The sequence below is a fragment of the Streptomyces sp. NPDC002773 genome (assembly GCF_040295605.1).
In the GTDB taxonomy this organism is placed as follows: Bacteria; Actinomycetota; Actinomycetes; order Streptomycetales; family Streptomycetaceae; genus Streptomyces.
Window position 1 is genome coordinate 1 of sequence record NZ_JBEOVO010000017.1, and the last position, 112,390, is coordinate 112,390.

At 72.1% G+C, this 112,390-nt stretch carries 107 protein-coding genes, 5 pseudogenes and 1 riboswitch (1 of these 113 cut by a window edge); of the genes and pseudogenes, 45 read left to right on the forward strand and 67 right to left on the reverse strand.

The window, feature by feature from the left end:
• Window positions 1–129: 129 nt before the first annotated feature.
• The 7 genes from truB to rimP all read right to left on the reverse strand — a co-directional run bounded on the left by truB (window position 130) and on the right by rimP (window position 7,066).
• Window positions 130–1,029, reverse strand: coding sequence for a tRNA pseudouridine(55) synthase TruB (gene truB, locus ABT034_RS20945; protein WP_351217284.1), 900 nt, complete (start codon window positions 1,027–1,029; stop codon window positions 130–132).
• Window positions 1,026–1,466 (reverse strand): 30S ribosome-binding factor RbfA, encoded by a 441-nt coding sequence (gene rbfA / locus ABT034_RS20950; RefSeq protein WP_351217286.1) that lies wholly within the window; start codon window positions 1,464–1,466, stop codon window positions 1,026–1,028. Before rbfA ends, truB begins: the two co-directional genes overlap by 4 nt.
• A 30-nt stretch (window positions 1,467–1,496) precedes the next feature.
• Entirely contained in the window at window positions 1,497–1,790 is a 294-nt protein-coding gene (locus tag ABT034_RS20955) for a DUF503 domain-containing protein (RefSeq protein WP_351217288.1), read from the reverse strand.
• Between the two features lie 148 nt (window positions 1,791–1,938).
• Window positions 1,939–5,058, reverse strand: coding sequence for a translation initiation factor IF-2 (gene infB, locus ABT034_RS20960; RefSeq protein WP_351217290.1), 3,120 nt, complete (start codon window positions 5,056–5,058; stop codon window positions 1,939–1,941).
• Window positions 5,059–5,205: 147 nt separating this feature from the next.
• Window positions 5,206–5,487, reverse strand: coding sequence for a YlxR family protein (locus ABT034_RS20965; RefSeq protein ID WP_351217292.1), 282 nt, complete (start codon window positions 5,485–5,487; stop codon window positions 5,206–5,208).
• 74 nt (window positions 5,488–5,561) lie between these two features.
• The gene (gene nusA, locus ABT034_RS20970; protein WP_351217294.1) at window positions 5,562–6,557 is read right to left on the reverse strand and encodes a transcription termination factor NusA; all 996 of its coding nucleotides are present in this window, start codon (window positions 6,555–6,557) and stop codon (window positions 5,562–5,564) included.
• A 2-nt stretch (window positions 6,558–6,559) separates the two neighbouring features.
• A complete protein-coding gene (gene rimP, locus ABT034_RS20975; protein ID WP_351217296.1) occupies window positions 6,560–7,066 on the reverse strand; it encodes a ribosome maturation factor RimP in 507 nt (168 codons plus the stop codon).
• A 167-nt stretch (window positions 7,067–7,233) separates the two neighbouring features.
• Here rimP and ABT034_RS20980 point away from each other — a divergent pair, with 167 nt between their 5' ends.
• The 4 genes from ABT034_RS20980 to ABT034_RS20995 are packed head-to-tail and all read left to right on the forward strand — an operon-like array spanning window position 7,234 to window position 10,103.
• Window positions 7,234–7,782: a hypothetical protein gene (locus ABT034_RS20980; protein WP_351217298.1), complete on the forward strand. Its 549-nt coding sequence runs from the start codon at window positions 7,234–7,236 to the stop codon at window positions 7,780–7,782.
• Complete coding sequence (locus ABT034_RS20985; RefSeq protein WP_351217300.1) at window positions 7,779–8,195, forward strand: ferritin-like domain-containing protein; 417 nt, start codon at window positions 7,779–7,781, stop codon at window positions 8,193–8,195. The genes ABT034_RS20980 and ABT034_RS20985 overlap by 4 nt, the downstream gene beginning before the upstream one ends.
• A 32-nt stretch (window positions 8,196–8,227) precedes the next feature.
• Window positions 8,228–9,130 carry an aminoglycoside phosphotransferase family protein gene (locus ABT034_RS20990; protein ID WP_351217302.1) on the forward strand — a complete coding sequence of 301 codons (903 nt, stop codon included), beginning with the start codon at window positions 8,228–8,230 and terminating at the stop codon, window positions 9,128–9,130.
• Between the two features lie 46 nt (window positions 9,131–9,176).
• Window positions 9,177–10,103: a slipin family protein gene (locus tag ABT034_RS20995; RefSeq protein ID WP_351217303.1), complete on the forward strand. Its 927-nt coding sequence runs from the start codon at window positions 9,177–9,179 to the stop codon at window positions 10,101–10,103.
• A gap of 81 nt (window positions 10,104–10,184) precedes the next feature.
• Here the strand turns inward: ABT034_RS20995 and ABT034_RS21000 are convergent, their stop codons facing one another.
• The 8 genes from ABT034_RS21000 to ABT034_RS21035 all read right to left on the reverse strand — a co-directional run bounded on the left by ABT034_RS21000 (window position 10,185) and on the right by ABT034_RS21035 (window position 20,184).
• Window positions 10,185–11,885, reverse strand: coding sequence for a proline--tRNA ligase (locus tag ABT034_RS21000; RefSeq protein ID WP_351217305.1), 1,701 nt, complete (start codon window positions 11,883–11,885; stop codon window positions 10,185–10,187).
• 68 nt (window positions 11,886–11,953) lie between these two features.
• Window positions 11,954–12,499, reverse strand: a complete 546-nt coding sequence (locus ABT034_RS21005) for a GNAT family N-acetyltransferase (protein WP_351217307.1) — start codon at window positions 12,497–12,499, stop codon at window positions 11,954–11,956.
• 57 nt (window positions 12,500–12,556) lie between these two features.
• Entirely contained in the window at window positions 12,557–13,402 is an 846-nt protein-coding gene (locus tag ABT034_RS21010) for a GNAT family N-acetyltransferase (protein ID WP_351217309.1), read from the reverse strand.
• A gap of 127 nt (window positions 13,403–13,529) precedes the next feature.
• Complete coding sequence (ispG, locus tag ABT034_RS21015; RefSeq protein ID WP_351217311.1) at window positions 13,530–14,687, reverse strand: flavodoxin-dependent (E)-4-hydroxy-3-methylbut-2-enyl-diphosphate synthase; 1,158 nt, start codon at window positions 14,685–14,687, stop codon at window positions 13,530–13,532.
• Window positions 14,688–14,790: 103 nt separating this feature from the next.
• Entirely contained in the window at window positions 14,791–16,098 is a 1,308-nt protein-coding gene (locus tag ABT034_RS21020) for a M50 family metallopeptidase (protein ID WP_351217313.1), read from the reverse strand.
• Entirely contained in the window at window positions 16,095–17,345 is a 1,251-nt protein-coding gene (gene dxr, locus ABT034_RS21025; protein WP_351217315.1) for a 1-deoxy-D-xylulose-5-phosphate reductoisomerase, read from the reverse strand. Before dxr ends, ABT034_RS21020 begins: the two co-directional genes overlap by 4 nt.
• 34 nt (window positions 17,346–17,379) lie before the next feature.
• Window positions 17,380–18,615, reverse strand: coding sequence for a 3-phosphoshikimate 1-carboxyvinyltransferase (gene aroA, locus ABT034_RS21030; RefSeq protein WP_351217317.1), 1,236 nt, complete (start codon window positions 18,613–18,615; stop codon window positions 17,380–17,382).
• A 675-nt stretch (window positions 18,616–19,290) separates the two neighbouring features.
• Window positions 19,291–20,184 carry a hypothetical protein gene (locus ABT034_RS21035; RefSeq protein WP_351217319.1) on the reverse strand — a complete coding sequence of 298 codons (894 nt, stop codon included), beginning with the start codon at window positions 20,182–20,184 and terminating at the stop codon, window positions 19,291–19,293.
• A gap of 72 nt (window positions 20,185–20,256) precedes the next feature.
• Between ABT034_RS21035 and ABT034_RS21040 the strand changes: the two genes are divergently transcribed.
• Window positions 20,257–22,797 (forward strand): helicase-associated domain-containing protein, encoded by a 2,541-nt coding sequence (locus ABT034_RS21040; RefSeq protein WP_351217321.1) that lies wholly within the window; start codon window positions 20,257–20,259, stop codon window positions 22,795–22,797.
• A gap of 28 nt (window positions 22,798–22,825) precedes the next feature.
• Here ABT034_RS21040 and ABT034_RS21045 read toward each other — a convergent pair whose 3' ends face one another.
• Window positions 22,826–23,206 carry a hypothetical protein gene (locus ABT034_RS21045; RefSeq protein ID WP_351217322.1) on the reverse strand — a complete coding sequence of 127 codons (381 nt, stop codon included), beginning with the start codon at window positions 23,204–23,206 and terminating at the stop codon, window positions 22,826–22,828.
• 70 nt (window positions 23,207–23,276) lie between these two features.
• The gene (locus tag ABT034_RS21050) at window positions 23,277–23,702 is read right to left on the reverse strand and encodes a Uma2 family endonuclease (RefSeq protein WP_351217324.1); all 426 of its coding nucleotides are present in this window, start codon (window positions 23,700–23,702) and stop codon (window positions 23,277–23,279) included.
• 129 nt (window positions 23,703–23,831) lie between these two features.
• On the opposite strand from ABT034_RS21050, the gene ABT034_RS21055 reads away from it, so the two are divergent.
• Complete coding sequence (locus ABT034_RS21055; protein ID WP_351217326.1) at window positions 23,832–25,472, forward strand: DNA repair helicase XPB; 1,641 nt, start codon at window positions 23,832–23,834, stop codon at window positions 25,470–25,472.
• Window positions 25,473–25,481: 9 nt separating this feature from the next.
• Here the strand turns inward: ABT034_RS21055 and ABT034_RS21060 are convergent, their stop codons facing one another.
• Together ABT034_RS21060 and ABT034_RS21065 are read right to left on the reverse strand one after the other, a co-directional pair.
• The gene (locus ABT034_RS21060) at window positions 25,482–25,862 is read right to left on the reverse strand and encodes a hypothetical protein (protein ID WP_351217328.1); all 381 of its coding nucleotides are present in this window, start codon (window positions 25,860–25,862) and stop codon (window positions 25,482–25,484) included.
• Window positions 25,863–25,911: 49 nt separating this feature from the next.
• A complete protein-coding gene (locus ABT034_RS21065; RefSeq protein ID WP_351217330.1) occupies window positions 25,912–26,100 on the reverse strand; it encodes a hypothetical protein in 189 nt (62 codons plus the stop codon).
• A 316-nt stretch (window positions 26,101–26,416) separates the two neighbouring features.
• Here ABT034_RS21065 and ABT034_RS21070 point away from each other — a divergent pair, with 316 nt between their 5' ends.
• Both ABT034_RS21070 and ABT034_RS21075 read left to right on the forward strand, forming a co-directional pair.
• Window positions 26,417–28,438: a HelD family protein gene (locus ABT034_RS21070; protein WP_351217332.1), complete on the forward strand. Its 2,022-nt coding sequence runs from the start codon at window positions 26,417–26,419 to the stop codon at window positions 28,436–28,438.
• 143 nt (window positions 28,439–28,581) lie between these two features.
• Window positions 28,582–29,154, forward strand: coding sequence for a dihydrofolate reductase family protein (locus ABT034_RS21075; RefSeq protein ID WP_351217334.1), 573 nt, complete (start codon window positions 28,582–28,584; stop codon window positions 29,152–29,154).
• Window positions 29,155–29,173: 19 nt separating this feature from the next.
• On the opposite strand, the gene ABT034_RS21080 is transcribed toward ABT034_RS21075, so the two are convergent.
• The 3 genes from ABT034_RS21080 to ABT034_RS21090 all read right to left on the reverse strand — a co-directional run bounded on the left by ABT034_RS21080 (window position 29,174) and on the right by ABT034_RS21090 (window position 31,998).
• Window positions 29,174–30,082: an aminoglycoside phosphotransferase family protein gene (locus ABT034_RS21080; RefSeq protein ID WP_351217336.1), complete on the reverse strand. Its 909-nt coding sequence runs from the start codon at window positions 30,080–30,082 to the stop codon at window positions 29,174–29,176.
• Between the two features lie 193 nt (window positions 30,083–30,275).
• Window positions 30,276–30,965, reverse strand: a complete 690-nt coding sequence (locus tag ABT034_RS21085; protein WP_351217338.1) for a copper homeostasis protein CutC — start codon at window positions 30,963–30,965, stop codon at window positions 30,276–30,278.
• 52 nt (window positions 30,966–31,017) lie between these two features.
• Entirely contained in the window at window positions 31,018–31,998 is a 981-nt protein-coding gene (locus ABT034_RS21090) for a DUF8832 domain-containing protein (protein ID WP_351217340.1), read from the reverse strand.
• A 183-nt stretch (window positions 31,999–32,181) separates the two neighbouring features.
• On the opposite strand from ABT034_RS21090, the gene ABT034_RS21095 reads away from it, so the two are divergent.
• The 10 genes and pseudogenes from ABT034_RS21095 to ABT034_RS21140 all read left to right on the forward strand — a co-directional run bounded on the left by ABT034_RS21095 (window position 32,182) and on the right by ABT034_RS21140 (window position 41,491).
• On the forward strand, window positions 32,182–32,469 hold the full coding sequence (locus ABT034_RS21095; RefSeq protein ID WP_351217528.1) for a heavy-metal-associated domain-containing protein: 288 nt from the start codon (window positions 32,182–32,184) through the stop codon (window positions 32,467–32,469).
• Between the two features lie 107 nt (window positions 32,470–32,576).
• On the forward strand, window positions 32,577–34,841 hold the full coding sequence (locus tag ABT034_RS21100; protein WP_351217342.1) for a heavy metal translocating P-type ATPase: 2,265 nt from the start codon (window positions 32,577–32,579) through the stop codon (window positions 34,839–34,841).
• A gap of 20 nt (window positions 34,842–34,861) precedes the next feature.
• Window positions 34,862–35,161, forward strand: a complete 300-nt coding sequence (locus ABT034_RS21105) for a metal-sensitive transcriptional regulator (protein WP_351217530.1) — start codon at window positions 34,862–34,864, stop codon at window positions 35,159–35,161.
• A gap of 142 nt (window positions 35,162–35,303) precedes the next feature.
• A pseudogene (locus ABT034_RS21110) lies at window positions 35,304–35,681 on the forward strand (BlaI/MecI/CopY family transcriptional regulator); the annotation flags it as partial.
• A 161-nt stretch (window positions 35,682–35,842) separates the two neighbouring features.
• Entirely contained in the window at window positions 35,843–36,754 is a 912-nt protein-coding gene (locus ABT034_RS21115) for a M56 family metallopeptidase (protein WP_351217344.1), read from the forward strand.
• 150 nt (window positions 36,755–36,904) lie between these two features.
• Window positions 36,905–37,399, forward strand: coding sequence for a GNAT family N-acetyltransferase (locus ABT034_RS21120; RefSeq protein WP_351217346.1), 495 nt, complete (start codon window positions 36,905–36,907; stop codon window positions 37,397–37,399).
• 203 nt (window positions 37,400–37,602) lie between these two features.
• Complete coding sequence (locus tag ABT034_RS21125) at window positions 37,603–38,496, forward strand: SAM-dependent methyltransferase (RefSeq protein ID WP_351217348.1); 894 nt, start codon at window positions 37,603–37,605, stop codon at window positions 38,494–38,496.
• 165 nt (window positions 38,497–38,661) lie between these two features.
• Window positions 38,662–39,114 carry a Fur family transcriptional regulator gene (locus ABT034_RS21130; RefSeq protein WP_351217350.1) on the forward strand — a complete coding sequence of 151 codons (453 nt, stop codon included), beginning with the start codon at window positions 38,662–38,664 and terminating at the stop codon, window positions 39,112–39,114.
• Between the two features lie 114 nt (window positions 39,115–39,228).
• Window positions 39,229–40,305 (forward strand): helix-turn-helix transcriptional regulator, encoded by a 1,077-nt coding sequence (locus tag ABT034_RS21135; RefSeq protein WP_351217352.1) that lies wholly within the window; start codon window positions 39,229–39,231, stop codon window positions 40,303–40,305.
• Between the two features lie 211 nt (window positions 40,306–40,516).
• Entirely contained in the window at window positions 40,517–41,491 is a 975-nt protein-coding gene (locus ABT034_RS21140; protein ID WP_351217354.1) for a LuxR C-terminal-related transcriptional regulator, read from the forward strand.
• 110 nt (window positions 41,492–41,601) lie between these two features.
• On the opposite strand, the gene ABT034_RS21145 is transcribed toward ABT034_RS21140, so the two are convergent.
• From ABT034_RS21145 to asnB, 6 genes are all read right to left on the reverse strand, one after another.
• On the reverse strand, window positions 41,602–41,853 hold the full coding sequence (locus ABT034_RS21145; RefSeq protein ID WP_351217356.1) for a hypothetical protein: 252 nt from the start codon (window positions 41,851–41,853) through the stop codon (window positions 41,602–41,604).
• A gap of 218 nt (window positions 41,854–42,071) precedes the next feature.
• Complete coding sequence (gene mshA / locus ABT034_RS21150) at window positions 42,072–43,397, reverse strand: D-inositol-3-phosphate glycosyltransferase (protein WP_502973006.1); 1,326 nt, start codon at window positions 43,395–43,397, stop codon at window positions 42,072–42,074.
• A 75-nt stretch (window positions 43,398–43,472) separates the two neighbouring features.
• Window positions 43,473–45,038: a class I tRNA ligase family protein gene (locus ABT034_RS21155; protein WP_351217357.1), complete on the reverse strand. Its 1,566-nt coding sequence runs from the start codon at window positions 45,036–45,038 to the stop codon at window positions 43,473–43,475.
• Window positions 45,039–45,184: 146 nt separating this feature from the next.
• Window positions 45,185–45,931, reverse strand: a complete 747-nt coding sequence (locus tag ABT034_RS21160) for an SDR family oxidoreductase (protein WP_351217359.1) — start codon at window positions 45,929–45,931, stop codon at window positions 45,185–45,187.
• 91 nt (window positions 45,932–46,022) lie between these two features.
• Window positions 46,023–47,090: a 2-methylaconitate cis-trans isomerase PrpF family protein gene (locus ABT034_RS21165; RefSeq protein WP_351217361.1), complete on the reverse strand. Its 1,068-nt coding sequence runs from the start codon at window positions 47,088–47,090 to the stop codon at window positions 46,023–46,025.
• Window positions 47,091–47,520: 430 nt separating this feature from the next.
• Entirely contained in the window at window positions 47,521–49,329 is a 1,809-nt protein-coding gene (gene asnB, locus ABT034_RS21170) for an asparagine synthase (glutamine-hydrolyzing) (protein WP_351217363.1), read from the reverse strand.
• 144 nt (window positions 49,330–49,473) lie between these two features.
• On the opposite strand from asnB, the gene ABT034_RS21175 reads away from it, so the two are divergent.
• From ABT034_RS21175 to ABT034_RS21190, 4 genes are all read left to right on the forward strand, one after another.
• Entirely contained in the window at window positions 49,474–50,199 is a 726-nt protein-coding gene (locus tag ABT034_RS21175) for a PIG-L deacetylase family protein (protein WP_351217365.1), read from the forward strand.
• Between the two features lie 159 nt (window positions 50,200–50,358).
• On the forward strand, window positions 50,359–51,357 hold the full coding sequence (locus tag ABT034_RS21180; RefSeq protein WP_351217367.1) for a hypothetical protein: 999 nt from the start codon (window positions 50,359–50,361) through the stop codon (window positions 51,355–51,357).
• A gap of 226 nt (window positions 51,358–51,583) precedes the next feature.
• Window positions 51,584–52,162, forward strand: a complete 579-nt coding sequence (locus tag ABT034_RS21185; RefSeq protein WP_351217369.1) for an RNA polymerase sigma factor — start codon at window positions 51,584–51,586, stop codon at window positions 52,160–52,162.
• Window positions 52,163–52,215: 53 nt separating this feature from the next.
• Complete coding sequence (locus ABT034_RS21190; RefSeq protein WP_351217534.1) at window positions 52,216–52,506, forward strand: hypothetical protein; 291 nt, start codon at window positions 52,216–52,218, stop codon at window positions 52,504–52,506.
• Window positions 52,507–52,523: 17 nt separating this feature from the next.
• Here ABT034_RS21190 and ABT034_RS21195 read toward each other — a convergent pair whose 3' ends face one another.
• A complete protein-coding gene (locus tag ABT034_RS21195) occupies window positions 52,524–53,102 on the reverse strand; it encodes an NADPH-dependent FMN reductase (protein ID WP_351217371.1) in 579 nt (192 codons plus the stop codon).
• A 136-nt stretch (window positions 53,103–53,238) separates the two neighbouring features.
• On the opposite strand from ABT034_RS21195, the gene ABT034_RS21200 reads away from it, so the two are divergent.
• The 3 genes from ABT034_RS21200 (at window position 53,239) to ABT034_RS21210 (ending at window position 55,718) form a co-directional block, all read left to right on the forward strand.
• Window positions 53,239–54,378 (forward strand): MFS transporter, encoded by a 1,140-nt coding sequence (locus ABT034_RS21200; RefSeq protein WP_351217373.1) that lies wholly within the window; start codon window positions 53,239–53,241, stop codon window positions 54,376–54,378.
• 103 nt (window positions 54,379–54,481) lie between these two features.
• Window positions 54,482–54,973, forward strand: a complete 492-nt coding sequence (locus tag ABT034_RS21205) for a cupin domain-containing protein (RefSeq protein WP_351217375.1) — start codon at window positions 54,482–54,484, stop codon at window positions 54,971–54,973.
• A gap of 79 nt (window positions 54,974–55,052) precedes the next feature.
• Window positions 55,053–55,718, forward strand: coding sequence for a TetR/AcrR family transcriptional regulator (locus ABT034_RS21210; protein ID WP_351217377.1), 666 nt, complete (start codon window positions 55,053–55,055; stop codon window positions 55,716–55,718).
• On the opposite strand, the gene ABT034_RS21215 is transcribed toward ABT034_RS21210, so the two are convergent.
• Window positions 55,672–57,105, reverse strand: coding sequence for an amino acid permease (locus ABT034_RS21215; RefSeq protein ID WP_351217379.1), 1,434 nt, complete (start codon window positions 57,103–57,105; stop codon window positions 55,672–55,674). The two genes, ABT034_RS21210 and ABT034_RS21215, sit on opposite strands and share 47 nt — an antisense overlap.
• Window positions 57,106–57,554: 449 nt before the next feature.
• On the opposite strand from ABT034_RS21215, the gene ABT034_RS21220 reads away from it, so the two are divergent.
• Entirely contained in the window at window positions 57,555–59,066 is a 1,512-nt protein-coding gene (locus tag ABT034_RS21220; RefSeq protein ID WP_351217381.1) for a hypothetical protein, read from the forward strand.
• 107 nt (window positions 59,067–59,173) lie between these two features.
• Here the strand turns inward: ABT034_RS21220 and ABT034_RS21225 are convergent.
• Window positions 59,174–59,476: pseudogene (locus ABT034_RS21225) on the reverse strand (ArsR/SmtB family transcription factor); the annotation flags it as partial.
• 266 nt (window positions 59,477–59,742) lie between these two features.
• Window positions 59,743–60,507, reverse strand: coding sequence for a helix-turn-helix domain-containing protein (locus tag ABT034_RS21230; RefSeq protein WP_351217383.1), 765 nt, complete (start codon window positions 60,505–60,507; stop codon window positions 59,743–59,745).
• Between the two features lie 254 nt (window positions 60,508–60,761).
• On the opposite strand from ABT034_RS21230, the gene ABT034_RS21235 reads away from it, so the two are divergent.
• Window positions 60,762–61,433 (forward strand): DUF4097 family beta strand repeat-containing protein, encoded by a 672-nt coding sequence (locus tag ABT034_RS21235; RefSeq protein WP_351217385.1) that lies wholly within the window; start codon window positions 60,762–60,764, stop codon window positions 61,431–61,433.
• A gap of 139 nt (window positions 61,434–61,572) precedes the next feature.
• Here ABT034_RS21235 and ABT034_RS21240 read toward each other — a convergent pair whose 3' ends face one another.
• From ABT034_RS21240 to ABT034_RS21250, 3 genes are all read right to left on the reverse strand, one after another.
• Window positions 61,573–62,202, reverse strand: a complete 630-nt coding sequence (locus ABT034_RS21240; protein WP_351217387.1) for a LysE family transporter — start codon at window positions 62,200–62,202, stop codon at window positions 61,573–61,575.
• Window positions 62,199–62,444, reverse strand: coding sequence for a DUF2087 domain-containing protein (locus ABT034_RS21245; protein WP_351217536.1), 246 nt, complete (start codon window positions 62,442–62,444; stop codon window positions 62,199–62,201). The genes ABT034_RS21240 and ABT034_RS21245 overlap by 4 nt, the downstream gene beginning before the upstream one ends.
• A gap of 254 nt (window positions 62,445–62,698) precedes the next feature.
• Window positions 62,699–62,989, reverse strand: a complete 291-nt coding sequence (locus tag ABT034_RS21250; RefSeq protein ID WP_351217389.1) for a hypothetical protein — start codon at window positions 62,987–62,989, stop codon at window positions 62,699–62,701.
• A 258-nt stretch (window positions 62,990–63,247) separates the two neighbouring features.
• Between ABT034_RS21250 and ABT034_RS21255 the strand changes: the two genes are divergently transcribed.
• Window positions 63,248–64,156 (forward strand): hypothetical protein, encoded by a 909-nt coding sequence (locus ABT034_RS21255; RefSeq protein ID WP_351217391.1) that lies wholly within the window; start codon window positions 63,248–63,250, stop codon window positions 64,154–64,156.
• A 126-nt stretch (window positions 64,157–64,282) separates the two neighbouring features.
• On the opposite strand, the gene ABT034_RS21260 is transcribed toward ABT034_RS21255, so the two are convergent.
• Both ABT034_RS21260 and ABT034_RS21265 read right to left on the reverse strand, forming a co-directional pair.
• Window positions 64,283–64,474 carry a DUF397 domain-containing protein gene (locus tag ABT034_RS21260; RefSeq protein ID WP_351217393.1) on the reverse strand — a complete coding sequence of 64 codons (192 nt, stop codon included), beginning with the start codon at window positions 64,472–64,474 and terminating at the stop codon, window positions 64,283–64,285.
• Window positions 64,467–65,288, reverse strand: coding sequence for a helix-turn-helix domain-containing protein (locus tag ABT034_RS21265; protein WP_351217395.1), 822 nt, complete (start codon window positions 65,286–65,288; stop codon window positions 64,467–64,469). Before ABT034_RS21265 ends, ABT034_RS21260 begins: the two co-directional genes overlap by 8 nt.
• A 109-nt stretch (window positions 65,289–65,397) precedes the next feature.
• On the opposite strand from ABT034_RS21265, the gene ABT034_RS21270 reads away from it, so the two are divergent.
• Both ABT034_RS21270 and ABT034_RS21275 read left to right on the forward strand, forming a co-directional pair.
• A complete protein-coding gene (locus ABT034_RS21270) occupies window positions 65,398–65,634 on the forward strand; it encodes a hypothetical protein (protein WP_351217397.1) in 237 nt (78 codons plus the stop codon).
• A gap of 20 nt (window positions 65,635–65,654) precedes the next feature.
• Entirely contained in the window at window positions 65,655–65,861 is a 207-nt protein-coding gene (locus ABT034_RS21275) for a hypothetical protein (RefSeq protein ID WP_351217399.1), read from the forward strand.
• 81 nt (window positions 65,862–65,942) lie between these two features.
• On the opposite strand, the pseudogene ABT034_RS21280 reads toward ABT034_RS21275, so the two are convergent.
• From ABT034_RS21280 to ABT034_RS21290, 3 genes and pseudogenes are all read right to left on the reverse strand, one after another.
• Window positions 65,943–66,056 (reverse strand): annotated as a pseudogene (locus tag ABT034_RS21280) (DNA-binding protein); the annotation flags it as partial.
• Between the two features lie 346 nt (window positions 66,057–66,402).
• Window positions 66,403–67,254, reverse strand: a complete 852-nt coding sequence (locus tag ABT034_RS21285; protein ID WP_351217401.1) for an NAD(P)H-binding protein — start codon at window positions 67,252–67,254, stop codon at window positions 66,403–66,405.
• A gap of 61 nt (window positions 67,255–67,315) precedes the next feature.
• The gene (locus ABT034_RS21290; protein ID WP_351217403.1) at window positions 67,316–67,765 is read right to left on the reverse strand and encodes a hypothetical protein; all 450 of its coding nucleotides are present in this window, start codon (window positions 67,763–67,765) and stop codon (window positions 67,316–67,318) included.
• A 298-nt stretch (window positions 67,766–68,063) separates the two neighbouring features.
• Between ABT034_RS21290 and ABT034_RS21295 the strand changes: the two genes are divergently transcribed.
• Window positions 68,064–69,071: a hypothetical protein gene (locus ABT034_RS21295; RefSeq protein ID WP_351217405.1), complete on the forward strand. Its 1,008-nt coding sequence runs from the start codon at window positions 68,064–68,066 to the stop codon at window positions 69,069–69,071.
• Between the two features lie 20 nt (window positions 69,072–69,091).
• Here ABT034_RS21295 and ABT034_RS21300 read toward each other — a convergent pair whose 3' ends face one another.
• Complete coding sequence (locus ABT034_RS21300) at window positions 69,092–69,886, reverse strand: class I SAM-dependent methyltransferase (RefSeq protein WP_351217407.1); 795 nt, start codon at window positions 69,884–69,886, stop codon at window positions 69,092–69,094.
• Window positions 69,887–69,996: 110 nt separating this feature from the next.
• Between ABT034_RS21300 and ABT034_RS35335 the strand changes: the two are divergent.
• Window positions 69,997–70,269 (forward strand): annotated as a pseudogene (locus ABT034_RS35335) (hypothetical protein); the annotation flags it as partial.
• 40 nt (window positions 70,270–70,309) lie between these two features.
• Here ABT034_RS35335 and ABT034_RS21305 read toward each other — a convergent pair.
• Entirely contained in the window at window positions 70,310–70,834 is a 525-nt protein-coding gene (locus ABT034_RS21305) for a hypothetical protein (RefSeq protein ID WP_351217409.1), read from the reverse strand.
• 277 nt (window positions 70,835–71,111) lie between these two features.
• Between ABT034_RS21305 and ABT034_RS21310 the strand changes: the two genes are divergently transcribed.
• Window positions 71,112–71,861 (forward strand): DUF4232 domain-containing protein, encoded by a 750-nt coding sequence (locus tag ABT034_RS21310; protein ID WP_351217411.1) that lies wholly within the window; start codon window positions 71,112–71,114, stop codon window positions 71,859–71,861.
• Window positions 71,862–71,895: 34 nt separating this feature from the next.
• Here ABT034_RS21310 and ABT034_RS21315 read toward each other — a convergent pair whose 3' ends face one another.
• The 15 genes from ABT034_RS21315 to ABT034_RS21385 form a co-directional block, all read right to left on the reverse strand.
• A complete protein-coding gene (locus ABT034_RS21315; RefSeq protein WP_351217412.1) occupies window positions 71,896–72,552 on the reverse strand; it encodes a maleylpyruvate isomerase family mycothiol-dependent enzyme in 657 nt (218 codons plus the stop codon).
• Window positions 72,552–73,964: an adenosylhomocysteinase gene (ahcY, locus tag ABT034_RS21320; RefSeq protein WP_351217414.1), complete on the reverse strand. Its 1,413-nt coding sequence runs from the start codon at window positions 73,962–73,964 to the stop codon at window positions 72,552–72,554. The genes ABT034_RS21315 and ahcY overlap by 1 nt, the downstream gene beginning before the upstream one ends.
• The gene (metF, locus tag ABT034_RS21325) at window positions 73,957–74,817 is read right to left on the reverse strand and encodes a methylenetetrahydrofolate reductase [NAD(P)H] (RefSeq protein WP_351217416.1); all 861 of its coding nucleotides are present in this window, start codon (window positions 74,815–74,817) and stop codon (window positions 73,957–73,959) included. Before metF ends, ahcY begins: the two co-directional genes overlap by 8 nt.
• Window positions 74,814–78,305 carry a methionine synthase gene (metH, locus tag ABT034_RS21330; protein ID WP_351217418.1) on the reverse strand — a complete coding sequence of 1,164 codons (3,492 nt, stop codon included), beginning with the start codon at window positions 78,303–78,305 and terminating at the stop codon, window positions 74,814–74,816. The genes metF and metH overlap by 4 nt, the downstream gene beginning before the upstream one ends.
• Window positions 78,302–79,285, reverse strand: a complete 984-nt coding sequence (locus ABT034_RS21335) for a carbohydrate kinase family protein (protein ID WP_351217420.1) — start codon at window positions 79,283–79,285, stop codon at window positions 78,302–78,304. Before ABT034_RS21335 ends, metH begins: the two co-directional genes overlap by 4 nt.
• A gap of 5 nt (window positions 79,286–79,290) precedes the next feature.
• The gene (gene metK / locus ABT034_RS21340; protein ID WP_351217422.1) at window positions 79,291–80,553 is read right to left on the reverse strand and encodes a methionine adenosyltransferase; all 1,263 of its coding nucleotides are present in this window, start codon (window positions 80,551–80,553) and stop codon (window positions 79,291–79,293) included.
• Window positions 80,550–80,813 carry a phosphopantetheine-binding protein gene (locus ABT034_RS21345; RefSeq protein WP_351217424.1) on the reverse strand — a complete coding sequence of 88 codons (264 nt, stop codon included), beginning with the start codon at window positions 80,811–80,813 and terminating at the stop codon, window positions 80,550–80,552. Before ABT034_RS21345 ends, metK begins: the two co-directional genes overlap by 4 nt.
• Before the next feature lie 19 nt (window positions 80,814–80,832).
• Window positions 80,833–81,270 (reverse strand): holo-ACP synthase, encoded by a 438-nt coding sequence (gene acpS / locus ABT034_RS21350; protein WP_351217426.1) that lies wholly within the window; start codon window positions 81,268–81,270, stop codon window positions 80,833–80,835.
• 1 nt (window position 81,271) lies between these two features.
• Entirely contained in the window at window positions 81,272–82,213 is a 942-nt protein-coding gene (locus tag ABT034_RS21355) for a class-II aminoacyl-tRNA synthetase family protein (protein WP_351217428.1), read from the reverse strand.
• Between the two features lie 40 nt (window positions 82,214–82,253).
• On the reverse strand, window positions 82,254–83,147 hold the full coding sequence (locus ABT034_RS21360; RefSeq protein ID WP_351217430.1) for a diiron oxygenase: 894 nt from the start codon (window positions 83,145–83,147) through the stop codon (window positions 82,254–82,256).
• 27 nt (window positions 83,148–83,174) lie between these two features.
• Window positions 83,175–84,218 (reverse strand): class I SAM-dependent methyltransferase, encoded by a 1,044-nt coding sequence (locus ABT034_RS21365; protein WP_351217432.1) that lies wholly within the window; start codon window positions 84,216–84,218, stop codon window positions 83,175–83,177.
• Window positions 84,219–84,300: 82 nt separating this feature from the next.
• Window positions 84,301–85,152, reverse strand: a complete 852-nt coding sequence (locus tag ABT034_RS21370; RefSeq protein WP_351217434.1) for a class I SAM-dependent methyltransferase — start codon at window positions 85,150–85,152, stop codon at window positions 84,301–84,303.
• Window positions 85,153–85,313: 161 nt separating this feature from the next.
• Window positions 85,314–85,853, reverse strand: coding sequence for a MaoC family dehydratase (locus ABT034_RS21375; protein WP_351217538.1), 540 nt, complete (start codon window positions 85,851–85,853; stop codon window positions 85,314–85,316).
• A 93-nt stretch (window positions 85,854–85,946) separates the two neighbouring features.
• On the reverse strand, window positions 85,947–87,122 hold the full coding sequence (locus ABT034_RS21380) for a trans-sulfuration enzyme family protein (protein WP_351217436.1): 1,176 nt from the start codon (window positions 87,120–87,122) through the stop codon (window positions 85,947–85,949).
• A 78-nt stretch (window positions 87,123–87,200) separates the two neighbouring features.
• Entirely contained in the window at window positions 87,201–88,634 is a 1,434-nt protein-coding gene (locus ABT034_RS21385) for an MFS transporter (protein ID WP_351217438.1), read from the reverse strand.
• A gap of 175 nt (window positions 88,635–88,809) precedes the next feature.
• On the opposite strand from ABT034_RS21385, the gene ABT034_RS21390 reads away from it, so the two are divergent.
• The 5 genes from ABT034_RS21390 (at window position 88,810) to ABT034_RS21410 (ending at window position 94,589) form a co-directional block, all read left to right on the forward strand.
• Complete coding sequence (locus tag ABT034_RS21390; RefSeq protein WP_351217440.1) at window positions 88,810–89,484, forward strand: HD domain-containing protein; 675 nt, start codon at window positions 88,810–88,812, stop codon at window positions 89,482–89,484.
• A gap of 205 nt (window positions 89,485–89,689) precedes the next feature.
• A complete protein-coding gene (locus ABT034_RS21395) occupies window positions 89,690–91,786 on the forward strand; it encodes a LamG domain-containing protein (RefSeq protein ID WP_351217442.1) in 2,097 nt (698 codons plus the stop codon).
• 260 nt (window positions 91,787–92,046) lie between these two features.
• Window positions 92,047–93,249 carry a Cmx/CmrA family chloramphenicol efflux MFS transporter gene (locus tag ABT034_RS21400; protein ID WP_351217540.1) on the forward strand — a complete coding sequence of 401 codons (1,203 nt, stop codon included), beginning with the start codon at window positions 92,047–92,049 and terminating at the stop codon, window positions 93,247–93,249.
• A 54-nt stretch (window positions 93,250–93,303) separates the two neighbouring features.
• Window positions 93,304–93,840, forward strand: coding sequence for a chloramphenicol phosphotransferase CPT (gene cpt / locus ABT034_RS21405; RefSeq protein ID WP_351217542.1), 537 nt, complete (start codon window positions 93,304–93,306; stop codon window positions 93,838–93,840).
• Between the two features lie 29 nt (window positions 93,841–93,869).
• Window positions 93,870–94,589, forward strand: a complete 720-nt coding sequence (locus ABT034_RS21410) for a DUF6193 family natural product biosynthesis protein (RefSeq protein WP_351217444.1) — start codon at window positions 93,870–93,872, stop codon at window positions 94,587–94,589.
• 17 nt (window positions 94,590–94,606) lie between these two features.
• On the opposite strand, the gene ABT034_RS21415 is transcribed toward ABT034_RS21410, so the two are convergent.
• Together ABT034_RS21415 and ABT034_RS21420 are read right to left on the reverse strand one after the other, a co-directional pair.
• Window positions 94,607–94,894 carry a DUF4031 domain-containing protein gene (locus ABT034_RS21415; protein ID WP_351217446.1) on the reverse strand — a complete coding sequence of 96 codons (288 nt, stop codon included), beginning with the start codon at window positions 94,892–94,894 and terminating at the stop codon, window positions 94,607–94,609.
• A 37-nt stretch (window positions 94,895–94,931) separates the two neighbouring features.
• Complete coding sequence (locus ABT034_RS21420; protein ID WP_351217448.1) at window positions 94,932–95,288, reverse strand: DUF8819 family protein; 357 nt, start codon at window positions 95,286–95,288, stop codon at window positions 94,932–94,934.
• A 90-nt stretch (window positions 95,289–95,378) separates the two neighbouring features.
• Here ABT034_RS21420 and ABT034_RS21425 point away from each other — a divergent pair, with 90 nt between their 5' ends.
• Window positions 95,379–96,371: a MurR/RpiR family transcriptional regulator gene (locus tag ABT034_RS21425; RefSeq protein WP_502973008.1), complete on the forward strand. Its 993-nt coding sequence runs from the start codon at window positions 95,379–95,381 to the stop codon at window positions 96,369–96,371.
• 77 nt (window positions 96,372–96,448) lie between these two features.
• Window positions 96,449–97,384: an N-acetylmuramic acid 6-phosphate etherase gene (murQ, locus tag ABT034_RS21430; protein WP_351217450.1), complete on the forward strand. Its 936-nt coding sequence runs from the start codon at window positions 96,449–96,451 to the stop codon at window positions 97,382–97,384.
• A gap of 80 nt (window positions 97,385–97,464) precedes the next feature.
• On the opposite strand, the gene ABT034_RS21435 is transcribed toward murQ, so the two are convergent.
• Both ABT034_RS21435 and ABT034_RS21440 read right to left on the reverse strand, forming a co-directional pair.
• Entirely contained in the window at window positions 97,465–98,961 is a 1,497-nt protein-coding gene (locus tag ABT034_RS21435; RefSeq protein WP_351217452.1) for an alpha/beta hydrolase, read from the reverse strand.
• A 156-nt stretch (window positions 98,962–99,117) separates the two neighbouring features.
• Entirely contained in the window at window positions 99,118–102,312 is a 3,195-nt protein-coding gene (locus ABT034_RS21440; protein WP_351217454.1) for an FG-GAP-like repeat-containing protein, read from the reverse strand.
• Between the two features lie 176 nt (window positions 102,313–102,488).
• Here ABT034_RS21440 and ABT034_RS21445 point away from each other — a divergent pair.
• A pseudogene (locus tag ABT034_RS21445) lies at window positions 102,489–102,911 on the forward strand (class I SAM-dependent methyltransferase); the annotation flags it as partial.
• A 19-nt stretch (window positions 102,912–102,930) separates the two neighbouring features.
• On the opposite strand, the gene ABT034_RS21450 reads toward ABT034_RS21445, so the two are convergent.
• The 5 genes from ABT034_RS21450 to thrC form a co-directional block, all read right to left on the reverse strand.
• Window positions 102,931–103,401, reverse strand: a complete 471-nt coding sequence (locus tag ABT034_RS21450) for an SRPBCC domain-containing protein (RefSeq protein ID WP_351217456.1) — start codon at window positions 103,399–103,401, stop codon at window positions 102,931–102,933.
• Window positions 103,402–103,570: 169 nt separating this feature from the next.
• Window positions 103,571–105,199, reverse strand: a complete 1,629-nt coding sequence (gene groL / locus ABT034_RS21455; RefSeq protein WP_189836124.1) for a chaperonin GroEL — start codon at window positions 105,197–105,199, stop codon at window positions 103,571–103,573.
• 321 nt (window positions 105,200–105,520) lie between these two features.
• Window positions 105,521–105,724 carry a cold-shock protein gene (locus tag ABT034_RS21460; RefSeq protein ID WP_015035246.1) on the reverse strand — a complete coding sequence of 68 codons (204 nt, stop codon included), beginning with the start codon at window positions 105,722–105,724 and terminating at the stop codon, window positions 105,521–105,523.
• A 441-nt stretch (window positions 105,725–106,165) separates the two neighbouring features.
• Window positions 106,166–106,444: a MoaD/ThiS family protein gene (locus ABT034_RS21465; protein WP_017238235.1), complete on the reverse strand. Its 279-nt coding sequence runs from the start codon at window positions 106,442–106,444 to the stop codon at window positions 106,166–106,168.
• A 42-nt stretch (window positions 106,445–106,486) separates the two neighbouring features.
• Complete coding sequence (gene thrC, locus ABT034_RS21470; protein WP_502973009.1) at window positions 106,487–107,842, reverse strand: threonine synthase; 1,356 nt, start codon at window positions 107,840–107,842, stop codon at window positions 106,487–106,489.
• A riboswitch (SAM riboswitch) is annotated at window positions 107,827–107,972 on the reverse strand. (Overlaps the previous gene by 16 nt.)
• Window positions 107,973–108,092: 120 nt before the next feature.
• Between thrC and ABT034_RS21475 the strand changes: the two genes are divergently transcribed.
• From ABT034_RS21475 to ABT034_RS21485, 3 genes are all read left to right on the forward strand, one after another.
• A complete protein-coding gene (locus tag ABT034_RS21475) occupies window positions 108,093–109,034 on the forward strand; it encodes a glucosyl-3-phosphoglycerate synthase (RefSeq protein ID WP_351217461.1) in 942 nt (313 codons plus the stop codon).
• 38 nt (window positions 109,035–109,072) lie between these two features.
• Entirely contained in the window at window positions 109,073–110,401 is a 1,329-nt protein-coding gene (locus ABT034_RS21480) for a hypothetical protein (RefSeq protein WP_351217463.1), read from the forward strand.
• Between the two features lie 126 nt (window positions 110,402–110,527).
• On the forward strand, window positions 110,528–111,883 hold the full coding sequence (locus ABT034_RS21485) for an alpha,alpha-trehalose-phosphate synthase (UDP-forming) (RefSeq protein ID WP_351217465.1): 1,356 nt from the start codon (window positions 110,528–110,530) through the stop codon (window positions 111,881–111,883).
• Here the strand turns inward: ABT034_RS21485 and ABT034_RS21490 are convergent.
• Entirely contained in the window at window positions 111,873–112,217 is a 345-nt protein-coding gene (locus ABT034_RS21490; RefSeq protein WP_351217467.1) for a winged helix-turn-helix transcriptional regulator, read from the reverse strand. The two genes, ABT034_RS21485 and ABT034_RS21490, sit on opposite strands and share 11 nt — an antisense overlap.
• 97 nt (window positions 112,218–112,314) lie before the next feature.
• On the opposite strand from ABT034_RS21490, the gene ABT034_RS21495 reads away from it, so the two are divergent.
• Window positions 112,315–112,390 carry the 5' portion of an NAD(P)-dependent oxidoreductase gene (locus tag ABT034_RS21495; protein WP_351217469.1) on the forward strand. 809 nt of this gene lie beyond the right edge of the window, so only the first 76 of its 885 coding nucleotides appear in the window; it begins with the start codon at window positions 112,315–112,317; its stop codon lies beyond the right edge, outside the window.

Genomic DNA, 112,390 nt, shown 5'->3' on the forward strand with positions numbered 1-112,390 from the left:
CCCTGGCCGAACTCGCGTGGCGGGCGGGTGTGCCCGCCGGGGTCCTCAACCTGGTCTTCGCCGACGGCGAGACGACGTTCGAGGCACGCGCGCGTGCCCGCCCCACAGGAGCGTCGGAGCCGGGTCGGTTCAGCCGAAGACGGCGAGGCTCTTGGCCTTGCCCCGCTGGTCCTCGACCAGCGCGAGCAGCTTCCCTTCAGGACCGAAGACGGCGACCGGTCCCGCCGGGTACGCCGGCATCTCCAGACGGACGCCGTTGAGCAGCAGCCCGGCCCGCTTCTCGTCGACGTCCCACCGGGGGAACGCCGCCGTGGCCGCGTCGGCGACCGGCATGACCGTGAGGTCCTCCTGGAGCTGGTCGAGCGTCTTCGCCGAGTCCAGCTTGTACGGGCCGACCCGGGTGCGGCGCAGCGCGGTCAGGTGCCCGCCCACGCCGAGCCCGGCGCCGAGGTCCCGGGCGAGCGCCCGGATGTACGTACCGGAGGAGCAGACGACGGAGACGACCAGGTCGACGACGGGGGTGCCGTCCTCGGCGGTGGCCTCGCGGACGTCGTACACCTGGAAGGAGGAGACGGTCACCGGACGGGCCGGGATCTCGAACTCCTCGCCACCGCGCACGCGCGCGTACGACCGCTTGCCGTCGATCTTGATCGCGGAGACCTTCGACGGCACCTGCATGATGGCGCCGGTCAGCTCGGCGACGCCCGCGTCGATTCCTTCGCGGGTGACCTTCGAAGCGTCGACCGACGCCGTGATCTCGCCCTCGGCGTCATCGGTGATGGTCGTCTGACCCAGGCGGATGGTGCCCAGGTACTCCTTCTCGGTCAGCGCGAGGTGACCGAGGAGCTTGGTCGCCCGCTCCACGCCGAGGACGAGGACGCCGGTGGCCATGGGGTCGAGCGTGCCGGCGTGGCCGACACGGCGGGTCTTCGCGATCCCGCGCATCTTGGCCACGACGTCGTGCGAGGTGAAGCCCGACGGCTTGTCGACGATGACAAGCCCGTCGGGAGTCTTTGCTGCGTTGCTCATTCGGCGGCTTCGTCCTCGCCCGGCTTCTTGTAGGGGTCGGCCTCGCCCGCGAAGGTGGCGCCCGAGGACGCCTCCCGCACCTGGGCGTCCGAGGCCCGCGCGCGGTCGAGGAGGTTCTCGATCGTCTTCGCGTTCTCCGGGAGGGCGTCGGCCACGAAGGCCAGCGTCGGGGTGAACTTGGTCCCGGCCGCCCGGCCGACGGCCGAACGGAGGATGCCCTTGGCGCTCTCCAGGCCCGCCGCGGCGCTCGCCCGCTCCTCGTCGTCGCCGTAGACCGTGTAGAAGACCGTGGCCTCCCGCAGGTCGCCGGTGACGCGGGTGTCCGTGATGGTCACGTGCGTACCCAGGCGGGGGTCCTTGATGCCGCGCTGCAGCTTCTCGGCGACCACCTCCCGGATGAGGTCTGCCAGCTTCTTCGCCCGCGCGTTGTCGGCCACTGGTCCTTCTCCTTCTTCGCCTTGCTCAAATCAGTCTTCATCAGTGTGGAGCCTGCGTCGCACCGACAGCAGCTCCACCTCGGGGCGGGCGGCGACGAGCCGCTCGCACCGGTCCAGTACGTCGCTGAGGTGCCCCGGATCCCCCGACACCATCGCGACGCCGATCTCGGCCCGTCGATGGAGGTTCTGGCCGCTGGTCTCCGCCACGCTCACCGCGAACTTCCGCTGGAGCTCGGCGACGATCGGCTTGACGACGGAGCGCTTCTCCTTCAACGAACGTACGTCGCCGAGGAGCAGATCGAAGGACAGTGTCCCCACATACATGTGTGTCCGGATGTCCCGCCGGTTCGGGTTCGGTGTGCCCGCCGACGACTCGGCGGGGACACCGGAAACCGTACACGCAACGGCCGGGGCCGATCGACGGAATACTTTCCGCCGACCGGCCCCGGCTCACTGCTGCGATCAGACGCGATCAGGCGCGGGGCTTCTCGCGCATCTCGTACGTCGCGATGACGTCGTCGATCTTGATGTCGTTGAAGTTTCCGAGGTTGATACCACCCTCGAAGCCTTCGCGGATCTCGGTGACGTCGTCCTTGAAGCGGCGCAGACCGTGGATCGTGAGGTCCTCGGCGATGACCTTGCCGTCGCGGACGAGGCGCGCCTTGGTGTTGCGCTTGACCTCGCCGGAGCGGATGAGGACACCGGCGATGTTGCCCAGCTTGGACGAGCGGAAGACCTCGCGGATCTCCGCCGTACCGAGCTCGACCTCTTCGTACTCCGGCTTGAGGAGACCCTTCAGGGCCGCCTCGATCTCCTCGATGGCCTGGTAGATCACCGAGTAGTACCGGACGTCGACGCCCTCGCGCTCCGCCATCTGCGCGGCACGGCCGGCCGCACGGACGTTGTAGCCGATGACGATGGCGTCGGAGCCCATGGCCAGGTCGATGTCCGACTCGGTGACCGCACCCACACCGCGGTGCAGGACGCGGATGTCGACCTCTTCGCCGACGTCGAGCTGGAGCAGCGAGGCTTCGAGGGCCTCGACCGCACCGGACGCGTCGCCCTTGATGATGAGGTTGAGTTCCTGGACCAGACCGGCCTTGAGCACCTTGTCGAGGTCCTCGAGGGACACCCGGCGGACGCGCTTGGCGAAGGCGGCGTTGCGCTCACGCGCAGCGCGCTTCTCGGCGATCTGACGGGCCGTACGGTCCTCGTCGACAACCAGGAGGTTGTCGCCGGCACCCGGCACGTTGGTGAGACCGAGCACCAGGACGGGAGTCGACGGGGACGCCTCCTCGACGTTGTTGCCCTTGTCGTCGAGCATCGCCCGGACGCGGCCGTACGCGTCGCCGACCACCACGGTGTCGCCGATGCGCAGCGTTCCGCGCTGGACCAGGACGGTCGAGACGGCACCGCGACCGCGGTCGAGGTGGGACTCGATCGCAATACCCTGCGCGTCCTGGTTCGGGTTGGCCCGCAGGTCGAGCGAGGCGTCGGCGGTGAGGACGACGGCCTCGAGCAGGGAGTCGATGTGCAGACCCTGCTTGGCGGAGATGTCGACGAACATCGTGTCGCCGCCGTACTCCTCGGCCACCAGACCGAACTCGGTCAGCTGACCACGGACCTTGGTCGGGTCCGCGCCCTCGACGTCGATCTTGTTGACCGCGACGACGATCGGGACGCCGGCGGCCTTGGCGTGGTTGAGCGCCTCGATCGTCTGCGGCATGACGCCGTCGTTGGCCGCGACCACGAGGATCGCGATGTCGGTCGACTTCGCACCACGGGCACGCATGGCGGTGAACGCCTCGTGACCCGGGGTGTCGATGAAGGTGATGCGACGCTCTTCGCCGTTGACCTCGGTACCCACCTGGTAGGCACCGATGTGCTGGGTGATGCCACCGGCCTCGCCCGCGACGACGTTCGTCTTGCGGATCGCGTCGAGCAGTCGGGTCTTACCGTGGTCGACGTGACCCATGACGGTGACGACCGGCGGACGGGAGACCAGAGCCTCTTCGCCGCCCTCGTCCTCGCCGAACTCGATGTCGAAGGACTCGAGGAGCTCGCGGTCCTCTTCCTCCGGCGAGACGATCTGAACGGCGTAGTTCATCTCCTCGCCGAGCATCGTCAGCGTGTCGTCGGAGACGGACTGCGTGGCCGTGACCATCTCACCGAGGTTCATCATCACCGCGACGAGCGACGCCGGGTTGGCGCCGATCTTCTCGGCGAAGTCGGTGAGGGACGCACCGCGCGACAGGCGGATGACCTCGCCGCCACCGCGCGGCAGCATCACGCCGCCCACGGACGGGGCCTGCATGGCCTCGTACTCCTGGCGCCTCTGACGCTTCGACTTGCGACCGCGACGCGCGGGACCGCCGGGGCGACCGAAGGCGCCCTGCGTGCCACCACGTCCACCCGGACCGCCGGGACGGCCACCGAAGCCACCGGGACGACCGCCGAAGCCGCCGCCACCGCCGCCGGGACCACCCGGACGACCGCCGCCGCCACCACCGGGACCACCGGGACGGCCGGCGAAGCCGCCGCCGCCACCGCCGGGACCGGCCGGACGACCGGCGAAGCCGGGACGACCGCCGCCGCCGCCACCGGGACCGCTCGGACGGCCACCGGGGCCACCGGGGCCACGGCCACCGCCGCCAGGACCGGGACGCGGGCCGGCAGCGGGACGCTGCGGCATCATGCCCGGGTTGGGACGGTTACCGCCGGGCGCGCCGCCCGGACGGGGAGCCTGCGGGCGAGGCATGCCACCGGGGGTCGGACGAGCGCCACCCTGACCCTGCGGACGCGGAGCGCCGCCGGGGCCACCCTGCGGACGCGGGGCGCCCGGAGCGGCACCGGGGCCGCCGGGACGGGGAGCACCGCCACCGGGACGGGGCGTCTGCGGACGCGCCATGCCGGTGGAGCCACCCGAGGTGAAGGGGTTGTTGCCGGGACGGGGGCCGGCCGGACGGGCACCGCCCGGACGGGGGGCACCCTGACCCTGCGGACGCGGGGCACCCTGGCCCTGCGGACGCGGCGCGCCCTGACCCGGACGGGCGGGACGCTCGGGGCGCTCGCCGGTGGGGCGAGGACCCGCGGCGGCGCCGCCGGGACGCTGACCGGCGGCGGGAGCCGACGGGGGCGCGGTGAACTCCGGGGCGGCCGGAGCCGGCGTGACCGGCTTGGGCGCGGGCTTCGGGCCCGGGCGGGGGCCCGAGGCGGCCGGAGCCGTGGAGGGGGTGCTGCTCGCGGCGGGCGCGGCCGGAGTGACCGGGGCCGGCGCCGGCGCCGCAGGCGCGGCGGGGGCCGGCTTGGGGGCCGGGGCGCCGGGCTTCGGAGCAGCGGGACGTGCCGCGGCGGCCGGAGACGGCGCCGCGGGGGAGGGCGCCGCCTTGCGGGGCGCGCCGGGCTTGGCAGGGGACTTGCCGGCGTTGCCACCGGGGCCCTGCAAAGCGTCAGTCAACTTGCGCACGACCGGCGCCTCGATCGTCGAGGACGCCGAACGGACGAATTCACCGAGTTCTTGGAGCTTGGCCATGACGACCTTGCTCTCCACACCGAACTCCTTGGCGAGTTCGTATACCCGGACCTTAGCCACTTTGCTCCTTTGTGAGGTCCGGTTACCGCCGGACCGTCGCTACTTCATGGGCGTACTCATCGCGTACTCATCGAGTGCTCATCGCAATCTCGACCTACTTCCAACTCGCGAGGTACCTGACCGCACGGTGTTCCGTGCCGTACTTCTTCACTGCTGTGCCGACCGCTCGACGTGGTGGCGCAGTTCCGCCGTGTCGAGCGGGCCCTGGGACCTGAAGGCCCTCGGCAACGCCCGGCGACGGACCGCCAGGTCGAGACAGACCACGGCGGGGTGCAGGTACGCACCCCGGCCGGGCAGCGTACCGCGATGATCGGGAACGCACTCGTCCTTACTCACCACGATCCGCAGCAGATCGCTCTTGGCCGCTCGCTCCCGGCATCCCACACAGGTTCGCTCAGGGCACGCGCGGGCATGCGTCCGGCCAGACACGATTAAGTCTACCTCCCCGTACCGACCTCACCTGTTTGGGGCAAGAATCGAACAGTTGTTGGCCAAAAACGGTCTCAGTCCTCCGGACCGTCCGGCTCCGTGTCCGGCCGGATGTCGATCCGCCAGCCGGTCAGACGGGCGGCCAGGCGGGCGTTCTGCCCCTCCTTGCCGATCGCGAGCGACAGCTGGTAGTCCGGCACCGTCACCCGCGCGGAGCGGGCGGCCATGTCGACGATCTCGACCCTGGAGACCCGCGCCGGGGAGAGCGCGTTCGCCACCATCTCGGCCGGGTCGTCCGACCAGTCGACGATGTCGATCTTCTCGCCGAGCAGCTCCGCCATCACGTTGCGGACGCGGCTGCCCATCGGGCCGATGCAGGCGCCCTTGGGGTTGAGGCCCGAACGGGTGGAGCGGACGGCGATCTTGGTGCGGTGGCCGGCCTCACGGGCGATGGCCGAGATCTCGACCGAGCCGTCGGCGATCTCCGGCACCTCGAGGGCGAAGAGCTTCTTCACCAGATTGGGGTGGGTGCGCGAAAGGGTGACGGACGGACCGCGGACACCCTTCGCCACCCGGACGACGTACGTCCGCAGCCGCAGACCGTGCGTGTAGTCCTCGCCCGGCACCTGCTCCTGCACCGGGAGGATGGCCTCCAGCTTGTCGTCAAGCCGGACCAGGACGTTCTTCGGGTCCTTGCCCTGCTGCACCACACCGGCGACGACATCGCCCTCGCGGCGCGCGTACTCACCGAACGTCACGTCGTTCTCGGCGTCCCGCAGCCGCTGCTGGATCACCTGGCGGGCGGTGCTCGCCGCGATCCGGCCGAAGTCGGACGGGGTGTCGTCGAAGTCCTTGGGCTCCTGGCCCTCCTCCAGATCGGAGGGGTCTTCCTTCGCCCACACCGTCACGTGACCGGAGGCCCGGTCCAGCTCCACGCGCGCGTGGCGGCGGGCGTCGGGGGTGCGGTGGTAGGCGATGAGGAGGGCCGACTCGATCGCCTCGACCAGCAGGTCGAAGGAGATCTCCTTCTCATTCGCCAAGCCCTTGAGCAGCTTCACGTCGATGTCCACGGCTACGCCTCCTCTTCCTTCTTGTCCTTGCGGTTGAACTCGATCTCGACACGCGCCTTGACCACGTCGGCGAACTCGACCCGGCGGGCGGTGGGCTTGCGCCCCTTCACGCCCGGCACTTCGAGGTCGAGGCCGCTCTCGTCCACCGTCAGGATCCGCGCGACCAGCTCTTCGGAGGCGCCGTCGGCGGTCAGCTGGAGCTTGACCAGCCGGCCGGTGGCACGCTCGTAGTGGCGGGTCTGCGTCAGGGGGCGGTCGGCGCCGGGCGAGCTGACTTCGAGGACGTACTCGCCCTCGCCCATCGCGTCGGTCTCGTCCAGCTTCTCGGAGATCGCGCGGCTCAGCTCGGCACAGGCGTCCAGCTCCACGCCCTCGTCCGAATCCACGACGATCCGCAGCAGTCCGCGGCGGCCGGCCCGGGAGACCTCGATCTCTTCCAGATCCAGGCCCTTCGCGTGGACCAGCGGCTCCACGAGTCCGCGCAGCCTGTCGCTCTGGGTGGTGCTCATCCGGGTGACTCCTCGGCCGCGTGTGCTGTTGTGTGTTCGTCGCGTGTCAGACCAAAGGGTATCCGGTCCCGGAGGGTGTTGCCGTCCACCGGCCCGGGGCCCGCGGGTACGCTCGCCTGCGGTGATCCGACGATCTTCGACGACATACCACGGCTGAGGGAGAGAGCGTGACGACGACGGGCAGGCGCGCACTCCTGACGGCGGGGGTCTCGGCCGCCGCCACGGCGGCCCTGGCGGGCTGCACCTCCGCGGCTCCGGGCCCCCGGAAGCCGAGTGCGGCCGAACTGGAGGCCGAACGGGTGGCACGCGCGGAGGCGGCGCTGCGGCTCCGCTCGGTGACCGCCTCCCGGACCCTCCTCGAACGGTACGACGCGGTGCTCGCCGCCCATCCCGCCCTGGCGCCCCGGCTGACCCCGCTGCGACGCTCGGTGGCGGCGCACGCGCAGGCCCTCGGCGAGGGCGGGACGGCCGTACGACCGGCGACGGCCCCGCCGACCGCCGCCGCGACCTCCGCGGCCCCGTCCCCCTCCCCCGTACCCGTCACGGCCGACCCCCGGGCGGTGCTCGTGGAACTCGCCGCGGCCGAGCGCACGGCCTCCGACGCGCACACCGCCGCCCTGCTCGCCGCCCCGCCCGAGTACGCCCGGCTGCTCGCCTCCGTCGCCGCGGCCGGCGCCGCGCACGCCTATCTGCTGACCGAAGGAGCACGGGCATGAGCGCCCTCGACGCGACCCAGGCCGCGCTGGCCGCCGAGCACGCGGCGGTGTACGGGTACGGGGTCGTCGGCGGCCGGATCGGCGCCGAGCGCCGGGCCGAGGCCACGGCCGCGTACGAGGCCCACCGGGCCCGCCGGGACGCCCTACGCAGGAGCGTGGGCGACCTCGGCGGGGCGCCGGTGGTGGCGGAGGCCGCGTACGCGCTGCCGTTCCCGGTCGCGGACCCGGCCGGCGCCGCGCGGCTCGCGGCCGTCCTCGAGGACCGGGTGGCCGGGGTCTACTCCGACCTGGTGCGGGCCTCCGAGGGCCCGCAGCGGCGTGAGGCGGCCGCCGCGCTCAGGGAGGCGGCGGTACGGGCCGTCCGCTGGCGCGGCAGCGACGTAACCTTTCCTGGGCTCGCCGAGCGGGCATGAGCCCCGCCCCCGACCGAAGGAACAACGCACGCATGGGTTTCGAACCGCCGCAGCGACTGACGAGGACGCTCGGTGAGACGTACGGGGGCGCCACCGCGGCCGCATGGCTGGAGACGCTGCCCACGCTCACCGACCAGGCGCTCGACCGCGCGTCCCTGGTCGCCGAACGGGTGATGGCGCCCGGCGGGCGGAGCAGCCTGGTCGTCCTCGTCCGGCGGTCCGACGGCTCCCCCGCGGCGCTCAAGATCGCACCCCCGTTCGCCCGGCCCGACCGGGAGCGGGAGGCACTCGCGCACTGGAACGGCTGGGGCGCGGTGCAGCTCCTCGACGAGGCCGGGGAGGGCTCGCTCGTCCTCGAACGGCTGCACCCCGAGGTCTCCCTGCGCTCGCTGCCGGAGGCGAAGGCGCTCCTGGAGGCGGCGGGAACCGTACGCAAGCTGTGGGTGGAGCCGGCCGCGGGGCACGGTTTCGAGACGGTGACCGAGCGGACGGCCCGGCAGGCCGAGGCGATGGGCCCTTACGTCTCCGATGCCGCGACCGGCGAGCTGACGGCGGCGGCGCTCGCGGCGCGCGAGGAGCTGGTGGCGGCGGGCGACTCCGAGTGCCTGCTGCTGCACGGGAACTTCCGGCAGGGCAAGGTGCTCGCCGGGGACCGGGCGCCCTGGCTGGCCGTCGGCCCCGAGCCGCTGGTGGGCGAGCGGGCGTACGACCTGGCCCGGCTCGTACGGGACCGGGTCGAGGACCTGGTGGCCGCGTCCTCGGGCGCCTCGGCGGCCCGGCGGCGGGTCAACAAGCTGGCCGACTCCCTGGACCTGGACCGGGAGCGGCTGCGGGGCTGGACCCTGTTCCGCGCGGTCGAGTCGGGGACGCGGGCGCTGACGGCGGGGCGGCGGCAGGACGCCGAGCTGCTCCTGGAGTTCGCGAGCTGGCTGTAGGGGAATACCCTTTTTGTACTGTTCGGCTCGATGCCTGGGGGCCGTGATGATCGAAGAGCTGCTGATGGCAGCGGCTGGTGCGGGTGCGGCGGTCGCGGTGTACGCGGGCGTCGCGGCACGGGTCGTGAAGCAGTACGAGAGAGGTGTCGTCTTCCGCTTCGGCCGGCTGCGGGACGAGGTGCGCGCGCCCGGATTCACGATGATCGTTCCGGGCGTGGACCGTCTGCACAAGGTGAACATGCAGATCGTGACGATGCCCGTGCCCGCGCAGGAGGGCATCACCCGGGACAACGTCACCGTCCGGGTCGACGCGGTGGTGTACTTCAAGGTCGTCGACGCGGCGGAGGCGCTGGTCCGGGTCGAGGACTACAAGTTCGCGGTCTCGCAGATGGCGCAGACCTCGCTGCGGTCGATCATCGGCAAGAGCGACCTCGACGACCTGCTTTCGAACCGGGAGAAGCTCAACCAGGGGCTGGAGCTGATGCTGGACTCCCCCGCGATCGGCTGGGGCGTGCAGATCGACCGGGTCGAGATCAAGGACGTGTCCCTGCCGGAGACGATGAAGCGTTCGATGGCGCGGCAGGCGGAGGCGGACCGGGAGCGGCGGGCGCGGGTGATCAACGCGGACGCGGAGCTCCAGGCGTCGAAGAAGCTGGCGGAGGCGGCGGAGGTCATGTCCGACCAGCCGGCCGCGCTTCAGCTGCGGCTGCTGCAGACGGTGGTGGCGGTGGCGGCGGAGAAGAACTCGACGCTGGTGCTGCCGTTCCCGGTGGAGCTGCTGAGGTTCCTGGAGCGGGCGACGCCGGGGGCGGCGGGGGCGCATGCGGCGGGGATGATGCCGCACACCGCGCAGGCGCCGGTGCCGCCGTGGACGGAGGCGTATCTGGCGGGGCGGGCGGATGCGGCGGATGCGATCGAGGACCTGACGGGCTCGTCGGTGGAACCGTCCACGCATCGGGAGGACGAGGAGTGACACCGGGCCCCCAGCGAGGCGGCGGGGCCCGGCGCCCGGCAGCGCGGGGTGCGGGGGCCGCGGCCCCCGCACCCGCTCGGCTTACGCCGTCAGGCGGCTGATCGCTTCCGCCACCGGGAGTTCCTCGCGCTCGCCCGTGCGGCGGTCCTTCAGTTCCACGACGCCCTCGCCCGCGCGGCGGCCGGCGACCAGGATCTTCGGGACGCCCATCAGCTCCGCGTCGGTGAACTTGACGCCCGGGGAGACACCCGCGCGGTCGTCGACCAGGACGCGGAGGCCGGCGGCGGCCAGCTTGTCGGAGACCTCGAGGGCCAGTTCCGTCTGGAGCGCCTTGCCCGCCGCCACCACGTGGACATCCGCGGGGGCGACCTCGGCCGGCCAGCACAGGCCCTTCTCGTCGGCGGTCTGCTCGGCGAGCGCCGCGACCGCGCGGGAGACACCGATGCCGTACGAGCCCATGGTCACGCGGACCGGCTTGCCCTGCTGGCCGAGGACGTCGAGCTTGAGGGCGTCGGCGTACTTGCGGCCCAGCTGGAAGATGTGGCCGATCTCGATGGCGCGGTCCAGCTTCAGGCCGGTGCCGCACTTCGGGCACGGGTCGCCGTCCTGGACGACGACGACGTCGACGTACTCGGAGACCTCGAAGTCACGGCCCGCGACCACGTTCTTCGCGTGCATGCCGCCCTTGTTGGCGCCCGTGACCCACGCCGTGCCCGGCGCCACGCGCGGGTCGGCGATGTACGTGACCTTCTCCAGGCCCTGCGGGCCGACGTAGCCCCGGACGAGGTCCGCGCGCCCGGCGAAGTCCGTCTCGGTGACCATCTCGACGGTGGCGGGCGCGAAGTGCGCCTCGACCTTGCCCAGGTCGACCTCGCGGTCGCCGGGGACGCCCACGGCGACGATCTCGCCGTCGACCTTCACCAGGAGGTTCTTCAGGGTGGCGGAGGCCGGGATGCCGAGGGAGGCGGCGAGGGTCTCGATGGTCGGGGTGTCCGGGGTGGGGATCTCCTCGGCCGCCGCGGTGCCGGAGCCGTCGACCGTCTTCAGCTCGTACGAGACCGCCTCGGTGTTCGCGGCGAAGTCGCAGTTCGGGCAGTCGGCGAAGGTGTCCTCGCCGGCCTCGGCCGGGGCGAGGAACTCCTCGGACTTCGAGCCGCCCATCGCGCCCGCCGTGGCGGCGCAGATGCGGTAGTCGAGGCCGAGGCGCTCGAAGACCCGCTGGTAGGCCTGGCGGTGCAGGGCGTAGGACTGGGCGAGGCCCTCGTCCTCCGTGTCGAAGGAGTACGAGTCCTTCATCAGGAACTCACGGCCGCGCAGGATGCCGGCCCGGGGGCGGGCCTCGTCACGGAACTTCGTCTGGATCTGGTAGAGGATGACGGGCAGGTCCTTGTAGGACGAGCACTGGTCCTTGACCAGGAGGGTGAAGATCTCCTCGTGCGTCGGGCCGAGGAGGTAGTCGCCGCCCTTGCGGTCCTGGAGCCGGAAGAGCTCGGCGCCGTACTCCTCCCAGCGGCCCGTCGCCTCGTACGGCTCGCGCGGCAGCAGCGCGGGCAGGGAGACCTCCTGGGCGCCGATGGCGTCCATCTCCTCGCGGACAATCCGCTCGACGTTGGTGAGGACCTTCTTGCCGAGGGGCAGCCAGCTCCAGATGCCGGCGGCGGTGCGGCGCACGTAACCCGCGCGGACGAGCAGTTTGTGGCTGAGGACCTCGGCGTCGGCCGGGTCGTCGCGCAGCGTCTTCGCCATCAACTGGGACATGCGCTGGACCGGTGCGTTGGCCATGGTTCTCGTACTCCTGCCGGAAAAGGGTGTGGCTAGGAGGTTAGCCGGGCGGCCCCTGGCAGGTGAAATCAGTTCCGGCGCCTGAGCGGCAGGGGTGCGCCCATCACCGCGTACGGGCGGGCGGCGCTCGGGAAGTGGACCTGGCGGGCGAGGTCGGTGTAGCCGAGGGAGCGGTAGAGGCCGCGGGCCGGGCTTTCGGTGTCGATCGCGGAGAGGATGGAGCGCGGTTCGGCGGCCTCGTCGGTGATGGTGGTGATCAGTTCGCGGCCCACGCCCCGCCCCTGGTGGGCCGGGTGGACGTGGAGTTCGGTGATGACGAAGGAGTCGTCGAGCCAGTCGGCGGAGCCGGTGGCGCGGAGGTACGTCTCGACGACGGTGGACCACCAGTGGGTGCGGTCGTTGGGCATCCCGTACACGAATCCGACGAGCTTCCCGTCGGGGGTGGTGGCGCCGTAGGCGAGGGCGCCGGGGCTGAGCAGGTGGCGCAGCACGATGTGGCGGCGTACGGCGATCTCGTCGTCGTCGAGGCCGAAGGCGAGCGCCTGCACGGCGAGGGCCTCGTCCACCCGGGCGGCGAGATTGACCGGCCCGATCACGACCTCTGCGTCATCCATGCGGCGCACCCTACAAGCGGCCGCCCTTCCCGGGACAGCGTGATCGGAACGCCGCGCTCAGAAGAGCACGCTCATGAAGGCGCCGGTCTCCTGGAAGCCGACCCTGCGGTACGCGGCCCTCGCCGGGGCGTTGTAGTCGTTCACGTACAGGCTGACGACGGGTGCGACGTCGGCCAGGGCCAGCTGGAGGACGGCAGCCATGCCCGTCTCCGAGAGGCCCTTGCCGCGGTGCTCGGGGGCGACCCAGACGCCCTGGATCTGGCAGGCCTGGCGGGTGGCCGCGCCGATCTCGGCCTTGAAGACGACCTTGCCGTCCTCGATCCGGGCGAAGGAGCGGCCCATGCCGACGAGCTCGGCGACCCTGGCCTGGTACAGCAGGCCGCCGTCGTTGGCGAGCGGGGAGATGCCGACCTCCTCGGTGAACATGGCCACGCAGGCGGGCATGATCACGTCCATCTCGTCCTTGCGGACGCGGCGCACCAGCGGGTCGGGCGCGACCGTGGTGGAGGGTTCCTCTGCGACCATCAGCGGCTGGCGTGCGCGGACGTCCCGCGCGGGGCCCCAGCTGGGTTCCAGGAGCCGCCACAGTTCGGAGGTGGCCTCGGCGGGGCCGACGATCGAGGAGCAGCGGCGGCCGGTCCTGCGGGCCCGGTCGGCGAAGGCGCGGACGGCCTCGGGGGTGGCGCACAGGGGCACGAGGTTGGCGCCGGAGTAGCAGAGGGAACGCAGCCGGCCCTCGCTGTACCAGCCCCACATCTCGCCGCCGAGGCGCCAGGGGTCGAGGCCGGCGACCTGGACGCGGGCGGCCACGAAGGCGTTCTCGACGGGGGCGCTCTCCAGGACGGCGAGTGCGGCGCCGAGGTCGGCGGGTTCGAGGACCCGGGTGGCGGGTTGTGTCAACACGAGGGGGCCTCACCGTGCGGTTCTGCTGGTCTTGGCACTTTACCCTTCTCGCCTGCGGCCCTGCCCTTCATGCACGCGAAGCCCCTCCGCCCGGTGGGGTGGAGGGGCTTCGGGGTGGTCCGTGCGCTCAGCCGGCGACGGCGATGGTGGGTTCGCCGCTGGCGACGCCGTCCTTCTCCATCTGCTCGGCGATCTTCAGGGCCTCTTCGATCAGGGTCTCGACGATCTTCGACTCGGGGACGGTCTTGATGACCTCGCCCTTCACGAAGATCTGGCCCTTGCCGTTGCCGGAGGCGACGCCGAGGTCGGCCTCGCGGGCCTCGCCGGGGCCGTTGACGACGCAGCCCATGACGGCGACCCGCAGCGGGACGGTCATGCCGTCGAGGCCGGCGGTGACCTCCTCGGCGAGCTTGTAGACGTCGACCTGGGCGCGGCCGCAGGACGGGCAGGAGACGATCTCCAGGCGCCGCTGGCGCAGGTTCAGCGACTCCAGGATCTGGATGCCGACCTTGATCTCCTCGACCGGCGGCGCGGAGAGCGAGACGCGGATGGTGTCGCCGATGCCCTGGGAGAGCAGGGCGCCGAAGGCGACGGCCGACTTGATGGTGCCCTGGAAGGCCGGGCCCGCCTCGGTGACGCCGAGGTGCAGCGGGTAGTCGGACTGGGCGGCGAGCTGGCGGTAGGCCTCGACCATGACGACCGGGTCGTTGTGCTTGACCGAGATCTTGATGTCGCGGAAGCCGTGCTCCTCGAAGAGGGAGGCCTCCCAGAGGGCGGACTCGACGAGCGCCTCGGGGGTGGCCTTGCCGTACTTCTTCAGGAGCCGCGCGTCGAGCGAACCGGCGTTGACGCCGATGCGGATCGGGGTGCCGGCGTCGCCGGCCGCCTTGGCGATCTCCTTGACCTTGTCGTCGAACTGCTTGATGTTGCCCGGGTTGACGCGGACGGCCGCGCAGCCGGCGTCGATCGCGGCGAAGACGTACTTCGGCTGGAAGTGGATGTCGGCGATCACGGGGATCGACGACTTCCGGGCGATCGTCGCGAGGGCGTCGGCGTCGTCCTGCGTGGGGCAGGCCACGCGCACGATCTGGCAGCCGGAGGCGGTCAGCTCGGCGATCTGCTGGAGCGTCGCGCCGATGTCGGAGGTGCGGGTCGTGGTCATCGACTGCACGGAGACGGGTGCGTCACCGCCGACGGCGACGCTGCCGACCTGGATCTGGCGGCTCTTGCGCCGCTCGGCGAGCCGGGTCGGAACGGTCGGGATACCGAGAGCAATCGCGGTCATCTTCTGTGCAACCTCAAGGTTGTGCGTCGGCGGGCTCAGGTCTCCGAGGTTACCGCCCCGGGGGCGGGGGGCCGGACACCACCGGGTGCGGCCCCCCTGGGAGTCACGTGATCTTCACCGGGTTGACGATGTCGGCGGCGAGCACGAGCAGGGTGAAGCAGACGAAGACGCCGGCCACCACGTAGGCGGCGGGCATCAGCTTGGCCACGTCGAACGGGCCGGGGTCGGGGCGCCTGAAGATCCGGGCCGTGTGGCGGCGTACGGACTCCCACAGGGCGCCCGCGATGTGGCCGCCGTCGAGCGGCAGCAGCGGGAGCATGTTGAACAGGAACAGCGAGACGTTGAACATGACCAGCAGGTCCATGAACATCACGAGGATCGTCGTCGGCGGCGCCTCGATGTTCATGAGTTCGCCGGTGATCCGGGCGGCGCCGACCACGCCCACCGGGGAGTCGTCGGCGCGCTTGCCGTCGCCGAAGGTGGCGTCCCAGAGGCCGGGAATCTTGCCCGGGAGGGCGATGACCGAGTGGACGCTGCTCTCCAGGCGGTCGGACATCCGGTCGGTGGTCTCGCCGAAGGTGAGGGGCGCGACCTCGGACTTGGAGGCGAAGCCGAGGTAGCCGGCGTCGATGTAGGTCACGGGCTGGACGACCTCGCCGTCCTCGTCCTTCTTCGGGACCTTGTTGGAGACGAGCGTGGGGTGCAGGTCGACGCGCTGTCCGTCCCGCTCGACGGTGACCGTCGCGGTGCCGATGGTGTCCCGGATCCGGTCGGAGAGGGTGTCCCAGTCGCCGACGGGGGTGCCGTTGAAGGCGACGATCTTGTCGCCGTCCTTCAGTCCGGCCTGGAACGCCGGGGAGACGGGGTCGCCCGGCGCGCACTTCTCGCGCTTCTCGCTCTGCTTGATGACGCACTTCTGGACGCCGGCGACCTCGGTCGTCTGGCCCGCGACGCCCAGCGTCATCATCGAGCCGAAGAACAGCCCGAGGGCCAGGACCAGGTTCATGAACGGTCCCGCGAACATCACGATCACGCGCTTCCACGGCTTGCGCGTGTAGAAGAGCCGGGTCTCGTCGCCGGGCTTGAGCTCCTCGTACGAGGCCTCGCGGGCATCTTCGATCATGGAGCGCCAGGGCGAGGTGGAACGGGCCTCGATGCGGCCGTCGTCGCCGGGCGGGAACATGCCGATCATGCGGATGTAGCCGCCGGCCGGGATGGCCTTGATGCCGTACTCGGTCTCGCCGCGCTTCTTCGACCAGATCGTGGGACCGAAGCCGACCATGTACTGCGGTACGCGGATACCGAAGAGCTTGGCCGTGGAGAGGTGGCCGAGTTCGTGCCAGGCGATGGAGACGAGGAGGCCCAGGGCGAACAGCACGATACCCAGGGCGTACAGGAGCATTTCGGTCATGCGCGGGCCTCCGCTGTTGCCTTCGCTGCGAGCTCTCGGGCCCGGGCGCGCGCCCAGGTCTCCGCTTCGAGGACGTCCGGCACGGTGAGGGAGGTTCCCGTACCGGGAACGCCGTGCTCCGCGACGACCGCTGTGACCGTATCCATGATTCCGTTGAACGGCAGCCGTCCCGCGAGGAACGCCTCGACGCACTCCTCGTTCGCCGCGTTGAAGACGGCGGGGGCGGTGCCGCCCAGCTCGCCGACGTGCCGGGCGAGCCCGACGGACGGGAACGCCTCGGTGTCGAGCGGGAAGAACTCCCAGGTGGAGGCCTTGGTCCAGTCGAAGGAGGGAGCCGCGTCCGGGACCCGCTCGGGCCAGCCGATGCCGATCGCGATGGGGCCGCCCATGTCGGGCGGGGTGGCCTGGGCGAGCGTGGAGCCGTCCGTGAACTCGACCATCGAGTGGACGTACGACTGGGGGTGGACGACGACCTCGATGCGGTCGAAGGGGATGTCGTAGAGGAGGTGGGCCTCGATGACCTCCAGGCCCTTGTTCACCAGGGTCGCGCTGTTCACCGTGATCACCGGGCCCATGGCCCAGGTGGGGTGGGCGAGCGCGTCCTCGCGGGTGACGTCGGCCAACTGCTCGCGGGTACGGCCGCGGAAGGGGCCGCCGGAGGCGGTGACGACCAGTTTGCGGACGTCGGCGCGGGTGCCCGCGGCGAGCGCCTGGAACAGGGCCGCGTGCTCGGAGTCGACCGGGATGATCTGGCCGGGCTTGGCGAGCGCCTTCACCAGGGGGCCGCCGACGATCAGCGACTCCTTGTTGGCGAGGGCGAGGGTGCGGCCGGCTTCGAGGGCGGCGAGGGTCGGCGCGAGGCCGATGGAGCCGGTGATGCCGTTGAGGACGGTGTGGCAGGGCGAGGCGGCGAGCTGGGTGGCGGCGTCGGGGCCCGCCAGGAGCTCGGGGAGCGGCTCGGAGCCGTACAGCGCCTTCAGGGCGTCACGCAGCTCCGGGAGCACCTCCTCGCGGGCGACGGCGACCGCGGCGACCTTCAGCCGGTGCGCCTGCTCGGCGAGCAGCGCGACCCGGCCGCCCGAGGCGGCCAGGGCGGTGACCCGGAAGCGGTCGGGATTGCGCAGCACCAGGTCGATGGCCTGGGTACCGATGGACCCGGTCGAGCCGAGGACGACGATGTCCCGGCGTCCTTCGGACACGTCGAAGGCGATATGGGGATCGGCGAGAGGAGAGGGGCGGTCGCTCATGCCCCCCATTCTTGCCGCAAACGCCGAGGGGACTTCACACGGTGTGGACGTACCTGTCGAAGACCTGGTGGAAATCGGGGAACGTCTTCCGCACGCAGCCCGGGTCGTCGAAGGTGATGCCGGGGGTGCGCAGGGCGGTGACCGCGAAGGACATGACGATCCGGTGGTCGCCGTGGGTGGCGATCTCGACGGGCCCGGTGGGGGTGCCGGGCTGGATCTCGATCCAGTCGGGGCCGGTGGTGACGGTGATGCCGAGGCGGCGGAGGTTCTCGGCGCAGGCGTCGAGGCGGTCGCACTCCTTGACGCGGGTGTTGGCGACGTCCTCGACGCGGACGGGGCCTTCGGCGAAGGGGGCGATCGCGGCGAGGGTCGGCATGGTGTCGGAGATGTCGCGCATGTTGACCGTGAGGCCGCGCAGGGTGCCGGTGGAGCGGACGGTCGTACCGGCGTCGGTGATCTCGACGTCGGCGCCCATGCGGCGCAGCACGTCGACGAAGCCGAGGTCGCCTTGGAGGGCACCGGTGCCGAGGCCGGGGACGGTGACGGAGCGGCCCGGTTCGAGGGCGGCGGCGGCGAAGAAGTAGCTGGCGGTGGAGGCGTCGGGCTCGATGCCGTACGTACGGGCCCGGTAGCCGGTGGGGGCGACCCGGTAGGTGCGGCCGTCCTGGCGGACCTCGGCGCCGAAGCTCCGCATCATCGCGAGGGTGATCTCGACGTACGGCTCCGAGACGAGGTCGGTGACGGTGATGTCGAGGCCCTCGGCGGTGAGCGGGCCCAGCATGAGCAGCGCCGTCAGGTACTGGGAGGACTGCCCGGCGTCGAGGGTGAGCGCGCCGCCCTTCACGCCGGCGGCGCGGACGGCGAGCGGGTGATGCCCCTCCTTCTCCCCATGCCGCAGATCGACACCGAGGGTGCGCAAGGCGGTCGCCAGGGGGGCAAGGGGTCGTACTCGCATCTGGGCGGAGGCGTCGAAGCGGTACGTGCCGTGGCCGGTGGCGGCGAGGGTGGGCAGGAAGCGGGCGGTGGTGGCGCCGTCGCGGCAGTACACGTCGGCGTCGGTGGCCCCCGGGCCGGTGGGGCGGCCCTCGATGTGCCAGGCGTCGCTCTCGCGGCGGACGGTGTAACCGAGGGCGGAGAGGCCCTCGGCGAAGCCCTCGGTGTCGTCGGAGACGAGCGGCCGGAGGAGGGTGGTGGTGCCCTCCGCGGCGGCGGCGAGGAAGAGCGCGCGGGCGGTGACGGACTTGGAGCCGGGGATGTCGATGACGGTCACGGGGTCATGGTGCCGTGGGGGGCGGGGGGCTGGGGGGGTGGTCCGCCACTTGGACGGGGCGGGGCGGGGGCGGGCCTGTGGGGGGGCGGGCCTCGGCGGGGCCGGGCCTACGCGACCCCGCGCCTCCGCCGCCCACCGCCGTGTGGGCGACCGCCCATGCCCGCCGCCCACCTCCCCCGTGTGGGCAACCGCCCACGCCCGCCGCCCACCTCCCCCGTGTGGGCAATCGTCCCGCAGGGCGGGACGGGCGACCGCCCATGCCCGCCGCCCACCTCCCCCGTGTGGGCAATCGTCCCGCAGGGGCGGGACGGGTGGGCACACGGGACGGCGCCCTCGGCGGCGCCTCCGCCCCTTGTGCCCGGACCCGCACCAAGCAGTGCGGCGCGCACCGGGTGCGGGTACAGGCGCGGAAGCCTAGGCCCGGCAAGGGGCGCCGTTCCGTTGTGCCCACCCGTTCCGCCCCAGCGGAACGATTGCCCACAACGGGGTGGGCGGGGCGGGGGTGCAGCGGCCGTTGTGCCCGCGGGCGGGTGGGCGGCGCCTCGGCGGGGCGGGTGGGCGACGCCTCGGTGGGGCGGTTGCCCGCGACGGGGTGGGCGGCGCCTCGTTGGGGCGGTTGCCCGCGACGGGGTGGGCGGCGCCTTGGTGGGGCGGATGCCCACAGCGAGGGGGGGGTCAGTGGCGGCGGGTGCGCCAGAGGAGGTAGAGGGCTGAGGTTACTGCTGCGGCTCGGAGGGTCCACGGCCACGTTTCCGAGATCGCCGCACCCATCGCCTCCCCTCCCGGCGACACCGCCGCACCCCAGCGGCCCTCCACCCTGCCCCACAGCCACACCACGCCCGACGCCGCCGCCAGGCCCGGGATCACCAGGACCGCAGTCTTGACCTCACCCGGGGTCAGCCGGCGGGAGGCGTACACGAGGAGCCAGCCGCCGGCCAGCGCCACCAGCGAACCGAAGACCGCCCCGCCGAGCAGCAGCAGCGCGGCCAGGAGGACGAACGGGTTCGCGGGGGCGGCCACCGGCACCGCGTCCGCCTCGGGGCTTTCCCGCCTGCGGCGGCGCCTGCTCAGGACTCTCGCCAGGCCGCGGCGCTTCCCCCGTACATGCTCCGGCTCCGGCTCCGGCTCCCCCTCCCCCTCCACCTCCTCCGGCGGCGGCTCGAACAGGTCCGGGCGTTCGACCCCTCCCACGAAGCCCGTGAAGCTCCCGAGGTCCTCCATGGCGTCGGTCCGCCACCAGTCCGGCTCCGCCGATGCGGTGACGGGGGCGGGGGCGGGCTCCTCATCGGGTTCCGCCTTGCGGGGCGGCGGCACGGGCTGCGGCGCGCCCGGGCCGTCGTCTCCGCCGCCCACCCGCTCCACCACCTCGTCCGGCGTGCCCAGCGCGCCGAGGATGCCCCGTACCGCCGACGGGCTCTCCTCGCCGTGCGTGGCGCGCCGCCGGTCGATCTCGTTCCGGAGTGTCGACACCAGCCGCATCCGGTCGCCGGCCGGCAGCTGGCGTTGTTGTGCCAGATCGCCGACCCGGCTCAGATAGTCGTAGACCAACTGGTCGCTCTCGATCCCCACGGTGCCCCTCCACGGCCGGTTCGCCCGGTACGGCCCGACGTTAGCGCCTGAACAGCGGCTAACGTGGTGCGGATGGGGATCGGTGAGCTCGACCGGGAGGCGCACGTGCCCGAGGTAACTGGCGCCGCCGCGGCGCCCCGCACACTCGCGGAGGCGCTGCGCGCACGGGGCGACGAGGGGCTCGCCGCGCTGCTGCGGGCCCGGCCGGACCTGCTGAGTCCCGTGCCGAACGACCTGACGCAGCTGGCGACGCGCGCCGGTACGCGGGGTTCGGTGGTGCGTGCCCTGGAGCGGCTCGACCGGTTCGCCCTCCAGACGGCGGAAGCGCTCGCCGTCGGCCCGGACCCGGCCCCGTACCCCGTACTCCTGGCGCTGCTCACCGGCGACGAGGGCGATCCGGAGATCGAGGCGGCGCTGCCGGGCGCGGTGGCGCTGCTGCGCGAGCAGGCGCTCGTGTGGGGCGAGGACGACCGGCTGCGGCTCGTGCGGACCGCGCGGGAGCTGCTCGCGCCGTCGGCGCAGCACCCGTCGCCGACCGGCCTCGGGCCGACGGTCGCCGAGGCCACGTCGGGGATGTCGCCGGGCCGGGTGCAGGAGATCATCGCGGCGGCCGGGCTGCCGGCGACGCACGATCCGGTGTCGGCGGTGGCGGCGCTCACGGGTCTCTTCACCGACCGGGAGCGGATGGGCGCGCTGCTCGACACGGCCGCTCCGGAGGCGTTGGCTGTCCTGGACCGGCTGGTGTGGGGGCCGCCGTACGGCGAGGTGACGGCGAACCCGGCGCCGCCGGTGCGCTGGCTCCGCGACCGGGGCATGCTGCTCCCCGTGTCGGCGCGGACGATGGTGCTGCCGCGTGAGGTGGCGCTGCATCTGCGGGGCGGGCGGGCGCACCGGGCGCCGGAGCCGGTGCCGCCGGAGCTCGGGGTGCTGCGCGAGTACCGTCCACAGGTGGTGGACAGTGCGGCGGCCGGGCAGGCGCACGTGGCGCTCGCGACGGTCGAGGAGCTGCTGAAGTCCTGGGACCGGGGCGGCCCGCCGGTGCTGCGCGCGGGCGGTCTCGCGGTGCGGGACCTGAAGCGGACGGCGGCGGCGCTCGACGTGACGGAGGAGACGGCCGCGTTCTGGCTGGAGCTCTGCCACGGGGCGGGGCTGCTCGCCTCGGACGGGGAGGCGGACGAGCGGTACGCGCCGACGCCCGCCTACGACCACTGGCTGGACCTGCCGGCCGCCGAGCGGTGGGCGCTGCTGGTGACGCCGTGGCTGTCGGCGACCCGCACGGCGGGTCTGGTCGGTGGGCAGGACGCGAAGGGCCGTACGCTCGCGGCGCTCGGCCCGGATCTGGACCGGGCGCCCGCGCCGGAGGTCCGGCACCGGGTCCTCGCGCTCCTCGCGACGCTCGCGCCGGGGGGCGCGGCCGATCCGGAGACGCTGTTCGCGCGGCTCCGCTGGGAGCGGCCGCTACGGGGGGCCGCGCAGATCGCCTCGGAGGGGGCCGGGGCCGCCACCGACCTGCGGTCGCGGCTCGCCCGCTGGACGCTCGCGGAGGCGGAGCTCCTCGGGCTCACGGGCCGTGGCGCCCTGTCGGGTCCCGCGCGGGCGCTGCTCAACCTGCCGCTCGCGGAGGCCGCGGCGGCCACGGCGCCGGGTGGCGGCGTCGAGCTGTCGGTGGCGGCCGACCGGGCGGCGACGCTGCTCGCGCCGCTGCTGCCCGAGGCCGTCGACCACGTCCTCCTCCAGGCCGATCTGACGGCCGTCGCGCCGGGGCCGCTGCGGCGCCCGCTCGCGGACGCGCTCGCGGTCCTCGCGGACGTGGAGTCGAAGGGTGGCGCCACGGTCTACCGGTTCACGCCCGGGTCCGTACGGCGTGCGCTCGACGCCGGGCAGACGGCGTCCGACCTGCACGACTTCCTGAAGGCGCACTCCCGTACGCCGGTGCCGCAGCCCCTCGCGTACCTCGTCGACGACGTGGCGAGACGGCACGGGCATCTGAAGGTGGGGGCGGCGTCCGCGTACCTGCGCTGCGACGACGACACCGTGCTCGGCGAGATCCTGGCCGACCGCCGTTCCGCCTCGCTCGGGCTTCGCCGGCTCGCGCCGACGGTGCTCGCCGCGCAGACGGACCCGGCGTCGCTGCTCGACGGGCTGCGGTCGATGGGGTACGCGCCGGCCGCCGAGTCGGCGGAGGGCGACGTCCTGATCACCCGCGCCGACGCGTACCGCACGCCCGCGCGTACGGCTCCGGTGCCGGTGCCCGACGGGCCGCCCGCGCCCGACACGACGCTGCTCGGCGCGGCGGTACGGGCGATCCGGGCGGGCGACCGGGCGGCGACGGCGGTACGGAAGGAACCGGCGGCCGCGTCGACGGCGGCGGGCGCCCTCCCCCGCACGTCCGCCGCGGAGACCCTCGCCACCGTGCAGGCCGCGGCGATGACCGGCTCGGCCGTGTGGATCGGCTACGTCAACGCGGACGGCGCGGCGAGCCAGCGGGTCATCGCCCCGGTCCGCGTGGAGGGCGGCTTCGTGACGGGCTACGACCACACGGCCGACGAGGTCCGTACGTACCCGCTGCACCGCATCACGGGCGTGGCAGAGTTGGCGGACGACCAGGTGTGACGGGGGCGGGGGGCCGGGGCGGGCGCGGTCAGACGTGCACGTTGCCCGTCAGGAGCAGGACGAAGAAGACCATCCAGCCGATGGCGTCGATCAGCGCCGGATACACCACCGCGAGACCGCAGGCCAGGACGGCGAGGCTGACGCGCGCCTGACGCCGCCGCTGGGTGCGTGCGAGGCACCAGGCGGGCACGACGAACGCGAAGGGCACGACGAAACCGCCGACCAGGAAGACGGGAAGCGCGGAGAACAGTTCGGCCCCGCCCGCCACCCAGAACGACAGGAGCGGCGCGAGCACGGTCGCCGCGAGCGGGAACACCCACCAGCGGGGGTCGTCATCGCCGGGCGCGGGTGCGGCGGCCGCTCCACGCACGGGTGCGGTGGCGGTGGACTGTGCGACACGGTGGGTCATGGCCCCATCCCACCGCGCCGCCCCCGGCAGCCCCCACCGCGCACGTACTCATTCGTGGCGCACCGCGTACTCAGCGGCGCGGCGCCACCAGGGTCCCGGGGTCGAGCTTCAGCGGGAACGGCGACTCGACCGCCGTCTCACGCCCCGCTTCGGCGACGAGCCGCTCCACATAGCGGCCGTCCCGCAGTTCGGAGACGATCAACGTCGGCACCGGCTCCAGCTCGAGCCGCCACAGGTGCTCGATGTTGGCCTCCGCGTAGTACGGGGGCTTGAGCAGTCGGTCCGTACGGCGGCCCGAGGACGACGGGGAGACGATCTCGACGACGAGCAGCACGGCCTCGGCGTCGCACGTCACCGGGTTCTCCGCGGCGGCCGCCGCCTCGACCACGACGATGTCGGGGATGAAGAGGCCGTCGGGCAGGACCACGTGGACAGCCTCGAGGACTTCGGCCGAAACGCCCGCGGCCTGGACGGCGGAGTCGAGCAGACCCCACAACCGCGACGACGCCTCGCGCGGAAACCGACGCCTTCAGTGTGGCAGCCCCCACCGACAACTGCCGCGAGTCAGGCACACTGGAGGATTGGCCGTTACGGGAACGGCACGGTGTCGGAAGGACCTGATCACGTGAGTGGACCGCTCATCGTCCAGAGTGACAAGACCCTGCTCCTGGAGGTCGACCACGAGCTGGCCGACGCCTGTCGGCGGGCCATCGCGCCCTTCGCGGAGCTGGAGCGGGCGCCGGAGCACATCCACACGTACCGGCTGACGCCGCTCGGCCTGTGGAACGCGCGGGCCGCCGGGCACGACGCCGAGCAGGTCGTCGACGCGCTCGTCGAGTACTCGCGCTACCCCGTGCCGCACGCGCTGCTCGTCGACATCGCCGAGACCATGGACCGGTACGGGCGCCTCACCCTGTCCAAGCACCCCACCCACGGCCTCGTCCTCACCAGCACCGACCGGCCGGTCCTGGAGGAGATCCTGCGGTCGCGGAAGGTGCAGCCGCTGGTCGGGGAGCGGATCGACGCCGACACCGTCGCCGTGCACCCCTCCGAGCGCGGGCAGATCAAGCAGACGCTCCTGAAGCTGGGCTGGCCCGCCGAGGACCTCGCCGGGTACGTCGACGGCGAGGCGCACCGGATCGACCTCGCCGAGGACGGCTGGGCGCTGCGCCCGTACCAGAAGCAGGCCGTCGAGGGGTTCTGGCACGGCGGCTCCGGGGTGGTCGTGCTGCCCTGCGGCGCCGGCAAGACGCTCGTCGGGGCGGGCGCGATGGCGCAGGCGAAGGCGACGACGCTGATCCTCGTGACGAACACCGTCTCCGCCCGGCAGTGGAAGAGCGAGCTGGTGAAGCGGACGTCGCTGACCGAGGACGAGATCGGCGAGTACAGCGGTACGAGGAAGGAGATCCGGCCGGTCACCATCGCCACGTACCAGGTCCTCACGACCAAGCGGAAGGGCATCTACCCGCACCTGGAGCTGTTCGACTCCCGGGACTGGGGCCTCATCGTGTACGACGAGGTGCATCTGCTGCCCGCCCCCGTCTTCAAGTTCACGGCCGATCTGCAGGCCCGCCGGCGGCTCGGACTGACGGCGACCCTGGTACGGGAGGACGGGCGGGAGTCCGACGTGTTCTCGCTGATCGGGCCCAAGCGGTTCGACGCGCCGTGGAAGGAGATCGAGGCGCAGGGGTACATCGCGCCCGCCGACTGCGTCGAGGTCCGGGTGAACCTGACCGACTCGGAGCGGCTCGCGTACGCGACCGCCGAGGCCGAGGAGAAGTACCGCTTCTGCGCGACGACGGCGACGAAGCGGAAGGTGACGGAAGCCCTGGTGAAGAAGTTCGAGGGGCAGCAGATCCTCGTCATCGGGCAGTACATCGACCAGCTCGACGAGCTCGGCGAGCACCTGGACGCGCCGGTCATCAAGGGCGAGACGTCGAACGCGCAGCGGGAGAAGCTCTTCGACGCGTTCCGCACCGGCGAGATCAGCGTGCTCGTGGTGTCGAAGGTCGCGAACTTCTCCATCGACCTGCCGGAGGCGACCGTCGCCATCCAGGTGTCGGGCACCTTCGGCTCGCGCCAGGAGGAGGCGCAGCGCCTCGGCCGGGTGCTGCGGCCGAAGGCCGACGGGCACCAGGCGCACTTCTACTCGGTGGTCGCCCGGGACACCATCGACCAGGACTTCGCGGCGCACCGCCAGCGGTTCCTGGCGGAGCAGGGGTACGCGTACCGGATCGTCGACGCGGACGAGCTGCTGGCGCCGTGACCCGGTCTGTCAGTCCATCAGGGCGAGGAGCGGGCCTGCGAGCCCCAGGCAGTACTGGGCGGTGACGAGGGCGCGGCGGGGTACCACGAGGGCCGCCACGCCCGCGGCGGCCCCGAGGGCCAGGGACCAGAAGCCGGCCGTGATGAAGACGCCGCCCACGCCGTCGCCGTCGATGGCGTCACCGAGGGTGAAAATGGCGGTGAGCACCAGGCAGGCGACGAGGAAGAGCAGCCCGAAGGCCGCGGCGACGCGGAGGCCGAAGGTGTAGGGGGCGGGGGCGGTCGGGGCGGTCGCTTCCGGGGCGGGGGTGGGCGCTTCCGGGGCGGTCTCGTCCAGGGTCGGGGTCGGGGTCGCGTCCGGGTTCCGGTCCGGGGAGGGCGTCGTCGTCATGGGCTGATCCCATCAGGTGCGACGGCGGCGCCGGCAGGCGTTCTCGTACTCAGTCGGGGCCGGCGGCGTACTCAGGGCGCGGGTTCCTGACGCCGGCCTCGGGCGGGCCGTAGTCGCCGAGGAGGACGACTCCGGCCGCCGCGCCGCCGAAGGCGCGGATCGCGCGGAGGGCGGTGCCGAGGGGGCGGACGCGGGGGCGGGGGATCGAGGGCACGTGGGTGAACGTCGTCGCGGTCATGCATCCATGATGGAATCCGGACATTCCGAACACATCGCTCTGGGGGGTGAACCGGGGGCGGGCCCGGGTCCGACGTGAGGCGGACCCCGTCCCCTACGGGGTGGAGAAGGTTTGAATCCGTTCGCCCCCACCCCCGCCCAGGAGTTACACTCGCCAGCTTCCCCGCCTCCCCCGTGGAGAGCCGCCGCCCGGCCGGAAACCGGCGGCCACCTCGTCGTGTCCGCGTATCCACCTGCTCGGAGGCTTCACCGTGTCCGCGTCTGCGCCCGTACCCGTGCCCGTGTCCGATTCCGCGCCGGGTTCCGCGCCCGATTCCGTGCCCGAGTCCGATCCGCTCGGCCGTGAGCGCGCCCATCTGACCTCCTCCCGCGCCGCCCTGCGCGCGATGCGCGAGGACGTCGAGGCGCTCGACATCACGAACGTCACGGCGAACTGGGTCAACTCGGTCGTGCTCGGTCGGCAGATCGAGGACCGCATCAAGGCGCTCGCCGACCTCTCCCACACCCCCCTGTTCTTCGGGCGGCTCGACTACCTGCACACCACGCAGGAGGGGCAACGCTTCTACATCGGGCGGCGGCACGTCCATGACGCCGACGGCGACCCGATGGTGATCGACTGGCGTGCGCCGGTGTCGCAGCCGTACTACCAGGCGTCGAAGAAGGACCCGCAGGACGTCGGGCTCCGCCGCCGCTTCGGGTACACGGGCGGCGAGCTCACCGCGTACGAGGACGAGCACCTCTCCGACCCGACGGAGCTGGAGACGACCAGCCGGCTGCTCCAGGCGGAGATCGAGCGGCCCCGCGTCGGTCCGATGCGGGACATCGTCGCCACGATCCAGCCGGAGCAGGACGGGATCGTCCGCTCCGGCCTGGCGGGGACGGTGTGCGTGCAGGGAGGCCCCGGTACCGGAAAGACGGCCGTGGGTCTGCACCGCGTGGCGTACCTCCTCTACGCGCACCGGGAGCGGCTCGCCCGCACCGGCACCCTGGTCATCGGGCCGAACCGGTCCTTCCTCCACTACATCGAGCAAGTGCTGCCCGCGCTTGGCGAGTTGGAGGTCAGCCAGGCGACGGTGGACGATCTCGTCGCGTACGTCGACGTGCGGGGGACGGACGAGGCGGCGACGGCGGTCGTAAAGGGCGACGCCCGGATGGCGGAGGTGCTGCGGCGGGCGGTGCGCTCGCACGTGGCGCTGCCGAAGGAGCCCCTGATGGTGGTGCGGGGGTCGCGCCGCTGGCGGGTGCCCGTGCATGAACTGGACGAGATCGTGCGGGAGTTGATGGGCCGTGACATGCGGTACGGGGCGGCTCGTGACGCGCTGCCCCAGCGCATCGCCCACGCGGTCCTCGTCCGGATGGAGCAGGCGGGTGAGGCGCCCGACGACCGGGTGCAGAACGCGGTCGCGCGGAACGCGGCGGTGAAGGCGGTCGTGAAGGAGTGCTGGCCGCTGGTGGAGCCCGCGAAGCTGGTGCTCCGGCTGCTGAGCGACCCGGAGTTCCTGGCGGAGCACGCGGAGGGGCTGCTCACCGAGGACGAGCAGAAGCTGATCCTGTGGGCGAAGCCCGCGCGGAGCGTGAAGACGGTGAAGTGGTCGGCGGCGGACGCGGTCCTCATCGACGAGGCGCGGGACCTGGTGGAGCGGACGCACTCGCTCGGGCACGTGGTCCTCGACGAGGCGCAGGACCTGTCCCCGATGCAGTACCGGGCGGTGGGCCGGCGCTGCACGACCGGCTCGGCGACGATCCTCGGGGACCTCGCGCAGGGGACGACGCCGTGGGCGACGACGAGTTGGGCGGAGGCGCTCGGGCACCTGGGGAAGCCGGAGGCGGTGGTGGAGGAGCTGACGGCGGGTTTCCGTGTGCCGCGTGAGGTGATCGCGTACGCCTCGCGGCTGCTTCCGCACATGTCGCCGGGGCTCGCGGCGGTGGAGTCCGTACGGGAGAACCCGGGGTCGCTCGCCGTACGCCCGACGGACACGCTGGACGCGGACGTCGTCGCGGCCTGTGTCGAGGCGCTGACCCACGAGGGTTCCGTCGGCCTGATCGCGGCGGACGCGCGGATCGCCCCGCTGGCGGAGGCGCTGGCGGCCGCCGGTCTCGCGTACCTCTCCCCCGGCGAGGAGACGACCGCCGAGTCCCGGCTGACCCTGGTACCGGCCTCGCTCGCGAAGGGCCTGGAGTACGACTACGTGGTCCTCGACGAACCGGCGGCGGTCGTCGACGGCGAACCCGACGAACGCACGGGCCTGCGCCGCCTGTACGTGGCCCTGACCCGAGCCGTGTCGGGCCTGACGATCATTCACTCGGCGCCGGTTCCGGAGCAGTTGGCGCAAGGATGACCGGACGGCGGAAAAAAATGGCGGGCGACCGATGAGTTTCCCCGGGGGGCCCGGTCTTAGGTGATAGTTGCTGCTGAGCACCCCTGCTGAGCAACGCTGCTGAGTGCCAGTCATGTCATGGAACACCGAACGGGAGAACCCAGATGCGCACCCTGATCAGCTCCGCCTTCGTCTCGCTCGACGGCGTCATGGAGGCCCCCGGCGGCGAGGCCGGTTACCGGAACGCCGGCTGGACCTTCAAGGACATGGAGTTCCTGCCGGAGGCGTACGCCATCAAGGGGCGGGAGCAGGAGGAGGCCTCCGCGGTGCTGCTCGGCCGGGTCAGCTACGAGGCGTTCAGCCCGGTGTGGCCCGACATGGAGGACTTCGTCCAGTACAAGGCGATGCCGAAGTACGTGGTGTCCACGACCCTCACCGAGGACGGCCTGGTCGGCAACTGGGGCGAGACCACGATCCTGCGCTCGCTCGACGAGGTCGCCGCGCTGAAGGAGACCGAGGGCGGCCCGATCATCATGCACGGCAGCGCGAGCCTCAACCGGGCGCTCTCGGACGCCGGTCTCGTCGACCGGTACCACCTGCTCGTCTTCCCGCTGCTGCTCGGCGCGGGCAAGCGGCTGTTCAGCGGCACGGACAAGGACACGCAGAAGCTGAAGCTCGTCGAGCACGAGGCGTACGCCAACGGCATGCAGCTGAACGTCTTCGACGTCGTCCGCTGACCCGGTCGGTCGTGAGGGGTCAGAGCGCCGCCGCGTACTCCGCCAGCGCCTCGGTGCGGGTGCGGTGGGCTACGGCCGCGAGGACCGGGTTCTTCTCGCGGTAGTAGGCCTCGGTCACCAGGCCCCAGGCCAGGGCCCAGCCCCGGCCCCGCGCCCAGGTCGCGTCGTCGGCGCGGGCGGCCTCGCGGAACAGCGGGCGGGTGTCGGCGGTGAGCAGGGTCCAGGCGGGCATCATGTCGCAGGCCGGGTCGCCGGTGCCGAGGCCGCCGAAGTCGATGACGGCGCTGAGTCGGCCTTCGCGGCCGAGCAGGTTGCCCGGCAGCAGGTCGCCGTGGATCCAGACGGGCGGGCCGTCCCACTGCGGCAGCCGCAGCACCGACTCCCAGGCGGCGCTGGCCAGTTCGGTGTCGACCAGGCCGAGGGCCCCGAGGCCGCGGACGGCGGCCGGCAGGTTGCCGTCCTCCCAGGCCGTGACCGGGCCGCCCCGGAAGGACGGCGGTCCTTCACTCGCGTCGACGGTACGCAGGGCGGCGCCGAAGCGGCCCAGTTCGACGGCCGCGTGGGCGAGGTCGGTGAGCGGCACGTCGTACGTGTCGTCCCCGTCGAGCCAGCGGTAGACGGACCACGGCATCGGGAAGTCGGGGCCCGCCCCGGCCCGCCCGACCGGGACGGGGACGTCCAGCGGCAGGTGCGGGGCGAGCAGGGGCAACCAGCGCTGTTCCTTCTCGACCTGGCCCACGGCGTGCGGGGCGCGGGGCAGCCGTACGACGAGGTCGTCGCCGAGCCGGAACATCGCGTTGTCCGTACCGGCGGAGGCCACGGCCCGCACCGGGAGCCCGGCCCACTCGGGGAACCGTCCGGTGACGAGCCGTCCGACGAGCGCGGTGTCGATGTCGAGCTCGTCGGGTCGCGTCGGGGTGGCTGCCATGCCGGGCAGGCTAACGACCGCACCGGTCCCGGGGCCACGCGTTTTCGGCGCGGCGCCGGGGCCGTACGCGTCCGGGCTCGTACGGATCCGAGTCCGTACGGCGCGCGGGTCCGCCGTGCGAGTCCGTACGGCGCGCGGATCCGTGCGGCCCCGGGACCGTACGCGTCCGGGCTCGCGCGCCCGAGAGCGGCGGTTACGCGTCGATCGCCTCGCGCCAGACCCTGACCGCGTCCGCCGAGACCGGGGCCGCCCAGCCCTGGGGGCGGGCCGCGCCGCCGATGTGGAAGGCGTCGAGGCCGGCCGCGCGGAGTTCGGGGAGGTGGTCGAGGCGCAGGCCGCCGCCGACGAGGATCTGCGCCTCGTAGCCGGGCTCGCCCGAGCGGGCGGCCTCGGCCTTGAGGGTGGCGAGGCCGTCGTCGACGCCGGTCGCAGATCCCGCCGTGAGGTAGGTGTCGAGGCCGGGCAGGTCGGCGAGGTTCTTGCGGAGGCCGTCGCGGTCCGCGGCGCGGTCGATCGCCCGGTGGAAGGTCCAGCGGGCGCCGTCGAGGGCCGCGATGAGCCGCTCGACGGCCACCAGGTCGGGCTCGCCGTCGGGGGTGAGGAAGCCGAGGACGAACTCCTCCGCGCCCGCCTCGCGCAGTTCGAGGGCCCGCCCCACGAGGGCGTCGACGTCACCGGCCGCGAAACCGTCGGCGAGCCGGAGCATCACGCGCAGCGGGATGTCGACGGCGGCACGGATGGCGGCGAAGCCGGCCCGGGACGGGGTGAGCCCGTCCGCCGCCATGTCGGTGACGAGTTCGAGCCGGTCGGCGCCGCCGGACTGGGCGGCGACCGCGTCCTGCTCGTCGAGGGCGATCACCTCAAGGACTGCACGGTTGCTCATCGAAGCCCATTTCTCCATATATGACAGCTACAGGTCTAGTCCAATGACCAGCCTAGCTGTGCTCATGGTCTCCCGCACCGTGCGTGGCCCCACCGGCGGCCGCGACGGAGGCCTCGGCGTTGCCCGTGGTGACCGTGAAGGCGGCCGTCCGCACCTTGCCCTCGTGCTGGAAGTCGAGGAACAGACGGTACGTGCCGGGGCTGGGTGCCGTCGCCGTGAAGGAGACGTCCGGGCCGGGGCCGCCCTCGTTCGGGTGGACGTGGAGGTAGGCGAGGTCGCCGTCGCGCAGGGCGACGAGGTGTCCGTACGCGCCGAGGTACGGCTCCAGGTCGGTGACGGGCTTTCCGCCCTTGGTGACGGTGAGCCGGAGCTCGCCGGCCTTGCCGGGGTTCAGGGTGCCGCCGAGCCGGACCTGGTAGCCGTCGACGGTCGCGGTCGGGTTCACGGCGGGCAGCGGCCGCGGGGCGTACGCGCCCGGGACCGCGAGGTCGGCGCCGAGCGTGATGCCCTTCGCTCCGGGCGCGGCGGGCTTGAAGTCCGCGAAGGCCTTGTAGCCGCCGGCGGCGGGGAGGTCGACGGGGGTCGTCCAGGTGCCGTCGGCGGCCTTCACGGGGTGCAGGTGGCGGAAGGTGCCGAGGTCGCGGGACGCGACGATGAAGTGCAGTTCCTTGCCGTGCTCGGTGGTGAACGCGGTGACCTTCTTGCCGGCCGCGTCCTTGACGGAGAACTTCAGGACGCTCCCGCCGACGGTGGGCGTCGGGGTCTCCATGGCCAGGGTGTAGCCGTCCTGGGAGACCTGGAGGCCGCCGGGGAGGTTCGCGGCGGGCGCGGTGTCCGCGGCCGCGCCCTCGCCGTGCCCGGCGTGGCCGTCGGCCGCCGCGCCCTTCGAGGGGGCGGGCGCGGCCGCGTGGTCGCCGTGCTCGGCCTTCTTCGGCTCCTCGACGGGGCCGACGCCCTTGCCGACCCCGTACGCGGTCCCGAAGGTCGCGGCGAGCGCGGCGGCAAAGGCAGTGATCTTCACTCCGGTGTTCATGGCTGCTCTCCCGTACGTGCGTTGTCGTGGTGACCGTCCGATGCACTTCACCATACCCCTGGGGGGTATCAAGTCAAGTCGGGGAGACGCTTGCGTCGGATACCACCGGGGGGTATACATGGACCCACGACCGAATACCCCCCAAGGGTATCGGTGAAGTGGAACCCGACCGAGGAGGAAGCCATGGGCTCCTGCTGCACCCCCGACAACAGCTGCTCGACCACCGCGGAGACCACCGCCGTCGCGGTCGCCGACAGCACCGTCACGGTCTACGCCGTCTCCGGCATGACCTGCGGCCATTGCAAGACCGCGATCACCACGTCCGTCAGCGCGCTCGACGGCGTCATCTCCGTGGACGTCGACGTCGCCGGCGGCCTCGTGACCGTGACGACGGGCGGCGAGCCCGACGACGCCGCGATCACGGCGGCCGTCGACGACGCGGGCTACGAGCTCACCGGCCGCGCCGCCTGACCCGCCCGCCCCACCTCGGCCGCCGGGGCCCGCCCGACCACACCCGGGCCCCGGCCCCCGGCTTGAGCGCCCCGGAGGTGAGCCGAGCCCCGAAAAAGAGGAGCGTCATGACAACGACTACACCCGGCACCGCCCAGGTCGAGCTCGCCATCGGCGGCATGACCTGCGCCTCGTGTGCGGCCCGTATCGAGAAGAAGCTCAACCGGATGGACGGGGTCGAGGCCACCGTCAACTACGCCACCGAGAAGGCGAAGGTCACCTTCGACGCCGACATCGACGTCTCCGACCTCATCGCCACCGTCGAGGCCACCGGCTACACCGCCGCCGAGCCCGCGCCCCCGAGGAGCGAGGCGCCCGGTGACGGCGGCCCCTCCGACGAGGAGCGGGCCGACGAGGAGCTGCGGCCCCTCAAGCAGCGGCTGATCACCGCCGTCTCGCTCGCCGTGCCGGTCATCGCGATGGCGATGGTCCCGGCGCTGCAGATCGAGTACTGGCAGTGGCTGAGCCTCACGCTCGCCGCACCGGTCGTCGTGTACGCCGCCTGGCCGTTCCACCGGGCCGCCTGGACGAACGCCAGGCACGGCGCCGCGACGATGGACACGCTGATCTCCGTCGGCACGATCGCCGCGTTCCTCTGGTCCCTGTGGGCGCTGTTCTTCGGGACGGCCGGTACGCCGGGGATGACCCACCCGTTCGAGTTCACCATCGCCCGTACCGACGGCGCCGGGAACATCTACCTGGAGGCCGCCGCGGGCGTCACCGCCTTCATCCTGGCCGGCCGGTACTTCGAGGCCCGGTCGAAGCGCAAGGCGGGCGCCGCGCTCAAGGCGCTGATGCAGCTGGGCGCGAAGGAGGTGACCGTCCTCAAGAACGGCCGCGAGGTCACCGTACCGACCGCCGAACTCCAGGTCGGGGACCGCTTCCTGGTCCGTCCCGGCGAGAAGATCGCCACCGACGGCACCGTCGTCGAGGGTTCGTCCGCCGTGGACGCCTCGATGCTCACGGGCGAGTCCGTCCCGGTCGAGGTCGGGGTCGGCGACTCCGTCACCGGCGCCACCCTGAACGCCGGCGGCCGCCTCGTCGTCGAGGCCACCCGCGTCGGCTCCGACACCCAGCTCGCCCGGATGGCGAAGCTCGTCGAGGACGCGCAGAACGGCAAGGCCGCCGCCCAGCGCCTCGCCGACCGCATCTCCGCCGTCTTCGTGCCGATCGTCATCGCGCTCGCCCTCGGCACCCTCGGCTTCTGGCTCGGCACCGGACAGGGCCTCACCGCCGCGTTCACCGCCGCCGTCGCCGTCCTGATCATCGCCTGCCCCTGCGCCCTGGGCCTCGCCACTCCGACCGCCCTCATGGTCGGCACGGGCCGCGGCGCGCAGCTCGGCATCCTCATCAAGGGCCCCGAGGTCCTGGAGACCACCCGCAAGGTCGACACGATCGTCCTGGACAAGACCGGCACCGTCACCACCGGCCGGATGACCCTCCTCAAGGTGCACACCGCCGACGGTGTCGACGAGACCGACGTCCTGCGGCTCGCCGGCGCCCTGGAGCACTCCTCGGAGCACCCGATCGCGCAGGCCGTCGCCACCGGCGCCGCCGCCGAGGTGGGGACGCTCCCCGCCCCCGAGGACTTCGCGAACATCCCCGGTCTCGGCGTGCAGGGCGTCGTCGAGGGGCACGCGGTCCTCGTCGGCCGCGAGAAGCTGCTCGACGAGTGGGCGATGGCGCTCCCCGCGGGTCTCAAGTCCGCGAAGGACACGGCCGAGAAGGCCGGCAGGACGGCGATCGCCGTGGCGTGGGACGGGGAGGCCCGTGCGGTCCTCGAGGTCGCGGACGCCGTCAAGGAGACCAGTCCCGAGGCCATCAAGCGGCTGCGCGCGCTCGGTCTGACGCCGATCCTGCTGACCGGCGACAACAAGGCCGTCGCGGAGGCGGTCGCCGCCGAGGTCGGCATCGACGAGGTCATCGCGGAGGTCATGCCGCAGGACAAGGTCGACGTCGTCAAGAAGCTCCAGGCGGAGGGCCGTTCGGTCGCGATGGTCGGCGACGGCGTCAACGACGCCGCCGCGCTCGCCCAGGCCGACCTGGGGCTCGCGATGGGCACGGGCACGGACGCCGCGATCGAGGCCGGTGACCTGACCCTCGTACGTGGGGACCTGCGGGCCGCGGCCGACGCGATCCGGCTCTCCCGCAGGACGCTCGGCACGATCCGCTCGAACCTGTTCTGGGCCTTCGCCTACAACGTGGCGGCGCTGCCGCTCGCCGCGGCCGGACTGCTCAACCCGATGATCGCGGGCGCGGCCATGGCCTTCTCCTCGGTCTTCGTCGTCGGCAACAGCCTGCGCCTGCGGGGCTTCCAGGCCGCCGACCGCTGACGACCCGCCCTTCCCCGCCAATCTCCGAGGAGCCCGCCGTGGCCGGTTACGGACAGCACAAGGAAGACATCATCAGACGCCTGCGGCGCATCGAGGGGCAGGTCAGGGGGGTGCAGCGGATGGTCGACGAGGACGTCTACTGCATCGACGTCCTCACCCAGGTGTCCGCCATCAACGCGGCCCTCCAGTCCTGCGCGGTGGCCCTGCTCGACGAACACCTCAGCTGCTGCGTGACGGAGGCGATCGCGCAGGGCGGGGACCAGGCGAAGGAGAAGGTGGGCGAGGCGTCGAAGGCCATCGCCCGGCTCATCCGGACGTAGTCCCCGGCCGGGAGAGGGAGGGAAGGGCCCCGAGAGGGGCCCTTCGGCGATGGACGACATCCCGCCAGCGTACCCCTGGGGGGTATACCTGGGCGGGGGAAGCGGCCCGTACGATGAGCCGCCCGTAGGGGAGGGGATGCACGTGCGCAGGCTGGGAGAGCTGGAGGCCGAGATCATGGACCGGCTGTGGGCCTGGCAGCGGCCCGCCACGGTCCGCGAGATCGTCGACGACATCAACCGGGGGCGCCGGGTCGCCTACACGACCGTGATGACGGTCGCGGACATCCTCCACCGCAAGGGCTGGCTCCGCCGCGAGAAGGCCGGCCGGGCCTGGCTGTACGAGCCCGTCCGCAGCCGCGAGGAGTACACCGCCGGACTGATGCGGGACGCCCTCGGCGACAGCCAGGACCGCCCCGCCGCCCTCCTGCGGTTCGTCGAGGTCATCTCGGACGAGGACATGGAGGCCCTCGACGCGGCCCTGCGCGCGGCCCGCGCCGACCAGGACTCGGAGCCCGGCGGCGAGCTACCCGCGGGTGACCACGCCCCCAGGCCCGGCGATGGACACGTTCCCCGGCCCGGCGGTGGCCTCCCCGGAGGTGACCACACCCTCCGGATCAGCGGGGGCCGTGCCCCACGGCCCGGCGGGGGCCACGCCCCCCGGACCGGCGGCGGGAGCGGCGTGTGAACCATCACGCTCTCGTTCCGCTCGGGCTCGTCGCCCTCACCGGCTTTCTCGTGCCGCTGCTCGTGGTGCGGGCGCGCTGGGCGCAGCAGGTGCCCCGGCTCGCCCTCGGCGTCTGGGCCGTGTGCGGCGCCGTCTTCGCGGGCGCGACCGCCCTGCTGCCCGCCCAGATGGTCCTCTCGGGCGAGAGCAGCCACCGGCTCGCGGACATGATGTTCGCGCTCCGGCCGCCCACGGCCGACCAGCTCCTGAACCTCGACGGGCGCGAGCGGTTCGCCCTCGCGCTCTCCCTCGCCGTCCTCGCGCTGCCCGCCTCCGCGTTCGTACGCCGGCTCGTCAGGGCCCGGCGGGTGCGGCTGCGGCACGCGGGGGTGCTGCGGCTCGTCGGGCGGTACGACCCCGCGCTCCGGGCCACCGTCCTCGACGACGCCCGCCCCGCCGTGTACTGCCTGCCCGGCCGCTCGCGTCGGGTCGTCGTCTCCTCGGGCGCGGTGCACACCCTGACCCCGGCCCAGCTCGCCGCGGCGCTCGCGCACGAGCGGGCGCACATCGCGGGGCGGCACCATCTCCTGGTCGCGGCGGCGGAGGCCTTCGCGGCCGTCTTCCGGCGCCTCCCGCTCGCGCGGCACGGCGGAACGGCCGTACCGCTGCTGCTCGAAATGGCGGCGGACGACCGGGCGTTGCGCCGGTGCACGCGGGACGCGCTGGCCACCGCGCTGTACGCGCTGGCCTCGGGACGGGCGCCCCGGTCGGCGTTCGCGGCGGGCGGCCCCTCGGCGGCCCTGCGGATGCGGCGCATCCTCACCCCGCACAGCGCCGGACACCCCGTACTCCGGGGCCTGCTGACCATCGCGTCGGCGACCCTCGCGATGACGCCCCTGGTCGTCGCCTGCTGTTCCTTCCCCGGGTAATTGACTCGGTTCAACGACCGGCCTTCCGAACCGAACACCCCTATTTACTAAGCGAATTCGTAGATTTCGCATCGGTCACGGCCAACTTAATTCACCGCTATTGTGGGTACGTTGGGGATCTGGCTCGGCACGTCGAAGGGTACAAAACCAATGCAGCTGGCTGGCGTTCGGACGGCCGCGGCCGGCGACGCGACGACGATATCCAGGCTGCTCGCCGACGTCATTCGGAGCAGCTACGTCGGAATCCTCGACGAAATCCCGATGCGGCGGCTCATCTCCGCCCAATGCGCACTCCCCCGCATACGAGCGGAAATTGAAATTCCGGGAGGAGCGCCCGGCTGGCTCGGCTGGCTCGTCGCGACCGACGCGGACGGCGCGGTCGTCGGCGTCGCCGCGGGCGGTGTCCCCGTCCCGGGCGAGGGCGAGGTGTACGCCCTGGCCGTGGCGTCCGGCTCCCGCCGCCGCGGTGTGGGTACGGCCCTGATCGACGCGGCCACCGACCGGATGCGGAACTACGGGGCGCGGGCCCAGCGCGTGGAGCTCCCGGCGGAGCCGGACCCGGCGCTGCCGTTCTACTCGCACCTGGGCTTCGAGGCCCTCTCACCCAGGCGCTGGAGCCGGGCGCTCCCGGCCCCGACGCTCTAGGCGCCGACGCTCCAGGCCCCGACGCTCCAGGCCCCGAGGCTCCCCAGATGGGCGTGGCAGATCCACGCCATCGCGTGTTCACGCAGCCCGATCCGGTGGATCGGCGTTCCCTCCCCAGGTCAGGATGGGTCCAGCGGCGCGGTCCCCGGCGGCACGGGTACCTCGTCCGGACGGCATGGACCGAGCGAGCCCCTGGAGGAGCGATGCACACACCGAGCGGCACTTCCCTGCCCGTCGTGCCCGCAGCGCTCGCGCCGGTCCTGCCGTCCCGATACGGCCGGGAGCAGGAGCCCGCCCCCGGGGCCGGCATCCGGGTCACCTCGGACACCCTCCCCGGGCTCGAATCCGTCTCCCCCGCCGACGAGGGCTCCGTCTGGCTGCACGACGCCCTGCTCGGCCCGCACAGCGCGGACATCGTCCGGTACCTCAGCCTCGCCCGCTCCACCGGCGGACCCGTCCTCGACCTCGGCTCCGGCGCCGGGCGGCTCGCCGTCCCGTTCGCCCGGCACGGCTTCGCCGTGGAGGCCGTGGACCGGGACGCCTCGGCCCTCGAGCGCCTCGACGGCTGGGCCCGCCGGATCGGTCCGCAGGTGGCCGGGCTCGTCGTCACCCACCGGACCGACCTGACCGAGCTGCGCCTCGACGGCAGCTACCGGCTCGCGCTGCTCGCGGGCGCGATGGTCACCGCCGTACCCCCGGCCCGGCGGCCCGAGCTGCTGCGGGAGGTCGCCTCCCACCTGGAGACGGGCGGCGCGCTCGCCCTCGACTACACCGCGCACCAGCTGCCGGGGCTGATCGCGGAGCCCCGGCGGACCTGGGCCTTCCAGGTGCCCCGCTTCGACGGCATCGACGAGTGGGTGGTGGCCCGGCAGGTCTTCGACCTGCCGTCGATGAGCGAGCGGATCACGTACTACACGGCCAGGACGGGCAAGCTCTCCACGGAACGGGTCGTGCTGACCACCGACAAGTGGATCGTGGACCCCGAACGGCTCGCCGCCGAACTGCACGCGGTAGGCCTGCACATCGAGGGCCGGCGGCGCCACCGCATCGACGAGCGGACCGAGTCCGTCCTGCTCGTGTGCAGGACGGACGACTGACCGGACGAACGGCCCGAGGACGTACCGGACCGGCAGGGTGACGTGCCCCGCGGCCGGTGGGCGACATACGGACGGCTGAACAGCACCTGCCGAGGTTGACGGGCAAGAGGTACGATGCCCACAAAAGTTTGAGCCGACCAGATGGCGGGCGGGCGGGCGGAGAAGATGGCAGTCGTGGAAGAGCTGACGGGCCGCGAGGCGGTGATCCAGCGCCTGCGTGACGTGGGGCTGCGGGTCACGGGCCCGCGCCTCGAAGTGCTCACGGTGCTCGCCGCCGGCGGCCATCTCGACGTCGAGGCGATCACCACGACCGCCCGCGAGCGGCTCGGCACCCTGACCAGCCAGGCCGTGTACGAGATGCTGCGGCACTTCCAGGAGACGGGCCTGGTCAGCAAGTTCGACCGGCCCGGCCTGCCCGCGGTCTTCGAGGTCTCGGGACCCGCGCACCAGCACGCCCTGTGCACGGTCTGCGGCCGCGTGGAGAACGTGGCGTCGGCAGCGCCGGCGCCGCCCCGCGGCGCCCTGCCCGAGTGGCGGGTGGAGGACGCGGAGGTCGTCTTCAAGGGCCTGTGCCCCGACTGCCGTACGAGCGCGGCGACGAGCACCGGCACCGTCTGAGCCCTGCTCAACTCCGTGCGTGTCGTTCGATTGTGTGGCAGGGTCTAGCGGGGCGATTCAACGGGTCCGGGTGGACCGAGGGGAGTCTGCTGCGCAGTGTCCAGAAATACCTCCGTGCCGCGTGTCGGTGGAGACCAGGCTCTCGCCGTCTACCAGGAACTCCGCATCCGCCCGGATGCCACGTTCGACGAGGTCGCGGACCGTTTCGAGCTCTCCGCCGAGGAGCGGGAGCGATGCCGGGACGAACTCGCCACGCTGGGACTGACCGAACCCGGGGAGCCGGCCGAGGACCGGGCCGCCGAGTCGACCGGGAAGCCGGCCGAGGAGTCGGCCGGACCCGGGGCGCCCCGCCAAGGCGTCCCCACCGTCGTCGACCCCGACGTCGCCCTGCTGCGGCTGCTGCGCCGGGAGCGTGACCGGCTCCAGGAACGACTGGCCGCGACCAGCCGCACCCACACGGCCCTCGAAGCGCTGGCCGGGCCCTTCCTGCGGGCCGGCGCCACCCCCCGCGCCGAGATAGAGGTCGAGATCGTCGACGTTCCCGGCCTGGCGCGACGGAGCCTCGCGGACCTGATGGACTCGGTCCGCACGGCCGCGTCCTTCATGCACACGGGCTCCGTCCGCCGCGAGGAGATGGGCGCGGAGCTGGCACAGGACCGGCTGTGGGCCGACCGGGGTGTCCGGGTCCGCGCCATGTACAGCCGCCGGGCCGCCTCGGTCCCGGAGATGGCCCAGCACCTGGAGGAGCGGACAGCGGTAGGGGTGGAGATCCGGCTGTCGTCCGTGATCCCGATGAACATGGTGCTGGCCGACGAGAACTTCGCCATGCTCCCGACCGATCCGTACGACCCGGCGTCCCCCGCGATCCTCGCGCGCGGCCCCGGCCTGGTCCGGTCCTATCTGGCCCTGTACGAGTACTGCTGGACGGCGGCGGCCCCGTACGGCCAGGAGGATCCGGCGGAGAAGGGCGGCGACGGGCTCTCCGAGCAGCAGCGGGCGGCGCTGCTGATGCTCGCGTCCGGCATCAAGGACGAGCAGATCGCCCGCAATCTGGGGGTGTCGCTGAGGACGGTCAGTCGTCTTCTCTCCGAGGTGATGCAGGAGTTGGGGGCGGCGAGCCGGTTCGAGGCGGGGGTGAAGGCGGCTCGGCTCGGGCTGCTCGACAACGAGGGGACCGACCGCGGACTGTAGGGCGGGGCTCCCCGGAGGAGTTCGCATGGCGCACGATGGGTGCGGGACGGCATGACGGACCCCTCCTGGCCGTATGACAGGGTGAGGGCGGGGGCGACTCGAGCGAACAGGGGGCCACTTCGCCATGATCACCAGCGGTGGCGGCGGTACGGGAGAGCGGCGGTCACCCGATCCTGTGGTGGTTCTCTACCAGGAGTTACGCAAACGGGGGGTGTCGCACCTCGGCGAGGTGGCCGCCGAACTCAGGCTGGCGCCCGAGGAGTACGAGCGATGTAGGAACGAACTGACGGCGCTCGGGCTCATCGTGCCGACCAACCCCGCCCAGCACGGGGCCCGCGGGGAACACGAGGGCGGGTCGGGGCACCACGACAGCGACACGGTCGCGGTGATCGACCCGGAGATCGCGATGCTGCGGCTGCTGTCCCGCGAGCGTGAGCAGTTGCGCGAGCACCTGGACGAGGCGGACCGCGCGTACAGCACGCTCGAGACTCTGGCGGGGGCGTATCTGCGGGCCGGTTCCCTGACGCGTTCGGATGCCGACGTGGAACTCCTCAGTGACTACCGGCGGATTCAGCAGGTCCTCGAGGACATCACCGACGTCATCCAGCACGGTCTGGCGTCGATGCATCCGACGTCGCTGGTCCGTGAGGTGGCGGAGCGCGTGCTGAGCCGGGACCGGCGGCAGATCGAGAACGGGGTGCGGGTCCGCGCCATGTACAGCGAGCGGGTCGTCGCCGCGCCGGAGGTGTCGGAGCTGCTGCGGCGCCGGGTCGAGGCGGGCGTGGAGGTGCGGATCACCCCCGCCGTGCCCATGACGATGATCATCGCCGACGCGCAGTTCGCGATGGTGCCGGTCGATCCGGCGGAGCCTATGGCGGGGGCGGTGCTGGCCCGCGGCCCGGCCCTGGTCCGCTCGTACCTCGCGCTGTACGAGCACTGCTGGCACACCGCCTCGCCGTACGGGGACGGTCCGGCCCCGGAACAGGGCGGCGACGGGCTCTCGGAGCAGCAGCGGGCGGCGCTGGTGATGCTCGCCTCCGGCATGAAGGACGAGAAGATCGCGCGAGGGCTCGGGGTGTCGCTGCGGACGGTGAGCCGCATGCTGTCCGAGCTGATGCAGGAGATGGGCGCGACGAGCCGTTTCGAGGCCGGGGTACGGGCCCATCGCCTCGGCTGGGTCGACTGAGGCCGTTCCGCTCGACGAATTCCGTTTCGGCCGGCTTCGACAGAAAGGGAAAAGGCTCCGCCGTCACCCGTGAAGAGTGACCGCGGAGCCTTTTCCCTCTACCCGACGACTTAATTGGCAGCTGTCGGCGCCGGGCTGACCTTGTTCCACTCGTTTCCGTTGGACGGGGACGGCGTGGGGGTCGGGGTGGGCTCGGCGGTCGTCCCGTCGGACGCTCCGTCGGCCACCACGTACTGGGGGGCCGAGACCGCGTTGGGGGCCGTCGCCAGTGCCGCACCGCCGGCGACGGCGAGACAGCCGGCCGCGGCGAGGGCGAACTGACGGACGATCTTGCGCATCCCCGTGGCGTGCCCAGCAGACATGATTCCTCCAGGAGTTGGAATGTGAATTCTGTCTTCGGGGCTCCCGTGCCGCCGGGTGTTCCCCTGAAGACATCTCCATTCTGGCCCTGCCCCGGAACCCGATCCAGGGTTTGCCTCTGCGTGGACTCGCCATGGCGTGGATGCGTCAATACGGCACCTTCGCAACGGAATTGAGCGATCCGGAGCCCTACATATCTTTGGTCGAACCAAAAGAGATGCTAGACTTCCGCCACGGCCTTCTCGTTCCTCCAGGAGAGAGGGGCCGCCGGGGCAGGGGCGTGCCGCCGCCCCTGCCCCACCCCTGGCCCCACCACCTCCCGGTAGACCTCGACGGTCCGGGCGGCCGACGCGTGCCAGCTCATCCCGCGCGCGTGGCGCACCGCCGCCTCCCCCATCGTCTCCACCACCTCCGGATGCGCCGCGAACCAGCGCAGCCGCCGCGCGTACTCCAGCGGATCGTGACCGCGCACCAGAAGCCCCGTCACCCCGTCCCACACCGCCGTCGAGAGCCCGCCCACCGCCGCCGCGAGCACCGGCGTCCCGCAGGCCTGCGCCTCCAGGGCCACCAGACCGAAGGACTCACTGCGCGAGGGCACCACGAGCACGTCCGCCGCCCGGTACCAGTCCGCGAGCAGCGCCTGCGGTACGGGAGGGCAGGACCGCAGCACGTCGGTCACCCCCAGCTGCGCCGCGAGCTGCCAGGCCGTCCCCTCGCGCGTCGCGCCCGAGTGCCCGCCGACGACCGGCACGAGGAGCCGGCGGCGCAGGTCCGGGGTCTCCCGCAGCAGCTCGGCGACCGCCCGTACGAGCACGTCCGGGCCCTTCAGGGGCTGTATCCGGCCCGCGTACAGCGGTACGAACGCGTCCGCCGGAAGCCCCAGCCGGGCCCGCGCGGCCGCCCGGCCGTCGCCCGGGTGGAAGGTCCGCAGGTCGACCCCGGGGCGTACGACCTCGGTGCGCGGCCCCTCCGCCCCGTACAGCGAGCGCAACGCCTCCGCCTCCGCGGCCGTGTTGGCGATCAGCCGGTCGGCGGCCTCCACCACCTGGTGCTCGCCCCGGATCCTGAGCTCCGGTTCGGGGGTGTCACCGGCGGCGAGGGAGGCGTTCTTCACCCGGGCCAGGGTGTGGGCGGTGTGCACGAGCGGGATCCGCCAGCCCACCGAGGCGATCCGGGCCGCCTGCCCGGAGAGCCAGTAGTGCGAGTGGAGCAGGTCGTAGCGCCGCCCCTCCTTGAGCAGGGCGAGCGAGAACGGCACGACGAGATCCGGCATGGCCTCCTTGGGGAGCGCCTCGCGGGGCCCGGCGTGCAGATGGCGGACCCGCACCCCCGGGGCGAGTTCGACGTGCGGGGGCAGGTCCTCGCCCCGGCAGCGGGTGAACAGGTCGACTTCGGCGCCCTGTTCGGCCAGGGCGCGGGACAGCTCGACCATGTAGACGTTCATGCCGCCGGCGTCCCCCGTCCCGGGCTGGTGGAGCGGGGAGGTGTGGACGCTGAGCATGGCGACGCGCAGGGACACGTGAACTCCTGGGGAATGAGGGGCCACGTGTCCCTGCGCGTGGCTCGCGCGCGGTCACGCGACAGGGAGCTACCTATGTACTTAGTTGCTTAGTAGTGAGGGTCAGAAGCCGAAGACCGGGCCCGAAGGCGGCGCCAGGCGGGCCCCCGGGAGGGGAGCCGTCAGGGCGTGCCAGTCGACCGGGCGGCCCGTCGCCACCTGGAGCGCCGCCGCGAGCCGGTCGGCGCCCTCCGGCATCACCGGCCGCGACCACGCCGCCAGGGCCGACGCCACCGCCAACTGCGCGGCGAGCGCCGGGAGATGACGGCAGGAGGTGGTGGGCCGGCACCGCTCGTGGGCGTTGACGTGACCGAAGTCGGCCACCGAGCGGACCATCTCGTCGAGGACGGCGACCGCGCGGCGCGGGTCGAAGGCATCGGGGCCGTACGCCTCGCGCAGGTCGTCGACGCCCCGGTGCAGCCGCCGCTCCAGGATGTCCCAGCCGGTGCCGCCGGGCAGCGCCTGCGGGGCGAGGCCGCCGCACTCCTCCCGTACGGCGGCGAAGAGCCGGGACAGCCAGCTGTTCCAGTTCTCGTCCAGCTCGCGGCGGGCGGCGGCGAGCCGCTCCCGGTGGAAGACCGTGCGACGGCCCAGCGGGCGGGCCTGGAGGACGTGGCGGCGCAAGGTGTCGGAGCCGTACTCGGTGAGCAGGTCGAGCGCCCAGACGTTGCCCTCCTGGACGCCTTCCTCGATGACGTACGACTCGTTGACGTTGAAGTCCTGCGGCAGTTTGACGTCCTGCGCGAGGAGCAGCACCGGCAGCAGCACGGCGTGGCAGAAGGAGTGTCCGAAGCCGCAGAAGTGGATGGCGCGGCGGGGTAGCGGGCCCGTGGTGTCGTAGCCGAAGAGGTGCATCGCGGCGGCTTCGAAGCAGCCGTCGATGCGGTGGTCGGGGAAGCCCTCGACGGGCACGGGAAGGCCCCACTCGGCGGGGTGGCCTACGGCGATGTCCGGCAGGCCGTCCTCGACGAGCGACTCGCAGAGGGCGGCGAGGCGCGGCGGCAGGCCGGCCGTCGCCCAGTAGTCGGCGAGGGTCTCCCGGAACGGCTCCAGGGGTACGTAGAGGCGGCGGCAGCGGCGGGCGACCGCCGGGGTGTCGCAGAGGGCGCAGCGGGCGGCGATGAGGTCGCCGCCGTCGTTGGGGCGGGCGCACTCGTGGCACATGCCGCCGTCGCTGACGGCGCCGCAGTGCGGGCAGGTGCCGGTGGCGTGCGCCCCGTACAGCCAGCGGTCGCAGGGCTCGCAGTACGGGAGGAGCCGGGTGCGGGGGGCGATCACGCCCTGGGCGAAGAGACGGCCGAAGAGGTCCTGCACCCAGCGTCCGTAACCCTTGTCGCGGCGCGGGCGCACGATGTGGTCGAACTCGACGCCCGAGCGCAGCCAGTCGGCGGTGATCGCGGCCCGGTAGCCCTCCGCGACCTCCTCGGGCTTGCGATGGTGGCGCAGCGCCCGGACCTCGACGGAGCTGGCGTGGTCGGCGGTGCCGGTGGTGAACCGGACGGCCTCGCCCTCGGCGCGCAGGTAGCGGGTGAGGACGTCGGCGGCGACGTACGGCCCGGCGAGGTGGCCGATGTGGAGTTCGCCGTGGGTGGCGGGAGGGGTCGCGGTGATCCAGACAGGGGTGCTCATGGGACCTCCTTGACGCTGTGGTGCGGTGGGCTTCAGCGGGTCGCGGTGGGCGGGCGCGCTGTCGGCGCAGGGCGGTCAGCGGGGTCGTCGGGGATGGCGTCGGGGATGACGTCGGGGTCGTCGGGGATGGCGTCGGGGTTGGGCTGTCAGCGGGGCTCGAAGTGGAAGGACCGGATGAAGCAGTCACGGGGCTGCTCGACGGCGTAGACGACGCATTCGAAGAGGGCCTGCGTGGTGAGCTTCTCGTCGGGGGCTATGCCGTCCGGGTTCGTTCCGTCCCATTCCGCGAAGCGCGGATCGGAGGTGGAGAAGTCGGGCGGGAAGAGGGAGAAGACGCGGACGCCGGAGGGCCGCAGCCTGCGCGAGAGGATGTCGGCGAAGCCGGCCTGGGCGCTCTTCGCCGCCCAGAATGCCTCGTGGGCGGCGCCGGCGGCCGCGGCGGAGGCGCCTTCGGCGTCGCGGACGGCGACCATGTTGACGATGTCGGGGCGCAGGGAGCCGCGGAGCAGCGGCAGGAAGTGCTTCACCATGAGGACGGTGCCGCCGGCCGTCGACTCGATCGTCTCGACGATCTGGGCGTCGCTGGCCGCCTCCAGGTCCATGCCGTCGAGCCAGCGGGCGCCGTTGTTGACCAACAGGTCAACGCGGTCGGTGTGTTCGCCCACCCGGGCCGCGAACTCCCGGATCTCGGCGGGCTTGCTGAGGTCGCAGCCGAAGGCGTGGATACGGTCACGGGCGGAGCCCATGACGTCGGTACGGGTGCGTTCGGCCGCCTCGACGGTTCGCGCCGACACGTACACCTCGGCGCCGAGATGGGCGAAGCCGACGGCGAGCGCGCGACCGAAATAGCGGGATGCTCCGGTCACGACGACACGCAGATTCTCGAATTTCATGTGCGTCTGCTCTCCCCACGGATACCGATGGCCGGTCCATTTCAGCGTGGCAGAGGAAAGCGGGGCGGGGCCGGGTGAGCGGGGTGCGCGTTCACGCCGTTGCGTGGATACGCCAGGGCAGTTCGAGCCTCTCCAGTACTTCGGCGCGCTTGTGGTGGACGCGGACACGGTCGGGGGCGGTGGAGACGGTGACGGTGCCGCCGGGGGTGCGGACGGGGCCGCTCACGGTGGGCACGACGGTGCCGTCGAGCGCCCCGGCGGCGGCGAGGGCGGCGGCGCCGGTGAGCGCGAGGCGGGGGTGCCAGCCACCGACGGTGAGGGCACGGACGGAGATCCCGGCGGGGCCGCGGGTGAAGGCGGCGATCTTGGGGAGGGCGGAGTGGGGTGGATGACCGAGGAGGCGGGCGGCGTGGGCGCGGAGGGTGAGGAGCCGGTCGAGGTCGGCGTGGGCGCGGGGGTGGTGGGCGTCGAGGGCGGCGTGGGCGCGGAGGGTGAGGAGCCGGTCGAGGGCGGCGGGGGCGCGGGAGTGGTGGGCGTCGAGGGCGGCGTGGGCGCGGAGGGTGTGGAGCCGGTCGAGGTCGTCGTGGGCCCGGGGGCGGTGGGCGTCGAGGGCGTGCTGGGCCCGGAGATGGCGGGCGTCGCGGTCGGCGTGGGCCCTGAGATGGCGGGCGTCGACGAAGACGTACGGGTTTCCGTAGCGGACGACGGAGACGGGGGTGCCGTCGAGGAGGTCGACGGGGCGGCCGGTGGGGAGGGTGCCGGGGGCGGTGGGGGCGCGGAGGAAGCTGAGGGTGTACGCGTCCCCGTGCGGCTCCGGCTCGCAGAGGACCGTGTCGCCGGTGGTCACGGCGCGGACCGTCACGGGCCCCGGGCGGCCGTCGGCGACGACGCAGGCGAGGAGGGAGTGCCCGCATCCGGCACGGAAGTCGAAACCGCCGGCGGGGAGGGCCTGGACGAAGCGGTAGTCGAGGGTGGGGCCGGGGCGGTACAGGGCGATCTTGCCGATCCCGGCGTAGGGGGTCCCGTCGAGCGCGCGGCGCACCCACGCGAGCTCCCCACCAAGGGCGAGGGCACCGTGGGGGAGGTGGTCGAGCCGGAGGACGAGGGTGGGGCCGGGGGCGTCGTGGGCGCGGACGACGGTGGCCCTCGTTGTGGGCATTCGTTCCGCTGGGGCGGAACGGGTGGGCACAACGGACGGCGCCCTTGCGGGTGCCTCCGCCCTTCGTTCCTGGACCCGCACCGGAAGCGCGTCGCCCTCGGGGTGCGGGTCAGTACAAGGGGCGGAGGCACCGCCAAGGGCGCCGTCCCGTGTGCCCACCCGTCCCGCCCCAGCGGGACGATTGCCCACACGGGCGGGGCGTAAGGCCACGCCGAGGGGCGCGGGAGGCGCGGGCGCGGGAGGCGCAGGCGCGGGAGGCGCAGGCGCGGGAGGCGCGGGCGCCGCAGCCGCAGGCGCGGGAGGCGCAGGCGCCGCAGCCGCGGGCTCGGGCGCAGAAGCCGCAGGCGCAAGCGCCGGCGCCGGCGCCCCGGGCTCAGGCGGCCGCGCCGCAGTCGGGTCCGCGGGTTCGGGACGTTGAGGTCCCGGGATGTCAGGCCGCACAGTCGGTGGGGATTCGCATGCCCTGGACGACGACCTCCGTCCACAGTTCGTGGACGGCCAGGGCCCACAGGGCCAGGGCGTCGTGGTGCGAGGGCCGCTCCAGATGGCGGGACAGGAGCCTCTGGACGCGGTCCGCGCGGACCTTCCCGCCGAGGACGAGCCGGGCCGGGGACAGCAGCTCCCGGACCGTTTCCAGGAGCGGCCCGCCAGGCGCGAGCATCGCCGCCACGGGCAGCGTGAACGGCTGCTTGGGACGCCGCAGCACCCCGGGCGGCAGCAGTTCCGCGCCCGCCTCGTACAGCGCCCGCTTCCCCGTCCGCGCCCCCGCCGGCAGTCCACGCGCGTGCGTGACGACGGACGGCTGGCAGAACGGCATCCGCGCCTCCACGGCCCACGCCATGGACAGGTGGTCGACGCGCCGCAGGTGGTACGCGGGAAGCCGCCACCGCGTCTCGAACGCGGTCATCGCGGTGAGCCGGTCCGCGCCGACGGCCTCCGCCGAGCGCAGCTCCTGCTCGATCCGGTCGGCGGCGGAGCCCTGTTCGGCGAGGAACGCCCGGTAGTCGGCGGTGTAGAGGTGCTCGCGGAGCAGCCGCGGCGCTGCCGACAGCGCGTCCGCGTAGGCACCCGCCCAGTCGGTCCCGGCGGGCGCGGCGAGCGCCGCCCGCATCCGGTCGTACCCGCCGAAGAGTTCGTCCGCGCCGTCGCCGGTGAGCGCGACGGTGAACCCGCTCTCGCGGACGGCGCGGAACAGCGCGTACGTGGAGAGGGCGATGGGGTCGGCGTTGGGCTGCCCGAGGTGGCGGACGGTCCGGGTGAGGAGGGAGGTCAGCTCGTCGGGGTCGACGGCCACCTCGTGGTGCACGGTCCTGGCCCGCCGGGCGACGGAACGGGCGTACGCGGCCTCGGAGTCGGGCCACCGTCCCCGGTAGGTGAGGTGGAAGGTGTGGAGCGGCGGCGCGTCGGTCTCCCGGGCGTGTTCGGCGGCGAGCGCCGTGACGAGTCCGGAGTCGAGGCCGCCGCTGGTGATGGCACAGACGGGCACCTCGGCCTCGGCGAGCCGGCGTACCTCGTGGCGCAGTACGTCCTGGGTGTCGCCGAGGGGGGACGCGCGGTACGGGCCGCGGCGGCGTACGACGGGCGCGGCGCCGGGCCGTACGAGCGCGGTGGCGCCGGGCGGCAGGACGCTGACGCCGTCGAGCGCGGTGTGGGTGGAGTAGGAGGTACGGGTGGCGAGGACGGTGTCGAGGGCGTCCTCGCGCGGGGAGATCCGCACCCCTTCGAAGGCGAGGAGCGCGGGGATCTCGGAGGCGAAGCGGGTGGAACCGTCGTACGGGTCGTGGTGCAGATGGACCGGCTTCATGCCCATGTCGTCGACCGCGAGCACGAGTTGGGTCGCCCCCGGGCGCAGGTCGAGGACGGCGACGGCGAACATGCCGTCGAGGTGCTCGGCGAAGGCGGGCCCGTACTCGGCGTAGAGCGCGGGGAGCAGGGTCCCGTCGCAGCGGTCGGGGAAGCGGTGGCCGCGGGCGGCGAGGGTCCGGCGCAGCTCGGCGTGGTTGTAGATCTCGCCGTTGAGGACGGCGAGGATGCCGGGCAGGTGGGGCAGCCGGTAGGGCTGCTGCCCGCCGAGGGGGTCGGTCACGGCGAGCCGGTCGCAGCCGAGGGACCAGCCGGGTCCGCTGAGCACATGGTGTTCGTCGGGGCCGCCGTGGCGCTGGCGGGCCGAGACCGCCGCGAGCTGGGCCGGCTCGGGGCGGTCGGCCCCGGCGGCGAAGGAGCCGAGAATCCTGCACATGCCGGTCGCCTCCGGTTCGAAGTCATACGCGTCGCATCCAATGATTTGAACGTACCAACTTTTTGAATGGCGCGTAAGTGCCATGTCCAGTTCACGCCACAGCTTGGCCTTGCGACGCCCCCGCCACCCCAACAGGCTTGACGCATGGAGGACTTCAACCGCACCGCCCCCGCATCCCTGCTGGTGGTCGCCGCACACCCGGACGACATCGAGTTCTGCGTCAGCGGCACCGTCATGCAGTGGATCGAGCGCGGCACCCGCGTCACGTACTGCATCGTCACGGACGGCGGCGCGGGCGGTTACGACGAACAGCTCCCCCGCCAGGCCATGGCGGACCTGCGCCGCGCCGAACAGGTCCACTCCGCCAAGCTCAGCGGCGTCGCCGACGTCCGCTTCCTCGGCTACCCCGACAGCTTCGTGGAGGCCTCCGTGGAGCTCCGGCGCGACCTGTGCCGGGTCATCCGGGAGGTACGCCCGCAGCGCGCGATCATCCCCTCCCCCGAGATCAACTGGGCGCGGGTCGCCGACCTCCACCCCGACCACCGCGCGGTCGGGGACGCGTGCCTGCGCGCGGTCTACCCCGAGGCGCGCAACCCCTTCGCCCACGCCGGGCTGCTCAAGGACGAGGGCCTGGAGCCCTGGATCGTGCACGAACTGTGGCTGATGACCGGGCCCACCCCGAACCAGTACGTCGACGTCACCTCCGTCTTCGACCGCAAGGTCGAGGCCCTGCGCATCCACACCTCCCAGACGGCCCACTTCGACGACCTCGCCGGCCTCCTGCGCACCTGGCTCGGCGAGCACGCGACGGCGGGCGGGCTGCCCCCGGGCCGGATGGCGGAGGCCTTCCAGATCGTGCACATCGACTGACGCGTCGGCTGGCGTGTCGACTGGCGTGTCGACCGGCGTGTCGGCTGACGGGGCCGGTACGTCGGCCGCCTTGTGGCGGCAGGGGGCGCGTGAGACCGTGAGCGCCACACGTGGGGGCGCGTCTGACCAACACGCGCGTGGAGATGGGGAGTTCACGGCATGACGGCAGGCATCTCGGACCTCGAAGCAGCGGTGATCGCACAGTACGGGCTCCCCTGGCCGGAGGTCGACGAGAGCGGTTACGGACCCCTGGCGGCCGCTCTGAACACCTACGCCGGGTTCACCCTGGACGACGGCTGGGCGGCGAACCGGCACATGCAGCGCCTGTTCTCCTCCGGCCAGGGCGAGGCGATGAACGCGCTGGCCGAGCAGTGGGTGCGGGCCATGGACCGGGACATGGCGCCCATCGCCAGATCGGCCCGCACCCTGGCGGTCACGGTGAGCGAGCTCCCCGGCGCGATCACCACGCTGAAGCTCGTCATCGCGAGCGAGGCGAAGGCCCTCGCCGTCCGGAACGGCATCGACATGGTCGGGGCGAGCCTCACCTTCCACCCGGGAGCGTCCGCCGACGCCGCCACCAAAGCCGTCGCCGACGCCGGACAGACGGCCGGCCGGATCGCCCAGCGGATCCAGTCGACCGCGAACGCCCTCCGCCAGAACCTCAAAGCCCTCCTCACCGACCCGGACGTGGCCGCCCTCGCCCACGTCCCCGCCCACCTCTCAGGGGCGTACGGCGGGGTCGGAGGCGCGGTGGGCGGGGCGGCGGGAGCCATCGGCGGCGTCGCGGGCGCGGTGACGGGCGCCGGTGCCGGCACCGGCACCGGCACCGGACAGGCCATCGGCGGCGTCCTGCGCGTCGACCACGAGGAGCACAAGCTCGCGGCCCGCAAACTCGCGGAGGTCGCCGTCGAGGTCCGCGGCCGGACCACCGCCGAGCTGACCACCGCCACCGGACAGCACGCGGCCGTCAAGGGCAGCGGGGCCTTCGCCCAGGCGCTCGCCCCGAACATCGACCTGATCCTGGACCAGCTCGGCGCCGCCACGGCCGCCGTCGGCGACTACCTGAACGACGCCCTCCCCGCCGCCGTCCTGCGCGCGTCGGACAGCCAGCAGGCGACGGACGAGGGCAACCGGCAGCGCATCGCCCAACTGGACTGAGTCGCCGACGAAGAAACTTCGGCCTGAGGTGAATCCTTTCCGGGCCTCCCCGGCTCTTATCCGCGTACCGGCCGAACGGGCCGGCGGAACCCGGAGGGAACACCCATGATGGTCACCGGCATCGTAGTGATCGGAGCCCTGCTCGTCGGGGCGTGCAGCTGGCACCTGATGCGCCGATACAAGGGCCGGAGCTGACCGGCGCACGGGCGACGGGTGGGACCAGCGCATGAACCGACGCTTCTCCTGGCCGGACGAGCGGCTGATCAAGGCGGCCCAGGACGGCGACGTCACCTCGCTCACCACCGTCGTCATGGAATCGCAGCCCCATGTACGCCGGTTCGCCCTGTCACTGTGCGCCTCCCCGCAGGACGCGGAGGACGCGGCGCAGGAGGCGCTGATCATCCTGTACCGGAAGATCGGCACCTTGCGGGCCACCGGCGCGCTCGCCTCGTGGATGTTCCGGATCGTACGGAACGAATGCCTGCGGAACGTACGGCTGCTCGTCTCGCGACGGGAGGAACCGCCGGCCGAACCGGAAGCACCCTCGGAACCGTCCGCCGAGGACGCGGTGCTGCGCGGCCTCGGGGCCGAGCGGATCGCGGCCGCGGTCAGCGCCCTCCCCCGTGACCAGCGGCAGGTCCTGCTCATGCGGGACGTCCAGGGCCTGCCCGGCAGGACCGTCGCCCGTGCGCTCGGCCTGAGCGACGCGGCGATGAAGTCGCGGCTGCACCGGGCGCGTACGACACTGCGCCACTCACTGACAGCGACAGCGACCGCAGGAGAGACAGGAGAGGTACGACCGTGAGCACCGCGCGTACGAGTCAGAGCGCCGGAACGTCCCCGGCGACCCCACACCCCATCCCGCAGCCCGTCGCGAAGCCCGCCGGGCCGGACTTCGCCAGCGCGTCCGTCCCCCGCCATCTGGCGCGCGGCGCCGTCGGGCTCGGCCTGATCGCCGGGTCGATCGCTCTCGTCCCCGTCGCCGGCCCGATCACCCTCCTCGCGGCCCCGTTGGCCCTGATCGCCTTCCGCGGCTGCCCCACCTGCTGGATGGTCGGCCTGGCCCAGACGATCTCCCGGGGCCGTCTGGAGCGGCAGTGCGAGGACGGCGTCTGCACCCTCGCCAAGGCGGCGGACCGCACTGGCTGAGTCGGTCCGAAGCCCGTTCAGCCGCGGGCCTTCGCCGCGTCGATCTTGCCCTGGAGGGACGTCAGGAGGCCCTGGAGGAGTTCGATGGTGACCTCGTCGGTGAGGTTGCCTTCGGCGTCGAACCGCTCGTGCGAGCGGAAGACGTGGACCTCGGGTTTCGTGACGACGTCGTTGTCGGTCCAGACGAACATCTGACGGAGCGCGAGCTGCGCCCGGACGGTGCCGAAGTTGGTGAACGCGGCGCCGAGGATCGCGGTGGGCTTGCGGTTCAGCGGCAGGCCCTCGGTGTGGGACCAGTCGGTGCTCAGCCAGTCGAGGGCGTTCTTGAGGACGCCGGGGATGGAGTAGTTGAACTCCGGGGTGGCGATGAGCAGCCCGTCCGCCTCCGAGACGCGCCGCCGGAGCTCGTTGACGACGGCGGGGCGCAGCTCGGGGGTGTCGACGTCCTGGTCGTACGGCGGGATGTCGCGGAGGCCCTCGTAGATCTCGATCTCCGCGACTCCGGGGTTGAACTTCTGGGCGGCGCGCAGCAGTTGGGTGTTGTGCGACTGGGTGCGGATCGATCCGGAGATGGCGAGGATCGTGGACGCGGTCATGGGAGTCCCCCTGTTCGTCGAGCGGGTCGCGGCGACTGCCGGACCCGACGACCAAGAAACTAAACAGGTCGGTTCAGTCTGTCAACAGAACAGTTCAGTCTTGACAGTGAACTGAATGGTGTAGTTCATTCGATGCATGGCGACTCCTCCCTCCACCACCGCCCCCGCCGCCGCCGATCGGGCGGGGAACGACGGTCCGTTACTCGCCCTGCTCGCCGCGCCCGCCGCGATGGGTGTCTCCGGGCCGACCCTCGCCCTGCCCCAGGCCGCCCACGGACTCGCCGTCTCCTCGGCCTCCGCGTCCTGGCTCATGACGGCGTACGGGATCGGCATGGTCGTCGGCACACCCCTGCTGACCGCCGCGGGCGGCCGACGCGGCCCCGCGGGGACCGTACGGGCAAGTGCCGCCCTCCTCACCGTCGGCGCGGTCCTCGCCCTCGCCGCCCCCGACCTCCCGCTCGCGGTCGCCGGGCGCGCCCTTGAGGCGGCGGGCGCCGCCGGCCTGAACGTCGCGGCCTTCCAACTCGCCGGCCGGGACCGTACGGGCCGGGCGCCCGGACTCGTCGCCATCGGCAGCGCGATCGCCGGCGCCGGCGGCCTCTTCGTCGGCGCCGCCGTCGCCGCGGCGCTCGGCGGGTCACTCGGCTGGCGCGCGACCCTGGCCCTCCCGCTGCTCAGCCTGCTCGTACTGAAACCGGTGCTGCGCCTCGCGGGCCGCGCCGTGCCGGGGGACGGGCCCGGGCGCGGGCCCCGGCCCCGTACCGCCGCACTCCTCCTCCCCCTCGACGTACTGCGCGACCCCGGTTTCCGTACCGCCGCCGGGCTCGTGCTCGCGCTCTCCACCGTCAACTTCGCCCTGCTGTACGCGGCTCCGCGCCGCGCCGCCGCCCTCACCGGCTGGACCGACATGGAGACAGGCGCGGCGGCCTCGGTCGCCTCCCTCCTGGGCGCGGCGCTGTCCTGGCCGCTGATCCGCGCCGCCCCCGGCCTGGGCGCGCACCGGGTGCGACTGCTCCTCGCCGCCGGGTCCCTGACGGCCGTCGCCCTGGCCTCGTTCCCGCCCTGGGCCGCGGTGGTCCTGGCGGGCCAGGCGACGAGCTCGCTCGTCACGGCCGGCGGTCAGGGACTGCTCACCGGCGCGGCGACGGGGCGGCTCCCGGAGGCCCGTCATGGGACGGCGATCGGCCTGTTCAACCTGGCCTTCCTGATCGGGGTGGCGGCGGGCCCGGCCCTGGCGGAGGCGTTGACGGGACCGGGGCCGGGGCCGGGGCCCTGACGGCACGCCGACCGAGAGCGACCTGCACCCCAACTCACAACACCCACCCACCCACCCACTCACCCACTCACCCACTCACCACTGATCCGTCCAAGGAGCTCCCATGTCCCTCATCCACCCCGCCTACCCCGCCCCCCGCTACTTCGACGAGGAGGGCGAGATCTCCGCACGGTTCCGGTCGGCCACCGCCGAGCCCGACTACGTCAGCGCCGGGACCACCTACCACTACCTGTCCACGACCACCTCCACCGACGGTGAGTACGGCCTGTACCGCGTGGAGATGGGCCCCGAGTCGGGCGGCCCGAGCACCCACTTCCACAAGGCCATGTCGGAGGCCTTCTTCGTGCTCTCCGGCAGCATGCGGTTGTTCGACGGGGAGCGGTGGGTCACCGCCACGTCCGGCGACCACCTCTACGTCCCCGTCGGCGGACTGCACGCCTTCCGCAACGAGTCCGCCGAACCGGCCTCGATGCTCATGCTGTTCGCCCCCGGGGCTCCGCGCGAGGAGTACTTCGAGGGGATCTCGCAGCTCGCGGACCTCAGTGACGCCGAGCGGGCGGAGTTCTTCGAGCGCCACGACAGCTTCTTCGTCTGAGGCCGCGGGAAGCTTTGCAGACCAAACCGTTCAGTTCATATACTGACGGCCCCGCCACCACACCCCCCGAAGGAACCCCATGGGAGCCGAGGCCGCCACCGACGAGTACGGCATCCCGATCATCCCGGACCCGGCCGACGCCGCCTCGCGCAAGCGGCAGGCGATCATCGACGCGGCCCTCGCGGAGTTCCTCGCCGAGGGCTACTCGGCGGCCTCGATGGACGCGATCACCCGTGGCTCCGGCGTCTCCAAGGCGACGATCTACAAGCACTTCGGCAGCAAGGAGCGGCTGTTCCTCGCCGTCGTCGGCGGGGTGCTGCCGAAGACGTACGCCGATCTGGAACCCTCCAACTCCACCGTCGCGGACGCCCCCGACCTGCGGGAGGCGCTCGTCCGGCTCACCACCGACTGGGCCCGCATCCTGCTGCGCCCGGACATCATGTCGCTGCGCCGTCTGGTGATCGGCGAGATAGACCGCTTCCCGCAGCTCGGCCAGCTCTGGTACCGGGTCAGTTACGACATGAACAACGGCCCGCTGATCGAGGCCTTCACCGAGCTGAACGCGCGCGGCGCCCTGGCCGCACCCGACCCGGTGCTCGCCGTACAGCAACTGGTCGCGGCGACCGTGGGCGTACCGCAGCTGGTCCGTACGTTCTCGCCCGACGCCGAGATCGACGACGCCGAGCTGACGCGGGTGATCAGCTCGGGAGTGGATCTGTTCCTGGCGCGGTACGCGGCCGCCTGAGCAGCGCCCAGCAGAGCAGGGCCGCCGCCCAGGCGCCCGTCGTCAGGAGCTGGGTGCGGCTCGCGGCGTCGCCGAGCATGAAGAGCAGCACGCCGCCGATGCCCGCGAGGGCGACCACGGACCGTACGGAGGGGCCGTGGAGGCGCAGGTGGGAGCCGGCGATGAGGGCCCAGACGAGCAGGATGGCGGCGCCGATCGAGTTCAGCAGGAACGGGAAGACCGTGCGCGGCCAGAGCAGGCTGAGGACGACCGAGACGAAGCCGAAGGCGGCGGAGGCGAGGACGGCGGCGTACGGGACGGCGGCGGGCGGAACGACCGCGTGCGGGACGGTGACGGGCAGGGCTGGGGCGGGCAGGGCTGGGGCGGGCGGGGCTGCGGCAGGGGGGAGGGCCGGGGGCGGGGCGCCGGCGGTCGTACGGAGTCGGCCGAGGGCGCGGGGCGCGTCGCCGCGTCCGACGAGGGCGTACAGCATGCGCGAGGAGCCGTAGATGTTGGCGTTCATCGCGGACAGGAGCGCCACCAGGACGACGGCCTTCATCAGGTCGGTGGTGCCGGGGACGCCGATACGGGCCATCACGGCGGCGTACGGGCCGTCGGCCACGGCGGGGTCGTTCCACGGGACGAGGGCGACGATCACCGCCATCGAGCCGAGGTAGCAGACCGCGACCCGCCACATGACGGCCCGTACGCCCGCGCGTACCGCCCGGACCGGGTCGTCGCACTCGGCGGCGGCGATGGTCACGGTCTCCAGGCCGCCGAACGCGAAGACGGCCGCCACCATGCCGACGGCGACGCCGTACCAGCCGTGCGGCAGGAAGCCGCCGGCGCCGGTGAGGTGGGTGGCGCCGGGTGAGGGATGTCCGGGCAGGAGGCCGGCGATCACCACGGCGCCGAGGACGAGGAATCCGCAGATCGCGGCGAGCTTGAGGCCGGCGAACCAGAACTCCAGCTCGCCGAAGTTCCGTACGCCCGCCAGGTTGCTGACGGTGAACACGCTCATGAAGACGGCGACCCATGCCCAGCCGGGCACGGCGGGCACCCAGCCGGTGACGATGTGCGCGGCGCCGACGGCCTCGGCGGCGACGCTCACGACGAGCAGCGCCCAGTACATCCACCCGGCGAGCAGCCCGGCCCACGGCCCGAACGCCACGCGCGCGTGCTCCGCGAAGGAACCGGTCACGGGCCGGGCGGCGGACATCTCCCCCAGCATGCGCATCACGAGCACGGTCAGGGCGCCGGCGAGCCCGTACGAGATCAGGATGCCGGGCCCGGCGGCGGCGATCCCGAACCCCGATCCGACGAAGAGCCCGGCGCCGATGGCACCGCCCAACGCGATCATGGCCAGATGCCGCTGCCGCAACCCGGCGCCGCGTACCCGCCCTGTCATGATTCCCCCCGAAATTCAGACCGCATTCAGACGACCAGCGCAGGAGCTTCCCTGCTGACCCTCACCGCGAGCAAGCCGGTTCCGGCCACTGAGACGTCCCGGCGGTGTGGCGGCTCCTGCGCCGCCAGATCGGTGAGCCGTGGCCCGGCCGTGTGGCACACGGCCACCCTGCTGCACGTGGACGACGACTTCACGTCCATCGCGAAGGTGCGCCCGGGCATCGAGATGATCCGCCTGCTGCCGGAGGCCTGACGCCCCTCACGCCCCTCACGCCCCGAGTCCCGCCGCCGTCGGTGCTGTTCGCGTTTCTTGATCGCCGTCGAAGAGGTGCCGTAGCATCCGCCGTTTGGCCGTTTGGCCGTTCGGCCGTTCGGCCGTTTCCGGTCTTCGGTCATTCGGTCTTCGGTCATTCAGTCTTTGGTCATTCGGTTTTCGGCGGGGGTTAGTAGATGAGACAGATAGCGCGCCGCGTGGCGGTGCTGTGTTCCGCTCTGTTCGCGGTGGTCGCCGTGACGCCCGGGCAGGCGCAGGCGGTGGAGGCGCGGCCGGTGCCCGTCACGGCCGCCGACAAGTACGCGCTCAAGTCCGTGGGCGCCGACGGTCTTTACGTGTCGGTGGAGGTCGACGCGGCCGGCGACCGGCAGGCCATGCTGCGGGCGCGCAAGGCCGCCGCCACGCTCGACGAGCTGACCCCCCAGGAGAAGTTCACGCTGCACACCGACGACAAGGGGTGGACCACCACCCTCCGTTCGGAGGCGAACGGGAACTACGTCACGACCGAGCGGAACTTCTCCTCCACCCACAAGAACCTGCTCCGGGCGCGTGGCGCGACCGTCGGTGAGTGGGAGAAGATCCAGCTCGAGGAGCAGACGGACGGCACGTACGCCCTGAAGGCCTGGACGAACGACGGCTACAAGTACGTGACCGCCGAGGTGCTGGACCCCGGAACCGATGACGGCCTGCTGCGGGCGCGGGGGGACTCGGTCGGCTCCTGGCAGAGGTTCCACCTCGTCCCCCTGGGCGAGGAGAACGCGAGCGACGCGGGATCCCGCCCCGCTCCCGCCTCCCCCGCTCCGGCGGCCGACTTCCGCGTGATGACGTGGAACCTCTGCGCGAACAGCAACTCCACCTGCGTCAACCACCGGGTGGAGGGCGCCGCCCTGGGCGACCAGATCACCGCACGCCTGGGCACCGCGACGGAGGCGAAGCAGTACCGTGCCGTGTTCCTCCAGGAGATCTGCGAGTCGCACGCCAAGGCCATCGAGACGAAGCTGGAGGCGAAGACGGGGACCGGATGGGACGTACGCTTCGCCCCCATCAAGTACACCGTCGACAAGTCGAAGGTGAAGGCCGCGAAGACGTGCGACCTCGCCGGTTCGAAGGAGACCGGCTGGAGCGACCGCGGCTCCTACGGCATCGGCCTCGCCGTGCCCGACTCCAACGTCTGGTACACGTCGTACGACCTGCCCTCGCCGGAGAACAAGACGATCGGCACCAGTTGGGTGCGCATGGAGCAGCGGACCGCGATCTGCGCCGTTCTCCCGGCCCAGGCCCTGCAGTTCTGCTCGGCCCACTTCAGCGCGGGCCTGCCCGAGGACGACGAGGACGGCAAGAAGCGCGAGGAACAGGCCGCGAAGCTCCAGGAGATCGTCCACTCGTACACCCGGCCCGGCTACCGGACCGTCTACGGCGGCGACCTCAACTCCATCCCGCCGGACTCCGCCTCGCCGGACACCCCCAACGACCTCATGACGTCCGCCTACGCGGCGGACAAGGAGTGCGACGAGGGGCTGTCGAGCACGCGGCCGCGTGACGGCCGGTCCACGAAGCCGTTGGGCAACCGCAGCATCAAGATCGACTACCTGTTCGGCCCGTCCGACGGGACCGTCGTGTCGTGCGACGTGACGGCCGACGCGGGCCTGTCGGACCACTACCCGGTCAAGGCGCAGTTCCGCTTCTGAGCGGGGCGGGACCGTAAGAGCCCGCGAGCCCACGCGCCCGCCTCGCCGCAGGGCTTCCTCCCCGGACGTCGAGACGTCCGGGGAGGAGGTGGTGAGGAGCGCCGGGGTCACCCCTTCTCGGCGATCCGCTTGACGGCGGCGAGACGCCGGTCCCAGTCGGCGGCGAGGGCGGCCATCCAGCGGGCGGTCGCGTCGAGCGCGGCCGGGCGGACCGCGTAGCGGACCTCCCGGCTGACGCGGGTGGAGGAGACGAGCCCGGCGGTGTCGAGGACGGTCAGGTGCTTGACGATCGCCTGGCGCGAGACGGGCAGGCGCGCGGCAAGCGCCGTGGCGGTGGCCTCCCCCTCCTCGGCGAGCAGGTCGAGCAGCCGCCGCCGGGTGGGATCGGCGAGCGCACCGAGGACACTGTCGGCGGAGGGGTCGCCGGGCGCGGGCTCGGGCGAGGACTCGGGCGAGGACTCGGGCGCGGACTTGGACCCGGACTCGGACTTGGACCCGGACTTGGACCCGGCATCGGCCTGGGGCTCGGACCCGGAATCGGCCTGGGGCTCGGACCCGGACCCGGACCCGGAATCGGCCTGGGGCTCGGACCTGGTATCGGCCCGGGGCGCGGGCTCGGAATCCGGCTCGGGCGCGGGCCCCTCCGCCTCCCCCGACCCTGCCGCCGCACGGCGGTCTAGCCCCGCTCCGACTCCGGCTCCGGCTCGACCGCGCCGCCCGGCGGGGCCTGGGTCTTCGTGTGGAGGATGGCGCGGGCCTGCTCCGCCGCGCGGATGCTGCTCTCGGCGACGAAGTCGAGGAAGCGGGCGACGTTCTCCAGGCGGACGCCGGCCGGGGTGTCGGAGCCGAGGACGCCGACACCCTGCCGCGCGGTCTCGACGATCTGCGCGATGGACCGGGCGCTGGAGATCATCGACTGGTACCAGATGTCGTCGTCGACCACGTAACGCTCGCGGCGGCGATCGTCGCGCTCCCTGCGGACGAAGCCCTGCCCCTCCAGGAACGTGATCGCCTTGGAGATGGACGCCGGGCTGACCTGGAGCCGCTGGACGAGTTCGGCCGCGGTGAGACTGCCGGTGTCGGTGAGGGTGAGGGTGGCCATCACCCGGGACATCATCGTGGGCATGCCCGAACCCATGAGGACGGTGGTGAACGCCTCCTCGTACGCGCCCACCGCCTCGGCGTCGCGCCCGTACGCCTGCGGGGGCGCCTCCGCCCCCCGGGGCGTGGCCGACGGCTTCCGCCGGTGCGCGCGGCGCTCGGTGGCACGGTGGGCCAACTCGGCCCGGTAGGCGGTGGGGCCGCCGTTCCGCATCACCTCGCGCGTGACCGTCGAGGTCGGTCGTTCGAGCCGCCTGGCGATCTCCGCGTAGGCGAGGCCGTCGGCCAGTCCCAGCGCGATCTGCTGGCGTTCCTGCTGGGTGAGTCTGCCTCCCGGCATCGCGGTGTCTCCTTCACGTCCCCTGCTGCGCCTTGACGCCTCCAGCATAGCGTTCACTTGCATTTCATTGCAACGTACGCCTCATTGACGTTGCGTTACTTTCACAACTGTTGCAACGAAATTACCCCGCTGACCTGCAATAACAACGATCCACCGCAACGACCTCGTTGCCAGAACCTCGAACGCAACGTAGCTTTTCCATCAACGGAAACGGCGGGCCGACAGAGAGTCCGCCGCAGAAGAAGGAGAACACCATGCAGAAGTTCGACGCCCCCGCCGCCATCACCGCCGTCCTCGACATCCCCGCCGGCCGCATCCAGTTCATCGCCGCCGACCGTGCCGACACCACCGTCGAGATCCTGCCCGCCGACACCTCCAAGAGCCGTGACGTGAAGGCGGCCGAGGCGACCACGGTCGCGTACGCCGACGGTGTCCTGCGGATCGAGTCCCCGGAGGCCACGAACCGGATCCTCGGGAACTCCGGGTCCGTCGAGATCACCATCCAGCTGCCCGCCGGCTCCCGCGTCGAGGCGAAGTCGGCCGCCGCCGAACTCCGCGTCGTCGGACGCCTCGGCGACCTCGCCTTCGAGGGCGCGTACCGCGAGATCAAGATCGACGAGGCGGCGAGCGTCCGCCTGACCGCGATCGACGGTGACGTCGAGGTCGGCCGACTGGGCGGCCCCGCGGAGATCAGCACCGCGAGGGGCGACATCCGGATCGCCGAGGCCGTGCGCGGCGCGGTCGTGCTCCGCACGCAGTCCGGCGGGATCCAGGTCGGCGCCGCCCGCGGGGTCTCGGCGTCCCTGGACGCCGGCACCACCTACGGCCGGGTCCACAACGCCCTCCAGAACACCGAAGGCGCCGCCGCCGGCCTGAACATCCAGGCGACCACCGACTACGGCGACATCACCGCGCGCAGCCTCTGATCCACGCAGCTCCTGACCACGCACACGCAGCCCTTCACTCCGGCAGCCCCGCGCGGCGCCCGGCCACCACCCGCCTCACCCACGAGGGCGGCGCACCCCGACACCAGGTCGGAGTACGCCGCCCTCTCCGGCGTCCGGATCACCCCTGGGCCACAAGCCGCACCGCGAGCACCACGATCACCGCGCTCGACGCGAGGGCCGTGCCCAGCCTCCCCCGCGCCCCCGTCAAGGTCCGGCCGAGGAGGGTGCCGCCAAGGGCGAGGAGCAACTGCCAGCTCGCGGAGGCGGCGAGGGCCGCGAGGACGAAGGCGGTGCGGTCGGACAGGCCGTCGGGGGCCGAGGGCCCCGTGGCGAGGACGAGGGCGGCGAAGTAGACCACCGTCATGGGGTTGAGGATCGTGATGCCCAGGAAGGTGAGGAACGCACGGCCCGGGGTGAGGGCGGTCCCGTCGTCGCGGGAGGCGAGCCCACCCTCCCGGTACGCGGCGAGCGCCACCCACGCGGCCCGGACGGCGAGCACCGCGAGCACCAGGGCGGAGGCCCAGCGGAGCGGGGTCGTCACGGGAGCGAGTACGGGGACGAGCGCGGCGCCGCCCGCGACGGCGAGGAGCGCGTACAGCCCGTCCGCCGCGGCGACACCGAGGGCCGCGCCGGCCCCCGTACGCCAGTCGGTACGGGCCGCGACGGCCACGAGGTAGGCGCCGACGGCGCCGACCGGGATCGCGATGCCGTAGCCGGCCAGCAGGCCGGCCACCACCGCGGCGGTCACGCGGCGGCGGTGTTCGCGCCTCCGGGGGAGCCGGGCTGCTGCTGTCGACGGTAGGTGGAGCCGTCCTTCGTACGGGCGAGGAAGCCGCCGATCACGAGGTACCGGCGGAGGGCCGGGAAGTCCTCGTGCACGGTCAACAGGGCCTGGTTGACCTCGGGTTCGCGGTAGTCCCGGCCGGCCTCGAAGAGCGTCGCGGCGAGGTGCGCGAGCAGCGCCTCACGACGGGCGGGCTTGCGCGGGATCGCCTTGAGCCGCCCGTCGGCGGAGAAGAGGTCGGCGACGGGGCGGGGGCGCTCCGCGAGGGGGCGGGAGGGGGCCGCGGCGGGGCGGGAAGGCTCCGCGGCGGGGCGGGAGGGCTCCGCGGCGGGGCGGGAGGGCTCCGCGGCGGGGCCGGAAGGATGTTGGCTGGTCATGGCGGTGAAGCCTGACGGCGTCCGCCCCCGCCCCGCAAAGGGTTTTCCCTGCCTCCGGCTCGGCTGTCACTTCGGCTCGGCTGTCACTTCGGCTCGGGCCGCACCATCACGTTCACCGCCTCCATCACGGTCGGCAGCACCGTCCGCGTACCCTCGCGATCGAAGATCGACCGCCCCTTCTCCATGAAGGCGCGGAAGTCGTCCTCGGAGTCCCAGAAGTCCACGACCCGCCATCCCCCGCTCTCGTCCGGCCCGGCCGCGTGGGCGATGAGCCCGGCCGGCGGGAACCACTCGGCGGCCATGAGCAGCCGCGTGGTCTCGTCGTACTGCTCCTGGGTGCCGCCGGGGATCTCGATGGTGACGATGACGGGCATGAGGGCTGCTCCTGTACGTGACATGGGGCGCGGGGTACGGGGAATCCCGACCAGCACACCAGCGGGCACGTCACCCCGCACGGCGACGAAGCCCGAACGAGCGGCGGGCGCCCTACGGGCCTCCATCGAATGGCGTAAGGGCCGTTGAGCCGTGCGCGCCATGATCAATACCCTGGCGCCGACGCGTGACCGCGCGTCTCCTCGGACACGGACAACGAAGGCGAGCGACACCCAGTGAGAATCCCGATGGTGAGGCGCGTGTCCTGGTTCGCGGCGGCGAGCGCGCTGCTGACCGTACTGGGCGCGACGCCGGTCGGCGCCGCCGACGTATGGCGGAAGGTGGGCGGTGACGCCCGCGGCGGTGTCAGCGGCCTGGCGTTCGAGGGCCGTACGGGCGACGGCGCCGGGGTCCGCGCGCTGATGGTGCACGACAACAAGCGGACCGGGCAGCAGCGCCTGTCCCGGATCACCCACGGGGCGGCAGGCTCGGATGCCATCGCCCCGCTCACGTGGGACGGCGCGGAGCCCGTGGACCTGGAGGCGATCGAGGCGGTCCCGGGGATGCCGGGCGAGTACCTGGCGCTTGCCGCGCGCGGCATCGTCTACCGCCTGCACGTCAGCGGCTCGACGGCCACGGTCGTCGACTACACGCCGCTGCCGGCGATCGGTGAGGGTGACGACTTCGAGAGCTTCGCGCTCGTGGCCCGGAACGGGAAGCTCGCGGCGCTGTGGGCGGACCGGGGCGCGGGCGCGGACCGCCCGGCGACGCTGTACGCGGCGCCGCTGACGTTCGCCCCGTGGGGCCAGCCGCAGTTCGGCGGCGTGACGCGCAAGGCGTACCGGGCGGCGTACCCGACCGACAGCGCGACGCGTCACATCTCCGACATCTCGGTGACCGACTCGGGTCGGCTGCTGGTGAGTTCGGCGGCGGACGCGGGGGACGACGGCCCGTTCGACTCGGCGGTGAGCGACGCGGGCCGGGTGACGATCTCGGATGCGGGCCGGGTACGGGTCACCCTGACCGGGTCACCGACGGTCCTTGAGACGCTCCCCGGATACAAGGTCGAGGCGCTGGAGTGCGTACCCGGCTCCCCGGACGCCCTCCTCGGCACGGACGACGAGAACGCCGGGGGTTACGTCCGGACGATGGGGCTCTGCGGGCGGTAACCCTGCGGAGGGGGGGCGGGACCGCCCCAGCCGCCCGGTGGCGGCGACCCGACCCTTGAACGGGCAGCTCCGGCATGACGACGGCCCCCGCCGCGTGGGGCAGGGGCCGTGAGGTCGCCGGAGGGGTCAGAGCGACTGCGCCCGCGCGAACGCGGTGAACGCGGCCCAGGCGGCGGGGGTGGCGGTCAGCTCGCCCTGGGCGTGATCCTTGGTGTCTCGGACATGGACGAGGGGCAGGTTGCTGGCAACCTCGATGCAGGCGTCGTTGTCGGGGCCGCTGTACGTGCTCTTGTGCCAGTGCGGTGAGGTCTCAGTCATCATGTTCCTTCGCGATAGCTCGCATCAGTTCCAGGGATGCCCGGACGCCCAACGCACCCTGTTGCAGCAGATCATAGACACGCTGGAACCGCATCACCTCTGATGGCTCCTCCGTGTAGTTACCCGTACTGAACCCCTCGGTATACGCCCCTCGTTCACCCTTGGGAAGCGTGAGGAGAGCGACGGAGCCAGGCACAGGAGTCCCCCTCATGGGGAGTACCTGGATGTTCACGTTGGGGCGTTCCCCCATGGCGAGCAGATGCTCGATCTGCTCGCGCATCACCTGGCCGCCCCCGAAGTCACGACGCAAGCAAGCCTCGTCGAGCACGATCACCATCCAGGGCGGGTCGGGCTGCTCCAGGACAGCCTGGCGTTCCAGTCGTCTACGTACGTAGTCGCCGATCTGGGCCGAGTCGCCCGCGAGACCCTCCTCCATGGCCGCGCGGGCGTAGCCGGCGGTCTGGAGGAGGCCCGGTACGACGATGGAGAACTCGTGAATGGCGGTGGCTTCGAGCTGCCGCCGCATGTAGGTCTTCGCGTAGTCGCGCACGCTCTGCTCGGTCAGGATCTTCACGAGGTGCACGAGAGAACCGGGTGGAAGGTGCAGGACGATCTCCAGCTTCCGCGCCAGATCCCGGTCCGGCGGGTCCTCGCCCCGCTCGATCTCGGAGATCCTGCTCCCGCTGCTGAAGACCTTCGCCGCCACGTACGCCTGTGTCCACTCACGCCCGAGTGCTAGGCGTGCCTCGCGGACCAAGTTTCCGAGGTACTGCTCGATGCTGTCCCCGGGGTCCAGATCCTTCGCTCCTGGCATATGCCACGTTCCTCACCTGCGCCAGAGAACCCAACTCCTGGTGAGAGTAAGGCGGCAGGCGTCATCGTGGAGGCGTCCCGGAGGAGATCCATCAGAAAGAGAGCCCTCCATGCGCACCACCACCCACTCACCCCCCACCCGCCCCGTCTCCGAGCCCGAGGCCGCCCGGGTCTTCCGGGACCTGAAGGCCGCCATGGACGCCGCCGGCCTCCCCACGAGCGGCCTCTACCGGGACGTCACGCACGGCCCGGGAGGTGACGTGCACCGGTACGGCCTCGGGATCGTCAGCCTCGGCGGAGCCAAGCGCCTCACCGCCCTCCTGAACGCCACCCGGCCCACCCCGTGAGGTACCGCGTCGGCGACGTCGTGACGGACGCGCAACGCGCCCTCACCGGCCAAGTGACGGGCGTGCACGGGAACCTGCTGACCCTGGTCCGGCCCAGCGGATACCTCTGGGAGGCGGCGATGGACCAGTGCTGGACGGCGAGCCCGACGGAACGCGAGGCCCTGACCCCGCGCGGAGCCGTACGCGTCATCAGCACGTCACCGCCACCCGTACGGCCCTCTTCCTGATCGCGGCGGCCATGGGCACGCTGGGCACGGCCCTCTGGCTCCGCGCCCCGTAAGGGGAAGGCGCGGCCGAGAGCCGGCTCGTCACACGGACACGAGCCGGATCCGGGCGCCGCACAGTCGGGTCATGTCGTCGATGTCCGAGGTCAACATGACCACGGGGCGCCGCTGGCGCAGGGCAGCCTGTGCCACGGCCGCGCCAGGAAGCGGCAGCTCAACCACAGGCTTCGGGCAGTGTCCGGGGCCGGTGAGCGTCTGACGGGTCGGTGGGTGGGGCGGCGCTCAGCGGCTCCCGGTCGTTCGACGGCCGGGACTCAGGCCCCGCTGGTCACTCCCGGTGGGTAGGGGGAGATAACTCCGCCCTACTGGCGGTGATAAGGCCAGGCATTACACCCAAAAGGGATAAATCACTCTTCCCGGACTGTCGAAGTGCGCGTTATCCACCCGATCACCACCACACCACCCACCGGGGACGCTCAGCGGCGCCCGTGTCCGAGATCCGGCGCACGATCGCCCACGTCGACGACGTGCCCTGACCTCCCTCTCAACGGAAGTCCGCCGCGTGGTCCACCGCCCACTCCCGGAAGGTTCGGGCGGGGGTGCCCGTGATGCGCTCCACCTCGTCGTTGACCGGCTCCGGGTGGTCGAGCATCTTCGCCTGGGCCGGCAGCACGGCCTCCACCAGTTCCGCCGGGTAGCCTGCGGCCTTCATCTGCTCGACGGCCTCGTCCAGTCCGATCTCCTCGAACCGCACCGGCCGCCCGATCGCCTCCCCGATCAGCGCCACCTGCCTTTCCTGGGTGACCAGTTCGGGGCCCGTGAGCAGGGGACGGGCGGCGAGCAGCGCGTCGGTCGTCAGCGCCTGGACCGCGACCGCAGCGATGTCCGCCTCGTGGATCAGCGGGCGGGCCAGCCTGGCCAGCGGCGCCCGTACCGCACCGGTGGCGCGGACTTCCTCCGCCCAGCCCAGCGTGTTGCTCGCGAACCCGGTGGGCCGCAGCGCCGTCCACTCCAGGCCCGACGCCTCGACCAGCCGCTCCAGCTCCGTGTGGAACATGGTGATCGCCTCGCCGGGCTCTTCCTCCCCGCTCCCCACCCCGGCCGACGACAGGTACACCACCCGTCGGGCGTGCTTCCCTATCGCGTCGATCACGTCCGACGCGCCCTCGGCGCTCAGGAACGGCCACACCAGGAAGACCGCGTCAACGCCCTCCAGCGCCGTACCCAGCGACGCGGGATCACCGAGATCTCCGCGTACCGCCTGCACACCCTCCGGGAAGTCCGCCTCCCCGCGCACCAACGCCCGCACGGGCACGCCCGCCGCGTGCAGGTGCGTCACCACCGCGCCGCCGACTCTTCCCGTCGCGCCGGTCACCAGGATCCTGGGCTGTGTCATCGGAAAACTCCTCATCTCGCCGTTCGATGACACGACCCTCGTACATCAAGCAAGGTTGAGGTCAAGCACCGACTAGCCGACAGAAACAACCCGGTCGGGCCGACCGTTCGGGGCGATGGCCACTTCGTGGACCGCGCAGCTGGCGGTCGCCGCGACCGGGAGCCGACTCAGTCCTCACCTCCTCGTCCGAGCTACCGGACATCGCGGAGGCAAGGCCGCCGAGAAGCAACGTCGGGGCGCCGACGACGAGCGACATGGTGACCAGGGGCACACGCAGCGAGGATTTCGGCAACCCCAAAAGGATCGCGCCGGTCAGCGCGGCCAGGGCGAACCACCCCAGCAGAAGGACGTACTCGCGGAGCTCGAGCAGCAGGACCAGCGAGCCCTCGCCTCCCGACTCAAGTCCGATCACGGCCGTAGCACCGAGGACGACCGACACCGTCAGCAGCAGGAAGGCCGACGGTCTGCGATACCGCATGAAGTCCATGATCCCCCGACCGATGTGGATCACGCAGCATAAGAGGGAAGGCGCGGCAGAGGCCAGGGCCGATGGGCCTGGGTCACAGCCACTCGTTGATGCCTGCGATGAGGACGGTCGCATCAGAGCGGACGGCGAGCTTGTCGCAGCGAAAGAGGGCGGCCGCACCAGGAACTCGCCTGCTCCCCAACCCTGTTGAGCCTTCCCGTCACCCACACGAGCGATCTTCACTCAACGTGACCAGCTGGACGCAAGCAGGGCGGTACGTTCACGCAAAACGGCCCCCGTCGACGGCAGCAACCATCGGCGGGGGCCTGAACCACCCGTGGAAATGGAGTCCACAGTGATCTACCGCAACTTTATCTCGCCCTCCCGCGCCTTCACCCAGTTCTCGCACGAGATCATCCGGCATCCTCGGCTCAGTTCGGACGCCGTACGTCTCCTGACCTGGCAGCTCTCCCTCCCCCAGGGCGCGCGCGAACCACTCTCCCGAACTGCCGAACGTGCCCGGATCGGGTCATGCGCGTTCACCCGCGCCAAGCGGCAGCTCAAGGAGGAGGGGCTCGTACACGAGCGGCGGGTCCAGGGCGCCGGGGGCCAGTGGGTCACCCAACAGCTCGTCTCCAGCTCCCCGTTGTCCGCCGCCGAGGCCGCGAAGCTCCTTGCGGGAACCCCCGTGGTGGTACGCGCGGACCCGACGTCTCCGCAGGTCGCACCGAGTCCCCGAAAGCGGGCGGCCGGTCAGCAGACCGCCGGTGCGCCGGTGACCCCGCCGACCGGCCGTCATCCAGAAGAAGACCGTGAGGGAGACACCTCCAACCTTCCGGGGGTGGGGGTGGGGGCCGAACCGGAGCCGGAGCCCCAGCCGGCCGAGACGACCGAGTCAGCCGACGAACCCACCACGCCCGCCACGGCTACCGCCCCCGCCACGGCCCCCGGAAGCGCGCCCCCCACCTCCCCCCACACCGAAGAGGCCCGCGCACTCATCGGTGCGCTCCCTCTCCTCTCCTCCGCTCTCCGTCGGATCCCGCCCGGCATGCGCGACGAGCTGACCCTCCTCGCCGCCCGCTGGCTCGACGCCGGACACACCTCCCCGGACGTCCACGAACACATCCTCCGAGGCCTGCCGGGCGCCGGAACTCCCGTACACCGACCCGGCGGTCTCGTCCGCTACCTGCTCCGCGACGTACCGCCCCGCGCCCTGCCGCCCGAACCCGCCGCGTCCCCGAACCGGCTCTCCGTCCGCCTCGCAGGCGCCCGTGAGTGCTCCGGCGACCACACCCAGCCCATGCTGTTCCGACCGGTCGCGGACGAGACGCTGTGCCCCGGATGCGCTTGACCCGCCGCGCCGGCCGGCTGCTAGGCGCCCGAGTCAGGACCCGGCGTCGGCAGCACCTCAAGGGCGAAGAAGAGGAAGCAGGTCTTGGTCGAGAGGGCGCGGAACTCGTCGGGGGGAAACAGCTCGCGGGCGGCCGGGTCGGGCTGTGGCTCGCTGATGGCGGTCAGGCGGAAGCCGGCGGCGGTGAAGGCGTCGGTCATCGCGTGCAGTGGCCTGCGCCAGAACTTCATCGGGAAGGACTGGCCTTTGAACGTCCAGTCGAACGTGTAGCTGGTGGTCGCGGAGTAATCGGGCCGAGGATCGTGGATCGTGTAGGCCACGAAGGGGTGGTCCACCGAGGCGATCAGCCGACCGCCGGGCCTGAGCACCCGCCGCATCTCGGCCAGCGTCGGCCCCCAGTCCTCCAGGTAGTGCAGCACCAGCGATGCCACCACGTCGTCGAAGGCGCCGTCGGGGAACGGCAGGGGGTCACGGAGGTCGACCACGTGCAGGTCGGCGTCGTCACCCAGCCGCCGCCTCGCCAGCGTCAGCATCCCGGCGCTGGCGTCGATACCGGTGACGTCGGCGCCCCGGTCGCGGAGCGCGGCGGTCAGGGGGCCCGAACCGCATCCGGCGTCCAGGACCCTACGCCCGGCCACGTCCCCGGCGAGGGCCAGCATCGCGGGCCGCTCGTAGTACGCGTTGACGAGGTTGTCCTCGTTCTCCGCCGCGTACGCCTCGGCGAAGCTGTCGTAGTCATTGGCCCGGTCGGGCTCGGCGAGGGCCTCGGATACGTCGGTTACGTCGGTTACGTCGGTTACTAAGTCTCGGTCCATCGCCGCAGCCTAGTGTTCGACTCCATCAGCCTCTCGGTCGTGGGGTGCATAGGGTGTCGGCACGTCGCTGAGCCACATAACCCTCTTGTCCGGACGTTCGATCGAGCTGACCGAGCTGCCCGGTCCATCCGGTTCCGCCCACCCGCGAGTATCCGGATCAGACCGCCGGCGCTTTCGGCCCCGTCGAGGTCCTGCCTCCTGTGGCCTGCACGGGCGTCTTTCGCTCGACAGCGACAGCCCCTGATCTCAACCCGGTGCTGCACCGTTCCGCTCTCACCGTGGCCTGGTTCCAGACCGGCGTGGAGGTCCCGTCGGGCGAGAACGCCGACTTCGCGCTTCGCGGTATTCACTGGGAGGAGCTGGCTCAGGACTACGAGCTCTGACGGCGCCTGCTTGGTCACCCCTGCTTGCGGGCCGCGGGCGTCACTTCGACGGTGGTGCCGTAGTAGTCGCGCGCGTCATCACGTATGTGTTCCCGATGTCGGGATCGCCGTAGAAGAAGAACAGCTTCAGCTCGTCGTGCTGATCGCGGTCCACGTAGAAGGTCCACGCGTATGTCGACGGGGACTCAGGGGGCGAGGCGTCCGTGGTCGTCGCGAGGGGACGTCTCTCCGCTCGTGTCCCGGCTGTCAGCGAGAGCCGGACGACCTGTCCACCCTCGTCGTCTCTCAGTTGCCAGGTTCCCGTGCCGGAGAGACGCCAGCCTTCGTCGAAGTCGAAGTCCTGCCCGTCGAGCTTCTCGAGAAGGGCCGTTCCGTTCTCGCGAAGCACCACTCGGGTCCCCTCGACGTTCTCCCAGCCCCCGGCGACTTCGGCCGTCGTGATGTCGTGGAGCCCTGTTCCCTCGTAGTACTGAGAGGGCCCGGCGCACGCCGTCAGAACAGTCAGAACCGCCAACAAGACGCCGACGATCACCCCGCGCGCACGCAGCTTGCTTCCGCCCGCCACCAGGATCTCCCACCCTCAGCCCGCATCGACCAACCCGGAGGAGCAGCGGGCCGTGGAGAGATACCTTGCCAGAGTTGTTGAACGTGTTCAACTCTACGTCTGGAGAGGTGGCCCGCACCACCCCCTCGGCCCGCGCCGCGGAATCGACACCTCCCTGTACCTCCTCGGTAACAGAGCCTCGACGCAGGCTTGTTGATGGCGTCCGGGGAGCAGACTCTGCTCGCCAGCGATGGCCGAGCACACGGCCTCGTACGGCCGACCACGGGGGAAACACACCATGAGCACTCACGTCAGTCACGTCCGCCACTGGAAGCCCTACGCCGTCGGAGCCGCGGTCGTCGTCGCGCTCCTCGCGTCCACCGCCTGCCAGCCGAGCGCCGACGACGGTACGGGCGAAGGGGGCAGCTCCAGCCCCCCGAAGGCGTCGAGTCCGGCGAAGCCGAGCGGAAAGCCTTCGGCCGCCTCGCCCGGGGAGACCCCCTCGGACGCCCCCTCGGACGCCCCCTCGGACGCCCCCTCGGACAAGCCCAGCGACCCGCCCGGTTCCAAGCCCGCTGCCAAGCCCAGCCACACCTCCGCCGTCGCCGCCTGCACCGCCGACGACCTCGCCGTGTCCGCCGTGAAGGAGCCCGCGGACAGCAAGGAGAACCGGCACCTGCTCCTCACCGTCCAGAACGCCGGCGACGACACCTGCGCCCTCTACCACCACCCCCTCGTCAAGCTCGGTGCCGACGCCCGGACCACCGTGCCCGTGATCAAGGACAGCGACCCGGACCCCGGCAAGCCCGTCACGATCGCGCCGGGCAAGGAGGCGTACGCCGCTCTGCTCGTCAGCGGGGGCGCCAGGGACGAGTACGAGGCGCGGAGCATCACCCTCACCCTCCAGGGCCGTACACCCGGCAGCCGCGCGGGCAAGCCGATCGACGTCCCCATGCCCGCGAACCCGCTGTACGCGGACGACGGCCAGCTCGTCACGTACTGGACGACCGCTTCCGGTTTCGCCCTGGACTTCATCATGTCCAAGTGACCTGCCGCCGGTGGTGGACCTCGGCGACCGTAAGTCACCGGTAGATGAGTAGTTCCGATTCTGTCGCGCCGTGGAGGGCGTAGCGCGTGCGGATCAGTGGGCGGCCCGCGTAGATGCGGATCAGGGTTGACGCGTCGCCCTCGTAGGTCGCCGTCGGGCGGCCCTTCGTCTCGTTGCCCAGGGCCACCGGTGTCGGGTCGCGGTCGGTCAGGACGCCCATCAGGCGCGGGGTCTCCCGTGTGCGGCTCGTCGCCGCGAGGAGGGGGAGCGCCAGGTCCAGGCTCGGGCCGCAGTAGGCGCCCGGTTCGCCGAACGCCTCCCGTACGTCTCCGGCGTGGACCCACTCGCCGAGCGCGACGGCGTCGAGCCGACCGTCCTCGCGCCCGGCGATGACCGGCCCCGCCTCCGTCAGGCCGCGTTCCAGTTCGTCGAGGATCCGGCCGAGCGGCCAGTCCTCCCGTTCGGCCACGTCGCACGCGTTCGCCTCCGGCAGGAACACGCCCTCCTCCAGGCGGTCCTCGACGATCCGTACGAGCGCGGCCCCGCAGTGGGCGACGACCTGCCGGACCGTCCAGCCGGGGCAGGCGGTGCGGAGCTCGTACGCCTCCTCCGGTGTGCGGCGCAGGAGCGGCATCAAGGCGTCCCGTTCCGTCCTGAGGAGCCGGTCCGGGAGCCACGGGTCGCGTTCCATCAGTAGCGGTAGTGGTCCGGCTTGTACGGGCCCTCGACCGGCACCCCGATGTACGACGCCTGCTCGGGGCGCAGGGTCGTCAGCCGGACACCGAGGGCGTCGAGGTGGAGCCGTGCCACCTTTTCGTCCAGGTGCTTCGGCAGGACGTAGACGTCCGTCGGGTACTGCTCCGGCTTCGTGAACAGTTCTATCTGTGCCAGCGTCTGGTCCGCGAAGGAGTTCGACATCACGAAGGACGGGTGACCGGTCGCGTTGCCCAGGTTGAGGAGGCGGCCCTCCGACAGGACGATGACGGCCTTGCCGTCCTCGAACGTCCACGTGTGGACCTGCGGCTTGACCTCGTCCTTCACGATCCCGGGGATCCTCGCCAGGCCGGCCATGTCGATCTCGTTGTCGAAGTGGCCGATGTTGCCGACGATCGCCTGGTGCTTCATGCGCGCGATGTCGGACGCCATGATGATGTCCTTGTTGCCCGTGGTCGTGATGAAGATGTCCGCCGTCTCCACCACGTCGTCCAGGGTGGCGACCTGGAAGCCGTCCATCGCCGCCTGGAGCGCGCAGATCGGGTCGATCTCGGTGACGATCACCCGGGCGCCCTGGCCGCGCAGCGACTCCGCCGAGCCCTTGCCGACGTCGCCGTAACCGCAGACGACCGCCGTCTTGCCGCCGATGAGGACGTCCGTGGCGCGGTTGATGCCGTCGATGAGGGAGTGGCGGCAGCCGTACTTGTTGTCGAACTTCGACTTCGTCACAGCGTCGTTCACGTTGATCGCCGGGAAGAGCAGCGCGCCCTCGCGGTGCATCTCGTACAGGCGGTGCACGCCCGTCGTCGTCTCCTCCGTGACGCCGCGGATGCCGGCGGCGATCGTCCCCCAGTCCAGGGTGGAGTTCCTCAGGAGTTCCAGGATGACGCGGAACTCGTCGTTGTCCGCCGTCGACGGGTCCGGTACCTCGCCCGCCTTCTGGTACTCCACACCCTTGTGGACGAGGACGGTCGCGTCACCGCCGTCGTCCAGGATCATGTTGGGGCCGTCGGCGTTCGGCCAGGTCAGCGCCTGCTCCGTACACCACCAGTACTCTTCGAGCGTCTCGCCCTTCCAGGCGAAGACCGGGATGCCGGCGGCGGCGATCGCGGCGGCGGCGTGGTCCTGCGTCGAGTAGATGTTGCAGGAGACCCAGCGGACCTCGGCGCCGAGCGCGACCAGGGTCTCGATGAGGACCGCCGTCTGGACGGTCATGTGGAGGGAGCCCGTGATGCGCGCTCCCGCCAGGGGCTGCGTCTCCGCGTACTCCCTCCGGATCGACATCAGGCCCGGCATCTCGTGCTCGGCGAGGGTGATCTCCTTGCGGCCGAACTCGGCCAGCGAGATGTCCGCGACCTTGTAGTCGGTGAAATCGGAAGACTCAGACATGTGTAACTCTCCTTGCGTTGAGGATGGTTCGGTGGATTTCTCGCGCCGCCGTCGACTTGTTCAACGTGATGTAGTGCAGGCCCGGCGCCCCCTCGTCGAGCAGCCGCAGGCCCATCGCCGTCGCGTGCTCGACGCCGATGCGGTACGCCGCGGCCGGGTCGTCCTTCGCCGCCTCCAGGCGGTGCGCCAGGTCCTCGGGGAACGCGGCGTCGCTCAGTTCGGCGAAGCGGCGGATCTGGCGTACGTCCGTCGCCGGCATGATCTCCGGGATGATCGGGGTGTCGCAGCCCGCCGCCGCGACCCGGTCCCGAAGGCGCAGGTAGTCCTCCGGGTCGAAGAACATCTGCGTGATCGCGTAGTCGGCGCCCGCACGGCACTTCGCGACGAAGTGCGCGAGGTCGTCGGCAGGGCTCTCGGACCTCGGGTGGCCGTCCGGGAAGGCCGCCACCCCGATCCTGAAGTCGCCCAACGAGCGGACCAGCTCGACCAGTTCGTACGCGTACCGGAATCCCTGCGGGTGCCGGGTCCACGTCCCGCGCGGATCGCCCGGCGGGTCGCCGCGCAGCACGAGGACGTCCCGTACGCCGGCGTCCGCGTACGCGCCGATGATGGCCCGCAGCTCCGCCACCGAGTGGCCGACCGCCGTCAGGTGCGCGACCGGGCGCAGGGTCGTCTCGGTCGCGATCCGCTTCGTCACCTCGATGGTCCGGTCGCGGGACGAGCCGCCCGCGCCGTACGTCACGGAGACGAAGTCCGGGGAGAGGGCTTCGACCCGGCGGATCGCCTCCCACAGGGTCCGCTCCCCGCGGTCGGTCTTCGGCGGGAAGAACTCGAACGAGTACGTGGGACTCATCGCCGCCCTCCCGCGTTGAAGTAGCTCGCCTCCGGGTGGTGGACGACGATCGCGTCCGTCGACTGCTCGGGGTGCAGCTGGTACTCCTCCGACAGCACGACCCCGATGCGCTCCGGGCGCAGGAGGGCGGCGATCTTCGCCCGGTCCTCCAGGTCGGGGCAGGCCGGGTAGCCGAGCGAGTAGCGGCAGCCCTGGTACTCGGTGCGGAGCATGCCTTCGAGGGCGGACGGGTCGCCCTGGGCGATGCCCCAGTCGGCGCGGACGCGGGCGTGCCAGTACTCGGCGAGCGCTTCCGCCAACTGGACGGAGAGGCCGTGGAGTTCGAGGTAGTCGCGGTAGGCGTCGGCGGCGAAGAGCCTCGCCGTCTCCTCCCCGATGCGGGAACCGACCGTCACCACCTGGAGGGCGACGGCGTCGACCTCGCCGGAGTCCTCGGCGCGGTGGAAGTCGGCCAGGCAGAGGCGGCGGCCCCGCTGCTGGCGGGGGAAGGAGAAGCGGGTCCGCTCGCCTCCGTCCTCGTCCAGGACGATCAGGTCGTCGCCCTTGGACACACAGGGGAACCAGCCGTGGACGACGGCTGCTTCGACCAGTTTGTCGCGTTCGATCCGGTCGAGCAGCGCCCGCAGCCTCGGCCTGCCCTCCGTCTCGATCGTCGCGGGGTCCTTGAGGCCCCACTGGCCCTTGAAGAGGGCGTTCTCGTCGAGCCAGGGGGCGTATGCGGCGAGCGGGATGCCCGTCACGACCCGGGTGCCGAGGAAGGGGGGCTCGGGTACGGGGTTGTCGGTGGCGACGTCGGAGCGGCCGGCCGGTCCGGGCTCCCGTGCCACCTCCTCGACCACCACCCCCTCCACCACCGGCCGCCGGGCCACCCGGCGCTGCTTGAGCGGCGGGAGTACGGCTCCGGGGACGCCGCGCTTGACGCCCATGAGCGCGTCCATGAGGCGCAGGCCCTCGAAGGCGTCGCGGGCGTACCGGACCTCGCCCCCGTACAGCTCGTGGAGGTCCTGTTCGACGTACGCCCTGGTGAGGGCCGCGCCGCCGAGGATCACGGGGAAGCGGGCGGCCAGGCCGCGGCTGTTCAACTCCTCCAGGTTCTCCTTCATGATGACCGTGGATTTGACCAGCAGGCCCGACATGCCGATGACGTCGGCCCGGTGCTGTTCCGCCGCTTCGAGGATCGCGGAGACCGGCTGCTTGATGCCGATGTTGACGACGTTGTAGCCGTTGTTGGAGAGGATGATGTCGACGAGGTTCTTGCCGATGTCGTGGACGTCGCCGCGGACCGTGGCGAGGACGATCGTGCCCTTGCCGACCCCTCCTTCGCCGTCCGCGGTTCTCTCCATGTGCGGCTCCAGGTGGGCCACGGCCGTCTTCATGACCTCGGCGGACTGGAGCACGAACGGCAGCTGCATCTGGCCCGAGCCGAACAGCTCGCCCACCGTCTTCATGCCGTCGAGCAGGATCTCGTTGACGATCTCCAGGGCCGGCCGGACCGTCAGAGCATCGTCGAGATCCTTCTCCAGGCCGTTCTTCTCGCCGTCGACGATCCGGCGCTTCAACCGCTCGTCGAGCGGCAGCGCGAGGAGTTCCTCGGCCTTCCCCGCCTTCAACGACTTCGCCGTGGCGCCCTCGAACATCTCCAGGAAGCGTTGCAGCGGGTCGTAGCCCTCCCTGCGGCGGTCGTGGATCAGGTCGAGCGCCACCTCCACCTGCTCCTTCTCCAGGCGCGCGATGGGGAGGATCTTGCTCGCGTGGACGATCGCCGAGTCCAGGCCCGCCTTCACGCACTCGTCGAGGAACACCGAGTTGAGGACGATCCGCGCGGCCGGGTTCAGGCCGAACGAGATGTTGGAGAGGCCGAGCGTCGTCTGCACGTCGGGGTGGCGGCGCTTCAGCTCGCGGATCGCCTCGATCGTGTGGACGCCGTCCTTCCGCGATTCCTCCTGCCCGGTGCAGATCGTGAACGTGAGGGTGTCGATCAGGATGTCCGACTCCCTGATCCCCCAGTTCCCCGTGAGGTCCGCGATGAGCCGCTCGGCCACCGCCACCTTGTGGTCGACGCTCCGGGCCTGGCCCTCCTCGTCGATCGTCAGCGCCATCAGCGCCGCGCCGTGCTCCTTCGCCAGGGCCGTGACCTGCGCGAACCGCGATTCGGGGCCGTCGCCGTCCTCGTAGTTGACCGAGTTGACCACCGCCCGGCCGCCCAGCTTTTCCAGGCCCGCCCGCAGCACCGGGACCTCGGTCGAGTCGAGGACGATCGGGAGCGTGGAGGAGGTCGCGAACCGGCCGGCCAGCTCCGCCATGTCGGCGACGCCGTCCCGGCCCACGTAGTCCACGCACAGGTCGAGCAGGTGCGCGCCCTCGCGGATCTGGTCCCGCGCCATCTCGACGCAGTCGTCCCAGCGCCCGTCGAGCATCGCCTCGCGGAACTTCTTCGAACCGTTCGCGTTGGTGCGCTCCCCGATCGCCAGGTACGCGGTGTCCTGCCGGAACGGCACATGGGAGTACAGGGAGGACGCGCCCGGCTCCGGCGTCGGCCGCCGGTCCAGGACGGCCGCGCCCCGGACCCGGTCCACGATCTGCCGCAGGTGCTCCGGGGTCGTACCGCAGCAGCCGCCGACCAGGGCGGGGCCGTAGTCCCGTACGAACGCCTCCTGGGCGTCGGCCAGTTCCGCCGGGGAGAGGGGGTAATGGGCACCGTCGGAGGTGAGGACCGGCAGGCCCGCGTTCGGCATGACGGAGATCGGGACACGGGAGTGCCGGGACAGGTGCCGCAGGTGCTCGGCCATCTCCGCCGGGCCCGTGGCGCAGTTCAGGCCGATCATGTCGATGCCCAGCGGCTCCAGGGCGGTCAGGGCCGCGCCGATCTCCGTGCCGAGCAGCATCGTGCCCGTCGTCTCCACGGTGACCTGCACGATCACCGGGAGGTCGAGGCCGGCCCGGTCCAGGGCCCGGCGGGCGCCGATGACGGCCGCCTTCGTCTGGAGCAGGTCCTGCGAGGTCTCGATGAGCAGGGCGTCCGCGCCGCCCCTGATCAGGCCCTCCGCGTTCCGCTGGAAGGCCTCGCGGAGCGGCTCGTACGTGACGTGGCCGAGGGTCGGCAGCTTCGTACCGGGGCCCATGGAGCCGAGGACCCAGCGGGGGCGGCCGTCGGCGGCCGTGTGCGCGTCCGCCGTGGTGCGGGCGATCCGGGCGCCGGCCTCGGACAGCTCGTACACCTGGTGCTCGATGCCGTACTCGGCGAGCGCCGCCAGGTTCGCCCCGAAGGTGTTGGTCTCGACGCAGTCCACACCGACGGAGAAGTAGGCGTCGTGGACGGAGGCGACGATGTCGGGGCGCGTGAGGTTGAGGATCTCGTTGCAGCCCTCCAGGTTCCGGAAGTCGTCCATCGTCGGGTCGGCGGCCTGGAGCATCGTGCCCATCGCCCCGTCGGCCACCACGACCCGCGTCGCGAACTCCTCCCGCAGGGACCGCCGGGAAACGCTCATGTCAGCCCCTTCAGATGCGTGACCAGGGTCGCCGTACAACCCACCCCGTACGTCTTCCTGATCCGGTCCAGGAGCGACTCCCGGTGCAGCCGGTACTCCTGCGTCCCCACGTAGTCGAGGACGGTCGCGGCGACCGCGCAGCCCAGCTGCGCCGCGCACCGCTCCGGCACGCCCCACAGCGTCCCGGCGAGGAACCCGGCCCTGAAGGCGTCCCCGACGCCCGTCGGGTCGACGACGGCCGGTACCTCCACCGCCGGCACGGCCAGCGGCTCCCGGCCCTCGCCCCGGATGCGGACGCCCGCCTCGCCGTGGGTGGTGACCCAGGTGCCGACCCGGCGCAGCACCTCCGCCTCCGCCCAGCCGGACTTCTCCAGGAGCAGAGCCGTCTCGTACTCGTTGGTGAACAGGAACCGGGCCCCGTCCACCAGCTCCCGCACCTGCTCGCCGTCGAGCCGCGCCAGCTGCTGCGACGGATCGGCGGCGAAGGGAATCCCCAGGTCTCGGCAGGTACGGGCGTGCCGGAGCATCGCCTCCGGGTCGTCCGGGGAGACCAGGACGAGGTCCAGGCGGCCGGTGCGCGCGATCACGTCCCGCAGGTCGATCTCGCGCGCCTCGGCCATCGCCCCCGCGTAGAAGGTGGCGATCTGGTTCTGGGCCCGGTCGGTCGTACAGACGAACCGGGCGGTGTGGAGCAACGCGCTGACGCGCACCGAGTCGGTGTCCACACCGTGGTCCTTCAGCCAGACCCGGTACGGCTCGAAGTCGGCGCCGACCGCGCCCACGAGGGCCGGACGCAGCCCGAGGACCCCGAGTCCGAAGGCGATGTTCGCTGCCACTCCGCCGCGCCTGACCTCCAGGTTGTCGGCGAGGAACGACAGGGAGACCCGGTCGAGCCGGTCGGCGAGCAGCTGCTCGCTGAACCAGCCGGGGAAGGTCATCAGATGGTCCGTCGCGATGGATCCCGTGACAGCGATACGCATGTCCCTCAGACCCCTTCTCCCTGATGGGCTGCCTTCTTCGGGGCCTCCACCGCCTTCTTCAGGGCCCCCGCCGCCTTCTTCAAGGCCTCCACGCGGTCGGTGCGCTCCCAGGTGAACTCGGGGAGTTCGCGGCCGAAGTGGCCGTACGCCGCCGTCTTCGCGTAGATCGGCCGCTTGAGGTCCAGGTCGCGGATGATCGCCGCGGGGCGCAGGTCGAAGACCGCGCTGACCGCCTCCTGGATCCTCTCGTCGGGCAGGGTGCCCGTGCCGAAGGTCTCCACGAAGAGACCGACCGGCTCGGCCTTGCCGATCGCGTACGCCACCTGCACCTCGCAGCGGCGGGCGAGGCCGGCCGCGACGACGTTCTTCGCGACCCAGCGCATCGCGTACGCCGCCGACCGGTCCACCTTCGACGGGTCCTTGCCGGAGAAGGCGCCGCCGCCGTGCCGGGCCATCCCGCCGTACGTGTCGATGATGATCTTCCGGCCGGTGAGTCCGGCGTCGCCCATCGGGCCGCCGACCTCGAAGCGGCCGGTCGGGTTCACCAGGAGCCGGTAGCCGTCGGACTCCAGGCTGACGCCCTCCTCGACCAGCTCCTTGAGGACGTGCTCGACGACGTACTCCCGCACGTCGGGCGCGAGCAGGCCCTCGACGGAGATGTCGGCGGCGTGCTGCGAGGACACGACGACCGTGTCGAGGCGGACCGGGCGGTCACCGTCGTACTCGATGGTGACCTGCGTCTTGCCGTCCGGGCGCAGGTACGGCACGGTGCCGTTCTTGCGGACCTCGGTGAGGCGGCGGGAGAGCCGGTGGGCGAGCGCGATCGGCAGCGGCATCAGCTCGGCCGTGTCGTCGCAGGCGTAGCCGAACATCAGGCCCTGGTCGCCGGCGCCCTGCGCGGCCAGCTCGTCACCCGCGCCCTCGACCCGGGACTCGTACGCCGTGTCGACGCCCTGCGCGATGTCCGGCGACTGCGCGCCGATGGACACCGACACACCGCAGGAGGAGCCGTCGAAGCCCTTCGCGGAGGAGTCGTAACCGATGTCGAGGACGGCCTCGCGCACCAGCTTCGCCATCGGCGCGTACGCCGTGGTGGTGACCTCGCCGGCGATGTGCACGAGACCCGTGGTGATCAGGGTCTCCACCGCCACCCGCGCGGACGGGTCCTCGGCGAGGAGCGCGTCGAGGATCGTGTCGCTGATCCGGTCGGCGATCTTGTCGGGGTGGCCCTCGGTCACCGACTCCGAGGTGAAGAGGCGGCGGCTCATGCCTGGACCTCCACCGGGGCCTGCGCCGGGGCGTTGAAGAAGTGCTGCTCGATGGCGCCGAGCGTGCGGATGGACTCGACCTCCAGGGTCTCCATCTGGATGGCGGTGCCGCTCTCCTGCTCCAGGAGGAAGACGAACTCGACGAAGGACAGCGAGTCGATGAGCCGGTTCTCGATCAGGTCGAGGTCGGGCGCGATGTCCTCGCGCTCCGGGTGACGCTCGAGGATCCAGCTCTTCACCGTCTGCAGGCCGTCGGCCATGGTTGCTCTCCTTTAGCTGCTACTGGATGGGGGTTACGGGGGCGATGATCGGGGCGGCCACCGCCACCGCGTAGTCCACGTCGTGGCTGATGGACACGGTGATCTCGGTGATGCCGGACTCGGCGGCCATCTCGGCGGCCGACCGGTGCAGCTCCACGAGCGGCCAGCCGCCCTCGGAGCGCCGCACCACGATGTCCGGCCAGGGCAGGAACCTGCCCCTGACCCGTAAGGTCTTGAAGGCCGCTTCCTTGGCCGCGATCCGCCCGCACAGGCTCAGGACGTCGAGCCCGGAGGAGGTACGGCAGTCGGCGAGCTCGCCGGGGGTGAGCATCCGCTCGAAGAACCGCTCCCCGTACTGGGCGAGGAGCCCGCGGACACGGTTGACGGACACGATGTCCATGCCGAGGTTCGCCCACCCCAGGCCGCCCGCCGGCGGGGCGGCGGGACGGGCCGGCACGTCAGATCACCGGCCCGGCCGCGCCACTCGCGTCGGCCCGCAGACGGGCGTTCGCGTCGAGCACCGCCGTGCGGGCGTTCGCGTCGAGCACCGCCGTGCGGGCGTTCGCGTCGAGCACCGCCGCCGTGGCGGACTCCCAGCTGCCGTGGCGGCGGGTCAGTGCGGACAGCCAGCGTTCGAGGCCGAAGGCGACACAGCTGGTGAAGGCCGGTCCGCCGGTCGACGCGAGGGTGATGTCGCAGCGGTCGCCGAAGAAGTTCCGGTGCGTGTTGACCGAGGCGATCGCCAGGTCCTCGTACAGGAACTCGTACTTCACCGGGGTGAGCCGCTGGAGGAGCGCCTTCGAGCCGCCCTTGTCGAAGAACGGGTCGCAGGCGGCCTCCCTGCGCAGTGGCAGGTCGAGGGCGGCGGCGAAGGCCTGGATCCTCCCGGTGAAGTCCGCGAGGTGGGTCTCGGCGTGCTCGCGGGCGCCGATGGCGACGATCTCCCGCATACGGAAGCCGAGTTGGCGACGCATCCCCTCGTAGTGGGTCTCCTTGCGGAAGCACCAGGAACAGATCGTGACGAGGGTGTCGTCGGCGACCCGGGTGCCCTGGTGGTCGAGGTAGACGGCGTAACAGGACGCCGAGGGCAGTCCGAGGCCGGCCGGTTCGAGGGCGGCGGCGGGCCATTCCCCGCGCTCGGCGTCGAAGGGGGTGGTGAGGCGCCCCTCCAGGTCGAGCGGGGCGGCGAGGACGGCCTGGTGCGGGAAGTTGTCGTAGTAGTCCAGCTTCGCCAGGTCGGCGGCCGGGAGGAGCGGGGGCATGGTCATCGGGCGGGCGCCCGCGGTCACTCCCCAGCTCTCGAAGGTGTCGTCGAGGAGCCGCAGCAGGCGGGTCGCCTCCGGGCCGAGCGAGGGAAGGCCCCGTGTCGCCCCGACGGTCTCGGGGGTGGTCACACTCATGGTCGGTGCACCTCTCAGGTGGGAGGTCTCGCGGACACGCTCAGACGACGGGCAGGGTGTCGTCGGAGAAGATCCCGGTCTTCAGGAAGAAGGCGAGCGGCTTGCGGACGGCCTTGCGCTCGTGGGGGCGGCGGCTCTCGTCGGCGACCAGCGCGTTGCGCAGGGCCAGCGGGTCGGGGATGCCGGCGTCGCGGTAGACGTGCGGGTTGTAGAGGGAGTTGATGCTGTAGACGACGTACCGCTTGAGGTACGCCTCCACCTCGCGGACCCGCTCGGCGCTCACGGCCTGGCACATCCGGCCGTACAGGAGGGAGACCAGCTCGCGCCCGAAGGCGATGTGGCGGGACTCGTCCTGGTGGTGGATGCGGTTGACCTCGCGGATGGTGTGGCAGAGGGCGTCGTCCTTCGCCATCCGGGCGTTGTAGTGGTCGACGAGCTCCTCGAAGAAGAGGATGCGGGTGAAGACGAGGAAGTTCTCGACCTCGGGCTCCCAGGCGGCGTCGGCGCGCATCGCGGTGGAGCCGTAGATCTTGTTGCCGTAGCGGCGGCAGAACTCGGAGAAGAACCACATGTGTTCGTTCTCCTCACCGATGAAGTGGTGGAAGAAGTCCGAGGGCACCTCGAAGCCGGGCATGTGGATCCGGCCGACGACCTCGATGAGGAGCTCGCGGATGCCGTGCACGTTGAGGCTGTAGAAGTTGATGGACTCCCACTTGGACAGGCGCTGAAGCGTTTCCTCACCGAGGGTGTCGTAGTGCTCGGTGCCGTGGACGGTGAGCAGCTCCGGCGTCATCCAGAAACGGTTCTCCTCCAGCGTCTCGGGCCACTGGAAGGTCTGGTACGGGTTGTAGTAGTCCTCGACGGAACGCTCGCTGAGCCGCTCCAGGACCTCCATGAACCGGTCGGTGACGGGCAGGGGGGCGGTCACGCCCATGTTTTTCGCTCCTCGTGACGATGGGGGTTACGGCCGGACTTCGTAGACCGCGTTCACGGCGGTCTCCGTCGCGCGCCGCCAGCGGGTGAAGCCGGCCTCCTCCGCGATGGCCCGGAAGGCCTTCTCGCCGGAGTGGTTGCCGAGCGCGTGCGGGCCGCGCTGGGCAACCGCGACGGGCAGGCACATCACGGCCGACAGGGCCATGAACATGCGGGCGGCGGGCGTCTGGGCGTCGATGTCCTGCGGGGACACGTTCGACTCGACGAGCATCCAGGTGCCGTCCGCGTCCAGGGACTTGTGGACGTGCTGGGCGGCGGCGACCGGGTCGCCCATGTCGTGCAGGGCGTTGAAGAAGCACACCAGGTCGTAGCCGGAGCCCGGGTAGTCGTCGGCCGAGGCGACCTCGAAGACGACCCGGTCGGAGAGACCGGCCTCCTCGGCGAGCTCACGCGCGATCGAGATGGCCTCCTCGGAGTAGTCGAAGCCGTGGACGGTGGCGTTCGGGAAGGCGCGGGCGATGAGGAGGGTGGTGTGGCCGACGCCGCAGCCGACGTCCGCGACCGTGCCGCCGGCGGTGAGCTTGTCGGTGACCTGGTGGAGGGCGGGCAGCCAGTCGGGGACGAGCTTGTGCTCGTACGTCGGCTGGAAGAAGGAGCCCATGCCGGTGTCGAGGGCCGCGTCGTGCTCGGCCCAGCCGACGCCGTCACCGGTGCGGTACGCCTCCACGAGCAGGTCCTCGGTGGCGTACAGCGCCTTGAGGGCGGTGAAGAACCCGGCGGCGTACGTGACGGCCTTCGGGTCGGCGAGCACCTCGACGTGGTCGGCGGGGAGCGTGTACGTGAGGGAGCTGGGGTGCCGTTCGACGTACCCGGCGGAGAGCTGGGCGTGCAGCCACTCCTCGACGTACCGCTCGTTCGTGCCGGTCGCGTTCGCGAGCTGCCCCGCGGTGAGGGGCCCGTCGGCGGCCAGCGCCTTGTACAGGCCGAGGCGCTCGCCGAGGGCGACGGTCAGACCGCGCACGGCCGCGCCGGCGTCGGTGATGACCCGCTGGTGGAAGTCGTGGGCGCTCATGCCGCCTCCTCCTGTCGATGGGTGGGCAGGTCGCACGTGCTGTGCCGGCCCGGGGGGCGACCCCCGGACCCCCGGCGGGCGGTCACGCGGCCACCCCCGGATCGGCGTCGGCCGCACCGGGCAGGTCGCACGTGAAGAGGAAGGAGCGGGGGACGCGCGGGACGGTCCTGGGCGGGACCGGGTAGGGCCAGCGGTCGAAGTCGGCGCCCGGCTCACCGGGCTGCTTCACCTCGCGTACGGCCCAGCCGCAGTCGTCGAGCAGCGCCTCCGGCTCCTCGGTGCCGAACAGCCACGGGTTGCCGTCCTCGTCCAGGGCCTTCATGAAGCCACGGGCGAGCGGGTTCTCCAGGGCCGCCTTGGAGATGACGTCGCCGAGCAGCACGGAGCCGGGGGCGGCGTGCGCGGAGAGCGTCGAGATCAGGGTGCGTACGGCCTGCTCGGGCAGGAAGAACAGCAGGCCTTCGACCACCCACAGGACGGGCTCGTCGCTCTTCCAGCCCGCCTCCTTCAAGGGGCCCGTCCAGTCCTCGGTGAGGTCGACGGGAACGGTGATCCGGGTGCGGCCGGCCGGCTGGGGCTCGCTCGCGAGCATCTCGGCCTTGGCCTCCAGGAGCGCCGGGCGGTCGAGCTCGTAGACGGTGACGCCGTCGGGCCAGGGCAGCCGGAAGAAACGGGTGTCCATGCCGGCGGCGAGGAAGACGACCTGGCGGATGCCCCGCTCCTCCACCGCCTGGACGACGGCGCGGTCGAGGTAGGTGGTGCGGATGGCGAGGAACGGCACGGTGCCGCCCCCGGCGTAGCGCTCGAGCAGTTCGAAGCCGATGCGGTCGGCGACGGTGCGCGCGTAGGGATCGGCGAACAGCCGGTCCTCGCGCTCGGTCTCCAGGGCGCGCGCGGCGGCGGTCCACTGGGCGGTGCGGGATACGGCCTCCACAGGAGGTCCCCCTTCGGTTTGGTTTCCAGTGATGTCCGGTGTTGCGGACGGCCGGGGTACGGGCGGTCGGCGATACGGGTGGCCGGGGATACGGACGGCCGGGGATACGGCGGTACGGACGGCCGTGTTCAGGGGCAGGGCCTGACGGAGGGACGGTTCCGTCAGGCGCTCATGACCGGGACACAGGTCTTCGCCGGTCGCGCGCAGGCGACGGGATCCTCGGCCGCGGGCATCGACGACAGATGGCCGGCCTCGGCGTCGGCGGGGCGCCGTCGGAAGATGCTGTGCAGGATCATGCTGAACACGGCCGTCCCGTCGGGGGCCACGAGCGTGCACCGCGGTTTGACGGTGCCGGTGGCCGGGTTGAACGGCGACGGGGTGGCGCCGAGGATCTCGACGCGCGCGGTGAGGACGTCACCCGGGCGGACGGGCCGCAGGTAGCGGACCTCGTCGATGCCGGGCGAGCCCATACAGGCGCTGTAGGCGAGCAGTCCGTCGACGTAGCGGCGCATGAACATCGCCTGGGTGTGGAACCCGCTCGCGATCAGGCCGCGGAACTGCGACAGCTCCGCGCGCGCGGGGTCCGTGTGGAAGGGCTGCGGGTCGAAGCGCCTGCCGAACTCCAGCACCTCCTCCGTCGTGACGGTGACGGTGCCCAGCTCGTGGACGTCGCCGGGCCGGAAGTCCTCGAAGTAACGCATCACGCGCCCCCCTTGACCTAGGAGTGGTCTTTCCCTGGCGACATCCAATCTACGAATCGACCATTTATTTTGTCAACCCAAAAGAAGCGCCGACTACCGTCGGGCCAGGGCCTGTTCGAGGTCGGACCAGAGGTCGTCGGCGTCCTCGATGCCGACGGACATCCGCACCAGCCCTGCCGCTATCCCGGCGGCGGCGAGCGCCGGCCCGTCCAGCTCCCGGTGCGAGGTGGACGCCGGGTGCGTGACGAGCGTCTCCACCCCGCCGAGGGAGAGCGCGAGCCGGGCCACCCGTACGCGCTCGATGAGGTCCCGGCCGGCCTCCCGGCCGCCCGCGAGCTCGAAGGAGAGCAGCCCGCCACCGCCCGACAGCACCTTCCGGGCGACGGCGCCCGAGGGGTGGCCGGCGAGCCAGGGGTAGTGGACGGCCGTGACGGCGGCGTGGCCTCCGAGCCGCTCGGCGAGGACGGCGGCGTTGGCGCAGTGTTCCCGCATCCGCAGCGGCAGGGTGGGTATGCCGCGCAGGGTCAGCCAGGCGGCGAACGGGTCGGCGCAGGCGCCGAGTTCGACCGTGCGGGGCCAGACGCGTCGGCGCAGCTCGTCGTCGGCGAACACGGCGGCGCCACCGAGGACGTCCGAGTGCCCGGAGAGGTACTTGGTGGTGGAGTGGACGACGATGTCGGCGCCGTGCTCCAGGGGGCGGCACAGGACGGGCGAGGCGAGCGAGTTGTCGACGACGCTCGTCACGCCGAGCGCGCGGGCGGCGGCGAGCAGCCCCGGCAGGTCGGGGACCTGGCCGGTGGGGTTGGCGATGGTCTCCAGGACGAGCAGCCGGGTCGCGGGGTGCACGGCGGCGGCCTCGACCTCGGCCGGGTCGTCGCCCGATATCCGTACGACCTCGATCCCGTACCGCTCGGCGAGGTCCGACAGGACGGCGTGGGTGCCCCCGTACAGGCACCGCTGGGCGACGACCCGGTCGCCGGGCCGCAGGAGCGCGAGCAGCACCCCGCTGATCGCCCCCATCCCGGAGGCGAAGGCGATGGCCCCGGCGCCCTGTTCGAGCCCGGCGAGGGTCTGCTCTAGGGCCCGTACGGTCGGGTTGCCGCGGCGGCTGTAGACGTACTGCCCATCGGGCCCGGCCATGGCCTCGGCGAGTTCGGCGGCGGAGTCGAAGGCGAAGGCGGAGGACTGCACGAGGGGCACGGAGAGCGGCCAACTGCCGCCTTGGAAGGGCTCGTTGAAGACGTGCACGGCACGGGTGTTCAGTTGCATGGCATTCCCTTTCCGGGTACGGAAAAGGGGCCGCCCGACGTCCGGGGGAGGACATCGGGCGGCCCCTCGGGGGCGGGCTCAGACGGAGACCTTCTCGCCCACGGGAGCGGGGGCGGACGCTCCGGCGACGGCCTTGTCGCTCTTCATGACGAGCAGGGTGATGACACCGCCGAGGGCGGCGACGATCGCGGCGCCGATGAAGGCGGCGGAGAAGCCGTCCGTCAGCTTCGGCAGGTTGCCGAGCTGGTCGGCGCCCTGGGACATGGCGACGGCGGTCAGCGCGGCGAGGCCGAGGGCGGAGCCGACGTTGTAGGTGGTGTTGACGATGCCGGAGGCGAGACCGGCCTGCTCCTGCGGGGCGCCGGACATGGCGGCGATCATCGCCGGGATGTAGGCGAGGGACATGCCGAGCGCGGCGACGAGCGAGGCCGGCAGGACGTCGACGAGGAAGGTGCCGGTCGGCGGGACGGCCGCCAGCCAGACCAGACCGGCCGCGAGGACGAGGAGGCCGCCGGCGATGAGCGGCTTGGCGCCGAACCTGCCCATGAGGCGGGCGGTGATGGCCGTCATGAAGATCATGAGGAGCACGGTCATCGGGAGCAGCGCGGCGCCGGACTCGAAGGCGCCGTAGTCGAGGACCTGCTGGAGGTACAGGTTGAGGAAGTACCACATGGGGATCCACGCGGCGCCGAGCAGTGTCATGGCGAGGTTGGCCGAGCCGAGGCGCGGGACCCGCCAGACGCTGAGGGGCATGAGCGGCTCGCTGATGCTCTTCTGGATGACGAAGAAGAGGACGAGGAGGACGGCGGCGCCGCTCAGCTGGAGGATCGTGCCGGTGGAGCCCCAGCCGACCTCGGGGGCGCGGACGACGGCGAAGACGGCGAGGGCGAGGCCCGCGGTGACGGCGACGGCGCCGAGGACGTCGACGGAGCCGCGGCGGGACTCGACGTTCGGGAGGAGCTTGGTGGCGGCGAGGGTGGCGAGGCCGATCGGGATGTAGATGATGAAGACCCACTGCCAGCTCATCCACTCGGTGAAGACACCGCCGAGGAAGACGCCCGCGGTGCCGCCGGCGGGGGCTGCGGCGCCGTAGAGCGCCATCGCCTTGCCGAGCTCCTTCGGGTCGTGCATGAAGAGCATCATCAGGAGGGTCATGGCGGAGGGCGCGATGAGCGCACCGCCGACGCCCTGGACGGCGCGGCCGACGATCTCGACCCAGGCGGTCTGCGCGGCGGCGGCCACGACGGATCCGGCGATCATGACGGCCCAGCCGGAGACGAAGATCTTGCGGGCTCCGACGAGGTCGGAGAGGCGTCCGCCGAGGAGCAGCAGACCGCCGAAGACGATCACGTAGGCGTTGAAGATCCACGAGAGCTCGCTCTGCGTGAAGCCGAGGTCCTTCTGCATCTCGGGGAGTGCGACCCCGATGATCGAGGTGTCCATGATGACCATGAACTGTGCGGCGGCGAGCACGACAAGTGCCCACCAGCGCCGGGGATTGACGGTTGACATTGCCCTGACCCTTCGCTCGCGTCGGCCCCCGAGCAGACTCGGGGCATACCCCTAGGGGGTACCTGTGGGGAGCACCGTAACATACCCATGGGGGGTATGTAAGAGCGAGCGGGCGGCGCACTGCCGGCCGCTCGGAACACGAGCTTCCAGCCCACCGGAGCGGCAGAATGCAGCCATGACCGCACCCGTGGACCCCGCACTCCTCCAGCGCTGGAACGCCACCCTGCTCGCCGCCCGCTCCGGCCGCGAGGGCCCCGACCCCACCCCGTACGGCCGGAACCTGCTGTCGCGTTGGGCCGAGCCCCAGCGCCGCTACCACACGGTCGACCACCTCAGGGCGGTCCTCGACCGCATCGACGAACTGGCCGACCAGGGCGGCGAGGGCGGCGAGTTGGAGCTCGTACGACTGGCCGCCTGGTTCCACGACGCGGTCTACCGCCCGGACCGCTCGGAGAACGAGGAACGCTCGGCGGTCCTGGCCGAAAAGGCCCTCACCGAGGTCGGACTCACCCCGCACGAGGTGGCGGAGGTGGCCCGCCTGGTCCGCCTCACGACCACCCACGACCCGACCCCGGGCGACCTGAACGGCGAGACCCTCTGCGACGCCGACCTCGCGATCCTCGCGACCGGACCCGATACGTACAGGGGGTATGCGGAGGCGGTTCGCGAGGAGTACGCCTTCGTCCCCGAGGACGCCTTCCGCGAGGGCCGCGCAACCGTCCTCCGCCAGCTCCTCTCCCTCCCCCGGCTCTTCCACACCCCGTACGGGGCGGCAGCCTGGGAGGAGAAGGCACGGGAGAACATGGAGAGGGAGCTGAAGGAACTGACGGACGCGTCCGCCCCTGAATGAGCCGACGCCGATCATGGCTGTCACCGGAGTGAGACGGCCGGGCCGGAAATCGCTACTCCCCCCACCGGCGCACTTGTTAGCCTCCAGCACGCGCGGCTCGTGATCACCAGCCACGCATGCCATCAGGGGAGGGGACGCTTTGTTCACGCAGAAGTCCGATCGGACGAGACCCACCGGCAGACGGCCGTACACAGGGTGGGGCGCGGTGGTCGCGACGGCCGCGGTCGTCGCCTCCCTGCCCGGCACCGCACACGCGGTGGAGAACCTGCCGCCGAGACAGCCGCTCGTCCAGGAACTGCAGACGCACTTCAAGGCCTGCGCCACCGGTGACACGCCCACGTACGTGGCGACGGCACCCGTCGTCACGGCCGTGCTGCACGACCCGGAGGAGGACAACCAGCCCGTCGAGGCCAACATGGTCGCTGGCGAGTTCGAGGCCTGGTGGACGGACGCGTCCGGAGTCGAGCAGCGCCGCACCTACGCCTCGTACCAGCTGTCCTCCGGGACAGCCCAGCGCTGGCAGCTCCCGTCGGACGTCCCGGCGGACACCGTCGTCTCGTGGCACGTCCGCGCCAACGACGGCACCGCCGTCTCCGCGTGGAGCTCCGAGGGGACGGGAGCGGCCTGCCGCTTCGTCATCGACCGCGTGAGCCCGGAGAAGCCGGTCGTCACCTCGGAGGAGTACCCGGAACAGCAGTACCGGGACGGCGTCGGCGTGTACGGCTCCTTCGTCGTGGACTCCCCGTCACCCGACGTCGTCGCGTACGAGTACGGCTTCGTCGGCGGCCCCTACGGAACCGTCCGCCCCGACGAGCCCGGCGGCGCCGCGACCATCCGCTTCCTGCCGCAGAAGACCGGCCCGGACTACCTGACCGTCCGGGCCGTCGACCGGGCCGGACGCATCAGCACGAGCGCCACGCACTGGTTCTTCGTGACGTCCGGCCGCGCGCCCGTCGCCCACTGGAAGCTGGCCGACCCCGCCGGATCCACGAGCGCCGCCGCCGAGACGGGCACGGCAGCCCGGGCCGGCACCGGCGTGACCTTCGGTGGCCCGGCGCCCGCCCGCACCTCCCTCACCGCCACGGCCTCGCTCGACGGCGGCCCCCAGGGCTTCCTCACCACGGACGCCCCGGTCGTCGACACCGGAAGGACCTTCGCCGTCAGCGCCTGGGTCCGCCCCGCGCGGACCGACCGCACCATGACGGTCGCGAGCCAGGACACCAGCAACGGGAACGCCTTCACCCTCGGCCTGCGCGCGAAGGACTCCGGCGCCGCCTGGTCCTTCACCCTCGGCGAGGCAAAGGTGTCGGGCGGCACCCCCGAGACCGGCGAGTGGACCCACCTGCTCGGGCTCTACGACACCGAGACCGGCCGCGCCCAGCTGTACGTCAACGGTCGCGCGGCGGGCACCGCCGCCCAGGCCTCACCCGCCGTGTCGACCGGCGCGTTCCAGCTCGGCCGGGCCCTCAACGGGGCCCGCTACGGCCACCACTGGCGGGGCGACATCGGCGGCGTGCAGGTCCACGACCGCGTCGTCGTCGCCGCCGAGGTGACCCGGCTCGCCCACCGGCAGCCGAAGCCGCTCGCCCGCTGGTCCCTGGAGACCGCGACGGACGGCACGAGCCCCGAGGAGAAGGACGGCGCGCCGCTGCGGCTCGCCGCCGGAGCCACGATTCACCGAGGGCCCGACGGCTCCTGCGTCCCCGACCTCGACCCCGACTGCCCGGTCGTGCCGTACGCGCTGGTCGGCGACGGTCACCTGACCCTGGACGGCGAAGGCGGCCACGCCGCCGCCGACGGGCCGGTCGTGGACACCTCGGACAGCTTCAGCATCGGCGTGGTGGTCCGCCTCGCGGACCACGAACCGGCCGGCCCGATGACCGTGCTGTCCGTACCGGGTGAGCACACGGACGCCTTCAAGGTGCGGTACGAGCCGTCCGCCCAGGCCTGGCAGCTCGTCGTGCCGGAGCGGGACGAGCCCGGCGCGCCCGAACGGATCGTCTCGCACATCGCGCCGGCGGACGGCGGCGAGGGCCAGGGCAACCGTCTGGCCGTCGTGTACGACGACGCGGACGACACCGTCAAGCTGTACCTCGACGGGTACACCAACGCGGAGGCGACCGCGACCCTCCCGCAGACCTGGCACGGCACCGGGCCGCTGCAGGTCGGCCGCGGCCTCACCGCCGACGGTCCCGGCGAGTACCTGCACGGCGACGTGGACGAGATCCAGGCGTACGCCGGTGCGCTGAGCGCCCGGGACGTCACCATGCTCGGCCGGGGAGCCGAGCCCTGCCTCTGCTGAGCAGGGGCCACTCGTGAAGGCCGCCCGGTCCCACTCCGGACCGGGCGGCCTTTCCGGTCCCACAGGCCTTTCCGGTCCCACAGGCCGGTCCGGTCCCACATGCCGAGACGAGCTGTGCGGGCGGAATGACAGGGACAAATCCCTGGTTGACGCATGTCATGCCGTCTCCCTCCGCCGAGCCCGCCGAGCCCACCACGACCCCCGCACCCGAGCCCGCCCCGGCGGGTGCGTCCGGCGCGTCCGGCGCGGCCGGCGCCCGGATGCCGTTGGCCGTCTACATCCTCGGACTCTCCGTCTTCGCGCTCGGGACGAGCGAGTTCATGCTGTCCGGGCTGCTGCCGCCCATCGCGGAGGACATGAACGTCTCCATCCCCCGCGCCGGACTGCTCATCTCGGCCTTCGCGATCGGCATGGTCGTGGGCGCGCCGCTCCTGGCGGTGGCGACGCTCAGGCTCCCCCGCAAGACGACCCTGATCGCCCTGATCACCGTCTTCGGCCTGGGTCAGATAGCGGGCGCGCTCGCCCCCAACTACGCCGTCCTCTTCGCCTCCCGCGTCATCAGCGCCCTCGCCTGCGCGGGCTTCTGGGCGGTCGGCGCCGCCGTGGCCATCGCGATGGTCCCGGTCGGCTCGCGCGCCCGCGCCATGGCGGTCATGATCGGCGGCCTGTCCATCGCGAACGTCCTCGGCGTCCCGGCGGGCGCGTTCCTCGGCGAGCACCTCGGCTGGCGGTCCGCGTTCTGGGCCGTCGGCGCGGCCTCCGCGATCGCGCTCGTGGGCGTGGTGACCCGTATCCCCCGCATCCCCCTCCCCCAGGAGAAGCCCCGCCTCAAGCGGGAACTGGCCATCTACCGCGACCGCCAGGTCCTCCTCTCCGTCGTCGTCACCGCACTCGCGGCCGGCGGCGTCTTCTGCGCCTTCTCCTACCTCGCCCCGCTGCTCACCGACGTCTCCGGCCTCGACAAGGGCTGGGTCTCGGGCGTCCTCGGGCTCTTCGGCATCGGCGCCGTCGTCGGTACGGCGATCGGCGGCCGGGTCGCCGACGCCCACCTCTTCGGCGTGATGCTCACCGGCATCGCCGCCTCCACGGTCTTCCTCGTCGCCCTGGCCCTGTTCGCGACCAGCCCGACCGCCACGATCGTCCTGACCTTCCTCCTGGGCGTCTCGGCCTTCTACACGGCCCCGGCGCTCAACGCCCGCATGTTCAACGTGGCGGGCGCCGCCCCCACCCTCGCCGGCGCCACCACCACCGCCGCCTTCAACCTCGGCAACACGGGCGGCCCCTGGCTCGGCGGCACCGTCATCGACGCCGGCCTCGGCTTCGCCTCCACGGCCTGGGCGGGCGCGGCGATGACGGCCCTGGGCCTCGGGACGGCGGCGGTGGCGCTGAAGCTCCACAGTTCCACGTCCCGCGTGGTGACGTCCGGCGCCCCGCAGCCCGAGAAGGCCGTAGCCCCCCGCTGAAATCCGTTACGTACGCCGCCGGCGCCGCCCTAGGGTGACAGGGTGACAACGCAAATGATCATCCTCAACGGCGGTTCGAGCGCGGGCAAGTCCGCGATCGTACGGTCCCTCCAGACGGTCCTGCCCGACCCCTGGCTGGCGTTCGGCGTCGACTCGCTCATCGACGCCATGCCCCTGAGGATGCAGGGCTCCGACGCGGGAATCGAGTTCGCCCCCGACGGCGGAGTGAACATCGGAGCGGACTTCCGCACCCTCGAAGGCGCCTGGGCCACGGGCATCGCCGCGATGGCCCGCGCGGGCGCCAGGATCATCGTCGACGACGTCTTCCTGAGCGGAGCCGCCGCCCAGGACCGCTGGCGGACGTTCGTGGGCGACCTGGACGTCCTCTGGGTCGGCGTCCACTGCGCCGGCCCCGTCGCCGAGGCCCGCGAGGCCGCCCGCGGAGACCGGGTCACGGGCATGGCCGCGAAACAGGCGACCACCGTCCACGACGGCGTCACCTACGACCTGGAGGTCGACACCACCCGCACGGACTCCCAGACCTGCGCCCGCACGATCGCGGCCCGCGTCACGACGGCGGTCCAGGTGTGAGCGCACGGCCACCACACGAGGGAACAACGATGATGGACACCGTGCTCTACCCGGAGCTCAGCCCCGATGCCGGCGACCCCGGAGCCGGGCTGCTGCGCATCGCGGCGTCAGCGGGAATCACCCTGGCGTCCGTGCGGGTCACTTCATCGCCATCGGCGCCCCACGGGCCGGTCACCGTCGTCGTCACAGCAGAGCGCGGGGCCGTCCATGTCGTTCTGGAACGTGACCGGCACGAGATCCAGGCCCGCCTGAACATGCCCTGGCTGGGAGCGGCCCTGCACGGACGCGCCGAGACGTTGGAGGACGTGGCGGAGGCGATCGGCGACTGGGAGCGCGGCGACCCCCTCACCCTGATCGCCGGTCGGCGGGCATGGCTCACCGCCTCCCCGCGCGCGGTGGCTCAGGAGGAAGGGCGCGCCGCCGAGTACGCGTGGGACGTGGAGAGGGCCGCGGCCGCCGGCCAGTGGCCGCTACTGGAAGAGGCGTACAACACCCCGGAGCTTCGCCGGCTCGTCCCTTTCGTCACCCACGGCAGGATCACCTTCCACCGCGCCCCCGCGCCGCCCTTCTCGCACGACCTGTGGGAGATAGGCCCGGCGGCCGACGGCTGCCTGCGGGTCGGCGGCCAGTCGGAACCGCTCAGCGAGCACACCGTCGTCGCGACCGCCGCCGAAGCGATCGCCCTGGTCGTCCAGGCGCTGCCGCCGGACTGCGGCCGGGCCGTCCAGGCCACCGGAACCGGCGGATGACCCGGTCGCGCGCGTGATCAGCCGAAGGGCCCGTCGCCCCGCGCCGGGCGGCTCTTCGGCCGGCGCAGTCCCGCCTCCGTGAGGCGGCGCAGCAGTTCCTTCGAGCCGACCTCGACCGCGCCGCCCGCCACCGCGTCCGCGTAGCGGTCGGAGGGGATGTCGTAGTGGTCGCGCTCGAAGGCGCGGGGCGGGGCGCCGATCGAGGCGGCGAAGGTGTGCAGCTCCTCGAAGGAGACGTCGCTGACCAGGTGCGACCACATGCGGCCGTGGCCCGGCCAGGTCGGCGGGTCGATGTAGAGGGTCACGCCCTGACCGCCTTCGCCTCGTGCCCGTACGGCCCCTTCACTTCAGGCCGCCCACCGGTGCGACCACCACGCCCTGCTTGCCGCAGACCCAGTGCGGGTCCGGGCCCAGTTCCGGTTCCACGTCCAGGGCGTGCGGGTCGCCCGTCGAGCAGACCGGGCAGAGCGGCCAGCGGCCGTACCGTTCGAGCAGGGCGTCCTGGACGTCCTGGGCGACGAGACCGGCGACGTACGCCACGCCCTCGGGCCACTGCTCGACCCACCAGCGCCGGTGGGTGACCGCGTCCTCCACCATCGACACGACCTGCGCGGCGGCGACCTCCCGGGCCGCCAGGTCGGCCAGTACCAGCGCGCGAGCGGCGTGCAGCGCCTGCTCCACGGAGTCGATGTCGTCCATGCAGTCATTGTCACCCGGTACGCCGGGACCGTGCGCAGCCGCGGACGACGGGGTCTTGTCGACCTACCCCGCCGAAAGTATCTTTCAGGTGTGACCAATGACGTGAAGGAAAGTTTCACGAGCGACGCACCGCCGCCGCCGCCAGCACCCTCACCGCCCGCGCCGCCCGCGCCCCCCGCGCCCGCGCCCCCCGCCTCCCCCGCGCCCCCCGCCCCCGCCGCCCTAGCCGCCAAGGTGCGGACCCTCGCGCCGTCCATGACCCGCTCCATGCAGCGGGTCGCCGAGGCCGTTGCCGGAGACCCGGCCGGCTGTGCCGCGCTCACGGTCACCGGCCTCGCCGAGCTCACCGGCACCAGCGAGGCGACCGTCGTCCGCACCGCCCGCCTCCTCGGCTACCCCGGCTACCGCGACCTGCGCCTCGCGCTCGCCGGGCTCGCCGCCCAGCAGCAGTCGGGCCGCGCGCCCGCCGTCACCGCCGACATCGCCGTCGACGACCCGATCGCCGACGTCGTCGCCAAGCTGGCCTACGACGAGCAGCAGACCCTCGCCGACACCGCCGCCGGACTCGACACCGTGCAGCTCGGCGCCGCCGTCGCCGCCCTCGCCACCGCCCGTCGCATCGACATCTACGGCATCGGCGCCTCCGGCCTCGTCGCCCAGGACCTCGGCCAGAAACTCCTCCGCATCGGCCTCATCGCGCACGCCCACAGCGACCCGCACCTGGCCGTCACCAACGCCGTGCAGCTCCGCTCCGGCGACGTGGCCATCGCCATCACCCACTCCGGCTCCACCGGCGACGTCATAGAACCGCTGCGGACCGCCTTCGACCACGGCGCCACCACGGTCGCGATCACCGGCCGCCCGGACGGGCCCGTCAGCCAGTACGCCGACCACGTCCTCACCACGTCCACCGCCCGCGAGAGCGAACTGCGCCCGGCGGCCATGTCGTCCCGGACCAGCCAACTCCTGGTCGTGGACTGCCTGTTCACCTGCGTCACCCAGCGTACGTACGAGACGGCGGCCCCTGCCCTCGCCGCCTCGTACGAAGCCCTCGCCCACCGCCACGCCCCCCGCACCCGCTGACGAACCACGCGCCGACCCCGACGACAGCGCCGACCACAGCACCGACCACAGCACCGAAAGAGCCGAAAGAGCCGCACGTGTCTGCTACCTACTCCGAACTCCGCGCCCAGCTCGCCACCCTCACCACCGAGGCCTTCCGCCCCGAGCTCGCCGAGATCGACCAGCTCCCCACCGCCGAGATCGCCGCGCTCATGAACGGCGAGGACCAGACCGTCCCCGCCGCCGTCGCCCGGCAGCTCCCCGCCATCGCCGCCGCCATCGACGCCACCGCCGCCCGCATGGCCCGCGGCGGACGCCTCATCTACCTGGGCGCCGGCACCGCGGGCCGCCTCGGCGTCCTCGACGCCAGCGAGTGCCCGCCCACCTTCAACACCGACCCGTCCCAGGTCGTCGGCATCATCGCGGGCGGCCCGTCCGCCATGGTCAAGGCCGTCGAGGGCGCCGAGGACTCGAAGGAGCTCGCGGCGCGGGACCTCACCGCGCTCGGCGTCACCGCCGACGACACCGTCGTCGGCGTCTCCGCCTCCGGCCGTACCCCGTACGCCATCGGCGCCGTCGAACACGCCCGCGCACTCGGCGCGCTCACCATCGGCCTGTCCTGCAACGAGGACAGTGCGCTCGCCGCCGCCGCCGACCACGGCATCGAGGTCGTCCCCGGCCCCGAGCTGCTCACCGGCTCGACCCGGCTCAAGGCGGGCACCGCCCAGAAGCTCGTCCTCAACATGATCTCGACGATCACGATGATCCGGCTCGGCAAGACCTACGGAAACCTGATGGTCGACGTCCGCGCCTCCAACGACAAGCTCCAGGCCCGCTCGCGGCGCATCGTCGCCCTGGCCACCGGCGCCCCGGACGAGCAGATCGAGACCGCTCTCGCCGCCGCCGACGGGGAGGTGAAGAACGCGATCCTCATGATCCTCGCCGACATCGACGCCCCGACGGCCGAACGCCGGCTGCGGAAGTCCCGGGGCCACCTGCGCGCTGCACTGCACGCACCCGAGCCCCCCGCGTAACCACCGCACCTCCACCGACCCTCCTCCGCCCGTCCGCCCTCGCCCCGTCCTCACCCGCAGAGAACACCCTCGCCCCGTCCTCACCCGCAGAGAACGTCCTCCGCCGGCCGCATCCCCTCCGTCAGGAACCGCGTCACCGCTCCGTCGCCGCACGCGTTCCCGCTGCCCAGGTAGACCCCGTGGCCGCCGTGGTCGACGGTGACGAGCCGCGCCCGGTCGCCGAGCGCCGCCCGCATCCGCAGCCCCTTGGCGTACGGCGTCGCCGGGTCCCGCAGGTTCTGGATCATCAGGATGTTCGACGGGCCGCGGTCGGTGATGCGGACGGGCTTCTCCACCGCCCCGCCCTTCCAGAAGGAGCAGGGCGTGATGTTCGCCGTCATCCCCGCCGTCAGCGGGAACCGGGAGCGGTCCGCCGCGACGGCCCGCTCGTACGCCGGTACGGACGCGGGCCAGTCCATGTCGTTGCAGATGACGCCGACGGTGATCGCGGCGGCGTCGTCCGGCATCGCCCCGGAGAGCTCACGCGGCAGCGCCGGCCGCCCCGCCGGGTCGAGCGCCTCCGTCATCAGGCGCGCGAAGGAGGGAAAGGCGGCGTCGGAGTAGAGCGCCAGCTGCAACGCCTGACGGAACACGGTCCCCGTCAGCGGCACCCCCGGCAGCGTCGTGGCGCGCGGCTCCCGGTCGAGCCGGGCCGCCAGGTCGAGGACGACCTGCCGTACGTCCCCGGGCCGCTCCGCGAGCCGCAGCCCCTCCGCCGCCCTGTCCGGGTGGGCCGCCCAGGCCGCGAAGTCCGGGAGCCGGTCCTCGGCCCCCCACGCCATGCCTTCGAGCCAGCCCCGGGCGACCCGCCGCGGGTCGGGGTCGCTGCTGCTGTCCAGGACCCAGCGGTCGGTCCGCCCCGGGTACTTCTCGGCGTACGCCGCAGCCACGTACGTCCCGTACGAGACGCTCCACGCCGACAGCTTCCGCTCGCCGAGCGCCTGCCGCAGCCGCTCCAGGTCCCGTACCTGGTTCGCCGTCGACAGGCCCCGCAGCATCGCGCCGCCGTTACGGGCGCAGGCCTCCGCGATCCGCTTCGAACGGGCCACGTTCTCGTCGATCCCGCCGTCCGCGCCCGGCCAGGACCGCAGGGTCACCATCCACCGGTCCTCGTCGGCGAGCCCGCACCGCGCCTTCGCGGAACGGCCGACGCCGCGCGGGTCGAAGGCCACCAGGTCGTACGCCCCGTCCATCTCGTCCGCCAGCGCGGCCCCCTTCTGCGCGAGCCGCTGCACCCCGGAACTCCCGGGCCCGCCGGGAATCACCATCAGCGTCCCTCGCCGCGCCTCGGGCCGAGAACTGGGCAGCCGGGACACGGCGAGCTCGATCTGCTCACCGTCCGGATCGGTGTAATCCAGTGGTACGGAGAGCGTGGCGCACCGCTGCCCCGAAAGCGGCTTCACGGCAGGGTCGCAGTCCCCCCAATCGAGCCCGGCCGCAACGGCGGGGGCGGCCCCTCCCCCACTGAGGGCGACGCCGGCGACGGTGGCGGCGGAGAGGGCGAGCAGCAGGGCCTTGCGTCCACGATTCGTTGTCATGCGCACAGCCTCCCGAATCCGCCGCCACCACCCCATCCGGCAGGCATGCCGGTCAGGGGTGGGGCCAACCCCACGCCGCCCGGGCCTGCTTCGCCCCCGGGAACGCCCGAGGGCCCGGCCGTCACGACGGCCGGGCCCTCGGGGGAAGCGGGAGGCTCAGTAGAGACCCTTGAAGGTGTGCCAGCCGCTCGTGCCGATCAGCACCCGCGTGCCGTACGCACCCGTCCCGGTGCTGCTGTACCGCCACAGCTTCCCGGCCGCGTCACGCGCCACGAGGTCGGAGCGACCGTCCCCGGAGAGGTCACCGACACCGACGAGCGAGGAGTACCCGCCCCAGCCGACACCGACCTGCGCCCGCGCGGACACACCGCCGGTCGCCGTGCCGTAGTACCGCCACAGCACACCGGCCGCGTCCAGACCGAGCAGGTCGCCACGCCCGTCACCGTTCAGGTCCCCGGCGCCCACGAGCTTCTTGTACAGCTTCCAGCTGCTGCCGATACGGATCCGGGGCTTCACCCGGTGATCGGCCGTGCCGCCGTAGAAGTACACGTCGCCCGTCGACGCCTGACGCGCGATCAGGTCCGCGTACCCGTCACCGTTCACGTCACCCGGCGAGGTCAGCACGTCGTACTGCCCCCAGCCGGGGCCGACGAGGGTGTACGGCGAGGACGCGGACACCACCTTCCCGCACCCGGGCCGGTACGCCCGCAGCTGGTCGCCCACGCGGACGTACACATCCGCGCAACGGTCCCCGTTCAGGTCGCCCACCGGCACGAACACCGACGAGGTCGCGAACTTCGCCCCCGAACCGGCGATCCGCGCCGACACCGCGCCCGTACCGGTCCCCCGGTACATCGACACGAGCCCCGCCGCGTCCATCACCAGCAGATCACCGAAACCGTCGTCCCCGGCGAGGTCACGCCACACGGCGGCGCCACCGGACACGGACACCGTCCCGGACGAGGACAGGTCCGCCTGCACGCCGTCGGCGGCCTTCGCGGTCAGCGTCCACGTGTAGGAACCGTTCACGGCGAGGCGCCCCGCCGCGTCCTTCCCGTCCCAGGTGGTGCTGACGATGCCGCGTGCCTCACCCCCGTTCAGCGTCCTGACGACCTTGCCGGTCGCCTTGTGCTTCAGCGTCAGGGACCAGGAGGCGGCGGGCTTGGACAGCCACCAGCGGGGCTTCCAGGTACCCGTCCTCAGGTTCACGCCGGCCGCCGCGTCCGCGTCGATGACGGAGATCCGCGAGGTCGGGACGCCGGACGGGACGATCCGCACTCGGCGGTCGGGACCGGTGTAGGCGACGTGCCCGCCGAAGCGGTCAACGGTCCAGCCGGCCCGACGGGCCATGTTCCCGCCGAGGTCAGCGGGGGTGGCCACCACGCGGTGCGGCGCGTCGGCGAGGTTCCCGCTTGTCGGGAGACCGCTGCGCACGTCGTAGAGGGTGAGGCCGGTGGCATCCGAGCGAGAGACGAAGTAGCCGTCGCCGAGCAGGACGTCGTCCTGGCCGAGGCGCAGGGTGCGCCCGCTGGCCTGGTCGTACAGGCCGGCGCCCTTGAAGTCGTCGCCCCAGAAGTTCGTGCACTTCCAGTACACGAGGCGGCCCACGGCCTGGAGCTGGCCGGGGGCGCAGCCGGCGTCGAAGGACTGCACCGTGGCGGCCGCCGCCGGAAGCGTCTTGGCGACCACGGTGGTCGACGGGTTTTGGCTGCCCTCCTGGCGACCGAGGGCGCTCCACAGCGTGTTGCCCCAGACGGCCGAGGCGACCGGATCGCGCTTCTGGAGGACGGCGCCGGAGTCGGTGCCACGGAACTCGACGACGGCCTGGCTGCCGTCCCAGCCCTGGTTCACCACGCCGAACCGGCCGGAGAGGTCCACGAGCTGCGGACTGCCCAGTCCGGTCGTCAGCCTCGGGCCGGCCGCGGCGGACCCGTTCCGGTAGAGCATCGTCAGATCCTGCTCGGTGCCCGCCTTGCGGCCGTGGTGGCCGTCGCCGCTCGCGAACATGCTGACGCAGTAGACGAGCCACGTGGGGCTGCAGTCGTCGTCCCTGCCCTGCACCAGGCCGTCGACGGTCGAGCGCAGCTCCTCGGGCCGCCCGGAGGTCTTCAGCCAGGTGCTCCGGTAGCCGCCGATGATGCCGCCCGGCTGGTACAGGTTCGAGTCGTCGGCCGTGGTGAGGATGCCGCTGCCGAGGGAGATGCCGTAGGGCTTGGCCTCCATGTCCTCGATGTCCGCGAGGCGCTTGCGGGTGATCGTGCCGTCGGCGGCCTCGGAGAAGAGGTAGTACCCCCAGTCGAGGGCACCGTAGGTGGTGTTCTGCTCTGCGCCGGCGACCAGGAGCGAGCCGTCGGGCGTGCGGTGCACCGAGGGGGAAGCGACGGCCAGCAGTGACTTCCAGGACCCCGAGGCATCCCGTAGGGCGAGATGGTTGCCCCGGTACCCGCCGTCGTTGCCGGAGCTGGGCGGCGTCACGGTGACGAAGTCGTCGCCGAGCCGCCGGACGACGTCGCCGTAGGAGGCGATGTCGCGCATGTCGAAGGTGGTCGGGGCCGCGTCCAGGTCGTCGCGGCGGTACACCTGGGCGTCGCTGCCGGACGGGGCACCCATGTGGAAGACCGTGTCCCGGTCGAACGAGACGCTCTCGCCCTGGGTGGAGAGCGTCTTGATGCTCCCGGCGGCGAGGTCGACGACCCACCACCCCTGGGACATCGTGCTGTTCTCCCACTTGATGCCGCGGACGGCGACCGATCGGGCGTCACCCTCGCTGATGGAGAGGTTCCAGCCCTCGGGCAGGCCCTCCAGCTTCTGTTCCCGTACCCCTCCGTCCTCCGGGTGCAGGAGGTGCAGGCTCGTCGTGGCGCTCTCGGTGCCGGTCCGGGTGATGACGGTGTCGCCGTACGTCGCGACGTACGTCTGCCCCTCGGGGATCGGTACCGTGATGGTCGTTCCACCGCCTGCCCGCTGCTGGAGCGTCACGTGCGGGGTGGGGCTCTCTGAGTGGACGGCGACGGTGTCGGAGCCGTGTCCGAAGTCCGCCGGGTACTCGGTGAAGCGGTACTCGTCGACACTGTACGAGAGCGGCTTCGGCAGGCGGTGGTCGAGGACGGTGGTCGCGCCGGTCGCGTAGTCGATCCAGCGGACCCGGTCGTCCCCCTCCTGTGCGGTGAGGAAGCCGGTCTCCCCGGCGTTCAGGACGATGGTGGCGCGGGGCACGAAACGGGCGCCCGGGCTGACGACGACGGCGTCGCCGGACGTGGCAGCGGCGGCGGGCCCGGCCGCGGCGGCCGTCAGGCCTGTGGCGCCGAGGGCGGCGGTCAGTGCGAGCGCGACGGCTCTTCGGACGGACAAGTACGTGTCCCCTCGTACGGGTGCGAAAGCGGGTACGACGAGGGAGGGCGGGCACGGCGGGCAGGGCACGGGGCGGAGTGTGGACCGCACCGGACGGGGCCGGCGGGACCCCCCCTGTCGGCAGCCGGATCGTACATTCACGCGAGTCGAAGACGCCAGGAACTTTCCCCGGCGGGGGCGGGGCCGACTGGTGGGACGGGTTCTACGCCGACCGCGACAAGCCCGTGCCGTTCTTCGTCGCGAAGCCCGACGAGAACCTCGTCTCGTACGTCGAGCAGGGCCTGCTCCCGGCCGGCGGCAGGGCCCCCGACCTGGGCTGCGGACCCGGCCGCAACAGCCTGTACCTCGCCTCGCTCGGCTACGACGTGGACGCGGTCGACCTCTCCCCCACCGCCGTCCGATGGGCGGAGGAACGGGCCCGGGAAGCGGGGGTCACGAACATCCGGTTCACGTGCGGCGACGCCTTCAGGGGCGCCGCCCCGGACGGCCCGTACGACCTGGTCTACGACTCCGGCTGCTTCCACCACCTGCCCCCGCACCGCCGCCGACTCCCCCGCCTTCGGGGAGTCCTTCCTCTGGACGGCCCTCTTCCGCCGGGGATGACCCGACGGCAGGCGCTCACATGGCCTTCAGGTGCTCCGCCAGCCGGTCGTACTGTTCCCTCACCCCCGCCTCCATCCCCGCCTCCAGCGCCTGGTCCCTGATCTCGTTCGACGGCCAGAAGGACGTGCTGGTCAGGGCCGTACCGCCGGCCGGGGTGGCGTCGAAGCTGAGCGTCACCCGGACCGGATCCCCGTCCGGCATCTGCTCGAAGACCTCCGTGTAGTCGAGCCGTTCCGCCGGGACGATCTCCTCGTACGTACCGGAGAAGACGATCTCCTGACCGTCGGGGGCGGTCTGGCCCCAGCGCCACGCGCCGCCCACCCGCAGGTCGATGTCGACGACCGTGGTGGTCAGCCCGGACACCCCGTACCACTCCCGTACGTGCGCGGGTTCCGTCCACGCCTCCCAGAGGCGCGCCGGCGGGGCGTCGAAGGTGCGGGTGATGACCAGCTCGCGGTCGGCGGGCGTGGTGAACAGGGTGACCATGGCTTCGATCCCTTCCCGGAGACCATTCCCGAAGACCATTCCAGGATCGCCCCGCCCCTCCCTCAGGGCACTTCCTGCCCCGCCGGAACGCCCGAGGGCGGCACCCCCGTGGGGGTACCGCCCTCGTTCTGTTCTTCGCGTTCAGCGATGAACCACCGATCCCGGAGGATCAGAAGTCCATGTCGCCGCCCGGCATGCCGCCGCCGGCCGGCGCGGACGCCTTCTCCGGCTTGTCGGCGATGACGGCCTCGGTGGTGAGGAACAGCGCGGCGATCGACGCGGCGTTCTGCAGCGCGGAGCGCGTGACCTTCGCCGGGTCGATGATGCCCTCGGCGATGAGGTCGACGTACTCGTTGGTCGCGGCGTTCAGGCCGTGGCCGACGGGCAGGTTGCGGACCTTCTCCGCCACGACGCCGCCCTCGAGGCCGGCGTTGACCGCGATCTGCTTCAGCGGGGCCTCGAGGGCCAGCTTCACGATGTTCGCGCCCGTGGCCTCGTCGCCCGCGAGGTCGGCCTCGAGCTTCTCGAAGACCGAGGAGGCCTGGAGCAGGGCCACGCCGCCGCCGGCGACGATGCCCTCCTCGACGGCCGCCTTCGCGTTGCGAACGGCGTCCTCGATGCGGTGCTTGCGCTCCTTGAGCTCGACCTCGGTCGCGGCACCGGCCTTGATGACGGCCACGCCGCCGGCCAGCTTCGCGAGGCGCTCCTGGAGCTTCTCACGGTCGTAGTCCGAGTCGCTGTTCTCGATCTCGGCGCGGATCTGGTTCACGCGACCGGCGACCTGCTCGCTGTCACCGGCACCGTCGACGATGGTGGTCTCGTCCTTGGTGATGACGACCTTGCGGGCGCGGCCCAGCAGGTCGAGGCCCGCGTTCTCCAGCTTCAGGCCGACCTCCTCGGAGATGACCGTGCCGCCGGTGAGGATGGCGATGTCGTTCAGCATGGCCTTGCGACGGTCGCCGAAGCCCGGGGCCTTGACCGCGACGGACTTGAAGGTGCCGCGGATCTTGTTGACGACCAGGGTCGACAGGGCCTCGCCCTCGACGTCCTCGGCGATGATCAGCAGCGGCTTGCCCGACTGCATGACCTTCTCCAGGAGCGGGAGCAGGTCCTTCACGGAGGAAATCTTGGAGTTGACGATCAGGAGGTACGGGTCGTCGAGGGACGACTCCATGCGCTCCATGTCGGTGGCGAAGTACGCCGAGATGTAGCCCTTGTCGAAGCGCATGCCCTCGGTGAGCTCGAGCTCGAGCCCGAAGGTCTGCGACTCCTCGACGGTGATGACGCCTTCCTTGCCGACCTTGTCCATCGCCTCGGCGATGAGCTCGCCGATCTGGGTGTCGGCGGCGGAGATGGAGGCCGTCGAAGCGATCTGCTCCTTGGTCTCGACATCCTTCGCCTGCTCGAGGAGGGCGCCGGAGACGGCCTCGACGGCCTTCTCGATGCCGCGCTTGAGGGCCATGGGGTTGGCACCGGCGGCGACGTTGCGGAGGCCCTCGCGGACGAGCGCCTGGGCGAGAACGGTGGCGGTGGTCGTACCGTCGCCGGCGACGTCGTCCGTCTTCTTGGCGACTTCCTTGACCAGCTCGGCGCCGATCTTCTCGTACGGGTCCTCGAGCTCGATCTCCTTGGCGATGGAGACACCATCGTTGGTGATCGTGGGGGCGCCCCACTTCTTCTCGAGGACGACGTTGCGGCCCTTGGGGCCGAGGGTGACCTTGACGGCGTCAGCGAGCTGGTTCATGCCGCGCTCGAGACCGCGCCGGGCCTCCTCGTCGAACGCGATGATCTTGGCCATGTGAAGTGGTCCTCCCGGACATGGGGTGGATAACGCTCCAGGACCGCGCCGACGCCCGCGACGGACGGCCTCCGGAGCTCCGCGTGGTTCCTTGCCCCACCCGGCCGGCGGCCTCGTCGTGCCCGATCCTCGTAGCACTCTCAGGTGCCGAGTGCTAACGCCAATGATTAGCACTCGACCCATGCGAGTGCAAGCGACTCTCGATGATCGGGACGCAACGACGGTGATACGGGCAGGCCGGGTAAACGCGCGAGGGGCCCGTATCCCCTCAGGGATGCGGGCCCCTCGACGGCGTTGCGTCGGTGGCCGATCGCGCCGCGCTCAGACGGCGAGCTTGACCATGTCCGCCTGCGGACCCTTCTGGCCCTGCGAGATCTCGAACTCGACCCGCTGTCCCTCTTCGAGGCTGCGGTAACCATCCATCTGGATCGCGCTGTAGTGGACGAAAACATCCGCACCACCGTCGACCGCGATGAAGCCGTAGCCCTTCTCCGCGTTGAACCACTTGACGGTGCCCTGAGCCATGCCTAACTCCCCTATTACTGGCCCTTGCGCGGGGCCCGCACTTCGCGGGACCCGGGTCAGACCCTGCGCCGGAACGCGTCGACCGCGGCTGAATGTATCTGCCCAACTGCCCTCTGCAACAGGTCAATCGAGCGAGATTTCTGGGCGTCACGGAAAGGCGAATCGGGGAGAATCCCTTTAATTCCAGGGCAAGTCGGGCCCGGCAAAGTACGCAGAAGGTACACAAGGCGCACACACTTTGGCTGCTTCTTGTCGCGCGGGGACGCATTCTCATATGCGCCCGGCATGAGCAGCGGAGGGGACTTCCCCAACTGTACCCCGCTCAACCATGCAGAATTGCCCCCTCCGCTTTACGGCGCGGAAGGGGCAATTCGAGATCTTCGAGAAAGACGGGACAGCTGATGCGGCTCAGCAGCCGCCGGCGATCAACAGTCCCGGTGCTCAGCAGCCGCCGGCGACCGCCGGGATGATCGAGACGCCCGCGCCGGCCGGCGTCGCCGTCTCCAGGCCCTGCTCGAAGCGCACGTCGTCGTCGTTGACGTACACGTTGACGAAGCGGCGCAGCTTGCCCTGGTCGTCCAGGACGCGGGCGGCGATGCCCGTGTGGTTCTTCTCCAGGTCCGCGATGACCTCGGCGAGGGTCGCGCCCTCGGCCTGGACCTCGGACTGCCCACCCGTGTAGGTGCGGAGGATGGTGGGGATGCGGACGTTCACGGCCATGTGTCTACGTAACCTTTCAGTGGGCCAGGAAAGCGGGCCGGCTCAGAGCGCCAGGCCGGCGTCGCGGAACGCGTCCAGGCTCGGGCGGATGGTGACGGTCGCCTGAGAGGTGTCGGCCACCGCGTCCAGGGTCTTGAGTCCGTCGCCGGTGTTGAGGACGACGGTGGTGAGGTTCGGGTCGATCAGCCCGTTCTCGACGAGCTTCTTCGCGACGCCGACCGTCACACCGCCGGCGGTCTCGGCGAAGATGCCCTCGGTCTGCGCGAGCAGCTTGATCGCGTCGACGACCTGCTCGTCGTTGACGTCCTCCACGGCGCCGCCGGTGCGGCGGGCGATGTCGAGGACGTACGGGCCGTCGGCCGGGTTGCCGATGGCGAGCGACTTGGCGATCGTGTTCGGCTTCTGCGGGCGGACGACGTCGTGGCCGGCCTTGAACGCGACGGAGACCGGGGAGCAGCCCTCGGCCTGGGCGCCGAAGATCTTGTACGGCTTGTCCTCGACGAGACCCAGCTTGATGAGCTCCTGGAGACCCTTGTCGATCTTGGTGAGCTGGGAGCCGGAGGCGATCGGGATGACGAGCTGGTCGGGGATGACCCAGCCGAGCTGCTCGCAGATCTCGTACGCGAGCGTCTTGGAGCCCTCGCCGTAGTACGGGCGGAGGTTGACGTTCACGAAGCCCCAGCCCTCGCCGAGCGGGTCGCCGATGAGCTCCGAGCAGAAGCGGTTGACGTCGTCGTAGTTGCCCTCGATGGCGACGAGGTCACCGCCGTAGACACCGGCCATGACGACCTTGCCCTGCTCCAGGTCGTGCGGGATGAACACGCAGGAGCGGAAGCCGGCGCGGGCGGCGGCGGCGCCGACGGCGCCGGCCAGGTTGCCGGTGGAGGAGCAGGAGAGGGTGGTGAAGCCGAAGGCGCGGGCGGCCTCGATGGCCTGGGCGACGACCCGGTCCTTGAAGGAGTGGGTCGGGTTGCCGGAGTCGTCCTTGACGAAGAGCTTGCCGGGGGCGACGCCGATCTCGCGGGCGAGGTTGTCGGCCTGGACGAGCTTGGTCCAGCCCGGGTTCAGGTTCGGCTTGTCGGCGACGTCGGCGGGGACGGGCAGCAGCGGGGCGTAGCGCCAGATGTTGGCGGGGCCGGCCTCGATCTGCTTGCGCAGCGCCTCGGGGTCGCCGGTGGGGAGGTCGTACGCGACTTCGAGAGGTCCGAAGCAGAGTTCGCAGGCGAAGATCGGACCGAGTGCGAAGACTTCACCGCATTCGCGACAGGAAAGCCCGGACGCGGGACCGAGGTCGACGCTGGTCGCGGAGTTCGCAGAGGTCGCGGTGTTCGCGGAGGTCGCGGGGGTGGCGGTCTGTACAGCCATGGAGGGGAGGCCCTTTCTCCTCATCTTTCCCATGACGAATTTTTCGCCATGAGACGGATTTGGCACCTTCCCTAGTCGGGGACCTCGCCTGGAGGACAAGTAACCGACTGGAGGGTTGCCGGGGCTTCAACGGGCCGTTTCCCTCTGCCCCTCTGGATGAGCGGTATTCGGTTGTGTAACGCGGGCGGCACCCCGACATGCATCGGGCATCCGCGTTGTTCAAGACTGTAACCGAAGGCATGGACGGTTGAGATGGTCGTCCGAACCGCGAGATGGAGATCACGTGCTGGAAGAGGTGGAGCGCTGGCTGGACCGGCGGTCCTGGTCCGTGGCCGATCGTCCGCTTGAGCGGGTTCTCGCCGCCAAGCGGGGGACGAGGGTCAGCGTGGTGCTGCCCGCGCTGAACGAGGAGGCGACGGTCGGGGACATCGTCTCCGTCATCCGGCGCGAGCTGATGAGCGAGTCGGTGCCGCTCGTCGACGAGCTGGTGGTGATCGACTCGGGCTCCACGGACCGTACGGCGGAGGTGGCGGCCGCGGCCGGGGCGCGGGTGGTCGCGCGGGACGCGATCCTCCCCCGGATCCCGGCGGTGCCGGGCAAGGGCGAGGTCCTGTGGCGGTCACTGTTGGTGACGAGCGGGGACGTCGTCTGTTTCGTGGACGCGGACCTGCGGGACTTCTCGGCGGACTTCGTGACGGGGATCGTGGGTCCGCTGCTCACGGACCCGGACGTGGACTTCGTGAAGGCGATGTACGACCGTCCCCTCGGCGACGCCCCTGGTCAGGGGGGCCGCGTCACGGAGCTGGTGGCGCGCCCGCTGCTCAACCTGCACTGGCCGCAGCTGGCCGGCTTCGTGCAGCCGCTCGGCGGCGAGTACGCGGCCCGCCGCTCGCTGCTCGAACGGCTGCCGTTCCCGGTCGGTTACGGAGTGGAGCTGGGCCTGCTCGTCGACGCCCTGCACACGGTGGGCCTCGACGCGCTCGCGCAGGTGGACGTGGGGGTGCGCAAGCACCGGCACCAGGACGGTCAGGCGCTCGGCCGGATGGCGGCGGCGATCTACCGGACGGCGCAGCTGCGGCTGTCGCGGGGGCATCTGGTGCGGCCGCTGCTCACCCAGTTCGAGCGGGGCGAGTCGGGGTTCGTCCCTCACACGTACGCGGTGGACACGGAGGAGCGGCCGCCGATGGCCGAGATCGTGGAGTACGCGCGCCGCCGCGTGGCGTAACGCCCCATGATGATGTGTTTTGCCTACATTGCCCTTTTATGCGCTTCAGACAACATCACCTGGGCAAGGTGCTCGCGGCCGTCGGACTGATGGCGGGCCCGCTCGCGCTCGCCGCGGCGGGACCGGCCGCGGCGGACGTGGTCGAGCCCTTCGGCAAGCGGTACGCCGAGTCCCTGTACGGCGACTTCACCACGATCGGCAACACGGTCAGGGGCTGCCCCACCGCCCCCGCCGACCCGGCCGACCCTGCCGCCCGCTGTGCCGCCGCGGGGGGCGGCTACGGCTCCAGCAGCGGGCGTCTCGCGATCCCGGCGGGCGCCGAGGTCGCGTACGCCCGGCTCTTCTGGGGCGGCAACGACGGCACGTACCAGGGCCCGGGCGGGGCGCCCCTCGGGCGCTGCGGCCTCTCGGGCGCGGACGCCGTCCCCTCGCCCGGCGACCCCTCGACGACCGCCCCGGTGATCAGGGTCGGCGCGGGCCCCGCGACCCCCGTCTCGATCGACAGCATGGTCACGGACCCGGCCGCCACCGAAGGACCGCACTACTACACGGGCGAATCCGACGTGACCGCCGCCTTCAAGGGCCTCAAGGGGACGGACGCGCAGATCGCGGTCGGCAACATCTGGGCGGCGAACGGCAGGGGCTGCGTGGCGGGCTGGTCCCTGACGGTCGTCCACGCATACACGGACCCGGACCGCGCCCCCGAGCGGCGGAGCGTCCACGTCTACGGCGGCCACGTCCTCCAGCGCTCGACCTCCCCGGCGACCAGGGTCGCCGTCGACGGCTTCCACCGGGGGCCGGGCACGGTACGGGCGAGCGTGACGGCGTACGGGGGCGACCGGAACGCCCCGGGCGCCGCGTTCCTCGTCAACGGCAAGAGGGTCACCGAGAGCCGCACGCGCGGCACCGACGGCTTCCTCCAGGCCTACGACATCCCGGACGGCACCGTCCCACCGGGCGCGACGTCGGCCGACCTGGCCTTCACCACGAGCGGCGACACCTACGTCCCTGCGGCCCTCGCCTTCTCCGTACCGGTGCCGGACCCGAAGCCCACGAAGACGGCGAGCGCCGCCAAACCGAAGCCGACCCCGACCCCGACTCCAACCGCGACCCGGACCCCGACGCGGGTCGAGCCCACCCCGCCCACCCCCACCCCGACCCCGACGCCGATGGACCCGACCCCCGCATCCCTGACGCAGCTCCCGGCTCCCCCGGCCCCGCCCGCCCCCGGGCCCCACGGAAACGGCGGCTCGATGGCCGAGACGGGCGGCAACGGGGAGCGGCTGTGGCTGCTCGGCGCGCTCGCCCTCGCGCTCGCGGCGACGGGCCTGGTGGCGAAGGCGGCGATGCGCGGCCGACACGACTGACAGGCGGCCGACAGGCGAGGGGCAGCCGGCCGACAGGCGACTGACCTGCGGCAACTGAGCGTGGCCGGAACCACCCGTCTCGTATACGTACGTTTGAGCGTTTACGGGACGGGCTAGGTTCGCCACATGGCTACTGTGCTCGTGGCATCCAACCGGGGCCCGGTCTCGTACAAGCTCGACGAGGCCGGCTCGCTCGACGCCCGGAGGGGCGGTGGCGGTCTGGTCTCGGGCCTGAGCGCCGTCTCCTCCCAGGACAGCCTGTGGGTGTGCGCGGCACTCGGCGCGGGCGACCGGGAGGCGGTCAGGCGCGGGGTGGGCGAGCCGGGCGTACGGATGCTGGACATCGATCCGGACACGTACACCGACGCGTACAACGGCATCGCGAACTCGGTGCTGTGGTTCCTCCACCACCATCTGTACGACGTCCCGCGCGAGCCGGTCTTCGACGCGGAGTTCCGGCGCCTGTGGGAGTCGTACCGGAGCTACAACCGCGCCTTCGCCGAGGCGCTGGCCGCGGAGGCGGACGAGGGCGCGGCGGTCCTGGTGCAGGACTACCACCTGGCGCTCGTACCGGGGCAGCTCCGGGAGCTCCGCCCGGACCTGCGGATCGCCCACTTCACGCACACGCCGTGGGCCTCGCCGGAGTACCTGCGGATGGTCCCGGACGACATCCGCGAGGAACTGCTGCGGGGGATGCTCGGCGCGGACCAGCTGGGCTTCCACACGGAGGAGTGGGCGGCGGCGTTCCGGAACTGCGCGGGCGACGGAGCCGCGGGCACCCGGGTCGAGGTGTATCCCCTGGGTGTCGACGCCGAGGAGCTGCGGGCGCTCGCGCACCGGCCCGTGGTGGACGAGCGGCTGGCGGGCCTGCGGGCGGAGGTCGGCGACCGGAAGACCATCGTCCGGGTGGACCGCACCGAGCTGTCGAAGAACATCCTGCGCGGCCTGCTCGCCTACCGCGAGCTGCTGACCACCCACCCCGAATGGCGGGACCGGGTGGTCCACCTCGCCTCGGCGTACCCCTCACGGCAGGACCTGGAGTCGTACCGGGCGTACACGGCCTCGGTGGCGGCCCTCGCGGACGAGATCAACGCCGAGTTCGGCACGCCGGACTGGAAGCCGGTCCTGGTCTCCGTGAAGGACGACTTCCCCCGCTCCCTCGCCGCCTACCGGCTCGCGGACGTGGCCCTGGTGAACCCGGTCCGCGACGGCATGAACCTGGTCGCGAAGGAGATACCGGTCGTCTCGGAGGCCGGCTGCGCCCTGGTCCTGTCGACGGGCGCGGGCGCCTACGACGAACTGAAGGAGGACGCCCTCACGGTGAACCCCTTCGACGTCTCGGAGACCGCCGAGGCCCTCCACAGGGCCCTGTCGATGCCCCCGCCCGAACGCGCCGACCGCTCGAAGCGCCTCGCGGCGGCGGCCACGGCCCTGCCCCCACAGCGCTGGTTCCTGAACCAGCTGGAGGCGCTCAGGGCGTAGGGGAAACCCGCTCCCGCCCCCATGCCGCCAACGGCTCCAGGGCCTCGTTGAGGCGGATGCCGTCCTTCGTCAGTGCGTACTCCACGCGGGGTGGGACCTCGTCGTAGGAGACGCGGTCCACGATGCCGTCCGTCTCCATCTCGCGGAGGTGGGAGGCGAGGACCTTCTCCGTGATGCCCGGGACCATCCGGCGCAGCTCGCCGAAGCGGCGGTGCGGTTGTTGGTGGAGGGCCCAGAGGATGAGGACCTTCCACTTGCCGCCGATCACCTCCATCGCGGTGTCGATCCCGCAGACGTGCCCGTCCTCGGACCCCGGCCGGTTCAGCGTCGTCATGTGCCCACCCCTCTGACCTGTTCGCTCACCTCAGGGTAACCACCCACTCCAGAGTGGGTACTTGAGCAGGTCAGAGGCCTGCCGCAGGCTTGTGGACATGACACAGAACACCGCTGAGAAGTCCCCCGTCACCCTGCTCGGCCTCGGTGCGATGGGCACCGCCCTGGCCCGTA

Coding starts and splice junctions, on each gene's coding strand:
- ABT034_RS21360 (WP_351217430.1), bottom strand. CDS start 83,147: ATGGGCGTGACCGCCCCCCTGCCCGTCACCGACCGGTTCATGGAGGTC.
- ABT034_RS21180 (WP_351217367.1), top strand. CDS start 50,359: ATGACGGCAGGCATCTCGGACCTCGAAGCAGCGGTGATCGCACAGTAC.
- ABT034_RS20990 (WP_351217302.1), top strand. CDS start 8,228: ATGGGTTTCGAACCGCCGCAGCGACTGACGAGGACGCTCGGTGAGACG.
- ABT034_RS20995 (WP_351217303.1), top strand. CDS start 9,177: ATGATCGAAGAGCTGCTGATGGCAGCGGCTGGTGCGGGTGCGGCGGTC.
- ABT034_RS21175 (WP_351217365.1), top strand. CDS start 49,474: ATGGAGGACTTCAACCGCACCGCCCCCGCATCCCTGCTGGTGGTCGCC.
- ABT034_RS21335 (WP_351217420.1), bottom strand. CDS start 79,285: ATGCGTATCGCTGTCACGGGATCCATCGCGACGGACCATCTGATGACC.
- ABT034_RS21120 (WP_351217346.1), top strand. CDS start 36,905: ATGCAGCTGGCTGGCGTTCGGACGGCCGCGGCCGGCGACGCGACGACG.
- ABT034_RS21260 (WP_351217393.1), bottom strand. CDS start 64,474: ATGACTGAGACCTCACCGCACTGGCACAAGAGCACGTACAGCGGCCCC.
- ABT034_RS21155 (WP_351217357.1), bottom strand. CDS start 45,038: ATGAGCACCCCTGTCTGGATCACCGCGACCCCTCCCGCCACCCACGGC.
- ABT034_RS21295 (WP_351217405.1), top strand. CDS start 68,064: ATGGAGTCCACAGTGATCTACCGCAACTTTATCTCGCCCTCCCGCGCC.
- ABT034_RS21090 (WP_351217340.1), bottom strand. CDS start 31,998: ATGAACACCGGAGTGAAGATCACTGCCTTTGCCGCCGCGCTCGCCGCG.
- ABT034_RS21460 (WP_015035246.1), bottom strand. CDS start 105,724: ATGGCTCAGGGCACCGTCAAGTGGTTCAACGCGGAGAAGGGCTACGGC.
- ABT034_RS21385 (WP_351217438.1), bottom strand. CDS start 88,634: ATGTCAACCGTCAATCCCCGGCGCTGGTGGGCACTTGTCGTGCTCGCC.
- ABT034_RS21285 (WP_351217401.1), bottom strand. CDS start 67,254: ATGACACAGCCCAGGATCCTGGTGACCGGCGCGACGGGAAGAGTCGGC.
- ABT034_RS21060 (WP_351217328.1), bottom strand. CDS start 25,862: ATGACGACGACGCCCTCCCCGGACCGGAACCCGGACGCGACCCCGACC.
- ABT034_RS21250 (WP_351217389.1), bottom strand. CDS start 62,989: ATGCCCGTCATCGTCACCATCGAGATCCCCGGCGGCACCCAGGAGCAG.
- ABT034_RS21400 (WP_351217540.1), top strand. CDS start 92,047: ATGCCGTTGGCCGTCTACATCCTCGGACTCTCCGTCTTCGCGCTCGGG.
- ahcY (WP_351217414.1), bottom strand. CDS start 73,964: ATGTCTGAGTCTTCCGATTTCACCGACTACAAGGTCGCGGACATCTCG.
- ABT034_RS21075 (WP_351217334.1), top strand. CDS start 28,582: ATGCGCACCCTGATCAGCTCCGCCTTCGTCTCGCTCGACGGCGTCATG.
- ispG (WP_351217311.1), bottom strand. CDS start 14,687: ATGACCGCGATTGCTCTCGGTATCCCGACCGTTCCGACCCGGCTCGCC.
- ABT034_RS21265 (WP_351217395.1), bottom strand. CDS start 65,288: ATGCCAGGAGCGAAGGATCTGGACCCCGGGGACAGCATCGAGCAGTAC.
- truB (WP_351217284.1), bottom strand. CDS start 1,029: ATGAGCAACGCAGCAAAGACTCCCGACGGGCTTGTCATCGTCGACAAG.
- ABT034_RS21130 (WP_351217350.1), top strand. CDS start 38,662: ATGGCAGTCGTGGAAGAGCTGACGGGCCGCGAGGCGGTGATCCAGCGC.
- ABT034_RS21310 (WP_351217411.1), top strand. CDS start 71,112: ATGAGCACTCACGTCAGTCACGTCCGCCACTGGAAGCCCTACGCCGTC.
- ABT034_RS21095 (WP_351217528.1), top strand. CDS start 32,182: ATGGGCTCCTGCTGCACCCCCGACAACAGCTGCTCGACCACCGCGGAG.
- ABT034_RS21355 (WP_351217428.1), bottom strand. CDS start 82,213: ATGAGTGTGACCACCCCCGAGACCGTCGGGGCGACACGGGGCCTTCCC.
- ABT034_RS21080 (WP_351217336.1), bottom strand. CDS start 30,082: ATGGCAGCCACCCCGACGCGACCCGACGAGCTCGACATCGACACCGCG.
- thrC (WP_502973009.1), bottom strand. CDS start 107,842: ATGGGAAAGATGAGGAGAAAGGGCCTCCCCTCCATGGCTGTACAGACC.
- ABT034_RS21005 (WP_351217307.1), bottom strand. CDS start 12,499: ATGGATGACGCAGAGGTCGTGATCGGGCCGGTCAATCTCGCCGCCCGG.
- ABT034_RS21220 (WP_351217381.1), top strand. CDS start 57,555: ATGAGACAGATAGCGCGCCGCGTGGCGGTGCTGTGTTCCGCTCTGTTC.
- ABT034_RS21000 (WP_351217305.1), bottom strand. CDS start 11,885: ATGGCCAACGCACCGGTCCAGCGCATGTCCCAGTTGATGGCGAAGACG.
- cpt (WP_351217542.1), top strand. CDS start 93,304: ATGATCATCCTCAACGGCGGTTCGAGCGCGGGCAAGTCCGCGATCGTA.
- ABT034_RS21270 (WP_351217397.1), top strand. CDS start 65,398: ATGCGCACCACCACCCACTCACCCCCCACCCGCCCCGTCTCCGAGCCC.
- ABT034_RS21040 (WP_351217321.1), top strand. CDS start 20,257: ATGGGGATCGGTGAGCTCGACCGGGAGGCGCACGTGCCCGAGGTAACT.
- ABT034_RS21465 (WP_017238235.1), bottom strand. CDS start 106,444: ATGGCCGTGAACGTCCGCATCCCCACCATCCTCCGCACCTACACGGGT.
- ABT034_RS21100 (WP_351217342.1), top strand. CDS start 32,577: ATGACAACGACTACACCCGGCACCGCCCAGGTCGAGCTCGCCATCGGC.
- ABT034_RS20955 (WP_351217288.1), bottom strand. CDS start 1,790: ATGTATGTGGGGACACTGTCCTTCGATCTGCTCCTCGGCGACGTACGT.
- dxr (WP_351217315.1), bottom strand. CDS start 17,345: ATGAGCGACCGCCCCTCTCCTCTCGCCGATCCCCATATCGCCTTCGAC.
- ABT034_RS21210 (WP_351217377.1), top strand. CDS start 55,053: ATGGGAGCCGAGGCCGCCACCGACGAGTACGGCATCCCGATCATCCCG.
- ABT034_RS21085 (WP_351217338.1), bottom strand. CDS start 30,965: ATGAGCAACCGTGCAGTCCTTGAGGTGATCGCCCTCGACGAGCAGGAC.
- ABT034_RS21065 (WP_351217330.1), bottom strand. CDS start 26,100: ATGACCGCGACGACGTTCACCCACGTGCCCTCGATCCCCCGCCCCCGC.
- ABT034_RS20985 (WP_351217300.1), top strand. CDS start 7,779: ATGAGCGCCCTCGACGCGACCCAGGCCGCGCTGGCCGCCGAGCACGCG.
- metK (WP_351217422.1), bottom strand. CDS start 80,553: ATGAGCCGCCGCCTCTTCACCTCGGAGTCGGTGACCGAGGGCCACCCC.
- ABT034_RS21300 (WP_351217407.1), bottom strand. CDS start 69,886: ATGGACCGAGACTTAGTAACCGACGTAACCGACGTAACCGACGTATCC.
- asnB (WP_351217363.1), bottom strand. CDS start 49,329: ATGTGCAGGATTCTCGGCTCCTTCGCCGCCGGGGCCGACCGCCCCGAG.
- ABT034_RS21195 (WP_351217371.1), bottom strand. CDS start 53,102: ATGACCGCGTCCACGATCCTCGCCATCTCCGGATCGATCCGCACCCAG.
- ABT034_RS21485 (WP_351217465.1), top strand. CDS start 110,528: ATGGCTACTGTGCTCGTGGCATCCAACCGGGGCCCGGTCTCGTACAAG.
- ABT034_RS21345 (WP_351217424.1), bottom strand. CDS start 80,813: ATGGCCGACGGCCTGCAGACGGTGAAGAGCTGGATCCTCGAGCGTCAC.
- ABT034_RS21160 (WP_351217359.1), bottom strand. CDS start 45,931: ATGAAATTCGAGAATCTGCGTGTCGTCGTGACCGGAGCATCCCGCTAT.
- groL (WP_189836124.1), bottom strand. CDS start 105,199: ATGGCCAAGATCATCGCGTTCGACGAGGAGGCCCGGCGCGGTCTCGAG.
- metF (WP_351217416.1), bottom strand. CDS start 74,817: ATGAGTCCCACGTACTCGTTCGAGTTCTTCCCGCCGAAGACCGACCGC.
- ABT034_RS21165 (WP_351217361.1), bottom strand. CDS start 47,090: ATGCCCACAACGAGGGCCACCGTCGTCCGCGCCCACGACGCCCCCGGC.
- ABT034_RS21235 (WP_351217385.1), top strand. CDS start 60,762: ATGCAGAAGTTCGACGCCCCCGCCGCCATCACCGCCGTCCTCGACATC.
- ABT034_RS21020 (WP_351217313.1), bottom strand. CDS start 16,098: ATGACCGAAATGCTCCTGTACGCCCTGGGTATCGTGCTGTTCGCCCTG.
- ABT034_RS21450 (WP_351217456.1), bottom strand. CDS start 103,401: ATGGTCACCCTGTTCACCACGCCCGCCGACCGCGAGCTGGTCATCACC.
- ABT034_RS21185 (WP_351217369.1), top strand. CDS start 51,584: ATGAACCGACGCTTCTCCTGGCCGGACGAGCGGCTGATCAAGGCGGCC.
- ABT034_RS21435 (WP_351217452.1), bottom strand. CDS start 98,961: ATGACAACGAATCGTGGACGCAAGGCCCTGCTGCTCGCCCTCTCCGCC.
- ABT034_RS21420 (WP_351217448.1), bottom strand. CDS start 95,288: ATGGACGACATCGACTCCGTGGAGCAGGCGCTGCACGCCGCTCGCGCG.
- ABT034_RS21230 (WP_351217383.1), bottom strand. CDS start 60,507: ATGCCGGGAGGCAGACTCACCCAGCAGGAACGCCAGCAGATCGCGCTG.
- ABT034_RS21215 (WP_351217379.1), bottom strand. CDS start 57,105: ATGACAGGGCGGGTACGCGGCGCCGGGTTGCGGCAGCGGCATCTGGCC.
- ABT034_RS21045 (WP_351217322.1), bottom strand. CDS start 23,206: ATGACCCACCGTGTCGCACAGTCCACCGCCACCGCACCCGTGCGTGGA.
- rimP (WP_351217296.1), bottom strand. CDS start 7,066: ATGAGCACCACCCAGAGCGACAGGCTGCGCGGACTCGTGGAGCCGCTG.
- ABT034_RS21375 (WP_351217538.1), bottom strand. CDS start 85,853: ATGCGTTACTTCGAGGACTTCCGGCCCGGCGACGTCCACGAGCTGGGC.
- metH (WP_351217418.1), bottom strand. CDS start 78,305: ATGAGCGTTTCCCGGCGGTCCCTGCGGGAGGAGTTCGCGACGCGGGTC.
- ABT034_RS21380 (WP_351217436.1), bottom strand. CDS start 87,122: ATGCAACTGAACACCCGTGCCGTGCACGTCTTCAACGAGCCCTTCCAA.
- ABT034_RS21200 (WP_351217373.1), top strand. CDS start 53,239: ATGGCGACTCCTCCCTCCACCACCGCCCCCGCCGCCGCCGATCGGGCG.
- ABT034_RS21145 (WP_351217356.1), bottom strand. CDS start 41,853: ATGTCTGCTGGGCACGCCACGGGGATGCGCAAGATCGTCCGTCAGTTC.
- ABT034_RS21490 (WP_351217467.1), bottom strand. CDS start 112,217: ATGACGACGCTGAACCGGCCGGGGTCCGAGGACGGGCACGTCTGCGGG.
- ABT034_RS21205 (WP_351217375.1), top strand. CDS start 54,482: ATGTCCCTCATCCACCCCGCCTACCCCGCCCCCCGCTACTTCGACGAG.
- ABT034_RS21315 (WP_351217412.1), bottom strand. CDS start 72,552: ATGGAACGCGACCCGTGGCTCCCGGACCGGCTCCTCAGGACGGAACGG.
- ABT034_RS21480 (WP_351217463.1), top strand. CDS start 109,073: ATGCGCTTCAGACAACATCACCTGGGCAAGGTGCTCGCGGCCGTCGGA.
- ABT034_RS21125 (WP_351217348.1), top strand. CDS start 37,603: ATGCACACACCGAGCGGCACTTCCCTGCCCGTCGTGCCCGCAGCGCTC.
- ABT034_RS21410 (WP_351217444.1), top strand. CDS start 93,870: ATGATGGACACCGTGCTCTACCCGGAGCTCAGCCCCGATGCCGGCGAC.
- ABT034_RS21365 (WP_351217432.1), bottom strand. CDS start 84,218: ATGAGCGCCCACGACTTCCACCAGCGGGTCATCACCGACGCCGGCGCG.
- ABT034_RS21390 (WP_351217440.1), top strand. CDS start 88,810: ATGACCGCACCCGTGGACCCCGCACTCCTCCAGCGCTGGAACGCCACC.